At 65.0% G+C, this 110,291-nt stretch carries 112 protein-coding genes and 3 tRNA genes (1 of these 115 running past the window's edge); 34 read left to right on the top strand and 81 right to left on the bottom strand.

Annotated features, from left to right (window positions below):
- From V9L17_RS13855 to V9L17_RS13835, 5 genes are all read right to left on the bottom strand, one after another.
- Positions 1-409 carry the start of a hypothetical protein gene (locus V9L17_RS13855; RefSeq protein WP_337351842.1) on the bottom strand. It extends 533 nt beyond the left edge of the window, so the window shows 409 of its 942 coding nt (coding positions 1-409); the start codon lies at positions 407-409; its stop codon lies off the left edge, out of view.
- A 122-nt stretch (positions 410-531) separates the two neighbouring features.
- Positions 532-825, bottom strand: a complete 294-nt coding sequence (locus tag V9L17_RS13850; RefSeq protein WP_337346976.1) for a DUF503 domain-containing protein — start codon at positions 823-825, stop codon at positions 532-534.
- A 65-nt stretch (positions 826-890) separates the two neighbouring features.
- On the bottom strand, positions 891-1,514 hold the full coding sequence (locus tag V9L17_RS13845; RefSeq protein WP_337346977.1) for a hypothetical protein: 624 nt from the start codon (positions 1,512-1,514) through the stop codon (positions 891-893).
- 14 nt (positions 1,515-1,528) lie between these two features.
- Positions 1,529-2,077, bottom strand: a complete 549-nt coding sequence (locus V9L17_RS13840) for a DUF1990 family protein (protein ID WP_337351841.1) — start codon at positions 2,075-2,077, stop codon at positions 1,529-1,531.
- The gene (locus V9L17_RS13835) at positions 2,070-2,489 is read right to left on the bottom strand and encodes an MmcQ/YjbR family DNA-binding protein (RefSeq protein WP_337346979.1); all 420 of its coding nucleotides are present in this window, start codon (positions 2,487-2,489) and stop codon (positions 2,070-2,072) included. Before V9L17_RS13835 ends, V9L17_RS13840 begins: the two co-directional genes overlap by 8 nt.
- 45 nt (positions 2,490-2,534) lie before the next feature.
- On the opposite strand from V9L17_RS13835, the gene V9L17_RS13830 reads away from it, so the two are divergent.
- The gene (locus V9L17_RS13830) at positions 2,535-3,563 is read left to right on the top strand and encodes an isopenicillin N synthase family dioxygenase (protein WP_337351840.1); all 1,029 of its coding nucleotides are present in this window, start codon (positions 2,535-2,537) and stop codon (positions 3,561-3,563) included.
- Positions 3,564-3,578: 15 nt separating this feature from the next.
- Here the strand turns inward: V9L17_RS13830 and V9L17_RS13825 are convergent, their stop codons facing one another.
- From V9L17_RS13825 to V9L17_RS13785, 9 genes are all read right to left on the bottom strand, one after another.
- A complete protein-coding gene (locus V9L17_RS13825; protein ID WP_337346981.1) occupies positions 3,579-4,004 on the bottom strand; it encodes a CoA-binding protein in 426 nt (141 codons plus the stop codon).
- A gap of 77 nt (positions 4,005-4,081) precedes the next feature.
- Complete coding sequence (locus tag V9L17_RS13820) at positions 4,082-4,945, bottom strand: hypothetical protein (RefSeq protein ID WP_337351839.1); 864 nt, start codon at positions 4,943-4,945, stop codon at positions 4,082-4,084.
- A complete protein-coding gene (locus V9L17_RS13815) occupies positions 4,942-5,493 on the bottom strand; it encodes an RNA polymerase sigma factor (RefSeq protein ID WP_337346983.1) in 552 nt (183 codons plus the stop codon). The genes V9L17_RS13820 and V9L17_RS13815 overlap by 4 nt, the downstream gene beginning before the upstream one ends.
- A gap of 300 nt (positions 5,494-5,793) precedes the next feature.
- Positions 5,794-6,132, bottom strand: coding sequence for a YegP family protein (locus tag V9L17_RS13810; protein ID WP_337346984.1), 339 nt, complete (start codon positions 6,130-6,132; stop codon positions 5,794-5,796).
- 278 nt (positions 6,133-6,410) lie between these two features.
- Positions 6,411-7,535 carry an NAD(P)/FAD-dependent oxidoreductase gene (locus tag V9L17_RS13805; protein WP_337346985.1) on the bottom strand — a complete coding sequence of 375 codons (1,125 nt, stop codon included), beginning with the start codon at positions 7,533-7,535 and terminating at the stop codon, positions 6,411-6,413.
- A 45-nt stretch (positions 7,536-7,580) separates the two neighbouring features.
- Positions 7,581-8,624 (bottom strand): Gfo/Idh/MocA family protein, encoded by a 1,044-nt coding sequence (locus V9L17_RS13800; protein WP_337351838.1) that lies wholly within the window; start codon positions 8,622-8,624, stop codon positions 7,581-7,583.
- Positions 8,624-9,403 (bottom strand): amino acid ABC transporter ATP-binding protein, encoded by a 780-nt coding sequence (locus V9L17_RS13795; protein ID WP_337351837.1) that lies wholly within the window; start codon positions 9,401-9,403, stop codon positions 8,624-8,626. Before V9L17_RS13795 ends, V9L17_RS13800 begins: the two co-directional genes overlap by 1 nt.
- On the bottom strand, positions 9,400-10,188 hold the full coding sequence (locus V9L17_RS13790) for an amino acid ABC transporter permease (RefSeq protein WP_337346988.1): 789 nt from the start codon (positions 10,186-10,188) through the stop codon (positions 9,400-9,402). Before V9L17_RS13790 ends, V9L17_RS13795 begins: the two co-directional genes overlap by 4 nt.
- A 112-nt stretch (positions 10,189-10,300) precedes the next feature.
- Positions 10,301-11,167, bottom strand: coding sequence for an ABC transporter substrate-binding protein (locus V9L17_RS13785; RefSeq protein ID WP_337346989.1), 867 nt, complete (start codon positions 11,165-11,167; stop codon positions 10,301-10,303).
- 155 nt (positions 11,168-11,322) lie between these two features.
- Here V9L17_RS13785 and V9L17_RS13780 point away from each other — a divergent pair, with 155 nt between their 5' ends.
- Complete coding sequence (locus tag V9L17_RS13780) at positions 11,323-12,417, top strand: LacI family DNA-binding transcriptional regulator (protein ID WP_337351836.1); 1,095 nt, start codon at positions 11,323-11,325, stop codon at positions 12,415-12,417.
- Between the two features lie 84 nt (positions 12,418-12,501).
- Here the strand turns inward: V9L17_RS13780 and V9L17_RS13775 are convergent, their stop codons facing one another.
- The gene (locus V9L17_RS13775) at positions 12,502-13,791 is read right to left on the bottom strand and encodes an adenylosuccinate synthase (protein ID WP_337351835.1); all 1,290 of its coding nucleotides are present in this window, start codon (positions 13,789-13,791) and stop codon (positions 12,502-12,504) included.
- Positions 13,792-14,220: 429 nt separating this feature from the next.
- Between V9L17_RS13775 and V9L17_RS13770 the strand changes: the two genes are divergently transcribed.
- Positions 14,221-14,850 carry a uracil-DNA glycosylase gene (locus V9L17_RS13770; RefSeq protein WP_337346992.1) on the top strand — a complete coding sequence of 210 codons (630 nt, stop codon included), beginning with the start codon at positions 14,221-14,223 and terminating at the stop codon, positions 14,848-14,850.
- Between the two features lie 88 nt (positions 14,851-14,938).
- On the opposite strand, the gene V9L17_RS13765 is transcribed toward V9L17_RS13770, so the two are convergent.
- From V9L17_RS13765 to V9L17_RS13750, 4 genes are all read right to left on the bottom strand, one after another.
- Positions 14,939-15,361, bottom strand: a complete 423-nt coding sequence (locus V9L17_RS13765; protein WP_337346993.1) for a DUF3151 domain-containing protein — start codon at positions 15,359-15,361, stop codon at positions 14,939-14,941.
- Between the two features lie 2 nt (positions 15,362-15,363).
- Positions 15,364-16,383, bottom strand: a complete 1,020-nt coding sequence (gene fbaA, locus V9L17_RS13760; protein ID WP_337346994.1) for a class II fructose-bisphosphate aldolase — start codon at positions 16,381-16,383, stop codon at positions 15,364-15,366.
- 141 nt (positions 16,384-16,524) lie between these two features.
- Positions 16,525-17,202, bottom strand: coding sequence for a TrmH family RNA methyltransferase (locus V9L17_RS13755; RefSeq protein ID WP_436474556.1), 678 nt, complete (start codon positions 17,200-17,202; stop codon positions 16,525-16,527).
- Between the two features lie 19 nt (positions 17,203-17,221).
- Entirely contained in the window at positions 17,222-18,265 is a 1,044-nt protein-coding gene (locus V9L17_RS13750) for a hypothetical protein (protein ID WP_337351834.1), read from the bottom strand.
- Between the two features lie 280 nt (positions 18,266-18,545).
- Between V9L17_RS13750 and V9L17_RS13745 the strand changes: the two genes are divergently transcribed.
- On the top strand, positions 18,546-19,376 hold the full coding sequence (locus V9L17_RS13745) for an HAD-IIA family hydrolase (RefSeq protein ID WP_337346996.1): 831 nt from the start codon (positions 18,546-18,548) through the stop codon (positions 19,374-19,376).
- On the opposite strand, the gene V9L17_RS13740 is transcribed toward V9L17_RS13745, so the two are convergent.
- The 15 genes from V9L17_RS13740 to V9L17_RS13670 form a co-directional block, all read right to left on the bottom strand.
- Positions 19,373-20,422, bottom strand: coding sequence for a thioesterase domain-containing protein (locus tag V9L17_RS13740; RefSeq protein WP_337346997.1), 1,050 nt, complete (start codon positions 20,420-20,422; stop codon positions 19,373-19,375). The two genes, V9L17_RS13745 and V9L17_RS13740, sit on opposite strands and share 4 nt — an antisense overlap.
- A gap of 60 nt (positions 20,423-20,482) precedes the next feature.
- On the bottom strand, positions 20,483-21,088 hold the full coding sequence (locus tag V9L17_RS13735) for a hypothetical protein (RefSeq protein ID WP_337346998.1): 606 nt from the start codon (positions 21,086-21,088) through the stop codon (positions 20,483-20,485).
- A gap of 87 nt (positions 21,089-21,175) precedes the next feature.
- Positions 21,176-21,934 (bottom strand): GAF and ANTAR domain-containing protein, encoded by a 759-nt coding sequence (locus tag V9L17_RS13730; protein ID WP_337346999.1) that lies wholly within the window; start codon positions 21,932-21,934, stop codon positions 21,176-21,178.
- A gap of 105 nt (positions 21,935-22,039) precedes the next feature.
- Entirely contained in the window at positions 22,040-22,612 is a 573-nt protein-coding gene (pyrE, locus tag V9L17_RS13725; RefSeq protein ID WP_337347000.1) for an orotate phosphoribosyltransferase, read from the bottom strand.
- Between the two features lie 10 nt (positions 22,613-22,622).
- Entirely contained in the window at positions 22,623-23,879 is a 1,257-nt protein-coding gene (locus V9L17_RS13720; RefSeq protein ID WP_337351833.1) for an FAD-dependent oxidoreductase, read from the bottom strand.
- Positions 23,880-23,940: 61 nt separating this feature from the next.
- Positions 23,941-24,546 (bottom strand): gluconokinase, encoded by a 606-nt coding sequence (locus V9L17_RS13715; protein ID WP_443198037.1) that lies wholly within the window; start codon positions 24,544-24,546, stop codon positions 23,941-23,943.
- A 10-nt stretch (positions 24,547-24,556) separates the two neighbouring features.
- Positions 24,557-25,786, bottom strand: coding sequence for a D-mannonate dehydratase ManD (gene manD / locus V9L17_RS13710; RefSeq protein WP_337351832.1), 1,230 nt, complete (start codon positions 25,784-25,786; stop codon positions 24,557-24,559).
- A 5-nt stretch (positions 25,787-25,791) separates the two neighbouring features.
- Entirely contained in the window at positions 25,792-27,222 is a 1,431-nt protein-coding gene (locus V9L17_RS13705; RefSeq protein ID WP_337351831.1) for a mannitol dehydrogenase family protein, read from the bottom strand.
- The gene (uxaC, locus tag V9L17_RS13700; RefSeq protein ID WP_337351830.1) at positions 27,219-28,619 is read right to left on the bottom strand and encodes a glucuronate isomerase; all 1,401 of its coding nucleotides are present in this window, start codon (positions 28,617-28,619) and stop codon (positions 27,219-27,221) included. The genes V9L17_RS13705 and uxaC overlap by 4 nt, the downstream gene beginning before the upstream one ends.
- A 4-nt stretch (positions 28,620-28,623) precedes the next feature.
- Positions 28,624-29,529 carry a sugar phosphate isomerase/epimerase family protein gene (locus tag V9L17_RS13695; protein WP_337351829.1) on the bottom strand — a complete coding sequence of 302 codons (906 nt, stop codon included), beginning with the start codon at positions 29,527-29,529 and terminating at the stop codon, positions 28,624-28,626.
- A gap of 4 nt (positions 29,530-29,533) precedes the next feature.
- Entirely contained in the window at positions 29,534-30,700 is a 1,167-nt protein-coding gene (locus tag V9L17_RS13690) for a Gfo/Idh/MocA family protein (RefSeq protein ID WP_337351828.1), read from the bottom strand.
- Positions 30,697-31,545, bottom strand: a complete 849-nt coding sequence (locus V9L17_RS13685; protein WP_337347007.1) for a sugar phosphate isomerase/epimerase family protein — start codon at positions 31,543-31,545, stop codon at positions 30,697-30,699. Before V9L17_RS13685 ends, V9L17_RS13690 begins: the two co-directional genes overlap by 4 nt.
- Positions 31,546-31,547: 2 nt before the next feature.
- The gene (locus V9L17_RS13680; RefSeq protein WP_337347008.1) at positions 31,548-32,477 is read right to left on the bottom strand and encodes a carbohydrate ABC transporter permease; all 930 of its coding nucleotides are present in this window, start codon (positions 32,475-32,477) and stop codon (positions 31,548-31,550) included.
- Complete coding sequence (locus tag V9L17_RS13675; protein WP_337347009.1) at positions 32,474-33,487, bottom strand: carbohydrate ABC transporter permease; 1,014 nt, start codon at positions 33,485-33,487, stop codon at positions 32,474-32,476. The genes V9L17_RS13680 and V9L17_RS13675 overlap by 4 nt, the downstream gene beginning before the upstream one ends.
- Before the next feature lie 6 nt (positions 33,488-33,493).
- Complete coding sequence (locus V9L17_RS13670) at positions 33,494-34,855, bottom strand: ABC transporter substrate-binding protein (protein ID WP_337347010.1); 1,362 nt, start codon at positions 34,853-34,855, stop codon at positions 33,494-33,496.
- Between the two features lie 281 nt (positions 34,856-35,136).
- On the opposite strand from V9L17_RS13670, the gene V9L17_RS13665 reads away from it, so the two are divergent.
- The 3 genes from V9L17_RS13665 (at position 35,137) to V9L17_RS21320 (ending at position 37,328) form a co-directional block, all read left to right on the top strand.
- Entirely contained in the window at positions 35,137-36,129 is a 993-nt protein-coding gene (locus V9L17_RS13665) for a LacI family DNA-binding transcriptional regulator (protein WP_337351827.1), read from the top strand.
- A 95-nt stretch (positions 36,130-36,224) separates the two neighbouring features.
- A complete protein-coding gene (gene nadE, locus V9L17_RS13660) occupies positions 36,225-37,079 on the top strand; it encodes an ammonia-dependent NAD(+) synthetase (RefSeq protein ID WP_337351826.1) in 855 nt (284 codons plus the stop codon).
- Positions 37,080-37,085: 6 nt separating this feature from the next.
- Positions 37,086-37,328 (top strand): DUF5655 domain-containing protein, encoded by a 243-nt coding sequence (locus V9L17_RS21320; protein ID WP_443198042.1) that lies wholly within the window; start codon positions 37,086-37,088, stop codon positions 37,326-37,328.
- A gap of 52 nt (positions 37,329-37,380) precedes the next feature.
- Here V9L17_RS21320 and V9L17_RS13655 read toward each other — a convergent pair whose 3' ends face one another.
- Both V9L17_RS13655 and V9L17_RS13650 read right to left on the bottom strand, forming a co-directional pair.
- The gene (locus V9L17_RS13655; protein WP_337351825.1) at positions 37,381-38,295 is read right to left on the bottom strand and encodes an NADP-dependent oxidoreductase; all 915 of its coding nucleotides are present in this window, start codon (positions 38,293-38,295) and stop codon (positions 37,381-37,383) included.
- A 63-nt stretch (positions 38,296-38,358) separates the two neighbouring features.
- Positions 38,359-39,147, bottom strand: a complete 789-nt coding sequence (locus V9L17_RS13650; RefSeq protein WP_337351824.1) for an IclR family transcriptional regulator — start codon at positions 39,145-39,147, stop codon at positions 38,359-38,361.
- A gap of 191 nt (positions 39,148-39,338) precedes the next feature.
- Here V9L17_RS13650 and V9L17_RS13645 point away from each other — a divergent pair, with 191 nt between their 5' ends.
- The 3 genes from V9L17_RS13645 (at position 39,339) to V9L17_RS13635 (ending at position 42,003) form a co-directional block, all read left to right on the top strand.
- Entirely contained in the window at positions 39,339-40,058 is a 720-nt protein-coding gene (locus V9L17_RS13645; protein WP_337351823.1) for a CoA transferase subunit A, read from the top strand.
- A 65-nt stretch (positions 40,059-40,123) separates the two neighbouring features.
- A complete protein-coding gene (locus V9L17_RS13640; RefSeq protein ID WP_337351822.1) occupies positions 40,124-40,810 on the top strand; it encodes a CoA transferase subunit B in 687 nt (228 codons plus the stop codon).
- Positions 40,807-42,003, top strand: a complete 1,197-nt coding sequence (locus V9L17_RS13635) for an acetyl-CoA acetyltransferase (RefSeq protein ID WP_337351821.1) — start codon at positions 40,807-40,809, stop codon at positions 42,001-42,003. Before V9L17_RS13640 ends, V9L17_RS13635 begins: the two co-directional genes overlap by 4 nt.
- A gap of 93 nt (positions 42,004-42,096) precedes the next feature.
- Here the strand turns inward: V9L17_RS13635 and V9L17_RS13630 are convergent, their stop codons facing one another.
- Both V9L17_RS13630 and V9L17_RS13625 read right to left on the bottom strand, forming a co-directional pair.
- Positions 42,097-42,804 carry an ankyrin repeat domain-containing protein gene (locus V9L17_RS13630; RefSeq protein ID WP_337351820.1) on the bottom strand — a complete coding sequence of 236 codons (708 nt, stop codon included), beginning with the start codon at positions 42,802-42,804 and terminating at the stop codon, positions 42,097-42,099.
- 10 nt (positions 42,805-42,814) lie between these two features.
- On the bottom strand, positions 42,815-43,396 hold the full coding sequence (locus V9L17_RS13625; protein WP_337351819.1) for a GlcG/HbpS family heme-binding protein: 582 nt from the start codon (positions 43,394-43,396) through the stop codon (positions 42,815-42,817).
- 241 nt (positions 43,397-43,637) lie between these two features.
- Here V9L17_RS13625 and V9L17_RS13620 point away from each other — a divergent pair, with 241 nt between their 5' ends.
- The 4 genes from V9L17_RS13620 to V9L17_RS13605 all read left to right on the top strand — a co-directional run bounded on the left by V9L17_RS13620 (position 43,638) and on the right by V9L17_RS13605 (position 46,961).
- Complete coding sequence (locus tag V9L17_RS13620; protein ID WP_337351818.1) at positions 43,638-44,867, top strand: sensor histidine kinase; 1,230 nt, start codon at positions 43,638-43,640, stop codon at positions 44,865-44,867.
- Complete coding sequence (locus tag V9L17_RS13615; protein ID WP_337351817.1) at positions 44,864-45,490, top strand: response regulator transcription factor; 627 nt, start codon at positions 44,864-44,866, stop codon at positions 45,488-45,490. Before V9L17_RS13620 ends, V9L17_RS13615 begins: the two co-directional genes overlap by 4 nt.
- A gap of 52 nt (positions 45,491-45,542) precedes the next feature.
- Positions 45,543-46,598 (top strand): zinc-dependent alcohol dehydrogenase family protein, encoded by a 1,056-nt coding sequence (locus V9L17_RS13610; protein WP_337351816.1) that lies wholly within the window; start codon positions 45,543-45,545, stop codon positions 46,596-46,598.
- Positions 46,599-46,757: 159 nt separating this feature from the next.
- On the top strand, positions 46,758-46,961 hold the full coding sequence (locus V9L17_RS13605) for a cold-shock protein (protein ID WP_013599688.1): 204 nt from the start codon (positions 46,758-46,760) through the stop codon (positions 46,959-46,961).
- Between the two features lie 63 nt (positions 46,962-47,024).
- Here the strand turns inward: V9L17_RS13605 and V9L17_RS13600 are convergent, their stop codons facing one another.
- Positions 47,025-48,158, bottom strand: a complete 1,134-nt coding sequence (locus V9L17_RS13600) for an acyl-CoA dehydrogenase family protein (RefSeq protein WP_337351967.1) — start codon at positions 48,156-48,158, stop codon at positions 47,025-47,027.
- 269 nt (positions 48,159-48,427) lie between these two features.
- Here V9L17_RS13600 and V9L17_RS13595 point away from each other — a divergent pair, with 269 nt between their 5' ends.
- Complete coding sequence (locus tag V9L17_RS13595; protein ID WP_337351815.1) at positions 48,428-48,934, top strand: MarR family winged helix-turn-helix transcriptional regulator; 507 nt, start codon at positions 48,428-48,430, stop codon at positions 48,932-48,934.
- Positions 48,935-48,940: 6 nt separating this feature from the next.
- Here the strand turns inward: V9L17_RS13595 and V9L17_RS13590 are convergent, their stop codons facing one another.
- Together V9L17_RS13590 and V9L17_RS13585 are read right to left on the bottom strand one after the other, a co-directional pair.
- Positions 48,941-49,597: a DedA family protein gene (locus V9L17_RS13590; RefSeq protein ID WP_337351966.1), complete on the bottom strand. Its 657-nt coding sequence runs from the start codon at positions 49,595-49,597 to the stop codon at positions 48,941-48,943.
- Positions 49,598-49,659: 62 nt separating this feature from the next.
- Positions 49,660-50,241 carry a helix-turn-helix domain-containing protein gene (locus V9L17_RS13585; RefSeq protein ID WP_337351814.1) on the bottom strand — a complete coding sequence of 194 codons (582 nt, stop codon included), beginning with the start codon at positions 50,239-50,241 and terminating at the stop codon, positions 49,660-49,662.
- A gap of 66 nt (positions 50,242-50,307) precedes the next feature.
- Here V9L17_RS13585 and V9L17_RS13580 point away from each other — a divergent pair, with 66 nt between their 5' ends.
- Complete coding sequence (locus V9L17_RS13580) at positions 50,308-51,282, top strand: NAD(P)/FAD-dependent oxidoreductase (protein ID WP_337351813.1); 975 nt, start codon at positions 50,308-50,310, stop codon at positions 51,280-51,282.
- Positions 51,283-51,289: 7 nt separating this feature from the next.
- Here V9L17_RS13580 and V9L17_RS13575 read toward each other — a convergent pair whose 3' ends face one another.
- The 4 genes from V9L17_RS13575 to V9L17_RS13560 are packed head-to-tail and all read right to left on the bottom strand — an operon-like array spanning position 51,290 to position 55,575.
- The gene (locus tag V9L17_RS13575) at positions 51,290-52,066 is read right to left on the bottom strand and encodes an enoyl-CoA hydratase (RefSeq protein ID WP_337351812.1); all 777 of its coding nucleotides are present in this window, start codon (positions 52,064-52,066) and stop codon (positions 51,290-51,292) included.
- On the bottom strand, positions 52,063-53,001 hold the full coding sequence (gene mmsB, locus V9L17_RS13570) for a 3-hydroxyisobutyrate dehydrogenase (protein WP_337351811.1): 939 nt from the start codon (positions 52,999-53,001) through the stop codon (positions 52,063-52,065). Before mmsB ends, V9L17_RS13575 begins: the two co-directional genes overlap by 4 nt.
- Positions 52,994-54,079: an enoyl-CoA hydratase/isomerase family protein gene (locus V9L17_RS13565; protein ID WP_337351810.1), complete on the bottom strand. Its 1,086-nt coding sequence runs from the start codon at positions 54,077-54,079 to the stop codon at positions 52,994-52,996. The genes mmsB and V9L17_RS13565 overlap by 8 nt, the downstream gene beginning before the upstream one ends.
- Positions 54,079-55,575 (bottom strand): CoA-acylating methylmalonate-semialdehyde dehydrogenase, encoded by a 1,497-nt coding sequence (locus tag V9L17_RS13560; RefSeq protein ID WP_337351809.1) that lies wholly within the window; start codon positions 55,573-55,575, stop codon positions 54,079-54,081. Before V9L17_RS13560 ends, V9L17_RS13565 begins: the two co-directional genes overlap by 1 nt.
- Positions 55,576-55,864: 289 nt before the next feature.
- Here V9L17_RS13560 and V9L17_RS13555 point away from each other — a divergent pair, with 289 nt between their 5' ends.
- Together V9L17_RS13555 and V9L17_RS13550 are read left to right on the top strand one after the other, a co-directional pair.
- Positions 55,865-56,671 (top strand): exodeoxyribonuclease III, encoded by an 807-nt coding sequence (locus V9L17_RS13555; protein WP_337347031.1) that lies wholly within the window; start codon positions 55,865-55,867, stop codon positions 56,669-56,671.
- A 34-nt stretch (positions 56,672-56,705) separates the two neighbouring features.
- On the top strand, positions 56,706-57,638 hold the full coding sequence (locus V9L17_RS13550) for a hypothetical protein (protein WP_337351965.1): 933 nt from the start codon (positions 56,706-56,708) through the stop codon (positions 57,636-57,638).
- On the opposite strand, the gene V9L17_RS13545 is transcribed toward V9L17_RS13550, so the two are convergent.
- The 5 genes from V9L17_RS13545 to V9L17_RS13525 form a co-directional block, all read right to left on the bottom strand.
- A complete protein-coding gene (locus V9L17_RS13545; RefSeq protein WP_337347032.1) occupies positions 57,635-58,687 on the bottom strand; it encodes a LacI family DNA-binding transcriptional regulator in 1,053 nt (350 codons plus the stop codon). The two genes, V9L17_RS13550 and V9L17_RS13545, sit on opposite strands and share 4 nt — an antisense overlap.
- Positions 58,688-58,828: 141 nt before the next feature.
- Positions 58,829-59,080, bottom strand: a complete 252-nt coding sequence (locus V9L17_RS13540) for a hypothetical protein (RefSeq protein WP_337351808.1) — start codon at positions 59,078-59,080, stop codon at positions 58,829-58,831.
- Positions 59,077-59,973, bottom strand: coding sequence for a carbohydrate ABC transporter permease (locus tag V9L17_RS13535; protein WP_337351807.1), 897 nt, complete (start codon positions 59,971-59,973; stop codon positions 59,077-59,079). The genes V9L17_RS13540 and V9L17_RS13535 overlap by 4 nt, the downstream gene beginning before the upstream one ends.
- A complete protein-coding gene (locus V9L17_RS13530) occupies positions 59,970-61,007 on the bottom strand; it encodes a carbohydrate ABC transporter permease (protein ID WP_337351806.1) in 1,038 nt (345 codons plus the stop codon). Before V9L17_RS13530 ends, V9L17_RS13535 begins: the two co-directional genes overlap by 4 nt.
- A 7-nt stretch (positions 61,008-61,014) precedes the next feature.
- A complete protein-coding gene (locus tag V9L17_RS13525) occupies positions 61,015-62,304 on the bottom strand; it encodes an ABC transporter substrate-binding protein (RefSeq protein ID WP_337347036.1) in 1,290 nt (429 codons plus the stop codon).
- Positions 62,305-62,429: 125 nt separating this feature from the next.
- Between V9L17_RS13525 and V9L17_RS13520 the strand changes: the two genes are divergently transcribed.
- Positions 62,430-64,280: a glycoside hydrolase family 13 protein gene (locus V9L17_RS13520; protein WP_337351805.1), complete on the top strand. Its 1,851-nt coding sequence runs from the start codon at positions 62,430-62,432 to the stop codon at positions 64,278-64,280.
- A 3-nt stretch (positions 64,281-64,283) separates the two neighbouring features.
- Here V9L17_RS13520 and V9L17_RS13515 read toward each other — a convergent pair whose 3' ends face one another.
- From V9L17_RS13515 to V9L17_RS13440, 16 genes are all read right to left on the bottom strand, one after another.
- Positions 64,284-64,895, bottom strand: coding sequence for a hypothetical protein (locus V9L17_RS13515; protein ID WP_337347038.1), 612 nt, complete (start codon positions 64,893-64,895; stop codon positions 64,284-64,286).
- Positions 64,892-65,485, bottom strand: a complete 594-nt coding sequence (locus V9L17_RS13510; RefSeq protein ID WP_337351804.1) for a DUF6286 domain-containing protein — start codon at positions 65,483-65,485, stop codon at positions 64,892-64,894. The genes V9L17_RS13515 and V9L17_RS13510 overlap by 4 nt, the downstream gene beginning before the upstream one ends.
- Complete coding sequence (locus tag V9L17_RS13505; protein WP_337347040.1) at positions 65,482-65,862, bottom strand: hypothetical protein; 381 nt, start codon at positions 65,860-65,862, stop codon at positions 65,482-65,484. Before V9L17_RS13505 ends, V9L17_RS13510 begins: the two co-directional genes overlap by 4 nt.
- A complete protein-coding gene (locus V9L17_RS13500; protein WP_337347041.1) occupies positions 65,859-66,050 on the bottom strand; it encodes a hypothetical protein in 192 nt (63 codons plus the stop codon). Before V9L17_RS13500 ends, V9L17_RS13505 begins: the two co-directional genes overlap by 4 nt.
- Entirely contained in the window at positions 66,047-66,502 is a 456-nt protein-coding gene (locus V9L17_RS13495; RefSeq protein WP_337347042.1) for an Asp23/Gls24 family envelope stress response protein, read from the bottom strand. The genes V9L17_RS13500 and V9L17_RS13495 overlap by 4 nt, the downstream gene beginning before the upstream one ends.
- A gap of 138 nt (positions 66,503-66,640) precedes the next feature.
- Positions 66,641-68,236, bottom strand: a complete 1,596-nt coding sequence (locus V9L17_RS13490) for a glycoside hydrolase family 68 protein (RefSeq protein WP_337347043.1) — start codon at positions 68,234-68,236, stop codon at positions 66,641-66,643.
- A gap of 409 nt (positions 68,237-68,645) precedes the next feature.
- Positions 68,646-70,208, bottom strand: a complete 1,563-nt coding sequence (locus V9L17_RS13485) for a glycoside hydrolase family 32 protein (RefSeq protein WP_337351803.1) — start codon at positions 70,206-70,208, stop codon at positions 68,646-68,648.
- The gene (locus tag V9L17_RS13480; protein ID WP_337351802.1) at positions 70,205-71,257 is read right to left on the bottom strand and encodes an ABC transporter ATP-binding protein; all 1,053 of its coding nucleotides are present in this window, start codon (positions 71,255-71,257) and stop codon (positions 70,205-70,207) included. Before V9L17_RS13480 ends, V9L17_RS13485 begins: the two co-directional genes overlap by 4 nt.
- Complete coding sequence (locus V9L17_RS13475) at positions 71,254-72,216, bottom strand: ABC transporter ATP-binding protein (protein ID WP_337351801.1); 963 nt, start codon at positions 72,214-72,216, stop codon at positions 71,254-71,256. The genes V9L17_RS13480 and V9L17_RS13475 overlap by 4 nt, the downstream gene beginning before the upstream one ends.
- Complete coding sequence (locus tag V9L17_RS13470) at positions 72,213-73,142, bottom strand: ABC transporter permease (RefSeq protein ID WP_337347125.1); 930 nt, start codon at positions 73,140-73,142, stop codon at positions 72,213-72,215. The genes V9L17_RS13475 and V9L17_RS13470 overlap by 4 nt, the downstream gene beginning before the upstream one ends.
- An 83-nt stretch (positions 73,143-73,225) precedes the next feature.
- Positions 73,226-74,203 (bottom strand): ABC transporter permease, encoded by a 978-nt coding sequence (locus tag V9L17_RS13465; protein ID WP_337347047.1) that lies wholly within the window; start codon positions 74,201-74,203, stop codon positions 73,226-73,228.
- Positions 74,204-74,308: 105 nt separating this feature from the next.
- On the bottom strand, positions 74,309-75,982 hold the full coding sequence (locus V9L17_RS13460; RefSeq protein ID WP_337351800.1) for an ABC transporter substrate-binding protein: 1,674 nt from the start codon (positions 75,980-75,982) through the stop codon (positions 74,309-74,311).
- 78 nt (positions 75,983-76,060) lie between these two features.
- The gene (locus V9L17_RS13455) at positions 76,061-77,167 is read right to left on the bottom strand and encodes a LacI family DNA-binding transcriptional regulator (RefSeq protein WP_337351799.1); all 1,107 of its coding nucleotides are present in this window, start codon (positions 77,165-77,167) and stop codon (positions 76,061-76,063) included.
- Between the two features lie 289 nt (positions 77,168-77,456).
- A tRNA-Phe gene (locus tag V9L17_RS13450) sits at positions 77,457-77,532 on the bottom strand.
- A gap of 48 nt (positions 77,533-77,580) precedes the next feature.
- Positions 77,581-77,654, bottom strand: a tRNA-Asp gene (locus tag V9L17_RS13445).
- Positions 77,655-77,746: 92 nt separating this feature from the next.
- Positions 77,747-77,819, bottom strand: a tRNA-Glu gene (locus V9L17_RS13440).
- Between the two features lie 169 nt (positions 77,820-77,988).
- Here V9L17_RS13440 and V9L17_RS13435 point away from each other — a divergent pair.
- Positions 77,989-79,011, top strand: coding sequence for a PHP domain-containing protein (locus V9L17_RS13435; protein WP_337351798.1), 1,023 nt, complete (start codon positions 77,989-77,991; stop codon positions 79,009-79,011).
- A gap of 15 nt (positions 79,012-79,026) precedes the next feature.
- On the opposite strand, the gene V9L17_RS13430 is transcribed toward V9L17_RS13435, so the two are convergent.
- The gene (locus V9L17_RS13430) at positions 79,027-79,722 is read right to left on the bottom strand and encodes a DsbA family protein (RefSeq protein ID WP_337351797.1); all 696 of its coding nucleotides are present in this window, start codon (positions 79,720-79,722) and stop codon (positions 79,027-79,029) included.
- A gap of 117 nt (positions 79,723-79,839) precedes the next feature.
- Between V9L17_RS13430 and V9L17_RS13425 the strand changes: the two genes are divergently transcribed.
- Genes V9L17_RS13425 through V9L17_RS13415 form a run of 3 tightly spaced genes read left to right on the top strand, consistent with a single transcriptional unit; the run spans position 79,840 to position 82,222 of the window.
- Positions 79,840-80,808: a DMT family transporter gene (locus V9L17_RS13425; protein ID WP_337351796.1), complete on the top strand. Its 969-nt coding sequence runs from the start codon at positions 79,840-79,842 to the stop codon at positions 80,806-80,808.
- A gap of 23 nt (positions 80,809-80,831) precedes the next feature.
- A complete protein-coding gene (locus V9L17_RS13420; protein ID WP_337347095.1) occupies positions 80,832-81,260 on the top strand; it encodes a metallopeptidase family protein in 429 nt (142 codons plus the stop codon).
- A 41-nt stretch (positions 81,261-81,301) separates the two neighbouring features.
- On the top strand, positions 81,302-82,222 hold the full coding sequence (locus V9L17_RS13415; protein ID WP_337351795.1) for a cation diffusion facilitator family transporter: 921 nt from the start codon (positions 81,302-81,304) through the stop codon (positions 82,220-82,222).
- 93 nt (positions 82,223-82,315) lie between these two features.
- Here V9L17_RS13415 and V9L17_RS13410 read toward each other — a convergent pair whose 3' ends face one another.
- The 3 genes from V9L17_RS13410 to V9L17_RS13400 are packed head-to-tail and all read right to left on the bottom strand — an operon-like array spanning position 82,316 to position 84,649.
- On the bottom strand, positions 82,316-82,846 hold the full coding sequence (locus V9L17_RS13410) for a hypothetical protein (RefSeq protein WP_337351794.1): 531 nt from the start codon (positions 82,844-82,846) through the stop codon (positions 82,316-82,318).
- Complete coding sequence (locus tag V9L17_RS13405; RefSeq protein ID WP_337351793.1) at positions 82,846-83,775, bottom strand: DUF692 domain-containing protein; 930 nt, start codon at positions 83,773-83,775, stop codon at positions 82,846-82,848. The genes V9L17_RS13410 and V9L17_RS13405 overlap by 1 nt, the downstream gene beginning before the upstream one ends.
- The gene (locus tag V9L17_RS13400) at positions 83,738-84,649 is read right to left on the bottom strand and encodes a TIGR04222 domain-containing membrane protein (RefSeq protein ID WP_337347099.1); all 912 of its coding nucleotides are present in this window, start codon (positions 84,647-84,649) and stop codon (positions 83,738-83,740) included. The genes V9L17_RS13405 and V9L17_RS13400 overlap by 38 nt, the downstream gene beginning before the upstream one ends.
- Before the next feature lie 283 nt (positions 84,650-84,932).
- On the opposite strand from V9L17_RS13400, the gene V9L17_RS13395 reads away from it, so the two are divergent.
- On the top strand, positions 84,933-86,393 hold the full coding sequence (locus V9L17_RS13395) for a C40 family peptidase (protein WP_337351792.1): 1,461 nt from the start codon (positions 84,933-84,935) through the stop codon (positions 86,391-86,393).
- A gap of 63 nt (positions 86,394-86,456) precedes the next feature.
- On the opposite strand, the gene V9L17_RS13390 is transcribed toward V9L17_RS13395, so the two are convergent.
- From V9L17_RS13390 to V9L17_RS13370, 5 genes are all read right to left on the bottom strand, one after another.
- The gene (locus V9L17_RS13390; RefSeq protein WP_337351964.1) at positions 86,457-87,263 is read right to left on the bottom strand and encodes an ABC transporter permease; all 807 of its coding nucleotides are present in this window, start codon (positions 87,261-87,263) and stop codon (positions 86,457-86,459) included.
- Between the two features lie 103 nt (positions 87,264-87,366).
- Positions 87,367-88,413: an ABC transporter ATP-binding protein gene (locus tag V9L17_RS13385; protein WP_337351791.1), complete on the bottom strand. Its 1,047-nt coding sequence runs from the start codon at positions 88,411-88,413 to the stop codon at positions 87,367-87,369.
- 71 nt (positions 88,414-88,484) lie between these two features.
- On the bottom strand, positions 88,485-89,786 hold the full coding sequence (locus tag V9L17_RS13380) for a LolA family protein (RefSeq protein WP_337351790.1): 1,302 nt from the start codon (positions 89,784-89,786) through the stop codon (positions 88,485-88,487).
- 85 nt (positions 89,787-89,871) lie between these two features.
- The gene (locus tag V9L17_RS13375; protein WP_443198036.1) at positions 89,872-92,691 is read right to left on the bottom strand and encodes a PEP/pyruvate-binding domain-containing protein; all 2,820 of its coding nucleotides are present in this window, start codon (positions 92,689-92,691) and stop codon (positions 89,872-89,874) included.
- A gap of 146 nt (positions 92,692-92,837) precedes the next feature.
- Entirely contained in the window at positions 92,838-93,875 is a 1,038-nt protein-coding gene (locus V9L17_RS13370; protein ID WP_337347104.1) for a universal stress protein, read from the bottom strand.
- A 428-nt stretch (positions 93,876-94,303) separates the two neighbouring features.
- Between V9L17_RS13370 and V9L17_RS13365 the strand changes: the two genes are divergently transcribed.
- Positions 94,304-94,963 (top strand): FAD/NAD(P)-binding protein, encoded by a 660-nt coding sequence (locus V9L17_RS13365; RefSeq protein ID WP_337351963.1) that lies wholly within the window; start codon positions 94,304-94,306, stop codon positions 94,961-94,963.
- Positions 94,964-95,043: 80 nt separating this feature from the next.
- On the opposite strand, the gene V9L17_RS13360 is transcribed toward V9L17_RS13365, so the two are convergent.
- Positions 95,044-95,658, bottom strand: a complete 615-nt coding sequence (locus tag V9L17_RS13360; protein WP_337351788.1) for a copper resistance CopC family protein — start codon at positions 95,656-95,658, stop codon at positions 95,044-95,046.
- A gap of 112 nt (positions 95,659-95,770) precedes the next feature.
- Between V9L17_RS13360 and V9L17_RS13355 the strand changes: the two genes are divergently transcribed.
- Entirely contained in the window at positions 95,771-97,213 is a 1,443-nt protein-coding gene (locus V9L17_RS13355) for an NCS2 family permease (RefSeq protein ID WP_337351787.1), read from the top strand.
- A gap of 41 nt (positions 97,214-97,254) precedes the next feature.
- Here V9L17_RS13355 and V9L17_RS13350 read toward each other — a convergent pair whose 3' ends face one another.
- A complete protein-coding gene (locus tag V9L17_RS13350; protein ID WP_337351786.1) occupies positions 97,255-98,559 on the bottom strand; it encodes a cation:proton antiporter in 1,305 nt (434 codons plus the stop codon).
- A 245-nt stretch (positions 98,560-98,804) separates the two neighbouring features.
- Here V9L17_RS13350 and hutG point away from each other — a divergent pair, with 245 nt between their 5' ends.
- The 3 genes from hutG to V9L17_RS13335 all read left to right on the top strand — a co-directional run bounded on the left by hutG (position 98,805) and on the right by V9L17_RS13335 (position 101,426).
- A complete protein-coding gene (gene hutG, locus V9L17_RS13345; RefSeq protein ID WP_337351785.1) occupies positions 98,805-99,809 on the top strand; it encodes a formimidoylglutamase in 1,005 nt (334 codons plus the stop codon).
- 136 nt (positions 99,810-99,945) lie between these two features.
- On the top strand, positions 99,946-100,422 hold the full coding sequence (locus V9L17_RS13340; RefSeq protein WP_337351784.1) for a transporter substrate-binding domain-containing protein: 477 nt from the start codon (positions 99,946-99,948) through the stop codon (positions 100,420-100,422).
- A 2-nt stretch (positions 100,423-100,424) separates the two neighbouring features.
- Positions 100,425-101,426 carry a cation diffusion facilitator family transporter gene (locus tag V9L17_RS13335; protein ID WP_443198041.1) on the top strand — a complete coding sequence of 334 codons (1,002 nt, stop codon included), beginning with the start codon at positions 100,425-100,427 and terminating at the stop codon, positions 101,424-101,426.
- A 10-nt stretch (positions 101,427-101,436) separates the two neighbouring features.
- Here the strand turns inward: V9L17_RS13335 and V9L17_RS13330 are convergent, their stop codons facing one another.
- The gene (locus V9L17_RS13330) at positions 101,437-102,102 is read right to left on the bottom strand and encodes a response regulator (RefSeq protein ID WP_337347111.1); all 666 of its coding nucleotides are present in this window, start codon (positions 102,100-102,102) and stop codon (positions 101,437-101,439) included.
- Positions 102,099-103,685 (bottom strand): sensor histidine kinase, encoded by a 1,587-nt coding sequence (locus tag V9L17_RS13325; RefSeq protein WP_337351962.1) that lies wholly within the window; start codon positions 103,683-103,685, stop codon positions 102,099-102,101. The genes V9L17_RS13330 and V9L17_RS13325 overlap by 4 nt, the downstream gene beginning before the upstream one ends.
- Before the next feature lie 258 nt (positions 103,686-103,943).
- Here V9L17_RS13325 and V9L17_RS13320 point away from each other — a divergent pair, with 258 nt between their 5' ends.
- From V9L17_RS13320 to V9L17_RS13300, 5 genes are all read left to right on the top strand, one after another.
- Positions 103,944-104,954, top strand: a complete 1,011-nt coding sequence (locus tag V9L17_RS13320; protein WP_337351782.1) for a Bug family tripartite tricarboxylate transporter substrate binding protein — start codon at positions 103,944-103,946, stop codon at positions 104,952-104,954.
- On the top strand, positions 104,951-105,463 hold the full coding sequence (locus V9L17_RS13315) for a tripartite tricarboxylate transporter TctB family protein (RefSeq protein WP_337347113.1): 513 nt from the start codon (positions 104,951-104,953) through the stop codon (positions 105,461-105,463). Before V9L17_RS13320 ends, V9L17_RS13315 begins: the two co-directional genes overlap by 4 nt.
- Positions 105,463-107,010, top strand: a complete 1,548-nt coding sequence (locus V9L17_RS13310; protein WP_337347114.1) for a tripartite tricarboxylate transporter permease — start codon at positions 105,463-105,465, stop codon at positions 107,008-107,010. The genes V9L17_RS13315 and V9L17_RS13310 overlap by 1 nt, the downstream gene beginning before the upstream one ends.
- A gap of 83 nt (positions 107,011-107,093) precedes the next feature.
- On the top strand, positions 107,094-107,486 hold the full coding sequence (locus V9L17_RS13305; protein WP_337347115.1) for a universal stress protein: 393 nt from the start codon (positions 107,094-107,096) through the stop codon (positions 107,484-107,486).
- Positions 107,487-107,751: 265 nt separating this feature from the next.
- Positions 107,752-108,012, top strand: coding sequence for a hypothetical protein (locus V9L17_RS13300; RefSeq protein ID WP_337347116.1), 261 nt, complete (start codon positions 107,752-107,754; stop codon positions 108,010-108,012).
- Between the two features lie 117 nt (positions 108,013-108,129).
- On the opposite strand, the gene V9L17_RS13295 is transcribed toward V9L17_RS13300, so the two are convergent.
- Both V9L17_RS13295 and hutH read right to left on the bottom strand, forming a co-directional pair.
- A complete protein-coding gene (locus V9L17_RS13295) occupies positions 108,130-108,366 on the bottom strand; it encodes a hypothetical protein (RefSeq protein ID WP_337347117.1) in 237 nt (78 codons plus the stop codon).
- Between the two features lie 163 nt (positions 108,367-108,529).
- Positions 108,530-110,122, bottom strand: a complete 1,593-nt coding sequence (hutH, locus tag V9L17_RS13290) for a histidine ammonia-lyase (RefSeq protein WP_337351781.1) — start codon at positions 110,120-110,122, stop codon at positions 108,530-108,532.
- Positions 110,123-110,291: the final 169 nt, after the last annotated feature.

Here is a 110,291-nt window from a genome sequence, read left to right as displayed (position 1 = left end):
GCCAGGTCCGCTCCGGAGTGGTGACCGGGATCCCGTCGACTGTGGTGACCTCGTCGCTAAAAAGCTTCATTCGGTGCACAATGACGTGCGGCCGATTCAGGTGGGCCTCTCCCTCGGGCCTGATGACATGAAACATATCCGGCTTTCCCTTCTGCTGGCGGCGCGGCAGCACGAGCAGTTCCGCCGCAGTGAGGTGCGATGCGGCGCATCGGACGTTGACCTCGATGAAAGGCCGCACCCTGATGCTCAAGGGGAGGTCCGCCGTCGGGCTTTCCGACAGGATCCCCCTGCCCAGACGATGCAGAGTTCGGTGCCGCAACCGCTTGTCCGAGACCCCGGCGCGCGCCGCGTCGGCGACTGTGAACGGACGTCCCCGGAGTTCGTCGGGTAGCAGGCGCGGGGTCTTCATCGATTCATCAGACCAGAATGCTGCGGTCCGCCGCAGAAGTTATCCACAACCTCCATCGATTGCTCCGTAAGCGCCGTTTTGAGGGGTTAAAAGGGCGCTTATGGAGCAACCGATCGGGGGAATTAGTCCTCGCTGTGGAGTTCCCTCTGCCGGGCGCTGAGGAGTTCAAGTTCCGGACGATAGGCCACAAAGCGTTCGACGGCGGTGAGGACCTCCACGAGGTGCGCCCGGTCTGCTGCCACCAGGCCAACACCTACCTGCGAGCGCCGGTACTGCTCGTGGTCCCCCACCTCGGCAACTGACACTTCGAAGCGCCGCTTGAGCTCGGCCAGCAGCGGCCTGATGAGGGAGCGTTTTTCCTTCAGGCTCTGGACATCGCCCAGGAGGATGTCGAATTCAATCCAGCCGATCCACATGAACCAATCGTATCGATTACTCCCCCTGAGCCCCCTTGCCGTTTTGAGGGGCCGAAAGTGCCTGCTCAGCCTGCAGCCAGTGCGAGCTCGCAGGCTTCGATCCCTTGGCGCGCAGACTGCTGCTGCGCCGGTGTTCCGGTCCGTTCGGCCCATTGTTCGGCCAACTGGAACTCCACGAGCGCCTCAGTGAACCGGCCGGCGCCGTGCAGGGCCCAGCCCAGGTTGTTGTGCAGCGCCACCATCCAGCGCCGGGTGCGGGGGTCGTGGGCAGTGGAGGCGTATTCGAGGGCGCTCTTGGTCCAGAGCTCGGCATGCGCTGCGTCTGCGATCGCGAGCATATGCAACGCATCCACAGCGAGGTACTCCTCGCCCAGGTGGTCACCCAGCTCCGCTGCCTGCTCAAACAGGGGCACGGCCATGGCGGCGTGACCGCTGGCGTTCAGGATGCGTCCGCGCTCCAGCAGGATCCGCACGCCCACCGTGGGCTCGTCTCCGTCCACCGAGTCCAGCAACGCATCGGCCTCCTCGTAGCGTCCTTGCAGGCCGATGGCCCGACCCAACTGCGTGGCGAGTTCGGCCTTTTCGTCGGCGTCGTAGGCGGGATCGGCAAGGGCGTCCCTGAAGCGCTGCTCGGACAGCCCGGGATCCTGAATTTTCCATAGTCGGTCAAGGGTCTCTTGGTCCAGCATGTACCTTCTCCTGATCAGCTTTCACCTGCGGCGAGTTGGCGTGCCCCTTCAATGTATCGGGAAGTGATGTGCCTCTGCGCCGCCCGGGTCACCAAACCACCGGTGCGGTAGAACCAGTTGGAAGGCGTACTGAAAGCGGTGATCTTCAGGAACACCTGCCCTGTGTCGTCAATCTCCACCTCAAAAGCCTCTTCGCCGCGCGCCGGATGTCCGGGCAGCGTTCCGTAACCGAAGCCCGCAGACTGCGGGCCGTCGCCCGGCACCGGCCGCCTGACCCATACCACTTCGCAGGGGGCGTTGATGCGGAAAGGCCCGAGGCCGAACCCGCTCACCACGCGTGTGCCGGGCTTGACGACGTCGGATTCGGCCCGGACGCGCAGCCCTGACCGGCGCTGGAGCTCCCAAGTCAGGATTCCCTGCGCCACCCGGCGGTAGACTGCCAGACCGTCGCCAAGGTAGGCCTGGGAGACCAGGCAGGGGTACCCCGCCGGTGGACGGCCATTTTCTGTGGCGCCGACACCGGGGTAATCAAGCCTGCCTGCGGCCAGCCGCTTCTTAGTCAACGGATGAACCCTGGGACCCGGTCAACCGCGCCCATCCCAGCTGCTCCTGTTGCTTGCGGCTCAGTGACGCCACCACCAGATCGTAGGAATCCTCCACCATGTCCCGGACCATGGCGTCCGGGAGGGCCCCATCCAGGCGCACGCCGTTCCAATGGTTCTTGTTCATGTGCCACGCGCCCGTGATTTCCGGATGGGCGGCGCGCAGCTGCTGTGCCAGGGCGGGCTCACATTTGAGGCTTACGGACCAGTCGTCCGGGTCCATCGCGGACGCCGCAAACATCTTGGCCTCGTGCCGGGCACCGCCGGAAACGTGCGCCCGGACCTTAAACACCGAGGTTTCGGGTCCGAACGGGAAGTCCTCGTACGAACCAGGGAATGACAGGCAGATTTCACGGAGTTCAGCTTGGTCCATCCAGTGAGCCTACAAAGCGGCCGCCCCCGGTGCTAGTCTGCGAGCATGTCACATGACCAGGCGACCATCCCTGTTCTGGACCTGAGCGCCGCACGCCAACCCTACGGTCCCTTTAGTCCGGAATTTATCGAAGAGCTGCGGAACGCCACGCACAACGTTGGCTTCTTCCAGCTCACCGGCTATGGCGCCTCGCCGGGCCAGGCCGAGGAGTTGCTTCAGCTGATCCAACGCTTTTTCGCTCTCCCCCTGGAGGAACGGATGAAGCTGGATAACCGGCTCTCACCGCATTTCCGTGGCTACACGCGGATGGGCACAGAGGTCACCCAGGGCCGTGCCGATGCCCGCGAACAGATCGACTACTCCCCGGACCGCGAACCCGTCCCGGACTATCCGGCGGACCAGCCCTACTGGCTGCTCCAGGGACACAACATGTGGCCTACAGAGGCCTTGCCGGAACTGGAACCGGCCGCGATGGCGTGGGCCGCTTTGATGTCCGAGGTTGGCATGGAACTGCTGCGCGCCATCGCCGTTTCGCTCAGGTTGCCGGAAGACTACTTCGACGAACCGTTCGCAGGCACACCAGCGTGGATGGGGAAGCTGGTGCACTATGTGGGCGGTGTGGTGGAAGCGGCCGGTGACCAGGGAGTGGGCTCGCACGCTGACTACGGGTTCGTAACCCTCCTCCTGCAGGACAGCGTGGGCGGTCTGGAAGTCCTGCCGCCCGGCGCAACCGAGTGGGCACCCGTGCACCCCCTCCCGGGCGCACTTGTGGTGAACCTGGGCGAAATGCTGGAAGTAGCCACTGAGGGCTATCTCGCAGCAACGATCCACCGGGTGCAGGCCCCGCCGCCCGGCGTCGACCGTTATTCAGTGCCGTTCTTCTGGTCGCCTCGGTTGGATGCTGTGATCGATCCCGTTTCCCTGCCGCCGGAGCTGAAGGCTCAGGCCCGCGGAATTTCGGATGACCCGTCCAACCCGATGCTCGCATCGTTCGGCATGAACATGCTCAAAGGCAGGATGCGCGCCCATCCGGACGTTACCAAGCGGCACTATCCGGACCTGATCAAGAGCTGACCGCCCCGGGCAGGGTCAGAGGTTGTACTTCCATGCTTGTTGGGCGGGGCAAACGTTCATGACCACGTCCAGGCCGGCCGCCTTGGCGCGTTCCGCCGCGGCTTCGTCAATGACACCCAGCTGCAGCCACACCGCCTTGGCGCCAACGGCAATCGCCTCGTCCACCACGGCACCGACCTTCTGTGAATTCACAAAGCAGTCAACGACGTCGATAGGCTGCTTTTCCGGCGGAATGTCGCGCAGGGTGCGGTAGCCGGGTTCGCCGTGCACAGCATCTCCGGGCAGGTTCACGGGGATGATCTCCATGCCGAGCCCGTCCCGGATAAACAGCGACGTATCGTAGGCAGCCCGCCACTCATTGGTGGTCAGGCCCACAATGGCCCACCGCCCTTTGTTTCGCATTAGGCGTTCAATAACTGCAGGATCGTTGGTGTGGCCCATGAGGCAAGCCTACGCCGCAGACGCAAAGGCCTTGTTCCGAAGAAATGAATGACGGACTCGGCCACGGAGCGTGGGGGCTAGCGGTTGAACTTCTTCAGCCACTTGGCGCCCGGGTCCGCTTTCGTGGGGATCCCCGACTTCCTCGCCGATTCCTCGCCCGGCTCTCCGGCCACGGCCTTTTCGGGCACGACGCCGGACATTAGCTTCGCTGATTTCTCCAGCGCCTGCCGGGCAGCTTCCTCAGTGGTGGCCGCGGCTTCAGTAGCGTCCGGCAGGGTCCCGGGTTGCCCCGGAATCTTTGGCTCCGCGGCCGCTGGCCCCGTGCCTGACGATTCCGTGCCTGCCGGTGCGGTAGCAGGCTTATGGCGGGCGTCAGCGCCGCCGTCGGCTGAGCCTGTTTTTCCAGGCGCCCCAGGAGACTTCCCTGGAACGGCCGCCTGGTCCGGAACATTGCTCGCCGGGAACTCCTGGTGTCTGCCGGGCCCACCGGAATCCGCCGCGGCGTCCTGACCTGCCGGCGCCGTCTGTTCCGGTTCCAGTTCCGGTTTCGTGACGAGCCCAGCGCCGGGGGCGGCCAAGGGAAGTTCCGGCAGGCTCCACGAGGGCGCCCAATCCTCCAGGAGGTGCTGGACGGACACGCTGGACTTCTCGGCGGGCCCGGACGCACTGGCGGCCACCCCCGTGACGCCGAGTCCCATCCCGGCAACGACGGCCAGGCTGACGATCGTGGTCCGGTGCCGGCGCAGCCTGCGACGCCAGGACAGCTCATCCGGGCGGGAGCCCAACAGGGCGGCAAGCTGTGCGTTGGGAGGAGGAGCCGGCATGGAAGCGAGGCTTCCCAGGGACAACAGCGCGGCACGCAGGTTGGTGTCCTGCGCCTGGCCGGCGTCGAGGAGCATTTCATCCACGGTGTCCAGCAGACGGCTGGCTTGAGAAGTCATGGCGCCACGTATTCTTTCACTGAGGTTTCCTCGCGGAGCCTGTTCAAGGCCCTTCGCTGGAGCTGTTTAACGGCCCCCGGGCTCTTCCCCATGACAGCAGCGACCTGGTCGACTGTCAGGCCGCCAATGATGCGCAGCGTAAGCACCTCTTTCTGCTCATCAAGCAGGCCCTGCAGGAGGCCCAGGACTTCCGACGGCGAGACCCTTTCGAGGGCTTCGGCCTCAGCAGATGATTCCTCGCGCAGGTCCAGTTCGGCATCGAACGGCAGCTTTGCGGGGGCGCGGCTTTGCCGACGGTGGTCGTCCACCATCCGGGCGTGGGCTACGGAGAAGATGAACGTGCGCAGGCCTTGCACACCGCCGCTGACGGTCTCCAGCCGGGGAAGGACCGCGAGGAAGACGTCCTGCATAACAGCCTCCGGATCTTCAACACCGCGGGCTGTGAGATAGCCCAGGACCTGTGACGCATAAGTTCGGTACACGAGGCTGAAGAATTCCGAATCGCGGGCATTAGCCCGCAACACGTCGTCAGTCAGCGCATCGGTCACGGACGTAGGCTTTCGGTGGAGGGGACTTTGCTTGCTCAGTCTAGGGCGTGTGACGCTTTCGCAGAATGCCCTTGCCCGACTAACTTTACCCCGCAGTAACCCAGGCCGCCGAGACTGTGTGTCCATCCTCGGTATCGCCAGCTTGCCACCCGTTCGACCTGCCGAAGCAGAAAAGAGCCGGGCTGGAACATGATGGGGGACAGGTTCCAGCCCGGCGCTTCATAAAGGTAATCGCTGCAGGCCCTGCAAAGGTTACGCGCTGGCAAAAAACATTTTTGTGTCTTTCGTGCCATCGGTTCCCTAGGCTGCTCCGGTCCAATGCGGCGAAGTTGCCGGCCGGTACGATCCCTTGGCATTGACGAAGGAGTGCACCCGGTTTGCGGGCACGCGCTGGTCATCACAGTTCGGCTGGACCTTGGCAGGGACCACCCCGGGGGCCGCCTGGACAACGTTGGTGGCCGAACAGAGATCGGTCACCAACCCGGTTCCGGCGCACTCGCGCACGGCGGCAATCCCGGCGGCGACTGCGGCCTTATCCTCAAAAGCTTCGGACACAGCCATCACAGCACCGTCCGGCGCCTTGAGGCGGAACCTGAATCGTGACTCTGAATCCAAGAAAACTTCGAACTTCCCGGCCATGGTGAATCCTTCCGGTTTGTGGGGTTCGGCCCGGCAACGTCTTCGCCACCGAACGTCCGGACGCATCGCTGCGAGGGGCTCCCACGGGTATGGTCGAACGATCTGTTGATCTGTTCAGCTTGTACATCAAGTCTCTCGGCAGCGTCGGCAGCCTCACAAGACCGGCCGGGTTAACCCTTTGTAAATTGCGTTCAACTCCGGGCAAGACAAAGCGGCGGGCCACCCCCAGGTTCCATTGGAACCAAGGGTGACCCGCCGTCGTCGTACCCCTGAATGCGTCAGCGCTGGGAGAACCTGCCAGGACGGAACGTGGCCAGCATCGGGTGCTTGTTTCCCGTCATGATTTCCCAGGCGAGCAGTTCGCCTGCGATAAGCCCCAGTGTGGCACCTGAGTGCGTGAAGGCGACGAAGCAGCCGGGCACCTGGCCAAGTTCGCCAAAGACGGGTTCGCCGTCGCCCGGGATGGGCTTGTAACCGATCTTCCAGGACGCAGGCTTGAGTTCGGGATTGCCGGCGATCAGTTTGGATGATTCGTCAGCAAGTTCCTGGACCACTTCGTCCGGGATGCTGAAGGAGCCGTCGGCATGCTCGGTGATGCGGTCTTCGTACCAGTCATGATCCAGGGCGAAGGTGTTGCCCGGGTTGGGACGCACGGCCGCCCGCGGTGTGTTCATCACCGTTGTTACCTGGTGTTCCACCGGCTTGGTGATTACGAGCATGGAGACCGGGGAGCCGTTGGGAATCTCTACGCCGAGGGGTTTCACGACGGCGGGTGTCGCGGCACCGCAGGCAACCAGAACCGCGTCTGCTCCATACGTCTCACCGGCAGCAGTTTCGACGCCGGTGGCCCGGCCGCCGTCGACCATCACCGAGGCTTTGCCCGCATTGAGCACTAGCTGGCCGCCAAGGGCGTGGAATTCCTCCATCAGGAAGTTCACCAGGTCCGGCAGGCTCACCCAGCCCTCACCAGGGTTGAAGATTGCCTTCTCCGGAACAGCGCTGGCGTCGATGCCAGGCGTGACCGTCTCGATCTCCCCAGGCGCGAGCAGCTTGGAATCGTAGCCGATTGACTGCTCGTAGGCGTGGCGGGCTTCCGTGACCTCGACCTGCCCGGCGGCGTTCCACATAAGTCCTCCGCCGAACTGGAGCCAGTCTCGGCGGGGGTCGGCGGCGAAGAGTGTCCGGTACCTGTCCACGCCGGCAACGCGCAGCTGGTGATAGGGGGTGGACCGTTCGCCGGCTGAGTTGAGCCATGAAAGTGACCGGCCCGTGGCTTCACTGGCCAGACCTTGCTCAGTCAACAGCGTCACGGAGGCGCCTTGGCGGAGAAGGTGGACGGCGGTGGAGACGCCCATGATGCCGCCTCCGATGATGGCGACCTGTTTGGTGGCGCTGGAGGACATAGTTCTCCCTTTCTTTAGTTTCCGGATCCTTACGACGCGCCTTGCTTACGCGAAGGCGTGAATACTTTCGATGATTTTGAGGGTTTCCAGCGCTTCGGCGGGGTTCACGGGAGTTTGCCCTTCGCCCCGAAGGGAAGCTGCGAGTTCGGTATAGAAGCGCGGATAATGACCCTTTTCCGCCGGAACGGGGACGGCTGTGCCGTCCACTCCCAGAAGCCCCCAAGACCCCTGGGGATCCACGCCATAGGCAGGATCCGACGGCGTGATGCCGGCTGCGAGCGCCGGTTCCTGGCTGTCCAAGCCCCACTTCGTGTAACCGGCCTTCGAACCGAGGAGATGAAACCGGGGTCCTGACTGGGCGGCCAGGCCGTTCATCCACAAACGGGACCTGACGCCCGATTCATGCAGTAGCGACACGAAGGCCTCGGTCTCGGCAGCTTGCGGACAGTGGCCGTTGTTCGCCGTCTCCCCGTAGCTCACCTCCACGGGCCCGAAGAGTTGGATGGCTTGGTCGATCAGGTGGGCGCCGAGGTCATGGAGGATTCCGCCGCCCTCGGCCAGCGTGGATGAATCACGCCAGTTACCGAAGCCTTCCGGCCGCCACCATTCAAAGCGTGACTCGAAGGTGTGCACCTCCCCGAGGGCTCCTTCCTGCAGCAACTTCCGGAGCGTCAAGAAGTCAGCGTCCCATCGGCGGTTCTGGAAAACCGTCAGCTGCACACCGGCGTCGGACGCCCTGGCAATTAGCTCCTCACCGTGGGCGACTGTGATGACGAAAGGCTTGTCCACAACAACGTTGAGTCCACAAGCGATGGCCGTGGCGCCCAGTTCCAGGTGCGTGAGCGGCGGCGTGCCGAGCACCACCAGGTCCAGGTCCCAAGCCTGGGAGAACAGCGCCTCCGGGGAGGGCACGATTCGTGCCTGCGGGTAGAGCCGGGCGGCCTCGGCGGCACGCGCCGGGTTTGCCGTCACGATGACGTCCAGCGAGTAATTCGGGTCCGCGGCGATCAACGGCGCGTGGAAGATCTTGCCGGAGACACCGAAACCAACGACGGCGGTCCGGAGTGGGGCCGCGGTTACCTTACCCATCACAGGACTTCCGAAAGGAACCGCTGCAGTCGTCCGCTGCGTGGGTTGTCGAAAAGTTCGGCCGGCGTGCCAACCTCCACCACTTCGCCTTCGTCCATGAAGACCACTTGGTCGGCCACCTTTCGGGCGAAACCCATCTCGTGGGTGACCACCAGCATGGTCATGCCCCGTTTTCCGAGCCCGGCCATGAGATTCAGCACGCCCTTGACCAGCTCAGGGTCCAGTGCGCTGGTGGCTTCGTCGAACAGCATCACCTCAGGTTCCATGGCAAGGGCCCGCGCGATGGCGACGCGCTGCTGCTGGCCGCCGGAGAGGTCCCGTGGGCGGTGATCGGCCCGCTCAGCAAGACCCACTTCGGCGAGGCTGCGGCGGGCCCGCTCCCTCGCGTCGGCCTTGGACATTCCCTTGACACTCCACAGGGCCAAGGCCACGTTTTCGAGGGCAGTGTGGTCCGGGAAGAGGTTGAAATGCTGGAAGACCATGCCAATGCGGGCGCGCAGCAGGTCCGGTTTGACCTTAAGGGCGCTTTCGCCGGCCAGAAGCACGTCGCCGCTCTTTGGTTCGTGGAGCCGGTTGACGCCGCGGAGCAGGGTCGACTTGCCCGAACCGGACGGCCCGATGATGCACGTTGTGGTACCGGGGGCCACGGTGAGGCTGACGTTGCGGAGCACTTCGATGTCCCCGTAGGCCATTGTGAGGCTCTTCAGTTCAAGGCTGGAGCCGTGAAAGGTGTGGCTCGAGGACGCGGCAGGGTTTGCGGTGTTGGATGCGAGGCTCATGTGTTGCTCCCGGTGATCAGCGGCGAGGCCGCGTCGAGTTCTTTGACTTCTTTCAAGCCGCTGCTGGGGGCAGCCGGGCGGCGGCGACCGGTCCTGAACCTGTTGTCGAAGTAATTGACCAGGTGTGTCAGCGGGACCGTGATCACAAGGTAGAAGATGCCGGCCAGGACCAGCGGGGAAAGGTTTCCGGACAACACGGCGGCGTCCTGGCCCACGCGGAAGAGCTCACGTTCGCTGACAAGTAAGCCTAGGAAGTAGACGAGGGACGAATCCTTGACGATGGCGATGAATTGGTTTACGAGGGCAGGCAGGACACGTCGGATGCCCTGCGGAACTACTACCAACGCCATGGACTTTGCGTAACTCATGCCCAGCGCGCGGCAGGCCTCACCTTGGCCCTTGTCCACACTTTGGATCCCGGCGCGGAAGATTTCGCCGATGTACGCGCTGGCGATCAGGCTCAAGGCAATGATTCCCAGTGGGTACGGCGAAGGACCAAAGATTGACTGGCTGAAGCGTGCGAAGCCCTGACCGATCAGCAGGATTGTAAGGATTGCCGGAAGGCCGCGGAAGAGATCCGTATATATCCGGGCTGGGATCCGGAGCCATTTGGACGGTGAGATGCCCATGACTGCGACGATCATTCCAAGGACCAGCCCGATGACGGTGGCGGCGATGGAGATGATGAGCGTGTTGAGTAGCCCCACACCGAGGAGTTGGGGCAGGACTTCGGCCATTGCGCCGAAGTCGAAAAACGTGCGGATGATGGTGTTAAGCCAGTCCATGGTTGCTCTCAGACGTAGTTAGCTTGTGAGTCCCGGGCGGACCGCGAACTACGGTCCGCCCGGTGGGTGGCGGCCGGACCATGAGTCCGGCGGTCCGGCCAGCGTGTTGTGGCTACTTGCTCGGGGCAGGAGTAGCAGTCTGTTCTGCTTTGGGCAGGTACTGCTCGGGCATCGGAGATCCCGGGAACCACTTCTGGTAAAGCTTCTTCCAGGTGCCGTCCTCCATAGCTTCTGCGAGTCCCTCGTTCAGTGCCTCCTTGAAGGCCGGCTTGTCCTTCGCGATGGCAAAACCGGCCGGAGCGTCGAAGGAGGGGATGTCCGCGGCGCTGACCAGGCCGTGCTGCTCCTGGTAAGCCTTTGCGGCCTCGTAGTCCAGGAAGTGGGCGTCCACCGTTCCGCTGTTCACGGCGGCGATGGCGGTGTTGTTGTCCGGGAAGCGAACCAGGCTGGCGGAGGTGAAGTTCTTCACTGCGTAGGCTTCCTGGAGTGTTCCCTGTACTACCCCGAGCCGCTTTCCAGCGAGGCCATCTGCATCTTTGATGCCGGAGTCCTTGGTGGTGATGACGGTCAGGTAACCGGCGAGGTAGCCGTCAGAGAAATCGACAGTTTCCTTGCGCTTGTCAGTGATGCCAATAGCAGCCACACCAACGTCGAACTGGCCGTTGGCGACCGCGGCAAGCAGGCCGGAGAAGTCCTGACCGGTGAAGACCACATTGTCAACGCCTGCCCGGTGAGCCACATCCTTGAAGAGTTCAACGTCAAAGCCGGTGAAGTTCCCGCTTGCGTCGGCGAAGGTGTACGGCTTCGAGTCGCCCAGGCTGGCGACCCGGATAGTACCGGGCTGAATCAGCCCGTAGGGGTTTTCTTCGCTCGGGCCTGTGGAGGCCGGGGTTGATCCGGCGCAGCCCGAAAATGCAAAGAGGGCCGCAACGGCGGCGGCAACGATCCCCCCGCGGCGGTAGTTCAGTCCTTTAGTCACAGCAGTTGTCCAATCAGAAGGAGGCTTAAGGCCTTTGGGTAATTCCCTTGCTGAGTCCGGTCTCACCGGCTACGATTGAGACCGGACTCACAGTGGGTTGTAAAAAATGTAACCCAAGCCACACGGGCCGTCAAGCCCCCTTCCGAAAGGCCTCAATGAGCACCACTGGTTCAAGGCGTCGGGACATCACCGTCGCCGACGTCGCCAAAGCGGCCAACGTATCCAAAGCCCAGGCCGCACGCGCACTCGGTAACTACGGGGCAGTCAGCGATGATGTCCGCGAGCGGGTCCTGGCCGCCGCCGAGGAATTGTCCTATCGCCCCAACGAGCTTGCCCGGAGCATGAATACGGGGAAATCGAACACCATAGGGGTGGTGGTGGGTGATATCGAAAACCCCCACTTCGGCCTGGCTACGAGGGGCATCACCGACGCCGCAAAGAAGGGCGGCTACAACGTCATCCTGATCAACACCGACGAGGAGAGGGCTGCGGAGGTCGAGGCCGTCCAAGTACTGTTGGACAAGCGCGTGGACGGCCTGATCGTGGCGCCGGCCTCGTCAGTGGAGAGCCAGCATTTGCAGCGGGTGCGGGACTCCGGCCGCCCGCTGGTTCTGCTGGACCGCGCTGCTGAGGGCTTGGACGCTGAAACCTTTGCCGTGGACATGGCCGCTATCTCCTTCGAGTCCACGAAGTACCTCATTGAGGCAGGGCACCGCCGCATCGCATTCGTCTCGACAGTCAGGACCGATGGGCCCTACGTGCCCGGAATGGTGTTGGACTCCTCGCAAATCTCGGACCGGCTGGAGGGCATCCGTCGTGCGTTCGAAGAAGAGGGCCTGTCCCAGCCCGTGGACCTGGTCCGGCTCAACGCAGGCGGTGCGGAATCCATCAGGAGTATTACCAAGGACCTGCTTGCGGGTCCGGACGCAGCCACGGCCATCATCGCCTCGGACGGCCTCATCGCTTTGAGCGTTGTGGAGGCTATCCAGGAATCAGGCCTCTCCATCCCTGGGGATGTTTCGCTGCTGATGTATGACGATTTTGCGTGGACCCGCCTGACCACTCCCCCGCTCACAGTCATTGCCCAGCCTGTGTACGACATGGGGAAAGCCGCGGCAACCGCGTTGATCCGGCAAATTGAGGGCAGGAAACCCTCCCCTGAGAGCCCGCCCCTGACCGCGAGCCTGATTCGCCGCGGTTCCGTGGGCGCCCCGAAGAGCGCTGAGGTTTACAGCCCGGCAGGCGGTTGACCGCTGCGCAAGACAAAGCGGCGTGCCACCCTCAGGTTCCATTGGAACCAAGGGTGACCCGCCGCCGTCGTAATTCAGTAAAAGCTAGTCGTTGATGAGGTCGTTGACCACGATCGTCTGGTCCCGGTCCGGGCCGACACCGATCGCCGAGAAACGCGTTCCGGACAGCTTCTCCAGGGCCAGCACGTAATTGCGGGCGTTCTCCGGCAGGTCCGCCAGGGTACGTGCGCCGGTGATGTCCTCGGTCCAGCCCTCGAAGTACTCGAAGATGGGCACGGCGTGGTGGAATTCCGTCTGCGTCATGGGCATTTCGTCGTGGCGGACGCCGTCGACGTCATAAGCCACGCACACCGGGATCTGTTCGATGCCGGTCAGGACGTCCAGTTTGGTGACGAAGTAGTCCGTGAAGCCGTTGACGCGCGAGGCGTGGCGCGCCAGGACGGCGTCGTACCAGCCGCAGCGGCGGGGGCGGCCAGTGTTGACGCCGAACTCACCGCCGGTCTTCTGCAGGTACATACCCATCTCATCGAACAATTCGGTGGGGAACGGGCCGGCACCAACGCGGGTGGTGTAGGCCTTGATGATGCCGATGGAACGGGAGATGCGGGTGGGTCCGATACCGGAGCCCACCGAAGCACCACCAGCCGTGGGGTTCGAGGAGGTGACGAACGGGTAGGTGCCGTGGTCAACGTCCAGGAAGGTTGCCTGGCCGCCCTCCATCAGGACCACCTTGCCCTCATCCAGGGCGTTGTTAAGGACCAGCGTGCTGTCGATCATCAGCGGGCGGAGGCGCTCGGCGAAGGACAGGAAGTACTCCACGATCTCCTCCACTACAACTGAGCGGCGGTTGTAGATCTTGACCAGGAGATCGTTCTTCTGGCGCAGGGACCCTTCCACCTTCTGGCGGAGGATCGATTCGTCAAAAACGTCCTGGACACGGATGCCCAGGCGGGCCACCTTGTCCATGTAGGCGGGGCCGATGCCGCGGCCGGTGGTGCCAATAGCGCGGCTGCCAAGGAAACGCTCGGTCACCTTGTCCAGCACCTGGTGGTAGGGAGCGACGAGGTGTGCGTTGGCCGAAACGCGGAGCTTGGAGGTGTCCGCGCCGCGGGCCTGGAGTCCGTCGATTTCCTGGAACAGGGCCTCAAGGTTCACCACGCAGCCGTTGCCGATGATCGGGACCGCGTTGGGGCTAAGGATGCCGGCAGGAAGGAGCTTGAGCTCATACTTCTCACCGCCTACGACGACGGTGTGCCCGGCGTTGTTGCCGCCGTTCGGCTTAACGACGTAGTCGACCCGGCCGCCCAAAAGGTCAGTGGCCTTGCCTTTTCCTTCGTCGCCCCATTGGGCTCCTACGATCACGATTGCTGGCATGGGATCCTCCCCCATTCGTTCGGGCCGGCCGGTCCGTCCACCGAAGTGGCAGGCTGGTGCGGCGCCGTTCATGAGAATGCCCCGAATGGACCAGCGTTGCCATCCCGACGTGCGGCCTGGCAATGCAAGAGTTCCGGGGCTCTTACCACCCAAGTTTAGCCGATGGGGCCCGATTATCCCTTGTCAGCGCGCGCCGCCGGCATGAAGGGACACGCCACCAGATCGCTTATACCCCGCCGGTGGGTCCGCCAGCACTATTTGCCGGAGGACCCACCGGCGTTTCGTTTCGCAGGGCTTGCTAGACTGATAGAGACCGACCAGGAATCGGTCCACACACATTTCTAACCATCCCGGATCTGCGGCGTGCTCCAGTGCGCCCATTTTCCGGATTGGCAGCAGCACCGAGCCCCGCAGGAGACATAGCACTACATGACAGCCCTGGCACCTGAATCTTTCCGTGAGCAGCTTCTGAGCCGCCGTTACGAACCCAACGTTGCCGCCGTCAACGAGCTGTGCGATTCCCTGCAGAGCGTTAAGCCCCACACCGAAGTCCCTTACGTTGATCCGATGCACGATGTGGACGAGTGCCGCATCATCAGCCTGTACTCGAACATCGGGGAAGCGGATAAGTCCGGCTTTATCACCGCCGGCGACGACGACGCCGCCACCCGCATGCTGGGGATCCAGTGGAAGCTGGGCCTGCGTCCGGAGTTCGTGATGCCGTGGAACGTCCACCCGTGGCACACTCCCGGCGAGGTCAACGGCAAGTTCACCCCTGACCAGATTTCCGCAGGGCTCAAGCCGCTGCTCAAATTCCTTGCCCTGGTCCCCCGCGCCTCGGTCATCGTGGCACACGGAACCGAAGCCAACCGCCTGGCCAACCTGCTGCTCAAGACCGAGGTGCCCATGATCTGGCGCCGCGGACTCAAGACCTACAAGGTCCGCTCCCTGAGTGGCCGCGCCTTCGCCGGCACGCCCGCACGGCAGGAACAGTACCTTGAGGAAATGCGCGTGGCCTACACGGACGCCATGGCACGCACGGGCCTGGCAAAAGCCTAGGCACACGCTGCTCCCAACCGGCTGTACGACGGCGGGCGGCCACCTTCTTCTGAAAGGTGACCGCCCGCCGTCGAACATTAACTGCTTGTTATTTGCCTTCGATGGCAGCCTTCGCTGCCGGATCCGAGTCGTTCAGGAACTTCTCGATCCGTTCCGGCTCGTCCGCCTCACCTATGGCTGAAGACGCCCGTCCCAGCGAGTAGAGCGCACGCAGGAAGCCCTGGTTGGGCTCGTGCTCCCACGGGATCGGACCCACGCCGCGCCAGCCGTTGCGGCGCAGCGAATCCAGCCCGCGGTGGTAGCCAACGCGGGAGTAGGCGTACGAATCGATGGTGCGCCCTTCGGCCCACGCCTCCTCCGCCAGTACAGCCCACAACAGCGACGACGTAGGGTGCTTGGCCACGAGGTCCAGCGCTTCCTGTCCCGCGTCCAGCTGTGCGTAGACCTCTGTCTCGGCAGGCAGGAGCGTGGGCTCAGGACCCATCAGGTTCTTGCGGAACTCATCGGACATTCCTAGAACGTCTTTCCGGCCGAGCCGAGCTGCTTGGTTGCTTCGACCACGCGGGCAGCCAGGCCGGCTTCGGCGGAGGCGCCCCAGACGCGGGGATCGTAGAGCTTCTTGTTGCCAACTTCGCCGTCGACCTTCAGCACGCCGTCGTAGTTCTTGAACATGTGGTCCACCACCGGACGCGTGTAGGCGTACTGCGTGTCGGTGTCGATGTTCATCTTGATCACGCCATAGGAAACGGCGTCGGCGATCTCCTGGTCAGAGGAACCGGAGCCACCGTGGAAGACGAGGTCGAACGGGCTGTCCTTGCCAATCTTGGCACCGACCTGGGCCTGGATGTCCTTGAGGATCTCCGGGCGCAGCTTCACGCCACCGGGCTTGTACACGCCGTGGACGTTGCCGAAGGTCAGGGCGGTGATGTAGCGGCCGTTCTCCCCGGCGCCGAGGGCTTCGATGGTGGCCAGGGCGTCCTCGACCGTGGTGTACAGCTTGTCGTTGATGGCGTTTTCGACGCCGTCTTCCTCGCCGCCGACGATGCCGATTTCAACTTCCAGGATCATCTTCGCGGCAGCGGTGCGCGCCAGCAGTTCGCGGGCAGTGCTCAGGTTCTCGTTGAGCGGCTCGTGCGAACCATCCCACATGTGGGAGTTGAAGATCGGGTTCCGGCCGGCCTTGACCTCAGCCTCGGAAGCTGCCAGCAGCGGAAGGACAAAGCCGTCCAGCTTGTCCTTGGGGCAGTGGTCCGTGTGCAGGGCGATGTTGACGTTGTAGTTCTTGGCCACTTCGCGTGCGAACGCGGCGAAGCCCAGCGAACCGGCCACCATGTCCTTCGTGGAGGCGCCGGACCAGTAGGCAGCGCCACCGGTGGACACCTGGACAATGCCATCGGACTCTGCCTCGGCGAAGCCGCGCAGGGCCGCGTTCAGCGTCTGCGAAGAGGTGACGTTGACGGCAGGGAATGCAAAGCCGCCCGTCTTTGCGCGGTCGATCATCTCGGAGTAGATCTCTGGGGTTGCAATGGGCATGCTGACTCCTAAAGTGAATTTCGTCTACGGGCTGGTTGGCCCTGGAGTGAACCTCGTCGGCTAGGAACCATCCTAGCCATTTCTGCCGTGGCGCCGTGTTTCGTCTCGCGGACCGGTAACACTCCCGCAGGGGGCAGAGGGCTAGGACACGTGCTGGTTGAATACGTGCCGGCGCACCCACGCGTGCATCGCAATGGCTGCAGCGGACGCCGCGTTGATGGAGCGGGTGGAGCCGAACTGCTCGATGGACAGGGTTGCCAGCGCGGCATCGTGGACTTCCGGGGTGAGCCCCGGGCCCTCCTGGCCAAAGACCAGCACGCAGTCCTTGGGAAGCTCGTAGGTCTCCAGCGGCACGGAATCAGGGAAGATGTCGATGCCGATGATGGCCAGCCCCTCCCCCTGCGCCCACGTCACGAAGTCCTCCACGGTGGGATGGTGGCGGACGTGCTGGTAGCGATCGGTGACCATGGCTCCACGCCTGTTCCACCGGCGTCGTCCGATGATGTGCACTTCCTTGGCGAGGAACGCGTTTGCGGTCCGCACCACGGTGCCGATGTTGAGGTCGTGTTGCCAGTTTTCGATCGCGATGTGGAAGTTGTGCCGCTTGGAATCCAGGTCCGCCACGATGGCGTCGTGCTTCCAGTAGCGGTACTGGTCCACGACGTTCCGCCGGTCGCCGTCAGCCAGCAGTTCGGGATCCCAATGGTCCCCCGCCGGCGCCTCGCCCTCCCAGGGCCCGACGCCGACCTCCGCCTTTTGCCCGGATTCCTCCTCAGGCGGTGGAACGGGCAGCGGCGGGTTCTGGGGATGGTCAGTCACGCTTCAACTCTAGCGGGGGTCAGCCCTCGAGTTTCCAGCGGTTGGCGCGGTAGGAGTTGGCGATCAGCTCCAGCTGGTCAGGGTTCGCTTCCCAGTACGTCGAGTGGCCGCTGACGCCCACCATCTGCGGCGTGCCCCATGGGGTGACACTAAACAGGTTGACGGCCTGGATGGTTTCTCCGCGGGCGTTCAGGCAGGTAAAGCCGATCACGACGGCGGCAGTCCGGCGGAACTCCCGGATTTCGGGCGTTGTGGTTTCAAAGTTGCTGGTGCATCGGTGGCCCACCAGGTGCTGCGGCAATTCGGCCGCGGGCATGGCCTTGAACTTCGCCTCGATCTCCTTGATGGCGCCCTGGACCTTTTCGGGCTCCTTGCCGTACTTGCCCTCTTCGGCCTCCGCAAAGAAGGCGTAGGCCAGGGCGATGCCGTCCCCGTCCCGTTCCTCCGTGCCCTGCGCTTTTTGCTGCATGGGCGTGCCGGTGGTGGGGTCTGTGGTGATCCCGAAGGTGTCATCGAGGGTCCACGACGTGGGGTACTGGAAGGATGATTCCCCCGTGACAAAGCGGCTGAAGAGCGCGTCGCCCTCGGCCGGAACAGTCGCCGGCCCCTTCAGGTCGGCCCAGCCTGGCGGCAGCGGAATGGCTCCGGCCGGAACATCGTCAGCGGTGGCATCCGACGGCGTGGCGGACTCCTCCGGCGCGGCGCTTTCCTCGGCGGCCTGGGACGTCGCCACGGGAGGCAGAGTGTCCTGGGACTGGGGCTTTGCGAAAGTGGGGATCACCCAGGCAAACACTGCTACGAGGGCCACGATCACGACCGCGGCAACAGCTCCCAGAATGATGAACAGCGTCTTTTTGTTGCTGTCGGGCGGCTGCGGAGCCGACGGCTGCGCGTATTGGCCCGGGTACTGCTGGCCCGGGTACCGTGCCTGCGTGTCTTCGTTGCCCGGGTACTGCTGGCCCGGGTACGGACCTTGGGAATGCTGCTGGCCGGGCTGCGGAGCCCGGGGGTTGTCCTCGGCGTCCCTGGGCGGTGGTGGTGGCGCGCTGTAGTTGTTGCTCATGGCGGTCCCTTTCAGGTGCTGGCAGGCATCCTGCGGTTCCCGCGGTGCCCGGTGATTTCCGACGTCGGGGACCTGCCGGCGCAGGCCGGCACAACAACTGCCGCGAACATCCCCCGATCCGCAGCTGTTGGGCACCGTGGCGCCTCTACGAGCCTAGCCGATGGGCCGGACGGCCAAAGCGTTCGCGCGCCGTCGTCATTTCCCAGGCCTCACGTGTTCCGTGGCCTGAAGAATGACAGACTGTAGCCCGGACAAGGCACATCGGCGTTGGAGGAAAAGCATGGCAAAAACAGACGAGGTCAAGGGATCACCCGCGGTTTACCGAAGCGGGCAGGAGATCGAGTGCTGGCTGACGGACATGGACGGCGTCCTGGTCCATGAAAACCAGGCTGTCCCCGGCGCGGCTGAACTGATCCAGCGCTGGGTTGACACCTCCAAGCGGTTCCTGGTGCTGACCAACAACTCCATCTTCACTCCCCGCGACCTTGCCGCGCGGCTCCGCGCGTCCGGGCTGGAGGTTCCGGAGGAGAACATCTGGACGTCTGCGCTGGCCACCGCGCAGTTCCTGAAGGACCAGGTACGCGGCTCAGGGTCCGGAAACCGGGCCTACACCATCGGCGAGGCTGGACTGACGACGGCGCTGCACGAGGCCGGCTTCATCCTCACCGACCAAGACCCGGACTTTGTGGTGCTCGGCGAAACCCGGACGTACTCATTCGAAGCCATCACCATGGCCATCCGCCTGATCCTGGCCGGCGCACGCTTTATCGCCACCAACCCTGACGCCACCGGCCCGTCCAAGGACGGCCCCATGCCCGCGACAGGTGCCATCGCTGCCCTCATTACCAAGGCCACCGGCCGGGAACCGTACGTCGTGGGCAAGCCGAATCCCATGATGTTCCGGTCGGCGATGAATCAGATCGATGCCCATTCCGAGACCACTGCCATGATCGGTGACCGGATGGACACCGACATCATCGCGGGCATGGAGGCGGGCCTGCACACGGTCCTGGTGCTGACCGGAATCACCCAGCGGGAAGACATCGCCTCCTACCCGTTCAGGCCGAACCAGGTCCTGACCTCCGTGGCGGAGCTGAAGAACCAGATCTAGAAGACCGACACGCGGGATCCCCCGCCGGGCAGGGGGAAGAACTCGTTCATGAGTTGTTCCACAACGGCCCTGTATACGGCGGGATTCCAGCCCGGACTGGCGTGAGCCGGCCGGGCGCCCTCCGTTTGGAGGTTGGTGGAGACCATGTTGGAACGGAAGGCCGCTTGCCAGGCTTCCAGTGCCGTCTGGTAACGCACAGTCTGGTCCCGGGGGTTGCCGATATAGGCCATCTTCGTCCCGCCCAGCTTCTCCACGAACCGGAGTCCGTCGAAGTGGTAGATGTAGGCGGACTCCGACTGGATGAGCACACTGGACGGCGCGATCGGGGACAGCTGTTCCCACGTCTGGTCCAGGATCTGGCGCCAGCTCCGTTCGTCCTTGTGGATCACCCGCTCCCCCAGCTCGTAGCCGCCGCGCAGCACGGACGGCACGCGGAAACCCCGCTCATAGAGGAACACCACGCCGTCGAACCAGCTCTGGTCCAGGACGTCGTGCTTGCTGTACGGGCTGGAGTCAAGCAGGATGAACGCCACTTCCACACCGTGGAGTTCACGGAGCCTTGCAGCGACCTGCGTGGCCACCATGCCGCCGAAGCTGTGGCCGTAAAAAAACAGCTTGGTGAGCTTTTTCGCCCGGACGTGCTCAATGACTGCAATGACCAGTTCGTCGATGTCCAGCCCTTGGTTTGAATACCCGACGGCGGCCAGCTTGCCGCGCTTGTTCAGCGCCCCGCGGAGGGCGTTGAGGATCCACTGTGCCTCTTCCCAGCTGGTCTTATAGCCCGGGAACAGGAACCAGCTGGCATCCGGGTAGTAGGCGTCGGCGAAGTCGTCCGGCACCTCCAGGATCCGGTTGACCCGCCGCTCCAACTGGACCCGGCGGGTGAGCAGCATATCCCCGGCCAGCAAGGCGGAGGCTCCTGCGCCCCAAAGGAATCCCCGCCGGGAGAATTCCCTAAGCCTGGCGGCGTCGGCCAGCAGCCGGGCATGGTCAGTTCCCGGCTGTTCAGGCTGTCCTTGCGGATCTGCTTCCCCCCTGTACGGCACATCTCTACCGTACGCACAGCGGAAGCCGCTGCTGCAACTCCCGGGGCAAGGCCTCCGGCGTCAGCTGGCGGCCTGGCCCTCCCTGGCTGGGTCGTACAGGCCTCCGAACGGGTTCCGCCGCGACAACTCGCAGCCGATTTCGTTGTAGCGGGCCAGCAGGTCCGAGCCGGCGAATGCTTCCGGCTCATCAAGAAGCGCAAAGATCGAATCACTGGCGGCGAGGAGTTCGTCGTCGGAATACTCGGCTAAGGGCCGGCCGAACAGTGCGTCGATGGGCGCGGGAGCCTCCCCTTGGCCGCCGTCAGCGAAGCCCTCAGTGAGCTCGTCGGTAATGGCCAGCGACAGCTCGTTGACGCCATCCTCCAGCGGGGCCGCGTCGGAGGACTGAGTGAGAACCAGCGAAACACCGCCACTGGCCAGGCCCGGAAGCGTGGCCCCGTCGATGGCGTTGAGATCGCTCCGGAGGCCAGCTAATGCTGATGATTCCACGAAGGCGGCCCTGGAGAGGTCAACGTGGACATGTGAAGGGATACCCATATCCCGAACGCGTCGGATCATCTGCACAAGTGCTGGGCGGGATTCCTCATTGAGGCTGCCCCGGATATCGATCCGGACGGTGTCGGTGAGAACGTCACGCGTAGCGAGGGCGTGTAATTTGCGGTCCATAGGTACTCCAAATAAGGGTGTCTATGGCCGACGGCTCAACCTTGGCAAGCGTATCCTTCCAGCCACCCCGGCACAAGCCATGCGGGCCTAGCCCGCCTGGGCTTGTCCCGGTTCCTGGTAATGCGTGCGCGTGCCGGACCCGCCGACGGAATCCACCAAGGACTTGGCGATATCGCGCAGCTTGGTGTTGCTGTTGCTGGACGCCTCAGTGAGGATGTGGACGGCCGCGTCCTGGCTGCAGCGGTTCTGGGCCATCACGATCCCTACGGCGATGTCGATGATGGTGCGGGATTCCAGGGTTGCGCGCAGGTTGGCGGCGCTGTCGGTGTGCAGGGAAAACCTGACGGCGAGGCGCAAGGCCTGCGAAATTTCCCTCGTATAGCCCCTAGCTTTGGCCGCCGCGCGTTCGTCGAACTTGTGCGGTACGTCCGAATAGAGGTTCAGTGCTGCCTTTGCTTCGCCCTGGAGGTTGAACGGCAGGGAGAGGACGGAGCGCAGCCCGTGGGATGCCACGGCATTGGCGTAGTCCGGACCCCAGCGGTCCTCCTCGAACAGGTCCGGGACGTTCACTTCGCGTTCCTCTTCGGCGGCAGTCAGGCACGGGCCCTGCGACAGTGAGTACTGGATTTCATCCACTTCACGGGCGGAATCGCTGCTCCAGCCGATGGTTGCGGCCTTGCGGTCGCGCAGCAGGGTGATGCCGCACAGGGCGTCGTCGCCGTCCCCTGCCACCTGGTGGGCTGAGAACCTTGCCAGCTCGTTGAGGAACTGCTCAAAATCCGCGCTGTCCAGGATGAGGTTCTGGACCTGCTCGGTGGTGTTCAAAGGGAGTTCCGGTGGGAGCATGGCGCGTTCTCCAATAGCTGCAGAAGAGGGTTGAGCAAATACTAGGACGACCCCCAGCGCCAGTCCAGCCGGCACCAGTTTAGGCGGGTGCCGGCCGGATTAGAACTAGGAAAGACCCAGTTCGTCCTTGCCGAAGGCAAAAAGGTACGGCACGCCGGTCTCGGCTTCGATTTTTTCCTTGGCTCCGGTGTCGCGGTCCACGATGACAGCCACAGCCACAACGTTGCCGCCGGCCTTGCGGACGCCCTCAACTGCGGTGAGCGCCGAGCCGCCGGTGGTGGACGTGTCCTCCAGTACCAGCACTTTCCGCCCGTCGACGGACGGGCCCTCGACCTGGCGGCCCATCCCGTAGGACTTCTGCGCCTTACGGACCACAAAGGCGTCAACCGTCCGGCCGGCGTCAACCGCGGCGTGCATCACGGCGGTGCCCACGGGGTCAGCACCCATGGTCAGTCCGCCGGCGCACTCGAAGTCGATGCCGGCGTCGTCCGCCAGTGCCAGCATGACCTGGCCTACTAACTTGGAGGCTTCGTGGTGCAAAGTGATGCGGCGCAGGTCGATGTAGTAGTCGGCCTCCGCTCCGCTGGAAAGGATCACCTTGCCGCGGACGACGGCGAGCTCCTTAATGAGTTCAAGGAGGCGGGCGCGTGCAGCAGTGGCGTCAAGAGGGGGAGTCATGGTCTCCAGTTTAGTGGTTTCCGTGCGTGCCCCGTGGCTGGTGCCGGCGGGCAAAGCCAGGCGCGTGTTCAGGCCGTGGTCCGAACGCTATGAGCCGGGGAAGGAGCCCCCGCATCCTCGGGACATGCCGGAGAACGAACAGCAGTGCCGGCGGCGGCCCGGGCGTTCTTCCGGCGAACAACGGGACGAACACTACCCGGTGCATGATGCGCTGGACTGTCTGGACAATCACGGTGGGCATCCGGCGCCGCCATTGAACGGCAGCGAGATCCTCCGCCGTGACGCGCCCGCCCAGGAGTGCCGGAGCCAGCCGGTCCGCCGCCGCCACCGCATCCTGGATGGCCAGATTAATGCCCACGCCACCTACCGGAGACATCGCATGGGCGGCGTCGCCAATGCACAACAGCCCGTCCACGTACCAGCGCCGCAGCCGGTCCAGCCGCACATCCAACCAGTGAAGGTCATCGAGCGAACGGATGGCGTCCACCCGATCCGCCAGGTCCGGGCGCAACGCGGCGACGCGTTCCCTGAAACGGTCCACGCCCTCGGAGCGGATCCTGGCGCTGTCTTCCTTGGGGGCGAGGTACCCCATTTGGTAGTAGTCGTCGCGGAACAGCGCGATCATGGCTTCGCGGTCCCGGAAGGCCGGAACGATGCCCGCCACTGCGCCTTTCTCCGAAGCGTGGCGCGGGAGCTTGAACCACCAGGTGTCGAAAGGAACCGGATACTCCTTGGGCTGCAGGTCGGCGGCCCGGCGCAGCACGGAATGGCGCCCGTCCGTAGCCACAACGAGGTCCGCATGCAGTTCCCCTTCCGTCCCGGCCCGCGTCCGGTAGCGGACACCGGCGACGCGCCCGCCGTCGAACATTAACGACGTTGCTTCATGCTCCATCAGGAGCGTGAACGAGGGTTCGCGCGCCGCCTCGGTGGCCAGGAAATTCAGGAAGTCCCACTGAGGCATCATGGCGATGTAGTTGTAAGGGGGCTTCAGTGATGCGAAATCGCCAATGGTGACCATGCCGGCGCCGGGGATGGGGAAAGCCACGCTGTTCAGCCGGCTTTGCGGGAGCCTGCGGAATGCGTCGCCCAGCCCGAGTTCGTCAATCAGCCTGATGGTGGACGCATGCACGGTGTCGCCGCGGAAATCCCGCAGGAAGTCGCCGTGCTTCTCGAGTACGGTGACCTCCACCCCGGCCCGAGCCAGCAGCAGACCCAGCATCATGCCCGCAGGCCCTCCGCCTACAACAGCGCACCCCGTCTGTTCCATGCCCCAACGCTACGCCGGGGGGCGTCACGGCGGATACGGGAGAATGCCCGTTTGCGTGTCCTCAGCCACCAAGCACCTGGCCTGGAAGTTCGGTTTTCCCTGGCACTTGCTGTTGTGGCCCCGCGGTGCCAATGGCACCGCGGGGCGAGCTTCCGACGGCGGCACGCTCCGCAGCTGCGACGCCCACCAATGCGTCGGCCACCACCTGGTCCACCGGGGAGGCGATGTCGACGACGATGCCGGCTTCGTCGGCGTCGAGCGGTTCCAACGTGGCCAGCTGTGAATCGAGCAGGGCCGGGGGCATGAAGTGGCCGGTGCGCCCTTCCGTCCGGGCCCCCAGCACCTCTTTGCTGCCGTGCAGGTGCAGGAAGATGGTATCCGGCGCCTGGGCGCGGATGGCGTCGCGGTAGCTGCGGCGCAGGGCCGAGCAGGCGAGTACCAGTCCGCCGTTCCCGGCGGCCGCGAGCTCACTGCCCACCGTAGCGAGCCACGGCCACCGGTCCTCGTCCGTGAGCGGCGTTCCGGCAGCCATCTTGGCGACGTTCTCCACCGGGTGGAGCGAGTCGCCGTCGAGGAACGGGACGCCCAGCTCACGGGCCACCAGGTCACCTATCGTGGTCTTGCCGCAACCCGAGACGCCCATGACGATGATGCGATGCTTTGTCATGTCCACTGCCTCACCAGTCATGGACGGTGCCGTCAACGAGGCGGTTGTAGGGCAGGTAGGCCTGCTGGTACGGGTAGGCCGCTGCTGCCTCTTCGTTGAATTCGACGCCGATGCCGGGCTTGTCGCCCGGGTGCAGGTAGCCGTCCACGAAGGTCATGGACTGCTCGAAGACCTCGTTGGTCTTGTCCGAGTGCTGCATGTACTCCTGGATGCCGTAGTTGTGGATGGCCAGGCCCACGTGCAGCTGCGCGGCGAAACCCACCGGAGAGATGTCGGTGGGGCCGTGGAAACCGGACTTGATCTGGTACTGCGCGGCGAAGTCCATCACCTTCTTCAAAGGGGAGATCCCGCCAAAGTGCGTGGAGGCGGCGCGGACGTAGTCGATCAGCTGTTCCTTGATCAGGGTCTGGTAGTCGAACACGGTGTTGAAGATTTCCCCGATGGCCAGCGGGGTCGTGGTGTGCTGCCGGACCAGCCGCAGGCCCTCCTGGTTTTCGGCCGGGGTGCAGTCCTCAAGCCAGAACAGGTCATACGGTTCCAGGGCCTTTCCCAGCTTGGCGGCCTGGATGGGGGTCATGCGGTGGTGGCCGTCATGCAGCAACGGGATTTCCGGGCCGAATTCGTTCCGGACTGCTTCGAACACGGTGGGCAGGTGGCGCAGGTAGGCCCGGGTGTCCCAGTCCTCCTCCACCGGGAACGCGCCGCGGCCGGCGGGCTCGTAATCGTAGCGCTCGCCGGAGGCCTGCGCCTGGGCGGCCACCCCGTAGACGGCCTTGATGCCCGGAACGGCGGTCTGGATACGGATGGACTTGTAGCCCAGCTCCAGGTGCTCCCGGACCGAATCGAACAACGACTCGATGTCGGCGCCGGACGCGTGGCCGTAGGCGCGCAACCCGTTCCGGGACGCCCCGCCCAGCAGCTGATACACCGGCATGCCCGCCATTTTGCCTTTGATGTCCCACAGTGCCATGTCCACTGCGGCGATCGCGGCCATGGTGACCGGCCCGCGGCGCCAGTACGAGGACCGGTACAGGAACTGCCAAGTATCTTCGATCCGGTGCGGGTCCTTGCCGATCAGCAGCTGCGCGACGTGCTCCTTCAGATACGCGGCAACGGCAAGCTCGCGCCCGTTCAAGGTGGCGTCGCCGATGCCGGTCACCCCGTCCTCCGTGGTGATCCGGAGGGTTACGAAGTTACGGGATGGGCTTGTTACGAATACTTCTGCTGCGACAATCTTCATGAAGTTCAGCTGTTCCTTCCAGAAATCAGGCGGGCGGCGGTTGTGGTTGTAGTGGCGTTCTTGGAGAAGGTGCCGCACAGGCCGGCTACCAGGGCAACGGTCTGTTCGTCGTCGCCGAGCCCATGGCTGACGAGGTTGAGGAGGGCGGCCACCCGATCGAGGCCATGGGCCCCGTTCGCCGCACCGATGGCCTCGGACAGCGGGTCCTGGAGCTTTTCGTTGGCGGCCGCATAGTCGATCCAGGCCGCCAGCATCATGGCGCTGCCGGCACCGGAGCGCCCCCGGGATCTTTCGGCTGCCAGGACCGGCAAGGCCCTCATGCGAAGCTTGGTGGACCCATCCACAGCGATCTGGGACAGATGGTGCGCGATCCGTGCGTTGCCGAAACGGGCGACCAGTGCCTCCCGATATTCAGGTATATGCAGGTTTTCGTCGGGCAGATGTTGTGCGGCCTCATCCCAGAAGGCCTCCACCGCGTCCCGGCAGAGCCGATCCTCGAGCGCTTCGGCCACCGTGGTGTGCCCACGCAACTGACCGGCATAGGCCAGGAGGGAGTGCGCTCCGTTCAGCAGCCACAGTTTGCGGTTTTCGTACGGTTCGATGTCGTCCACCAGGACGGCACCGGCGTCTTCCCAGCGTGGCCTGCCCTTCGGGAAATTCCCGCTGATTACCCAGTCCCGGAAAGGCTCTGCGACCACAGGCGAGGTGTCCCGGTAGCCACAGGAATCCTGCACCCGGGCAATATCGGCGTCGGTGGTCCGGGGGGTGATGCGGTCGACGGAAGTGCTGACGAAACTGACGTTCGCACCGATCCATTGGGCAAGCTCCCCGTCCCAGGCCTCGGCGAGTCCCATGATCGAACGCCGGGCGACTTCTCCGTTGCCGGACAGGTTGTCGCAACTGACAACGGCGATCGGCCCGGCAGCAGCTTCCTTGCGGGCGGCGAGGGCTGAAACGAGCCGGCCAAGCGGAGTGGCCGGGCTTTCGCCGGTACCGCCATCGCCGGCCAGGACCGTGAGATCGCCGGCAAACCCAGGAGCGCCTGCGTCAAAGCGGCCGTTGGAGTCCAGTCCGTACGCGGCTTCGGTGATGGTCAGCGTGACCATCGCGGTTTCCGGCGCTGAGACCATGTCCCGGAGGCGCCCGACGTCGGCGCCGTCCACCGCTTCGGAAACACTGCCGATGATTTCGAAACTGTCCCCGTTGCCTGAGCGCTCAATCAGGGTGAAGAGGCCGTCCTGTGCCGCAAGCGCCAGGGCTGCGTCAGGCCTGCGCCCCGTGAATGCGGCGATCCCCCATTCGGGTCCGTCACCGGCGTGCTGGGTGTACCACGCCTCGTGTGACCGGTGGAATGCCCCGAGGCCAAGATGGACAATCCGCACCGGCGCTTTGGGAAGGCCGGTGAGCGCCCGGTTAAGGACGGGCACTGCGCTCACAGCTTGAACACCCTTCGCGGGGAAGCATCCACGATATCCACGATAAGTTCGTGCGCGCGCTCTTCACTGATCCGGTGCTCGGCCACCAGGCGCGCCAGGAAGGCGGCTTCGATCCGGCGCGACGTGTCGTGGCGTGCCGGGATGGAGCAGAACGCCCGCGTATCGTCGATGAACCCGGAGGATCGTGAGAAACCGGCCGTTTCCGTCACTGCGGAACGGAAGCGCAGCATCGCATCGGGCGCGTCCAGGAACCACCAGGGGGCTCCGATATACACGGACGGATAGAAACCTGCCAGCGGCGCCAATTCCCGGGAGAACACGGTCTCGTCCAAAGTGAACAGCACCAGGTGGAAGTCCTTGGCGGTGCCAAAGTCCTGCAGCAGCGGCCGGATGGCCTCGGTGTAGTTCACGGCGAACGGAATGTCGTGCCCCGTGTCCGCGCCGAAGGCCTCGAACGTGGGGCCGTGGTGGTTGCGGTAGGAACCCGGATGTAGGGTCATGACCAACCCGTCTTCCACTGACATCCTGGCCATCTGGTAGATCATGTGGGCTTCGAAGGCCTCGCAGTCTTCCGGTGTGGCTTTCCCCGCACGGGCGCGCTCGAACAGCCGCCCCGCGTCGGAGGGGTCCAGCTTGAGGGTGGCCGGGGTACGGACGCCGTGGTCGGCGGACACCGCGCCGTGTTGCACGAAATGGCGCCGCCTTGATTCCAGGGCCTCAATGTATCCGGTGTATCCGGCAGCCCCGGAGCCCGCGGCGATGAGGCGTTCCACATTGTCCTGCCACGCTGGATGGGCGATGTTGAGGTACTGGTCGGGACGGAAGGTAGGCAGGACGCGGCCAGCGAAGGCAGGGTCGGCGGCCAATGCAGCATGGCTGTCCAGCGAGTCCAGCGGATCATCCGTGGTGGCCAGCACCTCGATGTTGAACTCCTTGAACAACTCCCGCGGCCGGAACCCTGGTTCGCCTAGCTTGGCCGAGATCATGTCGTAGATCCTGTCGGCGTTCTCCTCGGTGGGCTCCTCGTGCAGTCCGAAGACGTGCTCGAATTCCTGCCGGAGCCAGTAGCCGGACGCGGTTCCCTCGAACTGGGGCCAGGCGGCAGAGAAACTGCGCCAAATCTCGCGGGAGTCTGACGTCTGGCCGCCGAGTCCTAACTTGTCCATCGCGATTCCACCGGCGTGGATGAGGCGGGTCACGTAGTGGTCCGGCGTCACCAGGAGAGCGGCGGGATCGGGGAAGGGCAGGTTTTCTTCAATAGTGACTGCGTCCACATGTCCGTGGGGGGAGATGATGGGGAGGCCCGCCACGCGGTTATAGAGGGACCGGGCTATCTCCCTTACGCCGGGTTCGGCAGGGAGGAGCCGGTCGGGATGCGCTGCTACGGAATATGACATGGTCTCAACGTGCCCCGGCGCCGGCGGTGAGCCCGGCGATCGCCGCCGTGCGCCGCACGTAGTCAAGGTTGCCGGCAGTACGTTCGGCCAGTGGAAGCTCTGTTGAGAAATCCTCCACTGTAACCCAGCCGTCGTAGCCATGTGCCGCCAGTGCCTTGAAGTACTCCAGGACGCTGCCCTGTCCAGACTGCAGCGGCGCCCACTCATTCCGGAAGACTGCGGCGCCGGACGGGTCGGGCGCATCCTGGCGAATCCACACGGCATTTTTGACATGGATGTGTGCCAGATATTCCCCCAGCAACTCAAAGGCGGGAAGGTAGTCTTCCTGGCCTTCGATCAGCAGGTTGCCCAAGTCATGAATTACCCCCACATGCTTGGGGTCCAGGCCCTCCAGCAGCCGGCGGGCTGATGATGCCGACGCCGTGATGGTGCGATGGTGGAGTTCCACCAAGGCCTTCACGCCGTGGTGGGCTGCCCGTTCGGCTATCCATTCGAAATCGCGCCGGGCTTCCTCAAACAGGACAGGGTAAGGAATTCCGCTGGGCTCTTCGTCCCCCCAGCCCGCGGTTCCGAGCGGAAGCGTGGTGACGCGGACCTGGCCGGCACCCAAGGCGGCAGTGGCCGCCAGCATACGTTCGACGTCGTCGTGGTTATCGCATCGCGCGTAGCCGCCGATGCCCGAGAACTCCAGGCCGGCGTCGCGGGTGATGCCGGCAACCCACTCCAGGTTGTTTTCGAGGCCGGTCAGCGGGATGGTTGCGTTATTGCCGGCCCAGAAACCGGGTACAGACGCCTCCGCCTGGTCCGTGATCCGCCACTCGATGCCGTCCCATCCCTGGGCAGCCAGGGTGGCAGCGGCTACTTCCGGAGTCCAGTCGGGTGTGGAGGCCGTGAATACTGAGAATTTCATCTGGTCAGGCGCTTTCTGTCGGCGTGGTGCCAGTTCGGACTTCTAGGTCGTTGTATTTCCCCGCCAGGACGTCTTCAAACAGGACAGCCTGGTTCAGCGTGGCCGATATGTAGACGGCGCGCACGGTGGCCAGGGCATTGACGGCGTCAGTGACAGTCACTCCGGGCTGGCGGCCCTCGGCAACGGCCCCAAGGATGTCGCGGTACTGCCGGATGTGCCCTGCCGGATACACCGTCGGATCTTTGGCCTCATAGTCCTCCTCGGGATACTTGGCCAGCTCCTCCTGGGCCTGGTTTCCTCCTCCTTGCAGCCCCATGTCCGACGAGGCTCCGCCAGCGTCCTTGGCATGGAAGTACTGAAGCTGGTCGTTGTCCACCACCGCGGAGCCTTCCGAACCCATCAACTGGACCCTTACTGTCAGTCCCGGGTAGGCGGCAGTAGTGGCGTGCAGGACTGCAAGGCCGCCGTTCTCAAACGTCACAGTGGCAACTGCGGTGTCCTCGACCTCGATCCGTTCGTGAGCCAGGCGGGCCGTATGGGCATGGATCTCGACCGGCCTTCCCATAAACCACAGCAGCAGGTCGACCGTGTGTACGCCCTGGTTCATCAGGGCTCCACCGCCGTCCATGGACCACGTGCCGCGCCAGTCACCGGAATCGTAGTAGTTCTGCCCGCGCCACCACGCGACCGAGGCGATCGCGGACGTGAGCCGGCCAAACCGGCCCTTGGCGACGGCGTCGGCAACGGCAACGCTCGCCTGGTCAAAACGGTGCTGGCTGATGACGGAAGCGACCACGCCGCTGCGTGCGGCTTCGTTTGCCGCAGCTTCGATCTCCTGGGCGCGGCTCAGGTCCACGTCCAGCGGCTTTTCAATGACCACATGCTTGCCGGCAGCCAAAACTTCCAGGCTCTGCTGGATGTGCAGTCCGCTGGGCGTGGCCAGCGCCACCAGGTCGATGTCGGCTGCGCCCAAAGCCTCCTCGATGGACGTGTGCACCGTCGGTCTGGGCCGCCCGCTGGCTTCGATAAAGTCCGCAAGCGAGTCGGCTGCGTCCGGGAGGGCGTCGATCAACGCCACGATGCTCGTCTCCGGAAACTCCTGCAGGGCAACTGCGTGCGTGCGGCCGATGACGCCGCAACCGGTGATGGCAATCTTCAACGGGTCGTTCATGCTGTCTGGACTCCTGCTTCTGCGGTGACTTTGGCAAACGCCCGGGCGGCGATGCCAAAAGCGGTGGGACCGGAGAACCCTCCGAGGCCATGCGCGCCGGCCAGATGCGGCTCCAGGGATGCGAAGCCCGTGTAGCCGTCAGCCTTGAGCGCCTCAACGGTGCGTAGAAGATCGCCGTCGCCCTCCCCGGCAGGAACCACGTGTCCGTTGGCGAACAAGGCATCTTTGACCTGCAGGTACTCCAGGTAGGGGCGGAGCTTTGCGTAGGCCTCGTCAAACGGCTTTACTCCGACCTGCACGAAGTTGGCAGCGTCCCAGGCGACTTTCAGCGCGGGTGAGTTCACGGTTTCAATGATGTCCAGCACACGGTCCGGAACGTCACCGAAGATGTCCTTCTCGTTTTCATGCAGCAGGATCACGCCTTCTTCCTCGGCTACCGCCGCCAGTGCGCTCATCCGTTCGATGACGGCATCGCGGATGCTGTCCACTGGAACGGATTCGCCGTAGTAGAAGGAAAAGATCCGGATGTACCTGGCCCGAAGGACCTTGGCGGCTTTGGCGGCACGGCGCAGGCGGGTCACTTCATGTTCCACCGGGAGGCTGACGTCCACTTTGCCTATTGGTGACGCGATCGCGGAGACCAGCATGTCCTTCTCTTCAAGCAGCTTGGCCAGGGCCGCGAGCTGGTCATCGGAAAGGTCCACGATGTTGGTGCCCCACGCGCTTCGCACCTCGATGTGGTTCGCCCCAAGGGCCTGCAACACTGCGATCTGCACAGCCGGGTCGTCGTCGATCTCATCGCCGAATCCCGACAGGGCCCACGGGGCCTGGGTGGCTGGAACCATGGTTACTTAACTCCTCCGGCGGTGAGCCCGCCAACTAGATAACGCTGGAAAATCAGGTAAAGAATGACTACTGGTGCGGCACAGACCAGGGCGGCTGCCATCATCTGGCCGTAGAACGGGATAGCGCCGCCTTCCTGTGAAGCGCCGAAGATCTGCAGTGCCACGGCGGCGGTCTGGCTTTCCGGCCTGGTCATCACGGATGCGAACAGGACGTCGTTCCAGCCCAGCAGGAAGGCGAAGATGCCGGAAACCACAATGCCGGGCCAACTCAGCGGCAGGATGATCTTGAACAAGACGCCGAGGTTGCTGGCACCGTCAATCCGCGCCGCTTCCTCCAGTTCGCGGGGCAGCCCGCGAAGGTAGGTGACCATGACCCAAGTGGAGAACGGCATGGCGAATGTCAGGTAGGTGACGAACAGTCCCCACTGTGTTCCGATGACCTGGATGCCCAGGTACGTTGCGGCCGAAGAGAACAGCACAAATACGGGGAGCACCATCAGGGTTCCCGGTACCGACTGAAGGGCCAGGAGCCCGCGCAGGATGGTAAGGCGGCCCCGGAAACTGTAGCGGACCAGGACGAATGCGGTGGAAACGGACAGAGCCGCAGAAACAACGGCCGTTGCTCCTGCCACGAGGACACTGTTGGCGAGCCCGGTGGCCAGTCCCACACTGGTCCAGATTTTCGAGTAGTTCTCAAGCGTGAAGCTTGAGGGCCAGAATTCGCCGTTGGCCACACCGATGTCCGAGTTGACCGAGGCAAGGAAGATATACAGCACGGGGATCAGGACCAAGGCACCGAGGAAAACCAGGATGATGGCGAGCATCGGACCGGGCAGCAGCCGGGTTACTTCATGCTGGCGGAAGGAACCCGGACGGGACACTGCAGCTGCAGCGGCGGCATTGCGGCGCTTGGTTGCGGTGGAGGTGCTCATTTCTTGGCTCCCGGTGACTCGGCGTCGTCGAGCTTGACGGCACGCAGGTAGACAAACAGCGGAATGGCGATCAACACCAGGGAAACGAAGGCCATGGCAGCGCTCAGCCCGAAGCGGAAGCTCTGGAAGCTGGTGACGTAGGTGAGGATCGGAAGTACCTCGACGTCGGCCGGAGCCGGAACACCGAACAGCACATACGGAAGCGTGAAGTTGTTGATGTGGTGCAGCATGCCGATCAGGAACGCGAGTGAGAGTGGCCCCTTCAGGTACGGGAAGATGACGTAGCGGAGTTTGTTCCACCACAGAGCCCCGTCAAGGGCCGATGCCTCATGCACCTCGTGGTCCACAGCCTGCAGCCCTGACAGGGCAAGCAGGTAGATGAAGGGCCAGGAAGCCCAGATCTGGACCAATACCAGCGTCCAGAAAGTCTGGGGCCCGTTCAGCCACAGGCCACCATCGATACCCACGGCTCCCAAGGCCTTGTTCACGATGCCGTCCGGCTGGAACATGGTGCGCCAGACCGTGGCAACCACAAAGGACGGAAGCACGTACGGGATGAGGAAGATGGACCGGACCACCGCGCGGCCCTTGAAGGCGTTCTGCGTGGCGACTGCGGCGGCAATGCCAAGCGGCAGGGTGATGACCATGGCCAGCAGGGAGTAGCTGACGCTCAGCCAGGTCGCGTGAAGCAGGGGCGAGGACGTCAGCGCCTCGACGAAGTTCTCGACGCCGATGAACGGTGAGCTGATCCAGCGGCGGAGCGTGTACTGGTCCAGGTTGAGGGTGGACATGTAGATGCCCAGAATGAGGGGCACCACGATGATGATGATCATCAGGGTCCCGCCGGGAATCAGCATCCACAGGGGGCGGTTGCGTTCACTCAGGCCTTTGCGGCGGCCTTTGCTTTCGCCGGCAGGTGGCGGACCCGCTATGGAGGCGGCTGTCCGGGAGGCCCGGCTTGCGGCGGACTCCGCCACAAGCCGGACTTCGTTGGAGGCGTCAGTAGACATGGGGAGTTATCCTTTGGCGGCCCGGTCAAGGGACGCCTGGCCCTTGGTCTGGGCGTCCTTGATGCGGGCCTCGAGCGTTGAACTGTCGAGCTTGCCGCTTGCAAGATCCGGGATGGACTGGACTGTAACGTTCAGCAGGCCAAGCTGGATGTCTCCCCAAGCGCCTGTGAACGGCGTCGCCTTGGATTTCGCAGCAGCATCGGCGATGGGCTTCAGGGTCGGTTCGCTCAGGGCGGCCAGGGCCTCGGCATTGGCCGGAAGGTCGCCGAAGATCTTCTGGTAATTCAGCTGCTCCTCTTTGGAGGTGATCAGCTTGATGTACGCGAAAGCGAGGTCCTTCTCCTTGGAGTAGTCCGCCACCACCAGGTTGTCTCCTGAGAGGATGCTCGCGGCCTCGTCTCCATCGCCTTGGGGGCTTGATTTCCCCGGCGCGGTGGTGGGCATCAGTGCGTACTCGAACTTCCCGGCTATGGCCGAGTTGTTAAGGGTGGGAATGGAGCTTGAGGTGGTCATCATCAGATATCCGGCCTTGCCGCTGGCAAAGGCGGCCACCGCATTGCTGTTGCTCCAGCCAACGGAAGCCGGGTCCACGATCTTGTCCTTGGTCAACCAGCCAAAGTACGTTTCGTAGGCCTTCTTGACAGCAGGATCGTCCAGTTTGAGCTTGTCACCGTCAACGATCGGGTTGCCGGCCTGGACGGACATGGCCCAAATGAACTTCCAGGGATCGAAGTTGTCCTTGTAACCGGTGGCGAGCCCGTACGTCCCGTCCTTGGTCATTTTCTTCGCCTGCTCAGCAAGTTCGTCCCAGGTGGTGGCGGGCTTTTCAATCCCGGCGGCCGCCAGCAAGTCCTTGTTGTACGCCATCACGAAGGGGCGGCTGACGAACGGAATACCTGCCTGATTGTCCTCATCCGGGCCGGAGATGCCGAGAGTGGCAGGGTTGAAGCGGTCCTTGCCGCCCACCTTCTTCCAGTCGTCATCGGAGAGGGTCACGAAGGCCTTGGTGGCGAAAGCAGTGGGCGTGAACGTGGTACCAAGCCCGTAGATGTCCGGCCCCTGGCCCGAAACCACGGAAGTCTGGATGCGTGTGAGTTCATCGTTGGCCGAGGCGAATGTTTCAAACTTCACGTCCGCCCCGGTTTCGGCCTTGAACTTGGCCGCGATATCGCTCTGCCATTGTTTTTGCTGTTCCGGGTACTGAGGCAGGACACCGACGAGGACATTGAGCGTCTTCCCGGTTCCGTCCACTTTTCCGTCTGCGTTTGTTGAACTGGATGTGGTTCCGGAGCCGGCCCCACAGCCGGTCAGGGCCAATGCTGCAGCCGCAGCGACTGCCGCAATCCCGGTAGACGATCTAAACCTCATTGTTTTCTCCTCTGGGACGCCCACATGGCCACACCGTCATGTGGCGAACATCACTGCGGGCGATTCGAACCTCAGTCTAGGGATCATGCAACGCTTGCGGCAAGCGGTTGCCAAAAGTTGCCAATGATGTTTTTATTGAGCCATCGGCCATAGCAACGGAGAGCCTGCAGGATCGGAACCCATGCACTCTTTGAGCAGGCAACAAGGAAAGGACCCCCATGGGCTCTGCAATCAGGGATTCCCCGGAAGAGCGACCACCAGGGCGGGAGACTTCCGAGAAAATGCCCACGATCAGGGACGTCGCCGAACTCGCGGGCGTTGCCACCTCTACCGTCTCCCGCGCGCTGTCCAAGCCGGACCGCGTCAACCGACACACCAGGGAGCGCATCGAAGAGGCCGCCTCCCGGCTCAACTATGTCCCCAGCTCGCAGGCACGCGGCCTCAGTTCGGGCCGCACCAACACGGTAGCTGTCCTGGTACCGGACATTACCAACCCCTTCTACTTCGACATCATCCGGGGGACCCAGCACCAGCTCAAGGCCGCAGGCCTCACCCAACTCCTGGTGGACACCGAGGAGTCCAACGAGATGGAACTCGAAGCACTTCACAAGCTGCGGCGGTCGGCGGACGGCTTCGTCCTGGCGGCCTCACGCCTAACGGATGCGCAACTTGCCGAGGTCTCCGGATCCCAGCCACTGGTGACTATCAACCGTGCGTCAGCGGATGCGCCAAGCGTGGTCATCGATACGCCATCCGCCATGATCCAGGCTTTGGAGCATCTTGTCTCACTTGGCCATCAGCGGGTCTGCTACGTCAGCGGCCCGCCCACATCCTGGTCCAATTCAAGGCGTTGGAAGGTTTTTGAGGAGGACTCAACCCAGCGGGGACTGGAGATCCACAGGATCGGGCCTTACATTCCGAAAACTACCTCCGGCGCAGCCGCCGCGGACGCTGCGGTGCGCACGGGTGCCACGGCGTGCATTGCCTTCAATGACCTGCTGGCCATCGGCATGCTGCAACGGCTGCGGGAAAGGGGCATCCGAGTCCCTGAAGACATGAGCATCATTGGATGCGATGACATTTTCGGTGCAGATTTCTGCAACCCGCCGCTGACAACAATTTCCTCGCCGATCGAGCAGGCAGGCCGCGTTGCCGTCTCGATGCTCCTGTCCCAGCTGAATCCGTTCCAAGGTGGAACGACGAGGAGGCTTGCCGTCATGCCCACCCACCTCACGGTCCGTGGCTCCACGGGACCGGCGCCGGGGGCGCAGTAACGCGGGTGCTGAACCGGCAGTGGGCGTCAATCGCGTGCGCGGCCCGGGGCGGACACAGTTGAGCCATATTGACACCGCTGGCTAGGCTGGGACACATGCGCGAACTCCAGGCCAGAATCGTTGAAGAAATGGGCGTGCAGCCCCGGATCGATCCCGTGGGGGAGGTGCGCAAACGCGTGACTTTCCTCAAGGACTACCTCAAGGCAACCCACACCAAGGGCTTTGTCCTGGGTATCTCCGGGGGCCTGGACTCATCGCTGGCCGGACGCCTGGCCCAACTGGCCGTCGAGGAGCTGGAAGCCGAGGGCGTGGAGGCGAACTTCGTGGCGGTCCGCCTTCCATACGGCGTGCAGCACGATGAGGACGACGCCCAGGCGGCACTGGACTTCATCCAGGCCAAGACCGAGTGGACCTTCAACATCTCAGCTGCCGTAGACGGCTTCGAGGACGAGTTCGAGAAGTCCGTTGGCAACGGGATTTCCGATTTCCACAAGGGCAACACCAAGGCCCGCACCCGCATGATCGCCCAGTACGCGCTGGCCGGCGAGCACAATTACCTGGTCATCGGCACCGACCACGGCGCCGAATCAGTCACCGGCTTCTTCACCAAGTATGGCGACGGCGGCGCGGACATCCTGCCCCTTTTCGGCCTGAACAAGCGCCAGAACCGTGAACTTCTGGCCGAGCTCGGAGCCCCCGCCCGTGTCTGGGAGAAAGTGCCCACCGCAGACCTGCTGGACGGCAAGCCCGGGCGCACCGACGAGGACGAACTGGGCCTCAGCTACGACCAGATCGACGACTACCTCGAGGGCCGGGACGTGACGGACGAGGTAGCCGAAAAGATCGAAGAAAAGTACCTGCGCACCCGCCACAAGCGCACCGTCCCCGTCACGATCTTCGACACCTGGTGGAAGCACGAGGGCCCCGAGGAACCCCGGGCAGGCCTCTAGGCGGGCCTGGCGCACGACGTCGACCGTTACCTCGCGGGAAATCCGCCGGCCGCCGTCGAACTTTTCCGCCGGTTCCGGGCTATGGTCCTTGCCGCCGGCGAGTGCGAGGAGCGGGTCCACCGCACGGAGGTGGCGTGGGCGGACCGGCGCGTCTTCGCCTCGGCATTCATCGTCTCCGGGCGACTGGAAGTGGCCATCGATCTCCCGCGGCAAGTGGAGCATCGAGGCGTGGCTGGTCGAAGCCCATGATGACGTTGGACCGGGAACGCGTTGAACGGCCGGGGTTCCAAGGATCAGGAACCTAGGGCAGCAGGACGATCTTGCCGTGCCCGTGGCCGGTACGGCTGAGTTCCAGCGCGTCGGCAGCCTCGACCAGCGGCAACCGGTGCGCAATGGTGAACGTGATCAGGCCTTCCGCTGCGAGCGTCGCCACTTCCATGATGCGCCCCTCCTGTTGCTGCACTGCGGCGATTCCGGCTTCCTGTGAATGCTTGCCGGGCGCCGTGATGACCGCCCGGGTCCGGTCCGGAAGCAGTTCCACCGTGGCAGCCACGGATTCCTCTGTCCCTACAGCGTCCAGCACGGCAGTGACTGGACCTGCCTCTTCGGCGGCTGACCTCACGCGCTCCACCAGTCCCGGACCGTAAGTTACGGCCTCCGCGCCCAGCTCGCGCAGGTAGTCCTGGTTGGCTTCCGACGCCGTGCCTATCACCCGGGCGCCGAAGGCTTGGGCAATCTGGACTGCTGCGGAACCCACTCCCCCGGCCGCCGCGTGGATCAGCACCGTGTCGCCCTCGCCCACACCCAGCTGCTTCAAGGCCGAATAAGCGGTGCCGCCGGCTACCGGGATGCAGGCCGCCTGCTCAAAGTCGACGCCGGCGGGCAGCGGTGTGAGCTGTTCGGCAGGCACTACGGCCTCCATCCGGTAGCCGCCCGTGAATCCGTTCCAGATGACTTCGTCGCCCACGCTGAAGCCTTCGAACGCCGGGCCCACCGCCGTGACCACCCCGGCAGCTTCACTGCCTGGCACTTGGGGGAGTTCCAGCGGCGCCACTTTGCTGAGGTGTCCTGCCACCAGCCTCCAGTCCATCGGGTTGACGCCAATGGCCCGGAACTCCACCCGCACCTCGCCGTCGGCGGGGTCCGGTAGCTCCTGGGGCCCGACTTTCAGGACTTGCGGGTCGCCGTAGTGTTCGAAGTAGACATTGGTGCTCATGTCCCTGGCTCCTTAGGGGGTGTCCGGCACTCTATCGCTAGCGTAGGCACGCCCCGGCGGCCGTCACAACAGTTCCTTCCCGGGCGTACCCAGCCTGCCGGTGATGCGGTGGGCTTCCTCCATCAAAAGCCGGCCGAGGAATTCCTGCCGGTCTTCGCGGAAGCGGGGTTCGATACCCGTGAGCGAAAGCGCCCACGCGGGACGTCCCGACTGGTCAAAGACGGCGGCACCCATCCCCCAGCTACCTTCCAGGACCAGGCCCGGATTCACCGAATATCCGGTCTCGCGCGTCCTGGTAAGGCTGGCACGGACAACCTCCTCTGTGTGTGCCTCGGCGAACGGGCCGGCATGGTCAGCCCAGCGCGCCAGCACCTGCTCCTGCTCGTTCTCCGGCAGGAATGCCATGATCGCGGTTCCGGCCGAGGCGACGCCCAGCGGGAACCGGACTCCTTCGTGGAGCACAAAGGAGCGCACCGGGAAGCTGCCTTCCTCCCGGAGCAGGCAGACAGTCTCCGCCCCCCGGCGGATGGAAAAGAACGCACTCTCCCCCGTCTCTTCCGCCAGCCGGCGAAGGCTGGGCCGGGCGATCTCTTCAAGCGGGAAGCGCGCGGATGCCACAGACCCCATCAACAGGATTTCGGGCCCGAGGACCCAGTTGCCGGTACGGGCATCGTGGTCCAGCAGCCCTTCGGCCGCCAACGAGGTCAGCAGACGGTGGACAGTGGGTCGGGTGAGGGCGGACTCCTTCACCAACTCCACCAGCGGGCTGCCCTCGGGCTTGCGGCCGGCGATGCGCAGCAGCCCGGCGATGCGGCTGACAACCTGCGCGCCCTGCACGGGATTCTGGTTCATGGAAGTCCTTTCGGCCAGGCAATGCATCCATATTGTGGACTTCATCCAGCGTACAGTCCACACTGTAAAACCGCGGCATTTTCCGGGTTTTGGTGGATTGACAGTCACTGATTTAGCCCCGTACGCTTCGAAACCAGAGCCGTTGTCCATAAAGTGGATTCCTGGCAGACGCACTCTCAATGAGGAGAAAGATGTCCAAACTCAATTCAAGCGCCGCTGACGCCCTGCACGGTGCCCTGCGTGATGGGATCACCCTCGCCGTGGGTGGCTTCGGCCTCAGTGGCATCCCGGCTGACCTGATCGAGGCTGTCCGTGACTCGGGCGTCCGGGACCTGACCGTGGTGTCCAACAACATGGGCGTGGACGGCAAGGGCCTTGGGGTGCTCATCGAAGCCGGCCAGGTCCGCAAGGTCATCGCCTCCTATGTAGGCGAAAACAAACTGTTCGCCGAGCGGTACCTCGCTGGCCTGCTTGAGGTGGAGTTCACGCCGCAGGGCACGCTGGCCGAACGGCTCCGCGCCGGCGGCGCCGGCATTCCCGCTTTCTACACCAAGACAGGAGTGGGAACCCTCGTGGCCGAGGGCAAGCCGCTGGCAGAGTTCGACGGCGAAACGTACGTTCAGGAGCGCGCCATCCGCGCCGACGTCGCACTGGTCCATGCCCACACCGCAGACACGGACGGGAACCTGATTTACCGCTTCACCGCACGAAACTTCAACCCGGTTGTCGCTACAGCCGGTGCGGTCACCATCGCGGAGGCAGAAGTGATCGTGGAGCCGGGGGCACTGGATCCCAACCACGTTGTCACTCCCGGCGTCTACGTCCAGCGGCTGGTCCAGGCTTCGGTGCGCGTCAAGGACATCGAACAGCGCACCGTCCGCTCCCGGACCTCCGAGCCCGTCCCCGCCTAGCCCTCCGCGCAGTCCGGCGCGTACGAACACTCAAGCCCCCAAACTTTGAACCCGAGGAGAAACCCATGGCCTGGACCAGGGATGAAATGGCTGCCATCGCGGCCGAGGAACTGAACGACGGCGACTACGTCAACCTGGGGATCGGCATTCCCACGCTGGTGGCCAACAACCTGCCCCACGGCGTCCGCGTGATCCTTCAGAGTGAAAACGGCCTGCTGGGCATGGGGCCATTCCCCTACGACGGCGAAGAGGACGCGGACCTCATCAACGCCGGCAAGCAGACCGTCACCGTGTTGCCGGGCGGCAGCATCTTCGATTCCGCCACGTCCTTCGGCATGATCCGTGGCGGCCACGTGAAAGTCGCCATCCTCGGTGCCATGCAGGTCTCCGGCAACGGCGACCTCGCCAACTGGACCATCCCCGGCAAGATGGTAAAGGGCATGGGTGGGGCCATGGACCTCGTCGCCGGGACCCCGCGGGTGGTGGTCCTGACCGAGCACAACGCCAAGGATGGCACGGCCAAAATCGTCACGGAGTGCACGCTGCCGCTCACGGGCCTCAGCTGCGTGGACCGGATCATCAGCGACCTGGCCGTCTTTGACCTTCCGAAGAATGAAGGAGGAACGGGCGACGGCGGCGGGCGGCAACTCACGCTCACGCGCCTTGCGCCGGGGGTCAGCGTTGAGGAAATCCGTGCGAAGACCGAGGCCGCATTCGACGTCCAGCTCGAAAACGCAGGAGCCACAGCATGAGCCTGAAGGAACAGTTCGGCAAGGATGTCCTGCTCACCGGCTGGGGCCACAGCCGGTTCGGCAAACTCACCGACGAAACCCTTGAGTCCTTGATCGTCCAGGTGGCCACCGAAGCCATCGCCAACGCCGGCATTGAAGCGGGCCAGATAGACGAGATCTACCTCGGCCAGTTCAACTCCGGGATGATGCCGCTGGCCTTCCCGTCATCCTTGGCGCTCCAGGTCTCCCCGGACCTGGCCAACGTCCCGGCCACCCGCGTCGAGAACGCCTGCGCTTCCGGCTCGGCCGCGTTCCAGCAGGGCACCAAGGCCCTCCTCGCCGGCACCGCGAAGACGGTCCTCGTGATCGGCGCGGAGAAGATGACCCATGCCGGCGCCGACGTGGTGGGTGCGGCGCTGCTTGGCGCGGACTACGACATGGCCGGCCAGACCTCCACAACCGGCTTCACCGGCCTGTTCGCCGACGTCGCGAAACACTACGACAAGCGCTTTGGACGCGGGGACGGAAAACTGGGCGACGTCCTGGGCAGCATTGCCGCGAAGAACCACCGCAACGGCGTGGACAACCCCTACGCCCAGCTCCGGAAGGACCTTGGCGAGGACTTCTGCCGCACCGTCTCGGACAAGAACCCCATGGTGGCCGATCCCCTGCGCCGCACAGACTGTTCCCCCGTGTCCGACGGCGCCGCCGCCGTCGTGCTCTCAACGTCACCAACCGGCGGGGCTACTGTGCCGGTGCGGCTTGCGGGGTTCGGCCACGCCAACGGCTTCTTCCCGGCCGAACGGCGCGATCCCACGGCCTTCGAGGCCACGCGTGTGTCTTGGCAGCGCGCCCTGGCGATGGCCGGCGTCGGGCTTGAGGACCTGGATTTCGCAGAGGTCCACGACTGTTTCACCATCGCCGAACTGCTCATGTACGAGGCCATGGGGCTCACCGAAACCGGCCAGGGCGCCCGTGCCCTTGAAGAAGGCTGGGTCTTCAAAGACGGCAAGCTGCCGGTCAACGTCTCAGGCGGACTCAAGGCCAAGGGCCACCCCGTGGGCGCCACGGGCGTGTCCCAGCATGTGATCGCCGCTATGCAGCTCGCCGGCACGGCCGGCGACATGCAGCTGGCGAATCCGCGCCGGGCGGCCGTACAGAACATGGGCGGAGTGGGCATTGCCAACTACGTGAGCGTGCTCGAGGCCCTCTAATAGAAGCCGGACTTCGAAACAGCCCAGTTTTGAGGCCTTGGTGCACGCCCTGCCACTGTGAATTGCGGGCGACCCGGCCAAAACTGGGCTGTTTCAACCGCCGCCGCGGATCAGGTTGGCGATCTCCACAAAACCCAGCCGTTCGGCGTTGTCCAGGGCGGTCCGGCCCTCCGGATCCCGGATGCTCGGATCCCCGCCGGCCTCCAGCAGCAGGCGGACCACCTCCTGTTGCTTGGGTCCGCCGTCATTGAGCAGGATGGCTTCCTGCATGGCGGTCCAGCCCAGGTTGTTCACGTGGTTCACGGGCACGCCGGCGGCCAAGAGGATTCGGACCGTTTCCACATGGCCGTGTTCGCTGGCGGGGATCAGCGCAGTCCCGCCAAACCGGTTGGTGCTCGCAACATCCGCGCCTGCTGCCAGGGTCAGCTGGAGCACCTCGTTGAATCCCTCAGCCCCGGCGTAGAGGAAGGCGGAGTCCTGGATGGCGTCCTTGGCGTTCACGTTTCCGCCCCGGCCGATCAGCTCCCGCACCAGTGCCGCGTTGTTGGCCTTCGCGGCGGCAATCAGTTCTTGGTCAAGCCAGGCCTGGGCTTCGGAAGATAGGGCTGGCGGGGTGGCCTGCGTGCTGGGAACGGACGGAGCTGCGGCCCGCGTGGAGGTGGCCGTAACTGGTGGCGCAGGACTTTCCAGGACGGACGACGACGGCGCCTCCACTCGCTGCGGCTCACCCGGGCCGGCCTGGCACGCAGTCAGGCATCCGGCCACAGCACCAGCCAGAATGAACATCCTGAACCGCCTCATGAAGCCGAGCCTACTTGGCCGGGGCGGCCGCCGCTGCGGCGATGGCCTCGGCGCCGGCGGTGGCGCAGGCTTCGTCCAGGTTGCCATCAGGAGCTCCGCCCACACCGATGCCTGCCACTGAGACACCGTTGACCTTGAGGGGGACTCCGCCAGCGAGGAACAGCGTGCCCGGGAGGTCCGCGATGCTGGGTCCGGTGCCGTTGATGCGCTTGGCCAACTCACTGGTGGGTGCACCGAAGGCGGCGGCGGTGTAAGCCTTCTGTTTGGCCGCTTCGATGGTGTGCTCAGCCGCGTTGTCCCCGCGCAGGAGCGCCTGGACGGTTCCGAACCTGTCCACCAGGGCCACCGTGACGAACGGCAGCTTGTCCGCCTGGCACTTGGCCAGGGCTGCGCTGACGGCAGTCGAAGAAGCGCCAACGGTGATGCGGTTCTGCGCCACCACGGTCTCCGGTGCCTGCGGGATGTCGACGGCAGGCACCGCAGCTGGCACAGCCGCCTGGCTGGCCCCGGCATTGGCTGCCGCGGTCAGGCCTCCGGTCAACAGCAGGGCCCCTGCGGCCGCAGCGGCGGCAAACGTGGTGGACTTCTTCACGGTGTTCTCCTTGGTTTTAGATGGAATTTCGGTTGGCGTGGCTCGATCCGGACCTTGGCTTGGGCCGCGGGCCCGTTGCCTCATATCCATCCTGTCCAGCCACGCCGGAACAAGCATCGGGCCTTTGGCTGGTCCCCGGTCCCCCGGAAAGCCAACAGCATCAGCCAAAAGGTTGAGAGACCAGCAACGGCGCGGGCAATAGCATGGGATAGGAACTCGCTCCTGACCTGAACCGGACCCCATGCCTTCCCCAGATGCTCCCCGTGAAACCTTGACCACCGGCCCCGGCCTGCCTGCCGGACCGGGGGCGGAGCCTGGCCGGCTCGGACGGATCGACACCGCCGTCCATCTCGGCTTCGCGGTACTCCTGGTGGCGTCCGCCGTCCGCTATGCCATGCGGCACAGCATGCAGGACAACCTCCTGGTCCTCGGACTCGCGGGCGCGGTCTGCGCCCTCTACGCCGTCATTGCCGTGCTGGCCCGGCAGAGACGCCCGTGGGCGGTATGGATGCTGGTGCTGGTGGGCGTGTGGGCAGTCCTGGTCATCGCCGCACCGAGCTTTGCGTGGTGCTCCTTCGCGATCTTCTTCCTCTGCCGGACGGCCTTCACGGGTGCCGTGGGCTATGTGGCGGCAGGCGCGACGGCGGCCGCCACCGCCGTCGGGCTCTTCCGGCTCAGCGACGGCACGGATCTTGCGATGCTGCTGGGGCCAGTGGCTGTGGGCGTAATGCTCACGCTGATCTACGACCGGATCGAGCACGACGCCGCGCAGCAGCGCCGCCTTCATACCGAGGTTTCGCTCGTGCAGGGAGAGCTGGCGGCCAGCGAGCGCCGGGCCGGAACCATCGCCGAACGCGAGCGAGTCTCGCGCGAGATCCACGACACCGTGACACAGGGCCTTGCCAGCAGCCTCCTGCTCCTGGAGGCCGCTGACCGTGCGTGGCCCGGCCAGGAATCACGGCAAGACCTTAACCAGGCCACTGACCTGCTGCGCCGAAACCTCTCCGAGACACGCAGCCTGGTCCACGAGCTCGCGTCCCCGGGACTTGACGCTGCGCCGCTGCCCGAGGCCCTCCACCAGGCTGCCGCCCAGTACGTCCCGCACGCCCGACTCCTGGTCACCGGCGAACCGAGGGACGTCCCGGCAGAAGTGCGGCACACCCTGCTGCGGGTGGTCCAGAGCGCCGCCGCGAACATCCAGCAGCACGCAGACGCGGCCACCACATCGTTGACCCTCGGATTCCTTCCCGATTCCGTCACCCTGGACATTTACGACGACGGAACGGGCTTCGACCCGTCGGCGGCAGCACCGCCGTCGGACGCCGGCGGTTACGGCCTGAGGGCGATGCGCCAGCGGGTGGAGCAGTTGGGCGGCGTATTCTCAGTGGAAAGTTCACCCGGCGAGGGGACCATCGTGGCTGCACAGGTGCCGGCCCGCCTGCCGCAGAAGACAGATCGGAACGACGCATGAGTGCCATCACCGTCCTCCTGGTGGACGACCACTTAGTGGTCCGGAGCGGCCTGAGGGCCTTGCTGGGCACGCAGCCTGACTTTGACGTGGTGGCCGAGGCAGCTTCCGGCGAGGAGGCCCTGGAGCTGGTGGACCTGCATGCACCTGCGGTGGTGGTAATGGACCTTGCCATGGGGGCCGGAATGGACGGGATCGAGGCCATCAGGCAGTTGCGGCAGCGGAACAGCAGGCAACCCATCCTGGTGTTTACCACCTACGACTCGGACGCGGACATTGTCCGGGCGGTGGATGCCGGCGCCATGGGCTACCTCCTCAAGGACGCCGCGCCGGACGAAATCTTTGCGGCCCTCCGCGGTGCGGTCCAGGGAAAAAGCGTGATGAGTGCACCCGTGGCCTCGCGGCTCTTCCAGCAACTGAGGAATCCCGACGAGGTCCTGACGCCTCGGGAAGCGGAACTGCTCAGCCTCCTGACCCAGGGGCTCAGCAACCGGGAGCTTGGCCAACGGCTCTTCATTTCCGAGGCCACCGTCAAGACGCATCTGGCTCACATTTACGCCAAGCTCGGGGTGGAGACCCGTGCCGCGGCGATCGCGACGGCCATCCGCCGGGAGGGTATGCGCTAGCGCCCAGGGATAGACTCGGTATCCCCGTTGTCCATGCCCGACAGGAGCAGTCATGCGCGCCACCATCATCCACGGCCCCGGTGATATCAGGGTGGAAGACCGCGACTATCCAACGGTCCAGCTGCCCACGGATGTGGTGGTCAAAGTGGTGGCGTCGTGCGTCTGCGGCTCGGACCTGTGGCCCTACCGCGGCGTCAAGCCCACGCGCCGTCCTTCGGCCATAGGCCACGAGTTCATCGGCGTTGTGGAGAACACCGGCGCAGACGTCACAGCGCTGAAGGCAGGCGATTTTGTCATCGCCCCGTTTGTGGTCAGCTGCGGTGAATGCCCTCAGTGCCTCAACGGCGTGACCGTCGCCTGTGCCCGGCTGGCAGGTTGGGGCGGCCGGGACGACTCCGGAGTGAAGATCGACGGCGGCCAGGGCGAGGCCGTCCGCGTGCCCCTGGCCGAGTCCACCCTGGTCAAGGTGCCGCTTGCCGGAGAGCCTGACGACGCCCTCCGGAAGAACCTGCTCACCCTGTCCGACGTGATGGCCACGGGCCACCACGCAGCGCTCTCCGCCCAGGTCTCCCCCGGCCGGACCGTTGTGGTGGTGGGCGACGGCGCCGTGGGACTTTGTGGCGTGCTGGCCGCCAGGCGGCTGGGCGCCGAGCGGATCATCGCCATGTCCCGCCACGCGGACCGGCAGGCCCTCGCCCGCGAATTCGGTGCCACGGACATAGTGGAAGAACGCGGGGATGACGGCGTGGCGAAGGTCCGTGACCTGCTGGGTGGTGTGCTCGCGGACTCTGTCCTTGAGTGTGTGGGGACCAAGGAATCAATGGAACAGGCGCTGCACTCGGTCCGGCCCGGCGGCGCCTTGGGCTTTGTGGGAGTGCCCACGGGCGGCGCCGAGATTCCACTGCGCTACCTCTTCGACAGGAACATCACAGTGTCTGGCGGCATGGCGCCCGCGCGGACCTATATCCCCGAACTGCTCGAGGACGTACTGGCCGGACGCATCAACCCCGGCCGCGTGTTCGACGTCGAAATGCCGCTTGAGGACGCGGCCGAAGCGTACAAAGCGATGGATGAACGCCGGGCCATCAAGGTGCTCTTGAGGCCGTAACCTCCGTTTCCGGCAGGTTACAGCTTGAATAGTTGATGACTCCAGCTATTGCACGCCCACCCTCCGCCCCCTAGGTTGGAAACAGCGGGGGATAATCTCCGTCTCTGCCTGCCGTTGGAGCAGGACCAGAAAAGGGTTACAAAGGAAGTAGCAATAGCAATGGCAACAGGCACAGTTAAATGGTTCAACGCCGAAAAAGGCTTTGGCTTCATCGCTCCGGATGACGGATCCGCTGACGTTTTCGCGCACTACTCGGCAATTGCCAGCAGCGGCTACCGCTCCCTGGATGAGAACCAGAAAGTCGAATTCGATGTGACCCAGGGTCCCAAGGGCCCGCAGGCAGAGAACATCCGCCCGCTGTAACGTCTGAAGGGAACTCCCCCTCGGTGCTTTCGGGCACTGACGGGGGAGTTTTCGCGTGTGCAGCTAAACGAAGGCTGACACTCCTGTCACGCCGCGGCCCACAATCAGCGAGTTGATTTCGTAGCTGCCCTCGTAGGTATAGAGGATTTCAGCGTCGCCGAAGAGCTTTCCCATCTCGAAATCCGTGCTGATCCCGTTGCCGCCCAGGATGGAACGGCCCATGGCCACCGACGCGCGCGCCAGCCGGGTACAGGTGGACTTGGCCATGGCGGCCTGCACCATTTCCAGTTTGCCGTCTTCCTGGATCCGGGCCAGCTGTGCCATCAGGGCCAGCGCAGCGGAGGCGTTGCCCAGGATTTCGGCCAGTTGTTGCTGGATCAGCTGGAAGCGTGCCAGTTCCTTGCCAAACTGCTTCCGAGCCAGCGAGTAGGAACGGGCGACGTCGAAGGTCGCCAACTGGATGCCGGCACCTTGCCAGCCCACCCAGGCACGTGAATCCCGCAGGAGGTCGTTGGCTTTCGAGAAATCGGTGGCGCCCGGCAGCAGGTTGGACTGCGGAATGCGCACGTTATCCAGGACGATGTCCGCGTTCTGCATGATCCGCAGGCCGATTTTGTTGGAAATCTTGGTGGCCGAGTACCCGGGCCGGTCCGTCTCAACTATGAAGCCCTTGATCTGCCCGTCCGCGTCGTCGCGGGCCCAGACCAGCGCGAAGTCGGCAATGGTTCCCGCCCCTATCCAGCGTTTCGCGCCGTTGATGACCCATTCGTCATCCTCCAGGCGTGCAGAAGTCGCCAGGCCGCCGGCAATGTCCGAGCCGTGATCCGGCTCGGTCAGGGCAAAGGCCCCCAGCTGGGATAAGGACGTCAGGCCCGGAAGCCAGCGGTCCTTCTGTTCCTCGGAGCCGAGTTCGTGGATCATCCCCACGATCAGCTCGTTGTGGATGCCCACCAGCGCCGACAGGGATACATCTGCCCGGGCCACTTCGACATACATCAGGCCCTTGAACAGCTTGGAACTGCCGTCCGTCTGCAGCCCGCCCAGGCCCCGCTTGCCCATCTCCGCAAGGAGGCCAAACGGGAACTCCTCACGGTTCCAATACTCGATGGAAGCCTGCCGCACCGAGCCCTGCAGGAACTCCCTGATTTCCAGGTAGCGTTCCTTCTCCGTCTCGGGAAGCAGGTCCACGATGTACATCAGGTCCGCGTCCGGAAATGGCAGCTTGGCCGTGGATGCCGCCACCGGGGCGGCCAAAACGCCTTCATCACGTCGTTGTGGCGGCACGGGCTAACGTCCCTTCGCTCTTCCGAACCCTTGGATGTCCTAGTATATTGCACAGAGTTGGATATCAGTGATGCGCATCACGTGATGAAAGGGCCACCATGACAGTCACCGTCGACTTCCACGCAGCACGCGCTGGCCTGCCATTCCGACGCCGGCCACCGCATCCGGCGAAAGGCTGAAGGATGATCGCCCCGTTGCCGCGAGATCCCATCGCCGATGCCCAGCGCAACTGGGAGGAACACGGCTGGGCCGATGTCGCCGCGCCCATGGCAGCCATCACGGCCATCATGCGGACCCAGCAGATCCTGCTGGCCCGGATCGAAGGCGCCCTGAAACCGTTCGGCCTGACCTTTGCACGCTATGAATTGTTGGCCCTGCTGAGCTTCGCCCGCAGCGGGGCGCTGCCCATGAACAAGGCAAGCGCCTTGCTCCAGGTCCATCCCACCTCGGTGACCAACGCCGTCGACCGCCTTGAAAGCGCCGGGCTGGTAGCCCGCTCGCCGCATCCCACCGACGGCAGGACCACGCTGATCGAACTCACCGCGGAAGGACGCACCGTGGCAAAAAGCGCGACGGCGGTGCTCAACACCGAAGTGTTCGGCCAGTCGGGATTCGCCCAGGAGGACCTGGACCAGCTCATCCGGATCCTGGGCAGCTTCCGCCGGGACGCCGGGGATTTCACGGACTGACGGATCCTAGCGTTTGGCAGCCTTGCTGCGCCGGACGCTCCTGACCACGAGCCACGCCGCCGTCAGGCCCAGCGTGGCGTACACGGCGTAGTTGAGGAAGCGCGAATACTGCTCGATCACCTGGTACTGCGTGCCCAGCGCGTAGCCGAGTCCTATCAGGGCACCGTTCCACAGCCCGGTCCCGGCAAGCGTGTAGAGGCTGAACGTGGCCAGGCGCATGTTGGAGGCTCCGGCTGGCAGGGAAATGAGGCTCCGTATTCCTGGGAGCAGCCGGCCGAAGAAGATCGACGACCTGCCGTGCCGGCGGAACCACACCGCTGCGTTCTCGAAATCCTCCCGGTCCACGAGCGGGAGCTTCGACAGGCCCCGGATGGACCGCTCGAGCCCCAGCTTGGCTCCGAGCCAGTACAGCAGAAGCGCACCCAGGTAGGCACCCAGCGTGCTGGTGATGAACACAAGGACCAGGTTGAGGGACCCCAGTTTGGCAAGATACCCGGCCAGCGGGAGGATGACCTCACTGGGAATGGGCGGAAGGACTGTTTCGGCTAGCGTGAAGAGCCCCACGCCCCATTCGCCAAGGGTCTCGATCCCCCGCGCCGCGAACCCCACGAGGCCGCCCAGGTTGTCCGTCGAGCCAGAGTCGGCGACGCCCGTTCCCCACATGCCAATTCCCCATTCCACTGCGCAGCCATCTGTCCAAGCGGGGATCCCCGCCTCCTACGAGTCTAGGAGGAACCGGGCCGGGCCCTCACGTGCATGCGCTCCCCCTGGGTTCCGAAAAGGCTGAGGAATTCCACCGCCCCCGTATCCGCCCGGCCGAACCAGTGCGGAACACGGGTATCGAATTCAGCTGCTTCGCCAGGTTCCATCACGAGGTCCTGGCCGCCCAGTATCATCCTGAGCCTGCCGTTGAGCACATACAACCATTCGTACCCCTCGTGGACCTGGGGATTCGGCACCTCCGTCTGGCCGGCGGGCAGGATGTGCTTGTAGGCCTGGATACCGCCGGGCCGCCTCGTCAGCGGAATAATAGTCATGCCCCGGCGGACGATCGGGCGCAGGTGCAGCCGCGGATCCCCGGTGGCCGGAGCACCCACCAACTCATCCAGCGGCACACGATGCGCTTTGGCCAGTGGCAGGAGCAGCTCAAGGTTGGGGCGGCGCTGCCCTGATTCCAGCCTGGACAGCGTACTGACCGAAATCCCGGTGGCTTCGGCGAGCACTGCCAGCGTGGTGTTGCTGCTGAGGCGGAGCGCCCTAAGCCGCGGACCCACGGCCGCAAGGACATCGTCCAATTGGTCTTCCATGCCTCCAGTTTGCCATTCCAGCAAATTCCTTTGCCAGGTCTTCCGCCCACCGCAGAGCATTGAGGCATGAGCACAGAAAATGACACTTCCTACGACGTCCTGATCATCGGTGGCGGGCCGGCGGGCCTGAGTGCCGCACAGATGCTGGGCCGCTCACGCCGCTCAGTGGCTGTGGTCGACGGCGGTGAACCCCGTAACGCCCCTGCCCAGGGTGTCCACGGGTTCTTGTCCCGCGACGGCGCCAGCCCGGCCGAACTCCTGAAGATCGGACGTGCCGAAGCCGAGCACTACGGCGTCCGCATCATCCAGGACCAAGCCGTGGCGGCAGCGAGGAGCACTGAAGACGGTTTCGACGTGACCCTGGCCGATGGCAGGGTGATCCGCGGCCGGCGCCTCCTGATTACCACCGGCCTGGTGGACGAACTTCCGGAGATTCCCGGGCTCCGCGAGCGCTGGGGCAGGGATGTGCTGCACTGCCCCTTCTGCCACGGCTGGGAGGTGCAGGACCAAGCCATCGGCATCCTGGGCAACGGACCGTGGTCCGTCCACCAGGCCCTGCTGTTTCGGCAGTGGAGCGGAAACATCACCCTTTTCCTGAACGACCTCACCGAGCCAACCGGGGACGAGCTGGAGCAACTGGCGGCCAGGGGCGTCAAAGTAGTGGCCGGCGCCGTCGAATCACTTCGGATAGAGCAGGACAAGTTACGCGGTGTGGCCCTGGCCGGCGGGCCCGAGGTCGGAGTTGACGCCGTGGTGGTTGGACCCCAGGTCCGGGCCAGGTTGGACGCTTTTGTCGGCCTGGGCCTGGCAGCGGTACCCCATCCGATGGGGGTGGGCGACTACCTTGAGACCGACGCCGACGGCGCCACCGCTGTCCCGGGTGTGTGGGCTGCGGGCAACGTGACGGACATGCGCGCCCAGGTCCTGGCGTCCGCGGCGGCAGGGGCATGGACCGCCGTCGTGATCAACAACCACCTCATGGCGGAGGAACTGACGGCCGACGTCGCCGCCTACCGTGAATCCATGTCGGTGGCTCCGTAACTGCCCGTCAGCGGTGGCTGAAGTCGGGCTGGCGCTTCTCCGTAAAGGCGGCCATGCCTTCTTTTTGGTCCTCGCTGGCGAACAACGAGTGGAAGATCCGGCGTTCGAACAGGACACCTTGGGCCAGGCCGGTTTCAAAGGCGGCGTTCACGGCTTCCTTTGCCAGCATGGCCACCGGCTTGGATTTGGACGCAATGACTTCGGCAGCTTTCAGGGCCTCCTCCACTACGTTCTCGGCGGGAACCACGCGTGAGACGAGTCCGCAGCGTTCAGCCTCCTCCGCGCCGATGAAGCGTCCGGTCAGGATCATGTCCATGGCCTTCGCCTTGCCCACGGCGCGGGTGAGGCGCTGGGAGCCGCCCATGCCCGGCAGCACGCCGAGGTTGATCTCCGGCTGGCCGAACTTGGCGTTGTCACCGGCAATGATGAGATCGCACATCATGGCCAGTTCGCACCCGCCGCCCAGCGCAAAGCCGGAGACTGCGGCAATAGTGGGGATGCGCAGCCGCGTGAAGTCCTCCCAGCCGCGGAACCAGTCGGCGGCGAACATCTCCATGTAACCTTGGGCGGCCATTTCCTTGATATCGGCGCCGGCGGCAAAGGCCTTGCCGGAGCCGGTGATCACCACCGCTCCAACGCCGGGGTCTGCGTCCATGGCGGTGACTGCTGCCACGAGCTCCTCCATGGTGGCTTTGTCCAGGGCGTTGAGGGCCTCCGGCCTGTTAAGCGTGACCAGGCCTACCCGGCCCCGCTGTTCCACCAGGATGTTCGTGTATTCCGTCATGCCTGACTCCCGTCGTTTAGGGTTCCCTGGGACTTGTCGCGGATGTCCGTGATGATCCCGGAGAAGTCCCGGCCTGCTCCGCCTTCAGCGGCAAACGTATCGTAGATTTCCGAGGCGAGTGGACCCAGCCGGGCCGCCACGCCCGTGCTTTGCAAGGCATTCAGTGCAAGTTTGAGGTCCTTCGCCATCAGTGCCCCGGCGAAGCCCGGCTGGTAATCGCGGTTGGCGGGGCTCGTGGGGACCGGACCGGGAACCGGGCAGTTGGTGGTCAGCGCCCAGCACTGTCCTGACGCCGCGGAGGCGACGTCGAACAGAGCCTGGTGCGTGAGTCCCAGCTTCTCGCCCAGGACAAAGGCCTCGCTCACCGCGATCATGGAGACCCCGAGGATGAGGTTGTTGCAGATTTTCGCGGCCTGGCCGCCGCCGTGTCCGCCACAGTGAACCACGCGTTTGCCCATCACCTCAAGCAGCGGCCGCACGGCTTCGAAATCTTCCGCTTCGCCGCCCACCATGAACGTCAGCGTGCCCGCCTCGGCGCCTACCACGCCGCCGGAGACAGGGGCGTCCACCGAGCGGTGGCCGGCGGCGACGGCGAGCGAGGCGGCTTCCCGCGCCTCGTCCACGTTAATGGTGGAACAGTCCAGGAACAGGGTTCCCGGCTTGGCTGCCACCAGCAGTCCGGGCCGTCCGTCCACCCCGCGGTAGGCGTCCAGGACATGCTGGCCACTGGGGAACATGGTCAGGACGACGTCGGCTCCGGCCACTGCGTCCAAAGGGCCGGGCACAGTGGGGACGCCATGGGCTGCTGCAGCCTCCAGCGCTGCGGGCACCACGTCGTAGCCGGCCACGCCGTAGCCGGCCTTGACCAGGTTCACGGCCATTGGCCCGCCCATGTGGCCCAGGCCCAGGAAGGCGACAGTGGGGTTCTCAGACATGGTCGGTCTCCTTTGGCTGAAGGTTGAGTTCAAGGTCGCCCAGGGGCGCAAAGAATCGTTCGACGTCGGCCGCGCGCACCTCCGCGAGCGTGGCGGGCTTCCAGCGCGGAGTGCGGTCCTTGTCCACCACCTGCGCCCGGATCCCCTCGCGGAAGTCAGGACCGGCCAGGCATCTGAGACCCACCCGGTATTCCTGTGCCAGTGCTTCATCCAAGGTCAATCCATTGGCCCTGCGGAGGGACTCCAAAGTCACCTTCACGGCAGTGGGCGACTTCGCCTCAATGGTTGCCGCGGCCGCTTCTCCCCCGGTATCCCCGTCCAGGGTGCGGAGCCGGCGAAGGATCTCCTCTGCGTCGTTGCTGGCGTAGCAGGGGTCGATCCAGCTGCGCTGTGACTCCAGCTCCGAGGGCGGGGCCGGCTGGCTGAACCGTACGACGGCGGCTTCCGCGGTTTCGCTTTCAAGCGCCACCGCCAGCGCGGAAAGATTCTCCGAGGGCACGTAATGGTCCGCCAGGCCCAGGAACAGGGCATCCGCGCCGCTGAGGTGCGCGCCTGTCAGCGCGGCATGGGTACCCCCTTCCCCCGGTGACTTCGCCAGCAGCCAGGTCCCGCCGACGTCGGGCACAAATCCAATGGTGGTCTCGGGCATGCCGGTCCGGGTCCGCTCGGTGACCACGCGGAGGGAGCCGTGGGCCGAGATCCCCACGCCACCACCGAGCACCAGCCCGTCCATGAAGGCCACATAGGGCTTCGGGTAGCCGGCAATAAGGGAGTTCAGGCTGTACTCGTCCTGCCAAAAGGCGGCGGTCTGCGTGCCTCCGGCGAGAATGTCCCGGTAGATTGCGACGATGTCGCCTCCGGCACAGAGGCCCCGCTCCCCGGCGCCCTGCACCAGGATGGTGGCCACACCGTCGTCGGCCGCCCAGGCGGTGAGCTGATCCAGCATGGCGGCCACCATGCCGGCGTTCAGCGCGTTGACGGCCTTGGGGCGGTTGAGGGTGACCACGCCAAGATGGCCGCGCCTCTCGAACAGGACCTCGTGACCGGATCCCTGCTCCGCTCCTGGCAAACCGGCCATCAGCTTCCTTCCGGCATCACGAAGCTGGCGCCCTGGCGGATCCCGGAAGGCCAGCGCGTGGTGACGGTCTTGGTCTTGGTGTAGAAACGGAAGGCGTCGGCGCCGTGCTGGTTGAGGTCGCCGAAGCCGGAGGCCTTCCAGCCGCCGAAGGTGTAGTACGCGATCGGGACCGGGATGGGGACGTTGATGCCCACCATGCCCACCTCCACGCGGCTGGCGAAGTCCCGCGCGGCATCACCGTCGCGGGTAAAGATGGCCACGCCGTTGCCGAACTCGTGCTCGCTGCACAGGCGCAGCGCTTCGTCGTAGTCGGTGGCGCGGAGCACGCTCAGGACCGGCCCGAAGATCTCCTCCTGGTAGATCTTCATGTCCTTGGTGACGTGGTCAAAGAGCGTCGGGCCCAGCCAGAACCCGTCGTCGTAGCCTTCCACGGTGAGGCCGCGTCCGTCCGCCAGCAGGGTGGCGCCTTCCTCAACTCCTGACCGGATGTAGCCCTCAATCCTGTCCTTGGCGCTCGGCGCCACGACCGGGCCGAAGTCCGAGTCCTTGGCCAAGCTGTGGCCTACCTTGAGCCCCTTGATGCGGTCCTGGAGTTTAGCCACCAGCATGTTGGCCGTTTCCTCCCCCACCGGCACGGCCACGGAAATGGCCATGCAGCGTTCGCCGGCCGAGCCGTAGCCGGCTCCGATCAGGGCGTCGGCGGCCATGTCAAGATCGGCGTCCGGCATGATCACCATGTGGTTCTTGGCCCCGCCGAAGCATTGGGCGCGTTTCCCGCGGGCGGCGGCGGTGGCGTAGATGTACTGGGCGATGGGTGTGGAGCCCACAAAGCCGATGGCTTTGACCCTCGGATCTTCAAGGAGGGCGTCAACGGCTTCCTTGTCTCCGTTGATGACGTTGAACACGCCGTCCGGGACGCCCGCTTCGGAATACAGTTCGGCCAGGCGCAGGGGCACTGACGGGTCCCGTTCGGAGGGTTTGAGGATAAAGGCGTTCCCGGCGGCGAGGGCCGGTCCGGACTTCCACAGCGGAATCATGGCCGGGAAGTTGAAGGGCGTGATGCCCGCGACGACGCCCAGGGGCTGGCGAAGCGAGTGGACGTCGATGTCTCGGCCAGCCTCGGAAAATTCGCCCTTCATCAGGTGCGGGGCACCGGCCGCGAACTCCACCACTTCGATGCCACGCTGGATGTCGCCCTTGGAGTCGGCGAGGGTCTTGCCGTGCTCGGAGGAGAGCAGGGTGGCGAGCTCGTCCAGGTTCTGGTTCACCAGGTCCACGAACTTCAGCAGGATCCGGCCGCGTCGCTGCGGGTTCATGGCGCCCCATTCGGGCTGGGCCTTCTCCGCGGCGGCAACCGCGTTCTGCACTTCCTCCCGGCTGGCCAGTGGCACGCGGGCCTGGACTTTGCCCTCGCAGGGATCAAAGACGTCGCTGTAACGGCCGGATGTCCCGCCGATTCTACGGCCGGCTACGTAATGGGAAAGTTCGCGCACCATGGCTGAATGCTCCTTCGCATTGTGATCCAGGTCATCTCTGCAAGCGAATATACTCGGACTTCCTACTAAATTCCAGAGCACGCCCGGAGGCCGTGCGGCGCCGCCGTCATTCGCTGTGGCACCGCCGTCGCGGGGCACTTTGCCGTGCACGTGGGCCACCCAGGAGCAAGGCGACGGCGTGTCCGCGCCCTAGTGCCCCGTCTTTGCAGGTTGCAGCCGACCCGGCATAGCCAGCACCGCTCCGCCGTCGTGGGCTATGCCGGGCGCCCAAGTTCGGTAAGTTAGGACTGTGAAGATTGCTACCTGGAATGTGAATTCTCTCCGTGCCCGCGCCGACCGCGTGGAGGCGTGGCTGCAGCGCACTGACTGCGATGTCCTGGCCATCCAGGAAACCAAGTGCAAGGACGAGAACTTCCCGTGGGAACTGTTCGAGAGGATGGGCTACGAGGTGGCCCACTTCGGCGTGAACCAGTGGAACGGCGTGGCCATCGCCTCCCGGGTGGGCCTCGAAGACGTGGAACGGACGTTCCTGGACCAGCCTGCATTCGGCAAGGCCGGAAAGGATCCCGTCCAGGAGGCCCGTGCCATGGCTGCCACGTGCGGCGGCGTTCGGGTCTGGAGCCTGTATATCCCCAACGGCCGGTCGCTCGACGACGAGCACATGCCGTACAAGCTCAAGTGGCTCGAAAGCCTGAAGACGCACGCGCAGGGCCTCGTCACCGCCGACCCCCACGCACAGGTTGCCCTGATGGGTGACTGGAACATCGCACCCTTTGACGACGACGTCTGGGACATCGACCTCTTCGTGAACAACAGGTATACCCATGTCAGCCCGCCGGAGCGCGCGGCCTTCCATGCCTTTGAAGAGGCGGGCTTCACCGACGTCGTACGCCCCTACACCCCCGGTCCCGGCGTCTACACGTACTGGGACTACACCCAGCTGCGTTTCCCCAAAAAGGAGGGCATGCGGATCGACTTCATCCTGGCCTCCCCGGCACTGGCCGCGAGGGTGACCGGCGCTTCGATCGACCGCGAGGAACGTAAAGGCAAGGGCGCCTCGGACCACGCACCCGTGCTGGTGGATCTGGCAGACTGATGCTGCAGCCATGGACCGCCGAAAGGGGGAAGCGATGACCGGAAACCTCTACCGTGGCCAGGCTGGCCTGCCCTTTTCCTCCACCCTGCGCGTCTACGAACCCCTGGACGCCTTTCCCGAGGACCAGCGCGAGGCCATCCGGGCGGCTGGCGCCCGCACCGCCTCCCGCGCAGCGGTGGAAAACGCCGAGCTGCTCGCGTCCCTTGGCCGGATCACCCGGGCCGGCGGCGATCCTTTCCCCACTGGCCGCACCGACCTGGTCCGGGTCACCACCGCTCCCGGCGTGCCGCCGCCGGCATTGCCCGAAGATGCCCCGGCAACGGGAACGTCCGACGGCGGCGCTGGCGCTCAGTCAAGTGCGGGTGCGGACCCCGTGCTGCTCTACTGCCCCAGCCAGCTGGTGCTGCGGGCCGGCCTGGCAGCCAACGCCCTGATGGAAGGCATCCACGGCCCCCTCGCTGAAATGCTGATTCCGGAAGAACAGCGGGACAAGCACCAGGAACGCATCGACCTCGTCAAGGCCCGCGACGGATCCATCCGGGTCCATACCCGCGCTTCAACCTGGGGCATTCCGTTCAGCTGGTTCTCGCTGTTTATGGAAGGTGACCGCAAGGACGTCGTGGAGTCCGGCGGGCGGATCCTCACCGTCCGCATCTGGGCCCCCATCACCGACGCCATGGAACGGGCACGCTACGCTGTGGCCAACCTTGCCTTGGCGGCCCCGGACCTGGACATGCTGGACGATCTCGCCCAGCTCACGGAGTGGCTTGAGCTGTTTCACGTCAATTCCATGGTGGAGCTGGATTACGGGGCCGTGGCGGACAAGGTGTATCCGGACGAGTCACCGATGGATATCAGGCTGGGAATCGAGTGCCTCGCCGAGGGTGACATGACCGGCGCAGCGGCAGCATACCGTCGGCTGGCGTCGCGGTGGATCCCCATCAGGCAGCTGGCCAGGGCTTCTTAGTCCCGCGGCGGCGCCGTGGTTCTCCGGATGATGAGTTCATGCGGTGCCACCGCGGAGCGCACTGCCCCCGTCACGCCGTCGAGTTCGTCCAGCAGCATCTTAGTGGCAAGCTCAGCCTGCTCGTCCGGGCGCTGGCCCACCGTGGTCAGGCCCATTGCGTCGGCGAAATCGTGGTTATCGATTCCCACGACGGAGAGCTCTTCAGGAACGCGGACCCCCAGCCGGGCCGCCTCGAAGATGACACCCATGGCCATTTCGTCCGAGGCGCAGAAGATGGCAGTGGGTTTGTCCCCAGGACGGGCCCATAGCCGGCGGAAAGCCTCCTGGCCGCTGCGGACGGTGAAGTCCCCCCATTCATCCCATTCGGGGCGGGTGGGCAGGCCGGCGCCCTGCATTACGTCCTTGAAAGCCAGGATGCGGACCCGGGGAACGTCGAAGTTCAGGTCGGTTTCGTCGTCGCCATGGACCAGGGCAATGTCGCGGTGCCCCAGGTCGATCAGGTGCCGGACGGCAGTGGAGGCGGCGGCGTAGTCATCAATGCCGATATAGGCGCATTCCTCCACGTGGCCGCCCACCACCACCAACGGGATGTCGATTTTTTGCAAATGGTCCAGTTCTTCATGGGTGAGGGCCATACACAGCACCAGCAGCGCATCGATCTGCTTGTAGACCATGGTCTTGCTGAAAAGCCGCTCCCGATTGCTGCCGTGGCCGCCCAGGTTGAAGAGGGAGAGGTTGTAATTGCGGGCGTGGAGTTCCCGGTCGGCGCCCTCAATGGCCTTGGAGAAGAACCACCTGCTCACGAAGGGCGCCAGCACCCCGATGGTCTTGGTGCGTCCGGTGGCGAGCCCGGATGCCGAAGATGAGGCCACGTAGCCGAGTTCGCCGGCCACCTCGAGGATCTTCTCGCGGGTGGCGGGTGACACCCGCGGCAGTCCACGCACCGCCCGGGAGACGGTGGCTGTGGACACTCCCGCTGCGGCTGCCACATCCTCAATGCTGACGCCACTGTGGCCGCCCCGTTGGGACCTTTCAGATGTGCGTGCCACGGTGTCCCCTCATGTACTCCCTGCAGGCGTACGCCCCTGCTCTAGTGCGATACCCCCACGCCATAGTATTTTGACCGCCGCCCTGCTTCGCAGTGTTACCTGCGCAAAAGGGACAGCCGGCCGCGGAATCACAGTGGGGCGTTACCTCCGGTCCGGCAGCTTCCTGCGGAGCCGCACCATTCCGTAGATCGCCAGGAGTGTGGCCAACAGGCCAAGTGCCCACCACAGTGCGGGTTGTCCGGTCACCTCCATCCAGACCGTGACCACTACCAGGACCACAGCCCAGAAACCCAGGAATCCGATGATGATGTCAAAATCCTCGCCGGAGCGTGCCAGCCGGCGTTCGTTTCCCGCCCCTTTGGACTTGCCGGGGCGGGAAACGCCTGCCGTCACTTGACTGCACCTGCCGTCAGGCCGGCAACGATCTTGCGCTGGAAGACCAACACCAGGATCACCAAGGGAATGGTGACGATGGTGCCGGCAGCCATGATGGCCGTGTACGGAATCTGGTTCGGCTGGGCGCCGGCGAAGCTCGCGATCGCGACGGTCACGGGCTGCGTGGCATCGCTGGAGAGCTGGCTGGCAATCAGGAATTCATTCCAGGAGGAGATGAACGCCAGGATGGCCGTAGTGAAGATCGCCGGGGCCGCCAAGGGCATGATGACCTTGCGGAAAGCCTGCCCCTGCGTGCACCCGTCCACACGTGCTGATTCTTCCAACTCCCACGGCATTTCGCGGAAGAAGGACGTCAGTGTGTAGACGGTCAGCGGCAGCACGAACGAGATGCTCGGAATGATCAGTGCCTGGTACGTGCCCATCCAGCCGATGTTGGTAAAGAGCTGGAAGAGCGGGGTGATGAGGGCTACGCCCGGGAACATGGACGCCCCGAGGATGAAGCCCAGCACCAGGAACTTGAACCGGAAGGTCAGTCGCGCCAAGGCGTACGCGGCGAACACACCAATGAGCAGCGAAACGGCAGTAACAACCACGCCAATGAAAATACTGTTCAGGAGTGCCTGGCCGAAGCGGTTGCCGAACGAGGTATCGAACGCCGTGACAAAGTTATCCAGCGTCACGTGCGTGGGCAGGATCGAGGTGTCGTAGGTGAAGCCCACCTCGCGGAATGCCACCACCACCATCCAGTAGGCAGGCGCGAGGCACCAGACCAGGATGACCGCGGCACTGATGTACGTACGGCCCTGTGCCCATTTCTCGCGGTTCTGGGCCGTCTTTCGCCCCTTATCCTGCCGCGCGCGCAGGTCCGTGGCCGCTGTTGACGTGGTCATTTCTTTCCCTTACCTGTGGCGCCGCTTTGCTCCACAACGTTCGCTCCAAGGAAGCGGACGAAGATGAAAGCGACCAAGAAGATGATGATGAACGTAATGGTGGACAGTGCTGCCGCCGCGTTGAACCCTTGCCTGACCTGGTTGATCACCAGGATGGACAACGTGGTGGTGTTGTTTGCACCCTGCGTCAGGATGTACGGAAGGTCGAACATACGCAGTGCATCCAGCGTGCGGAACAGGATTGCCACCATCAGCGCCGGCTTGACCAGCGGTAGGGTAATCATCCTGAACCGCTGCCATGCCGTGGCACCATCCACCTTCGCGGCTTCGTAAACCTCAGCCGGAATCATCTGCAGGCCAGCCAGGATGAGCAGCGCCATGAACGGCGTGGTCTTCCACGTATCGGCGATGATGACCGCCCACTTGGCGGGCCATTCACTGCCTGTCCAGAGAATGCTGACGTTGAACAGCTTGTTGGCAATGCCTTGGAAATCGAAGATGAAGAGCCACAGCTGAGCCGTGACGGCCGTGGGGATGGCCCACGGGACCAACACCGCGGCCCGGACCAGGCTGCGTCCCTTGAAGGTGCGGGCCATGATCATGGCCATCCAGAAGCCCAGGATGGTCTCGAACGTCACCGTGATGACAGTGAAGAGGAAGGTGGTGGCTGTAGCGTTCCAGAACTGGCCGCCCAGGGTGCCGGGAGGGCAAGCAACTGTGCCGCCGCCGGGGGCGGCACACTGCTGGCCGAGCCAGTTCACGTAGTTCTGGATGCCGGCCGGGCCGCCGGCGGTAAAAAGGCCGGTGACCGGGTCAAGGCCGGCGTCCTTCTGGAAGGACATAACGACGGCGCTGATGATCGGGTAAATGATAACGATGCCCAGCGCAATGATGGTGGGGGCGAGCAACCAGGAGGCCCATTTGCCCTGGCTCAGTATCTTATTGTCCTCCCCCACACCCTTCGGCGCGTGGTGGACCGGGGTCCCGCCCGACGCCGGCTTGGTTGCCGGCGTCGGGCCCAATTCGGTTGCCATGGCTAAGCTACGATCCTGCGCCGGCGGACTCGATGGACTTCTGCATATCGGAGAGAGCCTGCTCTACGGACTTCTCACCCTTGAGTGCGGAGTACGAGTTTTCCTGGATCGCCTGGGTGACGGCCGGGTAGAACGGCGTAACGGGACGCGGAACGGCGTTCTCGATGGACGTCTTCAGCACCGGCAGGTACGGCAGCTTGGTCACAAGCTCCTGGTCCTCGTAGAGGTCGCCAAGCACCGGAGCCAGCGAACCCTGCGTGGCGAAGAACTTCTGCTGTTCCTCTTCAACCAGGAACTTCACGAAGTCCAGGGCAGTGGCCTTGTTCTTCGAGTACACGCTGACGGCAGCGCTGTGGCCGCCCAGTGACGAGGCGCCCGGGCCATCCTTGCCCGGCAGGGCAGTCATGCCCAGGACGTCCTTGACCTTGGAGGAGCCTTCAGTGGTGGCCAGGTTGTAAACGTAGGGCCAGTTGCGCAGGAAGAGCAGGTTGCCGTCCTGGAATGCACGGCGGCTTTCCTCTTCCTGGTACGTGATGGCTTCAGCCGGGATATTGCCGTCCGCGAAAGCCTTGACCAGGTTCTCCAGGCCTGCCTTGGCATCTGCCGTGTTCAAGCTGGGCTTTCCGTCCTTGTCCAGGACTGAGCCACCAAAGGAGTTGATGGCCTCGGAAGCGTTGACCGTGAGGCCCTCATACTGCTTGAACTGGCCGGAGTAGCAGCCGATGTTGTTGGCCTTGGCGATGGAGCACATCTCCATCATTTCGTCCCACGTCTTAGGCGGCGTGGGGACGAGGTCCTTGCGGTAGTAGAGGATGCCACCGTCAGAAGAAACCGGGGCAGCATACAGCGTGCCCTTGTAGGAACCAGCTTCGATGGTGGGCTCAAGCATGCCGGCCGTATCCACAGCCATCTTGTCCTTGAGCGGCTGTAGCCAGCCCTTGGCGGCGAATTCCGCGGTCCACACGACGTCGACACTTGCGACGTCGTAGTTGGGGTCCTTGGCCTGGTAGTGCTGGACCAGGTCATCGTGCTGCTGGTCGGCCTGGTCGGTCTGCTCCTTGAACGTGACCTTCTCGTCGGGGTGGGCAGCGTTCCATTTTTCGATCAGCGGACGGACAACGTTGCTGTTGTCCTTGCCCTGTACGTAGGTAATGGGGCCGCGACCGTCGAGGTTGGCTTCGGCGTCGGTTCCGCCGCCGCCTGTGGTGCCCCCGCCGCCACCGCCGGCGCAGGCGGAGAGCGTCAGGGCCAAAATGCCGGCAGTTGCTGCCGGGAGTAAGAATTTACGGGTTTTCATGCTTGAGGCTCCTCGCTGAGTGACAAGTAAGTCGGCAGTGCGGTTGATGTGGTGACCATCACACTAGTAACGTTGCCGGAAGAAATGCAAGCGTTTACATCAAAAAGTTACCTGAGAGGAACCAAATGCACCACTCACCCGTTCCCACCCCCGCCTCAAGGGTAAAGTCATGGTGGGCAAGCGCCGTCGTCTATCAGGTCTATCCGCGCTCCTTCGCCGACGGCAATGGCGATGGAATGGGTGATCTCCGCGGAATTACAGCCCGTTTGCCCTACCTGCAACGGCTCGGTGTGGACGCCGTCTGGCTTTCGCCGTTCTATAAATCACCGCAGGCGGACGGCGGATATGACGTGGCTGACTACCGGCAGGTTGACCCGCTTTTCGGAACGCTGGCCGATTTCGACGCTATGTTACGAATTGCTCACGACCTCGGCCTGAAGGTCATCGTTGACCTCGTGCCGAACCACACTTCGGACGAACATGTGTGGTTCCAGGAAGCCCTGGCTTCCCCTCCCGGCTCCCGCGAGCGGAACCGCTACATTTTCCGGGCCGGCAAAGACGAAGTGCCTGGTTCCGGTGACGGAAACCTTGCCCCCAACAACTGGCGGTCCATCTTCGGGGGCCCCGCCTGGAGCAGGATCGACGAAGCGGACGGCACTCCCGGTGAGTGGTACCTTCACCTTTTCGACACCAAACAGCCGGACCTGAACTGGGAGAATGCCGAGGTCCAGGAGGAAATGCGCTCCGTGATGCGCTTTTGGCTGGACCGGGGCGTGGACGGATTCCGTGTGGATGTTGCCCACGGCATGGTCAAGGAAGCCGGGCTGCCGGATTGGGACGGCGTGGCGGCAATGGTGGAAGGCACGGTAGAACCGGCGCCGGATTCCGGGCATACCCCGCCCGGCGATGCTCCCGGCGCTCATACCGACGCGCAGGAACCGCACCGCGCCGTATCGCCGGTGTACCCGCCGTCTCCGTTCTTTGACCAGGAGGGGGTGCACGACATTTACCGGGACTGGAACCGTGTGTTGGCCGCCTACGACGGCGATCGCATGATGGTGGCCGAAGCGTGGGTGGAACCCGCTGAACGGCTGGCCCGGTATGTCCGCAAGGACGAAATGCAGCAGGCGTTCAACTTCGATTTCCTCCTGGCCGGCTGGGACGCCGTGCGCATGGCGGAAGCCATTGAAGCCTCGCTCCTGGCCGCGGCTTCCGTCGAGGCACCATCCACGTGGGTCCTGAGCAACCACGACACCGTCCGCCACACCACGCGGTTCGGGCTCAAAGATCCCACCACCTTCCCCAAGGGCATCGGGGCCCGCGACGAACAGCCGGACGCTGCCCTGGGACTGCAGCGGGCGCGTGCCGCCACACTTGTCGCGTTGGCGCTGCCGGGCTCCGTTTACCTGTACCAGGGTGAGGAACTGGGACTTCCCGAGCACACCACGCTCCCGGACGAAGCCCGGCAGGATCCAACGTTCTTCCGCACTCAAGGCGCGGAGATCGGCCGTGACGGCTGCCGCGTGCCGCTTCCGTGGAAAGCGGATGAGCCGGGTTACGGTTTCGCCGAGGCGTTCACCGCGGGCTTGGGGGGCACCCCAAACGCAACGCCCGACGCCGGCAGTGGCCGCCGCATGCCCGTAGCACCGTGGCTGCCCCAGCCGGATTCATTCCGGGAGCTGGCCGCAGACCGGCAGGACGGCGTCGCGGGTTCCACGCTGGAGCTCTACCGTTCGGCGCTGGCGTTCCGGTCCGCCCAGGGGCTTGGATCCGGGTCCTTCCAGTGGGCGGACATCCACCAGCCACAAGATGGCGTCCTGGCGTTCCATAATGGCGACGTGCTGGTTCTCTGCAACCTTGGGTCAGCCGCAGTTCCGGTACCCCCCGGGTTCACGGTGTCGCTGACAACGTCAACGCCAGCGGCTGGTTCTGTGCCAGAAGTCCCGCCGAACTGCAGCGTTTACCTGACCCGCTGAGTGTCAGCGGACGCGTTCGGCCCGGCCGAACCGCGTCCGCGCACCGGCGCCAATGTGAATCAGCACAGGGGTGGGTTTGCCAACCACCGCGTTCAGGGCCTCAACCAGGCTTGCCACTTCGGCAGCCAGCAGATGCGGGGCGACACCCTGGCGCGGGAGGAGCCGGATCTTCAAAGCCGGGCTGCCGTTGACCGCGTAGGTGGCCACCGTGGCGCCCGCGAGGTCCGGCCGTTCAGCGAGGGCGTGTTTGAGTGCCTGCTCCGCCACCCCTCCCCCAATCCGCACGTCGCCGGCGACGTCTCCGGCGTCGTCGTCTGAAACCAGCAAATTGGTGCGTCCTTTGCCCTGTTGGGCCACCCAGGCCACCATCAGTCCGATCAGCAACAAGGTCACCAGGACCAGCACGATCCAGAGCCAACTCTCAGGGCGGCCGGGAAACCGGGTGTTGTTGAAAGCCTGGTTTACTCCCTGCCAGGCGTCCGCCGACCACGATTGCCACCACGAGGCGACGGCCGGAACGGTGGCCAGCAGGACCAGGAAGAGGCCAACAACGAACAGCTTGATACCCAAGATCCCCACCAGGATCCTGTTAAGCAGTACAGGGGTGCTCGTCACGCGCCAATCACCCCTGCCGAGGACAGGTTGACCCGGACCTCGGGAACCGGAACCAGCGCCATCTCGCCAAGTTCGAACTGCACGGCCTCAAGGACTGCCGCCTCATCCACCGGCACCCCGGACGTGGGGCGGACATTCACCACGATCTGGCGCCGGGACACCACAACCATCACCTGTTCCGGTGTGACGTTGGCGGCGAGCCGGGCACGGCGGGCCAGTGCGGATGCTATGACTTCATCGTCCACCACCACCGCAGGACTGCTCCAGTCAGCCCCCTGGCCATTGAGCACATGCCGGGCACGGCGGCCGGGAAGGACAGCGTTCAGAAGGAAAAACAGGCCGATCATTGCAAGCACGGCACCCAGGGCGCCGAGCAGCAACGGCGAAATTCCGGAAGGCAATGCCACGATGCGTTCCGCCGCCCTCTGCGGTTCGATCAGCCAGGCAGGCTGGCCAATCGCGTGGACCGCTGATTCCAGGAGGCCATAAGCGCACAGGACCACAACGAGCACTGCTACGAGCGTTGCCACCACAGCGCGGGAGGAGTGGGTCTCCCGGTAGAGGATTCTCTGCTTGTCCGGTTGGCTCATTTCACCCGCCCCCCTTCACTGATCCGGACCCCGCTGATCCGGATATCCACGCGGCTCAGCCGGGCGCCGCTCAGTGCCGTCACGGTTGCCAGGATCCGTGCCTTCGCGGCCACGGTCCGGTCCCAGATCGACCCGCCGAAGGCTGGCACCTTACCGGCGTCGGCAGCAACTGCCTTCAGCGGCGGAACGTTGATGGGCGCCACGAGGGACAACGCCAGCAGACCGTCGTCGTCGGACCAGTCCGCACGGACGTCCTGGGCAGGCACGCCCAGTGCTTCTGCTGCGGCGGCCTTCGCCAGGCTGGTCAGGGCCTGCGTGCTGATGCGGTTGTGGCCGGCAAATACCTGGCCTCGAAGGGCCGGTGCGGGCGAACTCATGACGAGGAGCGCCGGCCGATGATGGCATCCAGGACGCCGCGCAGGTCCAGTTTTCCTTCCGCAGCGCGGCCCAGCAGGGCTCCGATACCCATAAACAGCAGTGACACCAGGAAGCCCCACAGCCCGAACTGGAAGGACATAAACGCCACGAAAGCGCCCACACCGATTCCCACAACGGTCAGATTCACAGGAGGGCCTCTCTTTCTGCGGTGGCCGGACCTGACGATTTCACAGGCGGGGCCACATAGACATCGGTGATTTCGACGTTCACTTCAATGACCTGCAGCCCGACCAGGTCTTCGACTGCCCGGTACACGGAGGACCGGACCTGGTCAGCCAGTGAATGGAGGGGCGTGCCGTAGGTTGCCACGAGGCTGATGTCCACCGCCACCTGGGTCTCGCCGACCTCGGCGTGCACTCCGGCCGCATGGTCTGAACTGCCGACGGCGTCCCGGATGGCGCCGAGGGCGCGCGATGGAACGGAACCGAGCGAATAGACCCCCGGGACAGCACGGGCGGCGATGCCGGCAACTTTCGCAACGGCAGTTTCAGAAATGACGGTCCGGCCGTGGCCGGGCACCAAACTTCCGGCGCTATGGTTTTGGACGCCCGCATCGGGTTGTGGGTTCTGGTATTCCATCAGGCACTCCCCCTTCTGTTGTTCCCAACCCTATCCCCTGCCTGCGCCTTAACGGCAGGAGGCGGGGACCCCCGGCCATGCCGGACATCCCCGCCTCCATCTGCGGAAGGTTTTGGATCAGCTTCCGCTAGGCGCGGGTCACTTGTAGTGGCCCTCTCCGCCGACGCGGAGGTTGGTGGGCAGGTAGCCGAACGGGCCGAGGCCATTCTGGCCGAAGCTGCGGTCCACCTGGGAGATGCCGTTCTGGAAGTTGATCTTCACCGTCGGCGACAAGGATCCGCCGCGGACGCCGTTGACGTTGTCGATGAAGGACTGCACCAGGCCACCGGGCTGCACGTAGTGCGAGTAGGCCTGGAACTGGCGGCCGTTCTGGAGCGGGTTGGGACCTTCCGGAGCGTTGGCCGGCATGTTCAGGTCCGTCGGGGAACCCAGGGCCAGGGCGCTGTTGTTCATCGGCTGGTAGTCGGAACGGACGCCGTCGCCCACGAAGCCGTAGACGCCGTCGGGGCCGCGCATGCCTGCCGCGTAGGTGAACTGGTGGCTGATGGTGAACAGGTAGTACTTGTTCTTGCCGTTTTCGTTCTGGATGAAGATCTGCGGGCGCTCAGTCTGGTCGTTGACGCAGTTGGCGGACAGGATCGGGGGCAGGAAGGACCATTTTGTCAGGTCCTTGTTGTCCGCTACGGCCAGGCCCACGTTGGCGGTCTGGTAGTAGGCTCCGGAGCTGTTCACTTCATTCAGGTTCTCAGCGTGCGGGTCACCTGGCTGGTAGCCGAGGTCCTCCTCCTCGCAGCGGTACTCGCCACGGGTGCCGCCGGTGTTGCCTTCGAAGACCATAAAGGTCTTGCCGGGGTGCGCCGGGTCAGCGAAGGTGTACGGATCGCGGAAGGCGAAGCCCGGGTTCTGTTCCTTCGTCTGGTACATCTTGCCCTCGGGTTCCAGCAGCTTGGTGTGCTCGAAGCCGTCGAAGGTGACGCCGTTCTCATCTGCATGGATCTTGCCCAGTGCCTTGGCAATGGCCGCATCCGGGGCGATTCCACCGCCGCCCGCATTTCGCTCAGCCACGTCGTAGAAGGTGGTGGCCGTGTAGAACACGTTGACCTGGTTGCCCTGCATCAGGCGGGTGGAGCCGGACCACTCGGTGTTGCCGATTGAGGCACCGTCGGCGAAGACGTGGCCGCCGTAGTTCCACTTGTCCTTGGCCGGATCGGCGTTGGTCTTGCGGAAGAAGTAACCGATTCGGGCGTTCCAGTGGCGCTGGTCGAAGCCGTACCCGGCGTGGCGGTCGGCCACGAGAGAGAAGATGACGTCCCAGCCCTTGTAGCTGATCTGGTTCGCGTTTTCGTCCGTGAGGGACCAGGTGTCCCAAACCCAGACGTCGTCATTCATGGTGGGGAAATCCTCGGGGATTTCCGGCATGGTGACATCCGGGCTCATGGAGTTTTCACCGGGAGCGACCGTGGAATCGCTCTGCGCCATGATCTGCTTGGCATCCGCGCGGGTCCACTTGGACGTGAAGTCCGACGCCGGGTCGTGGGCCTGCTGGCTGTGCTTGGTGGGCAGGGGGAAGCCCGGGGTCGGGGCTGGCATCTGCTCCGCTGCCGGCGGATCCGCCGGCTCGTTGGCCTGTGCTGACGGGATGGCCAGGAAGGCCGAGGCCGCAACAGCTGCCGCCAGTGCTGCGGCAGCGGGACGCCACCGCAGCATCCGGGGAGTTTGGGGGTGCTTGTGCATTTTTGCTCTTCTCGCGGAGTTGAAACTATTCGTGGAAGACGGGCGTATGCCCTGGTGCCTCGAATAATCCGGCGAGCCCAACAACACCGCAGCGTCATCGAGGACGCCGTTGTATCGAGGGGTAACGGGACGTGGGTGGGGCCCCGTAAGTAGCGCAGGACAAATCGTTATTTTCCTGAGCTGCTTCTACGCTAGGCAGCCCCGGGAGGGCTTTTCAAACCGTGTTTCATCACCCAAATCCCACATGTCAGACATTTTATGCAAGCGCTTACATCTACCAACCGCGCGCGTGCCATAACGGTTTGGCCGAGTCAAATGTTTCGTCCGAAATACTCAACCGTGGGAAATGTCACGCCGCGGCCACCCCAGGTTCACTCAAAGTTCCGAGTGTGGCCGGGGGGAGTGCGCGTCAGGGGAAAAGCGGACGCGGGCCGCTGAAGATCCCTTCCATCCGCCAGGCATCCAACTGCCGAAGGCGGACCGCTCCCTCGGCGGACAGGCGCACGTCGGTCCCGCCGAGCGTCGGATACACCCGGGCGGTCAAAGGTTTGCCATTCGCGAAGATCTCCACGGCCGAGCGATCCACCAGGACGCGGAGCCGGAGCCTTCCACCGGGCAGGGTTACCGGACCGGACTTTTCCTCACTGTCCACCGACAGGTCCAGGCTGCTGCGGGAGCGGTCCAAGGCGAGGAACGAATCCCCACTGATCCCGGCATGGCGCCGGATTTCGATAACCGTTTCCTCGGTCCCGGCACCACCGGGACAGGCAGCCGAGCCCAGTATCCCGAGCCGGAAAACGCTCCCCGTTTCCACGTCAAGGTCAAGCTCCAGGTCCAGTTGGTTCCCGCCAACCCCGGCCAGGACCTCGCTGCCGGCCACCTCCCTCGGACCGATCCGCACGTGGTCCCGCCGAAGTGACTCGATCTCCGCCACAGGCGCAAACGCCAGTTCCCCCTGGGCGTCCAAAGTGGCCACCCGCGGCAGGCTCATCACGCCGGACCAGCCCGCCTCCACCATGGCCCCATCCGTCCGGCCCTCCTGCAGCCACCCGAACATCACGCGGCGGCCCCCATCGTCAGCGAACGACTGGGGGGCGTAGAAGTACCGGCCGCCATAATCCAGCCGGCGCAGCTGCCAGGGGCTGTACGAGTCTCCCGCGTAGCGTCCGGTCCAGTACAGCGGGTGCCGCGTGTCGCCGTCGTCCCATGCGGAAAAGACGAGTACGTCAGGTCCTGCATTCCCCTCCACCAGCGGCCCTGCAGCATCTCCAAGCACCCCGGGACCCGCGCGGAACAGGTCCACGCATTCCCACATCGTGCCTTCCCAGTCCGTGGCCGCGGGGTCGCCGGCGAAGGCGTCGCCGATGAACAGCGGCCCAATGTAGTTCCAGCTCCGGAGGTCATGGGACTCATAGAGGAAGGCCGTCCCGCCCCGGCCGCGGATGCCCGAGCCCACCAGCTGGCGCCAGCCGGAGCCTTCACGCCACACGCAATGGTCCCGGTACGCGGTGATGTCCACTCCGGTGGGAGCGCCGGAAATCACCGGGTTTTCCGGGGCTTTGGTCCAGCTGAGCAGGTCAGGTGAGCCGACGGCCACACAGGGAAGTTCACGTTCGCCCAGGCGGCCTGAATACACCAGGGTGGGCGTGCCGCCGTCGTTCACGAGCACCCCGGACCAGCAGCCGTCAGCGTCCGGCCCATCGGAGGGTTCCAGGGCCACCGGTTTGTCCGTCCAGTTGACCAGGTCCGGACTGGTGGCATGGCCCCAGAGGATGCGGTGGTGGAAGGCGCCCTCGGGGTTGTATTGGTAGAAGAGGTGGTAGGTGCCGTTCCATTGGCTCACCCCGTTGGGATCGTTGAGCCAGCCCGCCGGCGAAACAAAGTGGAAGCGGGGCCTGTGCGGATCCGCCTCGGCTCGTGCCACGAGTTCGTCCTGCGGCACGATGGCAAGGGGGTGGGACAGGCCGGTCATGCGGAAACCACTTCATCCAGGGGTTCGGTTGCCAGGGCGTGGCCCGCTGCGGCGGCCGTCGGCCGGTACAGGTGGCATCGGACCCAATGCCGATTGGCGGGATCGCCCACCTGGTGCCGCACCGGCGTGGAGGCTGAACACCGCTGCTGCGGGTCGCCGTCGTACTCGCACGACGCCGGTTCCATCACCGCCGCCCGAAGCGCCGCCCGGGCGGATGGATCGTAGGATCCGGTGCGGGCAGGGTCCGGAACTGCCGATACCAGCAGCCGGGTGTAGGGGTGCGCCGGATTCGCCAGCAAATCCAGGGACTCGCCTTCCTCCACCAGTTCACCGGCAAACATCACGGCGATGCGATCCGCGAGATAACGCGCGGAGGCGAGGTCGTGGGTGATGTACAGCATGGAGATGCCCTGCCGGTCACGGAGTCCGCGCAGCAGGTTGAGGATGCCGATCCGGACCGAGACATCCAGCATAGAGGTGGGCTCGTCGGCGAGGATTACGTCGGGTTCGACCGCCAGTGCCCGTGCGATGGCCACCCTCTGGCGCTGGCCGCCGGAGAGTTCGTGCGGGTAGGAATTGAGCATGTCCGGCGTAAGCCCCACCGTGGTCATCAGCTCCTCCAACCGGGTCTGAAGCCCCGCGGGCGTCCCGGCCTTACGGTGAAGGGTCAAGGAACGTGTGAGGAAATGTTCGATCCGGTGGACCGGGTTGAGCGAGCCGAACGGATCCTGGAACACCATTTGTACCCGTGACCGGTACTCCTTGGACGCCTGGAACCGGTCCCGCTTTAGGACGTCCGTTCCGTCCAGGAGGACCTGCCCGGCACTCGGCTTTTCCAGCCGCGCAATGCACCGGGCGAGGGTACTCTTTCCTGAGCCTGACTCCCCCACCAGGGCCACGATTTCGCCCCTGCCGATGCTGAGGTCCACCCCGCCGAGGGCACGCACCGTGGCATGGGAGAACAAGCCTCCGCTGTGGAAATCCTTGGACAGGCCTCTTACCTCAAGGGCTGGGACCTCCGGGGCTGGTGTGTCACTGTGCTTGCTCACGGGTGTGCTCCTTCGAGGGCAGGCTGGTTCTGGGCAATCCGGTCCGGGGAAACCGGGGCCACGAAATGTCCCGGCGCCTCTTCCTGGAGGTCTGCGATGTTGCTGAACTTCACGCCGTCGGCCAGGCCGGTCAGCGGCACCCGCGGCCCTGTCAGCGGTGGGAAGGCTCCCATGAGGGCTTGGGTGTACGGGTGGCGCGGGGCCGAGTGGATGTCCTTGGCCTTGGCCGTTTCAACGATCCTGCCTCCGTACATCACCGCCATCCGGTGCGATAGCTCCACCATGAGGGACATGTCGTGCGTAATGAACAGGACGGAGAAACCCAACTGGTGCTGCAGGTCCTTGATCTGGGCCATGATCTCCTGCTGCACCACTACGTCCAGGGCCGTGGTGGGCTCGTCAAGGATCAGGAGCGAGGGCTTCAGCGCCACAGCCATCGCGATGACCGCGCGCTGGCGCATCCCGCCCGAAAGCTGGTGCGGGTACGCCTTCAGCCGTGCCGGGTCGATCCGGACCAGTTCCAGGAGTTCGGCAGCCCTCCGCAGGGACTCCTGACGCGAATAGCCAGCGTGGGTGGTGTAGATATCCACGATCTGGTCGCCGATAGTCATCACCGGGTTCAGCGAGTTCATCGCCGACTGGAAAACCATGGCCACGTCCTGCCAGCGGAAACGGCGCAACTCCTCCTTGCCCATGGCCAGTACGTCCCTGCCGCCAAAGCGGATGCTTCCGCCGGCGATCTCCGCGGGGTCGCGCAGCAACCGCATGATGGTGTTGGCGATGGTGGACTTGCCGCAGCCGGATTCGCCGGCCAGGCCGAAGATTTCACCGGCGCCAATGCTGAAGGAGACGCGGTCGACAGCGGTAATGGACCTGGTGTCGCTGCGGTACTTAACGGTGAGGTCCTTGATTTCCAGGACGGGCAGGGACGAGCCAAGGGAGGTCTGGGAAACGGTCATTCCGCTGCTCGCTTTCCGGTGGGGAGGGGCTTGGTTTTCTTGATTTTCCGCAAGCGGGGGTTGGTAACCTCGTCCACCGCGTAGTTAATCAGCGCCAGCGAGAACGCCACCAGGGCGATGCACAGGCCCGATGGGACAAAAACCCACCAACTGCCCGTCAGCAGGGCCCCTTCATTTCCCGCCCAGTAGAGGTTGTTTCCCCAGGAGACAGTGCTGACGTCACCCAGCCCGAGGAATTCGAGGCCGGCCTGCGCGCCGATGCCGTAGATGATGCACGCCAGGAGTGTGCCCATCACGATCGAGGCCATGTTGGGCAGGATCTCTCCGAACATGATCCGCAGCGGCCGCTCACCCGTGACCACAGCCGCCGCCACGAAGTCCTTGGACCGGATGGACAGCGCCTGCGAACGCAACACCCGGGCGGAGCCGGCCCAGCCGGTGACCACCAGGACCAGGATGACGGTGCCAAGCCCGGGGGGAAGGAACGCGGCCAGGATCACCAGCAATGGCAGGCCTGGCAGCAGGAGGAAGACGTTGGTGGTCAGGGACAGGGCTTCGTCGATGAACTTGCCGAAGTACGCCGAAGCGAGACCCACCAGGATGCCGATAAACGTGGAGGCGAACCCCACTGTCAGGCCCACAAAAAGGGAACTGCGGGCACCGTGGATAGTGAGTGCCAGGACGTCCTGGCCCTTCGCAGTGGTCCCGAGCCAGAACTCAGCGTCCGGTTCCTGGGACGCCATTCCGGTGATCTTGGAGGGGTTATCCGGGTAAAGCACCGGTGCCAGGAGCGCCAGGGCGATGAACACCAGCAGGATGGCAGCGCCGGTCATGGCCTTTTTGTTGGTCAGCAGGCCGTGGAGCAGGCCCTGGTTGGGCCTGCGGGCCGAGCCACCGGACGGAAGTCCGGTGCCGCCGTCGGGCATTTTGCCGGTCAGCGGATCCGCCGCGCGGGTCTCGCCCGGCAGGCTGGAAGCGGTGTTTGCGATGGAAGTGGTCATGATCAGTCCTAGTTGCTGCGCACGCGCGGGTCGAGGCGGACGTAGAGGATGTCCACCAGGAAATTGGCCAGCAGCACGGCGGCCGTGATGGTCAGGAACAGGCCCTGCATGAGCGGATAGTCCAGGCCCTGTACGGCGGCCAGGAGCTGGTAGCCGACGCCGGGGTAGGCGAACACCACCTCTGTCAGGAGTGCCCCGCCCACGACGAAGCCCAGGCTCATGCCAAAGGCTGTGACGGATGGCAGCATGGCGTTGCGGGCGGCGTAGCGGAACATGATCCGGCCCGGACGCAGGCCCTTCGCCTCGGCCATGGTGATGTAGTCCTCCGCGTTGGTGGCGATCATGGTGTTGCGCATGCCCAGCATCCAGCCGCCAAGGGAGACCAGCACAATAGTGAGGGCCGGAAGCACCAGGTGCATGCCGACGTCGGACACAAACTCCCAGCTGAAGCCCGGGGTGATGGTGTCGCTGAAGGCGTGCCGGATCGGGAACCAGCCCAGCGTGACGCCGAACAGGTAAAGGGCGCCCATGGCGAGCCAGAAGTAGGGAAAGGATCCAATGAAGATCAGTAGCGGCGGAAGTGCCGAGTCAACAGCTCCCCCGCGCCGCCACGCGGCCAGGATCCCCAGCAGGTTACCCACGACGGCGGCAATCACCAGCGCGGTTCCGCCCAGCAGGAGCGTCCAGCCCACCTGTGAGCCGATCACCTCGGTGACAGGGGCCGGGAAGCGGGAGATGGAAACGCCCATCTGTCCGGTCAGCATGTTCTGGAGGTAGCCGATGTACTGCTCCCAGAGGGGCCGGTCGTCCACGCCGAGCAGCTTTCGCAGCTGCTCGATCTGTTCAGGCTGCATCCGGTCCTGGGTCCGGGCGAACATCCGGGAGACGGGATCGCCGGGCATAAAGCGCGGGAGCAGGAAATTCAGGGTGATGGACACCCAGAAGGCAATCAGGTAGAAACCCAGGCGGCGCAGGATAAAGCGCACGGTTTCCCTCCATTCGGGAATTGCGGAAAGTTTGATGGCGGGCCCGCGCTGCTGCGTTGATAGGAGCAGCGCGGGCCTCTTGGAGGTACGCGGTTTTGTACGCGCTTACTTGCGCGGTTCCAGCGAGGTCAGGACCAGGACCGTGGTAGGTGAACGTTCCGAGAGCGTCGCGTACGGGTTGTCCTCCGTGGGCCAGCCGGTGAAACGGGTGTCGTTGAAGGCGCCCCAGACCGGTCCGGAAAACAGTGGCACCAATGGCGCGGCGTCGTTGTACTCCTCCTGGAGTTTGACGGCGATGTCCTTCTGCTTGGACTCGTCGGCCTCCGCCGCGAACTCGGCCAGCAGCGCGTCTGCCTCGGCGTCCCCGAAGCGGTGGTAGTTGTCGAAGGTTTTGGTCCCCACCGGCTTGACCGTTGCGGTGCCCATGGAGGTGTTGAAGTACTTGTAAGGGCTGGGATCGTTGGCGCTCCACACGATGCCCGAGTCGAAGTCCCCCGTCTCATAGCTGGCTACCACCGCGGCCCAGTCCGGGGAATCAACCTTGGCCGTCACGCCGATCTCAGCCAGGTTCTGGGAAATGACGTTGGCCACCGACAGCCAGTCGGACGAGGAAGCTCCTACGGAGATCTTGAACTCGAAAGGCTTGCCGTCTTTCAGCGTGCGTTTGCCGTCGGCTCCCTTGGCGTAGCCGGCTTTGTCCAGCACCGCGTTGGCAGCGTCCACGTCCAGTTTGGTCCAGGTGCAGCTGTCCTTGACGTCGGCGCTCTTCCACTTTTCATAGTTGCCGGAAAGACCCGTGCAGTCGGCCGGTTTGGCGTAGCCGCTCATGCCGATCTTGGTCACCTGGTCGCGGTCCACGGCCATGCTGAGTGCCTTGCGGACGTCAACGTCGTTGAAGGGTGCCTTGGCGGTATTCAGCTGCCAGTTGATCATCGCGCCCGTGGCCGGGAACCAGTACTGGCGGTGTTCGGGGTCCTTCGAAACGAAGGTCTTCTCGATGTTGGGCATGTACTGCGGGGCCCAGTCCACGTCGCCGTTCGCGGCGGCGAGGTTGGCGCCGTCGTTCCCCGCGAAGGCGAGCATCTTGATGCCGGCGATTTTCTGCTTTTCCGGCTGCCAGTAGTTGGGGTTCTTCTTCAGCACGAAGGACTGGGCCTGGAAGCTATCCACCTCCGTGTAGGGGCCGGTGCCGACCGGTTTGGCGTTGGCGTCCTTCTCCGGATCGGCCAGCGCGGACCAGATGTGCTTGGGCAGGATAGTGAGCTGGCCCAGGTCGTAGAGGGCCGGTGACCACGGTTTGCTGAAGTTGAACTTCACCTTGTTGGTGCCCTCAGGGGCCACGTTTTCGAGGTAGTCGTAGCCGCCCTTGATCTTCTTTTGGAGTTCGAAAGTGTAAGCGATGTCCTCGGCCACCAGCGGCTGCCCGTCGGACCACTTCACACCGTCGCGCAGTGTGAAGGTGATGGACTTGCCGTCCTCCGTGGCTTGCCACTCCGTGGCGAGCCACGGAGTGGTTTCGCCATTGGCCGGGTTGAAGATCAGCAGGGACTCGTAGATCGACTGCTGCACCATGGGGTTCAGCGTGGGTGCGAACGGGTTGAAGTTCTGGACGAACGTGCCCATGTCCTCACGCGGGATAGTGAGTAAGGCGCTCTCGGACGAGCCGCCGCTGGCGCCTGTACTGCCCTGGTTGGCCGAGCAGCCCGTGAGCAGGAGGGCACCTATTGCCAGGGTGGCCGCCGTGATCCGGGCAGGCCGGAGGAATCGCTGTTGTGTCATGATGGAGTTCTCTTTCCTCTCTTCATCGCTGAAGGTGAAGGTGTGGTTGGGGTTTGCTGTTCAGTAGTTGATTTGCCGTCAGACTGAATAGCGTTCTAGCAGCGGACAGTCGACCATTTGCTGATGTGCAGTGATCGGCTGTCCTGCTGTAAGGCTTGCGAGTGTCTGGACACCCAGCGCACCCATCTCCTCGAAGGGCAACGCAACCGTGGTCAGTTTTGGCCTAAGGTAGGCCGCAATGAGTTCCTGGTTGTCGAAGCCGATCACGGCGATGTCTTGGGGGATGGCGAGCCCGCGCTCCTTAATGGCGTCATAGGCGCCCATGGCCATCCGGTCGTTGAGGCAGAACAGGGCAGTTGGCCTGCCTGCCCCCGCTTCAAATTTGTCAAGGATTTCGCAGGCGGCCTCGTAGCCGCCATCTGCCGTCGCGTGGCCCGACACGATGAGTTCAGGATCGAGTTCCAACCCTGCTTCGGCGAGTGCTTCGCGGCATCCCTCCAAGCGCCCGACAGCGGCGGGGATGTCAGGATCCAGGTTGATGACACCGATCCTGGAGTGGCCGGCCCGGAGCAAACGTTCGACGGCGACGCGGCCGCCGGCGCGTTCGTCCGGGACGATCGAGGGCAGCTTTCCATCCGCGTCGAAGCAGTTGATGAGGACGGTGGGCACCTCGTGGGCGCTTTGGGGAACGTGCACGGCCCTGTGGTAGGTAGCCGCGTAGAGAAGCCCTTCCACTCTTTGTTCCAGCAGCTTTTCAACGGCGGCATCTTCCATGCCCTGGTTGGGTCCTACGGCATCGGCCTGGTCGGAGGGGGCGATGAGCAGGAACCTGCGGTCCAGCCAGGCCTGGTCCTGGGCGCCTTTGATGATGTCGACGGCGAAGGGTGCCGTGACGATCTCAGTCACCAGTCCGTACCAGTCGCTCCGCTGCGAAGCCAGGGCCCGCGCGCCGGCGTTGGGCCGGTAGCCCAGTGTCTGGACAGCTTCGAGGATGCGGTGCTTGGTGTCTTCGGAGATGCTGGAGTTTTCCCGGTTGCTGAGGACGAAGGAAACGGCGGTTCGGGACACTCCGGCGGCCTTGGCGACGTCCGCCATGGTGACACCGCGGTTGATGGGGACCGCCGTCGTCGTTCGCCTGGCTGCGCCTGCCTCCGCAGCGGGTGCGGGTGGGGTGCTGTTCGCCATTGAATGCTCCGGAATTTCTGTCTGGGGCCGGCCTATTGACCGGCAACTTGAGTTACTAACGCGCGTTACTTGCGCCGTGTGATTTAGGTTACGCGCGTTAGTTGGGTCATGTCAACGGCTAATTTGGCCACTCCCCTCGAGACGGACTAATCCCCTTGAAACTCCAGGGGGAATTGTCCAAGCGTCGGGGAGAAGCTGCGGGGAGCGAGTACTCGGGGCCGTGGCGCCACCAAGGAGCGCAGCCGTTAAAGAAGAAAAGCACCAGTTCCGAAGAACTGATGCTTCCCAGTGGTGGCTCCGACCGGCGTCGATCCGGTGACCTTTCGATTTTCAGTCGAACGCTCTACCAACTGAGCTACAGAGCCTAGGTGACATGTCACCATGACCGCCGGAATTTCTTCTGGCAATCAGAGCGACCCTGACGGGACTTGAACCCGCGACCTCCGCCGTGACAGGGCGGCGCGCTAACCAACTGCGCTACAGGGCCTTGCATTTCTTGCTTCCGCAGTATCGCTACCGCGTTTTTTCAAGGCTTCCAGCCTACCAGACTTTTTATGCCTGCTTGACCAGTTCCTTGCGTACCCCCAACGGGATTCGAACCCGTGCCGCCGCCGTGAAAGGGCGGTGTCCTAGGCCGCTAGACGATGGGGGCCAGAACCCGTTCGGAGCAAAAAGAAAAGGCTTCGAGCCGAGGCTGTCAGTCTTTGTCCTTCGCAGTTCCTCCGAACTGGACTCTAAAACTATAGGGCCTCAGCCGGGATAATCCAAAATCGGCCCCCGCACACCTGACCAAAGCACCCGGAAGAGGCGAAGATGTACAGATGGATGCCGTCGCCGCGCTCAACGAAATTGCTTTCTGGCTGGAGCGCGAACGCGCCGCCACGTTCAAGGTCCAAGCTTTCCGGAAGGCAGCGGGAATCATCGCTGACCTGGAGCCCGCCGAACTGGAAGCGCGGGCGCACGATGGCAGGCTCAAGCGCATGAAGGGAATCGGCGACCGGACGTACGAAGTGATCCGCCAGGCCGTGAATGGCGAAGTGCCGGACTACCTGGAGGACCTGCGCCAGCGCAGCACAGGAACGCTGGCGCAGGGCGGCAACGAACTTCTCTCATCCCTCCGCGGTGATCTCCACAGCCACAGCGACTGGTCCGACGGCGGATCCCCCATCTCGCTGATGGCGGAGGCCGCGCAGGTGCTGGGTCGGGAGTACCTGGCGCTCACTGACCACTCCCCCAACCTCAAGGTTGCCAACGGGCTCAGTGCTGAACGCCTCACTGAGCAACTCGACGTGGTGGCCGCGATCAACGCCGGCACGGGCAAAAACGGCTTCACCCTCCTCGCCGGAATCGAGGTGGACATCCTGGAGAATGGTGAGCTGGACCAGGCTCCCGAAATGCTGGACCGGCTGGACATTGTGGTGGCCAGTGTCCATTCAAAACTGCGGTCGGACCGGAGCACCATGACCCGGCGCATGCTGGCGGGCATCCGCGATCCACACACGAACGTGTTGGGCCACTGCACCGGCCGCCTGGTGGAAGGATCGCGCGGGACACGTCCGCAGTCAGAGTTCGACGCCAAGAAGGTGTTCGCCGCTTGTGCAGAAAACAACGTGGCCGTGGAGATCAACTCGCGGCCGGAGCGGCAGGATCCGCCGGACGACCTGATCCAGCTCGCCCTCGACGCCGGTTGCCTGTTCTCCATTGACAGCGACGCGCACGCCCCCGGGCAGCTGGACTTCCTGCAGTACGGCGCGGCTCGGGCGGCCAGCAACGGCGTTCCAGCCGAGCGCATCATTACCACCTGGCCGCTGGACCGGGTTCTGGAGTGGGCCCGGACGGCCTGAAAGGCAGCCACTCCGCTACTTCACGGCGTCGGCAAGTTTCTGCCGGAACTCCTGCTTGGTGCTAAGGGCGAGTTTTTCGCCGTCGAGGAAAAACGTGGGCGTACCGGTCACGCCCAAGGCAATTCCGTCCGTGATGTCAGCCCGGATGCGTTGCTTGGTTTTGTCGTCCGCGACGGCGGCATCGAATGCGGCCAGGTCCAGTCCCAGTTCCGCGGCGAACGTCCTGAAATGGGGCGCCTGGGATTCGGGGTTTCCATGCCACTGGTCCTGGGTTTCGAACAACTTGGCCTGCATCGCTGCGAACTTGCCCTGCTGTGCCGCGGCTTCAACTGCGAGGGCAGCTTGTCCTGAGTTCGGGTGCGATGACAAGGGAAAGTACCGGTTGACGAAGGTGATCCTGTCGCCGAATTCCTCTTTGAGTTCTTCCACAAAGGGATGGATGGAGCGGCAGGCCTCGCACTCGAAGTCCAGGAACTCCACGAGCTGCGCCTTTTCCACGGCCGGAGTGGTGAGCCGGTGGCTGTCAGTCCGGACAAGCTGTTCGCTGCCGGCCTCCCCGTTGCCGGCCACCGGCGGATCCTGCGACGGCTTGTTCGTTGTCATCACCGCGTACCAGGCCGCGCCTCCAACCACGATGACGGCCAGCAGGATCCAGATGACAAGGCGTATTCGCTTAGCGGTGTCCGGCGACGATGTTGCAGCTGAGACCATGAAACGCATCCTAATCGAGGCCCCAGCCATCCCCGCGCGCGCCTTTGGCAGGAACTCGACTAGACGTGGCCGATTTCCGCCAGCCGCGGTTATCGTGACGCGGCTAGATTGGGCAGCATGGCAACCACCTCCCGCACCAACTCTGAGACCTCAGCGACGCCTTCTGCCTCCCCCAGCCGCATCAACGCCCTCGGCATCGCGGCCGTGGCCGTCACCGTGGTGCTTTGGGCGTCGGCGTTCGTGGGCATCCGGGCGATCGGCCCCACATTTTCCCCCGGCTCCCTGACGCTGGGCAGGCTGGCGGTTGCCGCCGTCGTGCTTGGCGCCGTGGTGCTGCCGCAGCTGCTGAAGTCCAGGAAGCTGCCGCAAGGGCGGGAGTGGTGGCCGATCCTGGCCTACGGCGTGATGTGGTTCGGCGGCTACAACGTTGCCCTGAACGCCGCCGAGCACCTGCTGGACGCCGGCACCAGCGCCATGCTGATCAACGTCTCTCCCATTCTCATTGCCGTTCTCGCCGGCGTCTTCCTCAAGGAAGGCTTCCCGCGGTGGCTGATTATCGGCAGTCTCGTGGCGTTCTGCGGCGTGGCGCTGATCGCGTTTGGCTCGGGTTCAGGTTCGGGTTCAGGGGACGGTCCGACGACGGACGTTGCGGGAGTGCTGCTCTGCCTCCTGGCCGCCGTGCTCGCCGCCGTCAGCGTCATCATCCAGAAGCCGGTGCTCCGGAAATTCCCGGCCGGCCAGGCCACGTTGTTCGGAATCCTGGTGGGAGCCGCTTGCTGCCTGCCGTTCACCGGGCAGCTCGTCTCAGAGCTGCAGTCTGCCCCGCTTCCGGCAACCCTGGGGCTGCTCTACCTGGGCGTTTTCCCCACAGCCATCGCCTTCACCACCTGGGCGTATGCGCTGTCGCTGATCGACGCCGGCAAACTCGCCGCCACTACCTACCTGGTGCCGGGGGCCACGATCCTAATCTCGTGGTTGGTGCTCAGCGAAATCCCCACGATCTGGGGGCTCGTGGGAGGCGTGGTCTGCCTGGTGGGCGTGGGCCTCACGAGGCGCCGGTCCCGCGGACCCCGCAACGCTGCCTAGGGGTTTCCCGCTAGAGTCGGAGTATGCCCGCACACCTCCCGCCCGGACTTCCCATCATCCCGGACGGCCCGCAGGAGACCCCTCCGTTCTCAATGTCCGACGACGAATTTGAGTCAGCGGTCAGCGACGCCCTGAACCGGATCCCGCCCAAGATCGCCCAGGCCATGGACAACGTGGCGGTCTTCATCGACGACGACTACGTTCCCGGGCCCGATGAGGATCCGGACACTGTCCTGCTGGGACTCTACGAGGGAGTCCCCCTGACGGAGCGCGACTCCTGGTGGGACGCCGGTTCCCTGCCGGACCGGATCACGATCTTCCGCCAGCCCATCCTGGACATCTGTGAGTCGCGCGACGAGGTGGTCGAAGAGGTGGCTGTGACCGTCATCCACGAAATTGCCCACCACTTCGGCATCGACGACGAGCGGCTGCATGAACTCGGGTGGGATTAGCGGTCCCATGTTTGAGTAGCCCACGGACTAGCCTTGTAGGCATGGGACACGACCACCACCATTCGCACGGGATGACCGCAACAGGCCGGCACCGCAAACGGCTGATTGCTGTCTTGGCCATAACGTTGGCTGTGGTGATGGTCCAGGTGGTGGGTGCGGCCCTGTCCGGATCGCTGGCGCTGCTGGCAGATGCCGGCCACATGCTCTCTGACGCGGCAGGGGTGACTATCGCGCTGCTGGCCGCCTGGATTGCGGGCCGCCCCGCGAGCGACCAGCGGACCTATGGCTACCAGCGCGCCGAAGTCCTGGCAGCGCTGGCAAATGCCCTGATCCTGATTGTGATTTCCGTCGTCATCTTCTCCGAAGCCATCAGGCGTATTGGATCGACGCCCGAGGTCCAAACCGGAATCATGCTCTTCGCTGCAATCCTGGGCATGGTGGCCAACGTGGTGTCCCTGGTGATCCTGCAAGGTGGGCACAAGGAAAGCCTGAACGTCCGGGGCGCCTACCTGGAGGTGCTCGGGGACCTGCTCGGGTCCATCGCCGTCATCGTCGCGGCAGTGGTCATCCTGCTCACCGGCTATCAAGCCGCGGACACCATAGCCTCAGTGGTGATCGCCCTGATGATCCTGCCCCGAGCATGGACCCTGCTGCGTGACGTGGTGGATGTCCTCCTTGAAGCAACCCCGAAAGGGGTTGAGGTGAAAATGATCCGCGAGCACATTCTTTCGGTTGACGGCGTGTCCGACGTCCACGACATCCACATCTGGACCATCACCTCGGGGGTGCCGGTATTTTCGGCGCACGTTGTGGTGGAGGACGGGGTTCTCAACGCCCGCGGCGCGGACCAACTGCTGGACAAGCTGACCACATGCCTTGGTTCCCACTTCGATACCGAGCACTGCACGTTCCAACTTGAACCTGCCAGCCATTCGGAGCACGAGTCGCAGCAGCACGCCTAGCTTCCCGGCGGCGCGCGGCCCGGGCCGGTGGCAGACGGCATCGCGATCCAGGAAAACACACGGCTCATGGACAGACGGGGCCTGTGCAGATGGTCAGCGGGGGCCGCGAACCCAGACCCAGCGACGGTGGCTTCCGGCAGCCCACCAGCGTCCTGAACCCACCCGCACCTGCCTGACACCGAACCAGCGGGCCGGGATCCGGCGGCCGTCCGGCGCAGGCGAGGTGTCCATCCGCAGCATCAATGCTTCACGGGTAGCCGCTTTGGGCAGCCGGCCTTCATGATCCAGGAAATCAACCAGCGCGGCGCCGTCGGCAAAGGAGCCAACCCGCGGCCGGGGCGGGTGCGAAAGATGCCAGTTGAAATACAGCTCCCAAAGCGTGGGGTCTGAGCGGACTTCGGCCGCCAGTGCCGGAAAATGCTGCCCGATGCCGCCGAGCCGTTTCCTGGCCAGGCCCAGCCTGACAGCGGCCAACCGTTGGGGATCAAATCCGTCGGGAACAGGACCGTGGGCCACCAGCGCGGCCACCAGCTCCTGTTGCCGCGCGGCAAGCACGGAACGTGCCACGGACAGCCCGGGTTCGGCGTCGGGAGCGCTGCCTGTCGTGGATTCCGCCGGTCCCATCAGCCGGCGCCCCGTGCTGCAGCCCCAGGCGTGACGCGTGGCATGCCCGCGGCATCCGCAATCGAGTCCAACTCGGCGAAGAAGGCCGGTTCGGGCGGGAAGTTGCCGTCGCGCTCCAACATCAGCGGCAGCGGACCTGCCACGCGAACGAGTTCTGCGGCCAGCTCCAGCACTTCCACGGGCACCGGTTCCTGGTGGGTGTCCTGGTAGAGCCCATCCAGCACCTGTCCCCCGGCAATGTGGCAGTAGGCAATCCGCTCGAGCGGAAATTCAAGGAGTGCGGCCAAAGGCTCGCGCCCATTGTTGACAGCGTTGGCGTAGACGTTGGCCACATCGAGCACCAGGAGCGCACTGGTGCGGTCCAGCAACTCTGACAGGAACCGGCCTTCGGTCATGGAGTTATCCGGCCATTCCGCCAGCGCCGCGATGGGCTCGAGGGCCAGCGGAACGCCAAGGCCGGCTTGCGCCTGGCGGACATTCGCGGCCAGCACGAGCAGTGAGTCCTGGTTCCGCGGTACGGGAAGCAGGTGTCCGGCTTCGAGGAGGTCTGCGTGCGGTGCGCCGGCAGGGACCTCGCCGCCGGACCGAACAAAGGCAATGTGTTCACTGACAAGGGGGGCATTGATTGCTTCGCCCGCCGACCTCAGGTGCGCGAGCCGGGTCTGGTCCACCTCGGCGGCTGACCCAAGGGACAGCGAGATTCCGTGTGCGACGGCGGTCAGGCCACCGTCGATCAGCTCCTGCAGGGGTGCCGGGACGTCAATGCCGTGGCCATGATCGTGCAGGTTTTCGGCCACTACCTCGGCAAAGGAAAGGCCGGTCAGGCGCGCAATGGGTCCGGCCAGCCCCGACCGCCAGCCAATGCCCAGGCCAGGCGAAAGCAGGCCACCGCTACCCACCACAACCGCCGCCGCCGCAGCTTCCGCCACCGCTGCAGGAGGAGCTGCCGCCGCTGCCCGACGATGAGGATGAAGACGTAGAGACCGGATCCCCATAGTACGTTCCGCCGCTGGCACCAGCCCCGGCGGCGGGAACGCCCATGGCCGAAGCGTAGGCGGGCGCGGCCGTCCACAGGCCGGCGGCGCCAAAGAGCGCCGCCCCCAGTGCAAGCCGGAAGGGGGCAACACCGGCGTAACCGGCCGTCTTGTCCGGCCGGAGGTCCTGGTTCTCCCGCCGCAGTTCACGGAGAACTTGGATCCCCGGCTGGGTGATGGCGGGGATCTTCGCCGTGAGGACAACAAAGGCGAAAATGCCTGCCATGACTGCGCCCACCAGGTTGACGAAGTCCCGGCCGTTGAGCATGCCGGCGATGATGCGCACCACTCCCAGCGCCAAAAGCAGCATGATGGCCCATTTCAGGGCCTTCAGGACGAGCATCACCCCGCGGCCGCGGACCAGCCCGAGCCGGGCAAGACGCCGGTGGCGGTCGCGAAGCTGGCCCTGGACAGACGCCTCTGCCATGCATGATTTGGGCGTGGACCCGGGGTACCTGGCCGTCCCGGCGACAGCCTGGAGCAGGGGGTCTTGCCAGTTGGCGTCCAGGAAGCGGCGTTCCTCCGTTGAAGGCTGCCCGCTGCTTTGGTGGGTCCAGACCCAATGGCTGACGGAGACAGCATGGAACGGACCGCCGCTAAGGTAGGCCAGGTCCAGCGGCGCGAGGGTATGCGGATCGACCTTCCGGTAGAGGGGAAGAAGCCCGCCGGTGAACAGCCGAAGCAGAAAGACGGACGCTGCCAGCAAACACCCCGCCGTCAGGTACCACCCCAAAAAGTCAGGACCCTCGATTCCCCATGTCGGTTCCATGCCCAGTTCCCCCCGTTACTCGTCCTGCCACCAATGCTACGGTCCCGGTGCCGCGGTAGGACATGGCGTGAACTCCCCATGTGGACAACCGGCATCATCCACGACACGCCGCCACGAAATGCACTCGCAGGCCCCGCTTGTTGTTTATGTTATTGATGTGACCAGTGTTGCCAAAGTGCAATGGCTCACGTAGCCTCTGAATGCTGAGGGATCGGCAGAGGGGCACTGAGTGCCGTCCACCAGGCCTCGCTCCCCAGCCCAACGATGCTGCGAGGTTCTGCGAATGGCTTCACCCGGATCCGGTCCGAAGACCGCCCTGCTTGGCCTCGCCGTCGTACTTCTTGCAGGCATCCCGGCTCCGGCCCATGCTGTCCCTGCACTGCCGGCCCATACGGTTGCGCTGCCCGCAGCCGCGTTGCCGGCTGCCCGGGTGCCGGGAACGCCGGAGGTCCCCTCTCCTGAAGACATCGCTGCGGCAAAAGCCAGTGAAAGCGCGACGGCGGACCAGGTCACCGCCATTGAGCGCCTCCTGGCCGACGCCGCCCGTGCCCAGGCGGTCACCTTCGCCGCAGCGATGCAGGCAAACAACACCTACAGCGACGCGCTCGTGGAACTTCAGTCGCGGCAAGCAACCGCCGAAGCCGCCACCGCCCGGGCGAAGTCCGCAGGGCTGGAGCAAGACAAGACCCGCAAGCAGGTGGGGCAACTGGCCGGGGACCTCTACCGCAACGGCGGCATGAACCCTGCCCTTACCACGTTCGTCACGGGCGGCGGGGACGTCCTGGGGCAGGCTGCGACCCTTGAAGCCATCTCGGCAAGCCGGAGCCGTGCGTTCGAATCCGCGGCGAACGCGGCGTCGGCGGCCACGTCGCTGACGGAAGCGGCCCAGGACGCCAACAGGGCAGCAGACGATGCAGCCCGGAACGCCGAGGCCCGCAAGACCGAGGCCGAGCAGGCCAACGCCGCCCAAGCCAAGACTGTGGCCGATGCAGCCGCACAGCGGACGGTCCTGGTGGACCAGCTTGCCCAGTTGCGAAACACTACGGTGGCCCTCGAATCGGCCCGGGTTGACGCACTGGACCGGCAGCGTGAGGAGGCAAGGCTCGCTGCCCTCAGCGCCGAGGCCGACCGGGCTGCCGCCGAACAGGCTGCGGCTGAGCAGGCTCCTGCCCGACAGGCCTCAGCAGGCAACATACCGGCCGCACCCGCAGCGCCCGCACCTGCTCCAGCGCCCGCAGCGCCGGCGCCCGCTCCAGCTCCAGCGCCGGCACCTGCTCCCGCACCAGCACCAGCGCCCGCTCCAGCGCCGGCACCTGCTCCCGCACCAGCGCCCGCCCCAGCGCCCGCCCCAGCACCAGCGCCCTCACAAGGCGGCTCCAACGAAACCGCCATCTCGGTGGCCATGACCAAGGTTGGTGCACCGTTCTACTACCAGTGGGGCGGCACCGGCCCGTACGGCTTTGACTGCTCAGGCCTGGTCCAGACGTCTTTCGCCGCGGCCGGCAAGTACCTCCCACGCACGGCCGCGCAGCAGTACGCTTCGGCGCCGGTCCATGTCCCGATTTCGCAGGCCCAGCGCGGTGACCTGCTCGTGTGGGGCTCCGCGCCGAACTTCTATCACGTAGCCATCTACCTCGGAAACGGCCAGGTGGTGCAGGCGCTCAACCCGCAGGAAGGGATCGGCGTCACCTCACTGAGCAGTATGGCCGCCATGCAGTTGTACCCGTACGCAGCCCGCTACTGACGCCACGGGTGACTGACGCGACATGTGCTGGCCGCACCGGATTGGCACACTGGGCAGCGAACCTCAGGACAGGACGTCCTTGGTGACGAACCTGCCGTAGGCGAGCGCGCCGAACACGGCCACGTAGCCTGCCTGCAGCAGCGCATTGCTGGCAAAGGAATCCCACAGCACCGGCTGCCGCAGCAGGTCCCCAAATCCAAGCCAGTAATGGCTGAACAGCCATGGATGCAGCCATTCCAGCTGGGGCAACTGGTCCAGGACCTGGGACACCACTGACAGGACCACTGTGGCGGCCATCGCCCCCACCGGGACAACAGTCAGCGTGGACAGGAAAAGGCCGATCGCTGACAGCCCTGCCAGCGACACCGCCAGGTATGCCGCGATCAGTACCAGGCGGAGGGCAGCTTCCGGCGGCTGGACCACGTCGCCGGACAGCAGGGTGACCGGCCCAATGGGAAACAGCGACGCACCAATGGCTGCCCCAGCCAACGCAACCGTGACAGGCGCCGCCAGGCAAAAAGCCAGCGCGCCGGCATACTTCACCAGCAAAAGCCTCACTCGGCCAGCCGGTGCCACCAGCAAGTACCGGAGCGTACCCAGGCTCGCCTCCCCGGCGATGGTATCCCCGGCAACCACCCCCACGGTGAGGGGAAGGAACAACGGGACGGACACCAGCATCGCGGTGACCGCCACAAAGAGTCCGTTCTGGGCAATCCGGTCCAGGAAGGCGGGCCCCCGGCCCGCCGGGACGCTGGATGAGATCCGGACCGCGACGGCGATCAGCACCGGAATCGCGGCCAGCGCCAGGAGCAGGGCCCAGGTTCGGCGGCGCCTGAAGAGGACACCCAGTTCGGAACCCAGGAGTGGGATGCTGGACGCGGCGCGGTCCGGTGCGGTGAGGCCTTCGGAGACTCCGCGGACCTGACGGCCGGACTGTCGCCGCGGCAGCCTGTTGGGCAACTCGCCGGGCACGCTACTGGGCAACGTCAAACCCCTCCCCCGTCAGCGCCACGAAACGGTCTTCGAGGCTCTCGCGCTCAACCGAAAATCCGCGCACCCGCACCCCGGCCTCCACCAGCCGGGCAACGATCTCCTCCGGTGCCAGCGCACCGGACAACTCAGCACCGGACACTTCTGCGCCGGACACTTCTGCACCGGACACTTCTGCACCGGGCCCGTCACCACCGGGCCCTGCCGTGAACGTTCGGCCTGCCGTGACCGCCGTCGTTGCGGTGACCACCTCCCCGTCGGCTTCGGGGCTGCCAGCCACGGGAGTCATCCCCAGCCGAGCCAGGACACCAAAGGCGGTCCCGGCGTCGGGCGTTAACAGGCGGATCCTGGCTTCGCCAGCCTGCCGAAGTTCCGAGAGCGGGCCCTGGGCAACGAGGCGGCCGGTACTCATTATGGCGGCGTGCGTACAAATTTGTTCCACTTCGGCCAGGAGGTGGCTGGAAACGAACACGGTGGCGCCGTCGGCGGCCAGCGAGCGGACCAGGTTCCGCACTTCCCGGGTGCCCTGCGGGTCCAGCCCGTTGGTGGGCTCGTCCAAAACCAGGAGTTCGCGCGGGGACAGCAGGGCGTTCGCTATCCCGAGGCGCTGCTTCATGCCGAGCGAGTAGGCATGGACCCGTTTGCCGGCAGCATGTGACAGGCCAACCCGCTCCAGCGCCTCACCCACCCGGGCCCTGCGCGTGGCAGGGCGCGCGTGGCGGCTCGCGGCGTCCAGCCGGTGCAGGTTCGCGGCCCCGGACAGGAACGGATAAAACGCCGGCCCCTCCACGAGGGCTCCCACCCGCGGCAGGACTTCATGAAGCCGGTTCGGCATGTCGAGCCCCAGGACGCTGACGGTGCCGGCCGACGCCGCCGCGAGGCCGAGCATCATGCGGATGGTGGTGGTTTTTCCGGAACCGTTCGGCCCCAGGAAACCAAACACTGAACCTTGGGGCACCGCCAGATTGACGCCGTCGACTGCGACCTGGTGGCCGAACCGCTTGGTCAGGCCCTGCGTTTCGATGGTCAACCCGGCTGTGCCTTTTCCGGCCCCCGCCCCGGTTGTCCCTGCCCCTGTTGCGGTGCCGCCCTCAGCGGCTGTCACTTGGCCACGGCGCCCGCTGCGGCCTGCAGCCGCTCCGGCGGAACCATACCCACGAAGATGCGCCCGTCGTCGGTAATCAGCACGTTGACCAAAGTGGTGGACAGCAGCCGTCCACCGGGAACGACGACGGCGGCCTGGGACAGGAACGGATCCGCCAGCAAGGATTCGGTCAACGCGGATCCTTGCCAGGTTGGTGGCGCCGGGAACCCGATCACGGTCTCCCAGCCGGTGCCGGTCAGGGTGGGCCGGGCCACGTCAGGCATGGCATGGGCGGGGGCGGCCTCCAGAAGCGCATCAGGGGTGATAACCGTGCCAGGTGATCCCGGGAATCCCGACGTGACCGGCCAGGGCCGCGCGCCGGGAAGCGGCAGCTGAAGTTCCTTGACCGTGGCACCGGGCGGCGGGACGAAGTTGAAGAGCGAATCCTCTGGTGCGGCCAGGGACAGGCTGGTGAATCCGGCTTGGAAGGCAGGTTCCGCGTGGCCACGTGCCGTCACCGATACCTTCAGCGGCAGTCCCGTTTCACCATCGACGGCGATCGCAACCTGTCCCACGAGGGTCCCCTGCGTCCGGGGCTCGAGCACTAGGTTGTAGGCCGCCCGTCCGGCGACTTCGACGTCCGTGCCTACGGTGACCTGGGTAGTGCTGTCCACAGCGGCAAGCAGCCTGGTAGCTATCTCCTCCGGCGTCGGAACGGAGTACTCCGGCATCGGCACAGGCAGGTCAGGTGCAGTGCCGCTGTCCGGGGGGCTGGGTGGCTTCGGTGCGGCGGGGTCCTGGGCCGGCGGTGCAGGGTCAACCTGCGGTTCGGGCAACGGCTTCGGTTCAGGCGGCGGTGCGGGCAGGGGCAGGTCCCGGGCGAAGGCCGGAAGCGTCAGGTGCGCGGCCGAGTTGTCCCTTGAGTTGTAGAACCAGACCTCGCTGTCCCTGCGGATGACGTCGCGCTCCGCGAGTCGGTCCACGAGCTGGATCCGGACCTTCGCAGGACCGTCCAGATATACCCTCGCGGTGTGCTGGCCGGTCAGCAGTTCGGCGATCGAGGCTACTCCCCCGGCCGCCGCTGGTCCGGACGACGGACCGGTCTCCGGCAGTTCCGGCAAGCCGAGCTCGGAGGTTTGCTCTACGGTGCCGGAAAGGGTTTTTGTCTGGTGTTCGCCGAGCAGAGCCAGCACCTGCGCCGCAGTTTTCTCAGGCAGCGGGTCCCCTGCGCGTGCGGGGATAGAACCCGCCAGCACTCCGGCGGCAATGACGGCCGGCACTGCGGCGGCGGGCACCCACCGCAACCATGCGCGGTTCATTCAAACCACACCCCATCCTTGGAGCCCATAGGTTCAGGTTACGCCTGACAACGGCCCCGTACACTACCCGTCTTTGGCGCAATGGCTACCCGGGGACCACGGTTCCGGCAGCGCCATCCACCGTTATTTTCTGCCCATTGGACAGCAGGATGGTGGCGTCCGGGACACCCACCACGGCCGGGATCCCATACTCCCGCGCCACCACGGCACCGTGCGAATTGGGGCCGCCCATTTCCATCACCAGGCCGCCCGCGGTCAGGAACAAAGGCGTCCAGCCGGGGTCCGTGGACGGCGCCACGAGGATCTCCCCCGGTTCCAGATGGGCGCCCACCGGATCCAGGATGACCCGCGCGGTCGAGCTGACGGTGCCCGCGGACGCCGGGCTGCCGCTGAGCGTCCCGGGCACCGCTGGTGCGGCGCCCTGACCGCCCGACGGCACGGCCTCCGGTTCAGTACCGTCCGAAAGGAGCACCCGGGGCACGTGGCGGCGTTCCAGTTCGAGGGCGTAAGCTTCCCTCCGCCGTCTCACGAGGCTGCGCAGGTCCTGCGCGTCGGCAGCGTTGTCACCGCCGGCCGCTCCCGTCTTTCGTCCGTTGAGCCCCTGGCGTGCCTCGCTGAAATCCAGGAAGAAAATGTCGTCGGGATCGGCGATGCTTCCGGCTGCGGCGAGTGCCGCCCCCACCTGCTGAAGCTGGTGGCGCACCTCGGCGAGGCCTACCACGATCTGGTACTTGGGCAGTTCGCGCAGGCCAGCGAAAAGCCTGGCGCGCCGCAGCGCTGCACGCACCACCATGCCGCGGAGCCGGCCGCGGCTCCTGGCTTCTCCCACCAGGCGCTCCACGGTTTCCTTCGCCTGCTCCTCGGCGGCGCTGAACTGCACGTCCGGTGCCAGCGAGGAATCCTCCAGCCGGAGGTAGTTGGCCAGCACCCCAAGGATGTGCGTGGGGTCATCGGACCAACGCGGCATACCGACGTCGATCTCCGCCACCGCCCGTTGGCCGTATCTGTCCATAAAACGGGCAAGGCCGGTTTGCAGGACGGCCGGCAGCTGGCCGGCGTTGTATTGTTCTGCCAGCGCCGTAGGCGCCTGGTTCCTGAGCACGGCGGAGGAACCGCCGTCGTCCCTGACTACCGTGGCGAGCCGCCAGAGCTCCAGGTCCATCTCGGTGGTCACGTTGTTGGGCAGCCCCCGCAGCACCTTCTGGAGATCGTCCCACCGGTGGCCGCCCAGCAGCTTTCCCGTCAGTCCCAGCATGGCGAACCCCAGGGCCGGGAGGGGAAGCACTGCCGGCACAATCGGGAAGAGGCGGTTGCCAAGGAGGAATTCGGCGTGCTCGAGTCGCTCCCCAGGCGTGGCCCCAGGCCCGAGCTCCAGGGATTTCCCGAACTCGCGGGAAAAACGGTTCACCCGCCGGAGTGCGGCTTCTGGCCTGAACAGGGCACGGAGGAGCGTCTCAGGTGCCCGGGCGTGCACTGCCGCCGGAACCACGTGCCGGAGCAGGCCGATCGGTGTCCTGTTGGTCACCGAAAACCTGGGGTCCTCGAACACGCGCCGTAGCACCGCGGCTGATCGGGCCTCCATCACGTCAAACACCCGGGGAACGATCCGCCGGCCAGTGGTGCTGCGGGCCACCGTGGTCAGGTCGAAGTAAATGCGTTGCCCGGCTTCCACATACGGTGGCGGACCGTTGCGGGGATCCGGCACGTCAAAGCGGGCGGCCCGCGCCACCGACGAGGCGATCAGCCTGAAAGCGGCCAGCCCCATGGGCGTGATGGGGCGGGTGAGGCCCTGGGCCAGGCTGAAGCACAGGTACACGCGGGTTCCGGCCCGGGCAGCTGCCCTCTCCGGCAGCGGATAAAGAGTGGTGATGGGCCGCGACTGCGTGAGCCACAGCCTGCCATCGTGGTCGATGGCCCACTCCGTGTCCTGCGGGAAGCCGAAATGCTGCTCGACCCGCAGGCCTAGCCGGGCAAGGTCGGCCGCCTGGCTGTCGGTCAGGCAGGCGTCCGTTCCCGCGTTTGGCACGTCCAGGGTTTCAGTTCCGCCGCCGGGCAGCGGGCGCACCACCAGGCGTTTGTCCCCCAGGCGCCGCTCGAGGATCTGCCCCGTACTGGGGTCCACCACAAAGTGGTCCGGGTTGACCGAGCCGGAGACCACGGCTTCGCCGAGGCCCGGGCTGGCATCGATGACTGCCTGCTGCCGCCGGCCCGTCAGTGGGTTGGCGGTAAACATCACCCCTGCCGTTGTGGCGTCCACCATCCGCTGCACCACCACGGCGAGCGCAACGGTGGAGGCGTCTATGCCCAGCTCGGCGCGGTAGCTGACGGCGCGGTCGGTCCAGAGCGAGGCCCAGCAGTTCCGGACGGCTTCCACGACGGCGGCGGCCCCCACCACGTTGAGGTAGGTGTCCTGCTGGCCGGCAAAGCTGGCGGAAGGAAGGTCCTCGGCTGTGGCCGAGGACCTGACTGCAACAGGCACGTTCTCTCCCAGCGCCGCGTACGCCTCCCCAATGGCGGCGGCTATGTCACGGGGCACCGGGTTTTCTCCGATCAGGTCCCGTGCACGCCCTGCCAGCGCGGCGAGTACCGGCAGGTCGCCATGGGCGGTGCCGTTCCCGGCCTGGCCGTTCCGTGCACGGCGGTTCCGAGCCTGCTCGTTCAGCGCCTGGTGGACGCTGGCCAGGGACCGCCCGGCGGACTGTTCCTGTTGCCCGTCCACCTGCAGGCCCTGCCCGCCGCGGGCCGTTGCCAGGCGGTACGCCTCGGTGGTGAGGCAGAAGCCGTCCGGTACGGGCAGCCCGGCGGACATCAGCTCACCAAGGTTTGCGGCCTTTCCACCGACAAGTGCCACCATCGCGGAACGAACATGCTCCAGTCCCAGGACCGGGCCAAGGGGGTCTGGCATTTCCATGCCTCCTGATCGTGAGGCCTGCACGTGAGTCTGGAGACGGAGCTTTCGAGCGGTGTCTTCGGACTATGGCTTAGCGCGGTGCTTTAGAACGCTGGCTTAGGCCGCTGACCTGGCGGCTGACTTGGGCGGTGGGGCAGGCGTCAGGCTGCGCCGAGGATGGGACCGAAGCTTGCCCTGTCGGCGAGCCGCGGATCCTCCCGGTCCGGGACAACAAGGACGGGCCCCTTCGCGTGGTGCAGTACGCCGTCGGAGGTTGAGCCCAGGAGCATGCCGGCAAAGCCGCCGCGTCCGCGGGTTCCCACCACGATAAGTTCCACGTGCCTGCTGGCTTCCACGAGGACATCCACGGGCGAGCCGTCCTTCAGTTCGGATTCCACGGGCAGGTGTGGGTAGTGGCTCTTGAGCCACGCCATCCCGGCATCCAGCTGGACCCGGATATCGGCGAAGAGGGCCTTGCGGTCCATCGGTGCCGGGACCCAGGCGAGCGAGCCGCTGTACTGGGGAACCGCGCACACCACACGCAGTGTTGCGCCGAGGCGTTCGGCCTGGGACGCCGCTTCCAAAACGGCGACACGTGCCTGCTCGGACCCGTCAACGCCCACCACCACCACGTTCTCCACTGGCTGGTGGCCCGACTTGGCCTGTTCGGCTTTGATCCTTTTGTCCTCGGTGGTCTCCCCCAGCCGGTCGGAGCAGATCAGCGGAACCGTCACGGTGGGGCACTTGGCGTGCGCAGGAAGCGCGCTGCTCACGGACCCGAGAAGGCGGCCCACAAAACCGCCCCGGCCGCGGGTCCCGAAAACCAACAGCTCAGCAGACTCGGACATCTCCAGCAGCACGCCGGAAGCGTCGCCGTTTTCGACCGAAGCATCAACATCGATGTTGTAGCCGGACACCTTGTCCAAGGCCTGCTTGACGATCGCTTCAGCCCCTTCACGGATCACCGAATCGTCCACGGTGGCGTAACCGCCGTCGAGTCCGGACGCAGCGAAGATCGGCACGGAGTACGCGGTGACGATATGCAGGGGGCGGCGACGGCGCTCAGCCTCGCGGGCCGCCCAGACAAGTGCACACTGGCCGTGATCCGATCCGTCAACGCCCACCACGATTCCCAAAGGAGCGGTGGAACTCTCGCCGTTGTCCCGTGCCGGGTCCGGATGCATCTCTTGTGCGCCCATGGGGGCCGCCTCCTCGCGATACTGCCTGATGTTGCGGCTATTCTGCCAGAAGCAGGCCGTTCCGCGTGCACCTGCCGGACAGCGACGCACCCGATCCGGAAAGCCTGCCTCCACTTCTCACTATTCTCGGTCCACAGGCTCTTAGCAAGCATGTGCAGGGCTGCAACGGGAAGTTATCCACACCCGGTTTCGCTGCCGGCGGAAAGCGTATTCAAAACCTGGTTCGACGCGAAAAGAATGTTTGCGGTTGGGCTATCCATGGAGCTTTTTGTTCTGTAGTCTTCGAGGCACTGCTGGTCCGGGATGCTCTATGTCAGAACGTCCCGGGCCAGCTATTGCGACCGGACTTTGGGGGTAACGGAGCGAGAGCATGGCGATGATGCCTGCGTTTGCCCACACCTTCGAAGGAGGAAACTGTAGTGTCAAGCATGCCTGTGAATGGCGGGACCGAACAGACCACCACGGTGATTATCGGCACTGGCCTCTCAGGCTTGGCCGTGGCCGCCGAACTGCGCCGCAGGGGTGTGCACTCAATCGTGGTGGACGGGCTCGACATCCTGGGCGCCGGACAACCGGCCAATACCGCTTCGCTGCAACGCTGCGACGCAGCAGACTCCGTCTCCCTTCGGGAGCGGAACGAAATCCTCCGCCATCTGCGCAATTATGCGGCCAGCCACCAAGTGGACGTCCGCAACACCACCCGCGCCGTCCAGCTGAGCATGGTCCGCCCGGCGCCGGTCCAGGGGGCCATGGCCGACGAGGCAACGGCCGAAGGGGCGGCATCGCACATGTGGGAGGTACGCACGCCCACCGGCATCCTTCTTGCCGACCACATCGTCCTCACCCGTTGCGCCCACAGCCAACTGCGCCGCATGCTGAGCGATTTCGGTATTGCCGTGGGACGCAACCTGGTGGCCGCGATGCGGGCTATCGGCATCTACCTGGTGGGAGTGGGCGACCTGATCACGCCGTCGCCCAAAGAAGTCCTGCGCCAGGCAAAGACCGTGGGCCAAGCGATCTCCTCGAAAGTCCACCCGGAGAACGCACCCACCATGCTCACCGGCACTTTCGCAGTCCTCCCCGCCTAGGGCCTGCGCTGACTCACCGAGCCTGCGCTGACTCACCCGCACGGGGAACCCCGTCTGGCGGGCCGGCGGCAATCCGCCCGCTATGGGCTGTCTTCTTCGTCGCCGCCCGCGGCCAGGCGCCGTTTGGCGAGGATGCCGATGGCCGCCAGGAGGCCCACGGCCACGGCTGCGAAGATCACCAGGCTCCAGGGGAACGGCTCGGATGCGTCCTGGGCGGGCAACGGGTTCGCGGTGATGCCCGGCTGCGCTGAAGCCATGCCGGGGACGGCAGGGGCCGACGTCGATCCTGCTCCCGGTGCCGCACCGGCGGCAGCCGCCGTGGCGGTGAACCCGAACGTCCCCTCAATGGGGTGGGAATCCGAACTGACCACCCTCCAGCTCACCGTGTAGGCTCCGGCCGGAGCGCCGGCCTTGAGCTTTTGGGAGGCCACGTTGTCGACGATCTCGACGGCGCCGTCCGCCCACTCAGCACCTGCCGCGTCCTTCACGGAGAACTGCGAGCCAATGCCCAGGGGATTGTTGTTGAAGGTGACCGAAACGGTTTCCGGTGGCGTGGCCACGGTAGCGCCTTGGGCGGGGCTGCTGGATTCAGCGGCGTCGTGGGCTGAGGCGGGTCCGGCCAGTCCCAGAATCAGGGCGGCGAGGACGAACGAACCGAGCGCGGCGCTCAGAAACTGGCGGCGGATGGAACGCATGCTTGGACTGCTCCCTTGTGTTGGCTTCCTTACAGACTAGGCGAATTTGCCGGCCGGCCGCCCTGACGGCCCATAGGATTCAACTATCCCCACAGACTCCCCCGGAGGACTAATGCTTAAGCAAGGCTCTGCACTGGACCGGTACTTCAAGATCACCGAGCGGGGGTCCAACCTCTCCCGCGAGATCCGCGGCGGGTTCGCCACCTTCTTCGCCATGAGCTACATCGTGGTGCTGAACCCGCTGATTCTCTCCGGCGCCGACTCCAACGGCAACTCCCTCGGCTTCCCTGCCGTGGCTGCCGTGACCGCCTTTGTGGCCGGCATCCTCACCATCCTCATGGGGGCCTGGGCAAAGCACCCGTTCGCCTTGGCCACCGGCCTGGGCGTCAACGCCTTCGTGGCCGTCACCGTGGCCACCAACCCGGGCCTGACCTGGCCGGACATGATGGGCCTGGTGGTGCTTTCCGGCGTCACCATGCTGATCCTGGTCCTCACCGGCTTCCGGACCGCTGTGTTCAAGGCCGTTCCGGACGGCATCAAAACCGCCATCGTGGTGGGCATCGGCCTGTTCATTGCCCTGATTGGCATGGTGAACGCCGGCTTTGTCCGCCGTATCCCCGACGTCGCCGGAACCACGGTCCCCGTGGGCCTGGGCTTCGACGGCAAGCTCCTGGGCTGGCCAACGGCAGTGTTTGTGTTGGGCCTGGTCCTCACCATCGCCCTGGTGGTGCGGAAGGTCAAGGGGGCCATCCTGATCGGCATCATCGCCTCCACCGTCATCTCCGTAATCCTGGAGCTGACACTGCACATCGGCCCCAGCGTCGCCCCGGACAAGCCGTTCAACCCTCAGGGCTGGTCCCTGGTCGCTCCCGCTTTCTCGGGATGGGCCGCCCCGGACCTCTCGCTGATTGGCAAGGCCAACCCGTTCGGCGCCTTTGAGCACTTGGGCTTCGTGGCCGCCACCCTCCTGGCCTTCGTGATACTGCTCAGCATCTTCTTCGACGCGATGGGCACCATGGTGGGCCTGGCCAACGAGGCCGGCACGGTGGACGAACACGGCAACATCCCCGACGTCGACCGTGTCCTGCAGGTTGACGCCCTCGGCGCCATCGTCGGCGGCGGCGCCTCGGTCTCCTCGAACCAGATCTTCGTGGAGGCGGGCGCAGGCATTGGTGAAGGCGCCCGAACCGGTATTGCTTCCATCGTCACCGGCCTGCTGTTCCTGGTGGCCATGTTCTTCACGCCCTTGATCAACCTGGTGCCTTTCGAAGCCGTGGCTCCGGCCCTGGTGGTTGTTGGCTTCATGATGGTGTCCCAAGTGGGAAAGATCGACTGGCAGGACTGGGGCATTGCCCTCCCGGCCTTCCTGACGATCACCCTGATGCCGTTCACGTACTCGATCGCCAACGGTTTGGGCGCCGGCTTCATCGGTTACGTCCTGATCCGCGTCGTGCAGGGACGGGTCAAGGATGTCCACCCGCTCATGTGGGCGGTGGCCGGCGCCTTCCTGCTGTTCTTCGCGGTAGGACCGATTGAGGCCGCGCTGGGAATGTAGTTCAACGCGGCTTCACGGGCGGGCCCTTAGGCAGCCAACGCTCAGACCGGCGTAGTGGGGGCCTTGCCCTCATCGCCGGACTCCGCGACGGCCTTTCGCTCGCGGAGGCGGTCCAGCCGGTTCATCAGCGGCGAGGTGGTGGCCCCATGGATCACGATGGACAGGGCCACCACAAGCCCCACAAAGGACCACAGCCACTCGGCCTGCTCCGAGAACTGCCCTTTGCCCAGGGCATACGCGAGGTAGTACAGGGACCCGATGCCACGGATCCCGAAGAAGGAGAGGGCAATGCGCTCCCGCGGGCCGGTCTTTCCACCCAGCAACCCGACCCAGCCGGCTGCCGGCCGCACCAAGAGCAGGAACGCCAACGCGACCAGGAACTCCGTCCAGCCGATGCCCGCCAGGAGTCCACGGGCAATCGCACCGCCGAGCAGGACAAGGATCACCACGGTCATGAGCCGTTCGAGCTGCTCCACATAGGAGTGAAGCACGCGGTGGTAGCCGTGGGTATGCTCCGCGGACCGGATGGTCACAGCGCAGACAAAGACGGCGATGAAACCATAACCCTCCACCATCTCGGTCAAGCCGTAGGCCAGGAACGTTGCCGCCAGGGCCACGAACCCTTCGGAGTGGTTTGCCAGCCGCATGCTTTCCTTGCTGGCCGAGAAAAACAGCAGGGCCAGCATTTTCCCGATGAGGAAACCCATGAGGACCCCCACGCCCAGCCGCCAGGCCACATCCACGCCAATCCACTGCGGGAACCAGGCCGACGGCGACGCGCCCACCACGCTGATGGCGATGGCGAGGTACACAAACGGGAACGCCAGCCCGTCGTTCAGGCCGGCCTCGGACGTCAGCCCGAAGCGGACCTCGTCCTCCTTGTCCTCTTCTTCCTGTGCGTCAGCCGGTTCACCCACCTGCACTTCGGAGGCCAGCACCGGATCCGTGGGTGCCAGGGCGGAAGCCACCAGCAGGGCAGCGCCCAGCCCCAGCCCCAGGAACCACAGCCCCAGCAAGGTCAGGGCAATGATGCACAGCGGCATGGCTATCCCGAGGAGCCGCCACGTGGTGGACCACTTCCGGCGCCCTACGGGCCGGTCCAGGGCCAGGCCCGCGCCCATCAGGGAGATGATGACGCAGATCTCCGAGAGGTGCAGGGCAAGATCGCTGTGCACGATCGGATCCGGATCGGGCAGGCCCGGTATCAGGGAGAAGGCCGCCATCCCGGCGCCGAGGAACACCATAGGCATGGAGAAAGGCGCGTTGCGCAGGACCTTGGGGAGGATTGCGGCAACAAAAACCGCGGCGCCTGCCGCGGCGAAGAGGATGCTGGGCGCTTCAAACATGGTGTTCCGGCCTGCTTCGTTGCACTCGGTGTAACTGCCACGGCCCCTGTCCGCGGACAGGGGCACCCGTGGAGGGGTTGCTCCACTTTAGCCCCAGTACCGCCGCACCCCCGCCGCCACACCCCGCCGCCACAGCAGCCGGCGTCGCTGGTTCCGGGGCCCCGGTAAACCTCAATTCCGGAATTACAGACATTACGACGGCGGTCCGGCTCGCTTTCGCAGTTGGCATGCGGTGAGCTTGAAACATGGCACTCCCCGCACTCACCGTCGACGTCCCCCCGCAGCCCTGGACAGGGCGGTTCGACGGCGACGGCGGCGAACATCGGCGGTGGTGGCAGGCGGTATCGCCGTATATGCAGGGCGACGCCGATGGTTCGGTTAACCCTGCGGCCTCGCTTTCGCCAGCAGAGGTCCGGCGGCCAGCCGATGCCCTGCGACCCGCCGTCCTCCTCGGATTCGCGAGCGATGAAGGCGTGCTGCGCAACAAGGGCAGGACCGGCGCAGCCCTCGCCCCCGCAGCAATCCGAACTGCCTTGGCACCGCTGGCCTTCCACCTGGACCGTGCGGTGTCCGATGCCGGGGACGTGGTGGTAGCGGAGGGCGCGCTGGAGACCGGCCAGGCCCGTGCCGGGCAAGTTATTGCCGCCATGATCGACGCCGGCAGGCTCACCGTGGTGCTGGGCGGCGGGCACGAAACCGCCTTTGCAAGCTATCTGGGGGTGGCCGGCTCCGACGCAGTGCGTGGCGGCCGGCGGCTGGGCGTCCTGAACCTGGACGCCCACTTCGACCTCCGGGACGAACCGCTGCCCAGCTCCGGCACGCCGTTCCTCCAAATGGCCCGGGCGGAAGCTGCCGCGGGGCGCGACTTCCGCTATGCCGTCGTCGGGATCTCCGAGCCGAACAACACCCGGGCGCTTTTCGGCACGGCGGAGCGGTTGGGTGTGGAGTACCTGCTGGATGAGGACTGCTCCAGCGAACGGGTAGGGGCTTTCGTTGCGCGGTTCCTGGACAGCGTGGACGTGCTGTACCTGACCATCGACCTTGACGTGCTGCCGGCGTCGGTGGCTCCCGGCGTGAGCGCGCCCGCCGCCTATGGAGTGCCCCTGCCGGTGATCAGCGCGGTGTGCCGGCAGGTGGCGGACAGCGGAAAGCTCCTGCATTTCGACGTGGCCGAGCTGAACCCGGGTTTCGACGTCGACGGCCGGACTGCGAAAGTTGCCGCCAGGTTAGTGAACACGCTGCTTCGCTGACCTCCCCCCTGGCGCCCGACGCGCTCCCGCCGCCGACAGCACGCCTGCCCGGCGTGCTGTGGCAAAACGGTTCCGTGGCACAGAAAGGTAAGTAGGCTGTCTAATGGAGTTGACGACGCCTATCTGAGGAGCCCGCATGCGACGATTGGGAAGCAAAGTTGCCTTGGTACTGGCCTCCGCGCTGGCACTGGCAGGCTGCGGAACGTATCCGGCGGATCCCGCCGGAACGCTGGAGCGTGTGGTGGACGGCACCCTGCGCGTGGGTGCAAGCGAAAACGGCGAATGGGTGGAAATTTCAGGCGAAGACGTGCAGGGCACGGACGCGGACCTGGTCCGGGACTTCGCCGCCAGGCTCGGTGCGGACATTGACTGGGTGCCCGGAACCGAACACGTTTTGGCCGAGGAACTCAAGCATGGGCAGCTGGACCTGGTCATCGGTGGCCTCGACGACAAGACCCCGTGGGCCCAGCACGGCGGGCTGACCCGGGTCTACGCGGAATCCCGTGACAGCCGCGACTCCCTCCATAAGCACGTGATGCTGGTGCCGTTGGGCGAGAATGCGTTCCTGCTGGAACTCGACAAGTTCCTGATGGAAGCGAAGGAGCAGGGATGACCATGGTCAAGGGCGCCCCCGTGCGCTTCGGACACACTGAACTGCCCGAGGAGCAGAGGGAAGCCCTGCGCAAGGCGGTGAAGTTCGAGTGGATCACCATCGGCTTCCTGGCCGCCTCCACGGCGCTGGTCTTCGCCGTCCTGGGCAACTCGCAGGCCATGAAGGCCGCCTGGGTGGAAGATGTCCTGTCCTTCCTGCCACCCATCTCCTTCCTGGTGGCGGCGCAGGTGATCCGCAGGAAGCCCAACGAAGAGCACCCCTACGGATTCCACCGTGCGGTGGGCATCGCCCATGTGGTGGCCGCCGTGGCACTGACCGTCATGGGTGCCTACCTGATCGTGGATTCCGGAATGGGACTTCTCAGCGCCGAGCACCCCACCATCGGCGGTTTCGACTTCTTCGGCCAGACCATCTGGCTGGGATGGATGATGATCGGCGCCATGATCCTCACCGCGGTCCCGCCGGTTTTCCTCGGGCGGGTCAAAATGAAGCTCGCCGAAAAACTCCACGACAAAGTCCTCTTTGCCGATGCTGACATGAACAAGGCGGACTGGATGACCGCGGCCGCCGCCGCCCTGGGCGTGGCGGGCATCGGCTTTGGCCTGTGGTGGGCCGACTACGCCGCAGCCCTGGTTATCTCCTTCAGCATCCTGCATGACGGCGTCCGCAACACGCGGGCAGCCATCTCGGCCCTCATGGACAAGCGGGCCAGGACGTACGACGACGCCGAACCGCACCCGCTCGGGCACCGGCTGGACGAATACCTCCGCGGCCTGGACTGGACGGAGACGGCGGAGTCGCGGATTCGGGATGAGGGCCACGTGTTCCACGTGGAATCGTTTGTGGTCCCCGCCAGGGGCCGCATGCCAAGCCTGGAACAGCTGGAGGCAGCCCGGGAGGCATGCATTGGCCTGGACTGGAAGGTCCAGGACATGGTGATCATCCCCGTGGCGGAGCTCCCCTCGGAGTTCCTTCCAGGCCGGACGTCCGGCGGCGAGCGCTAGGCCCAACCACTCAGGCCTTCAGCACATACCTGCGCTCCGGCCGGCCCACACCGTATTTAAGCCGGACTTCCAACACGCCTTCGTCGTGAAGGTATTCCAGGTACCGGCGCGCGCTGACGCGCGATGTGCCCAGCTGGACTGCCACTTCCGCGGCGGACAGGTCGCCGTCGGCCTCTTTCAGCGCCGCCTCCACCAGCTTGAGTGTTTCGACGCTGCACCCCTTCGGCAGCGGCCGCTCGGTCCGGTCCAGGCCGAACACGCGGTTGACGTCCGACTGCTCCGCCACATCCTTGGACAAGTCCAGGCCGTGATAGGCGCTGCGGTAGTGCTCCAGCCGTTCCTGCAGGTCGGTCTGCGAAAACGGCTTGATGAGGTAGTGCACAATTCCGCCGCGGAGGGCTTTGCGCACAGTGTCCACCTCGCGGGCGGCACTGATCACCAGCACGTCCAGCTCCGGAGCCACGTCGCGCAGCTGATGCATCAGGTCCAGGCCGTTTATGTCCGGCAGGTGGATATCCAGCAGGACCAGGTCAGGTTGGAGGCGTTCGGTTTCGGTCACTGCCTGCGCACCGGTGTGGGCAACCCCGACGACGGCGAACCCGGGAGTGCGCTGGATGAAGCCCGCGTGGACCTTGGCCACCATAAAGTCGTCGTCGACGATCAGGACTTTGATCATGGCTGTATACCTCTCGCGTGCGCCCGCAACAGGCGTGCGGTGAAAACTGCCCCGTTGTCATTGTCCACGGTGAGGTCGCCGCCGCTGCGACGGCAAACCACCCGTGAGAGCGCCAGTCCGAAGCCGCGGCTGCCGCCCGGGCCGGGTGTTTTGGTAGTGAACCCCTGGCGGAAGATCTCGTCCCTGTCCCGGCCGGGAACACCGGGGCCGGTGTCCCGTACGGTGACGGTGACGCCGTCGGCTGTGTCCTCCACGTGCACCCTGACGGCTGCCTCCGGAAGCCCGGCGACGGCGTCGAACGCGTTGTCCACGAGGTTCCCGACGACGGTGGTGAGATCGCGCGAAAGCTCGTCGTCAACGCGGGCAAGGCCGGACTCCGGGTCCAGCTGCAGTGAGACACCGCGTTCGGTGGCGAGACTGGACTTGGCAATAAGCAGGGCAGCGAGCGCCGGGTCCTGGATCCGGCTGGTGACCTCGTCGTTGAGCCGGGTCCGGTCCAGCGTGGCGCCGTTGACGAACTGCACCACCGAGTCATATTCACCGATCTGGATCAGCCCGGAGATCACGTGCAGCTGGTTGGCGAATTCGTGGGCCTGCGCGCGGAGCGTGTCCGTGGCGGTCCTCGTGGCGCCCAGTTCCTGTTCCAGCGAGGAAAGCTCCGTGCGGTCACGGAGCGTGGTGACGGATCCGATGTCCCGGCCGCGGGACTTGATGGGAACGCGGTTCAGCACCACCAGGCGGTCACCGACGAGCACCAGCTGGTCCGGTCCGGGCTGCTCGCGGGTGAGGACTTCCTTCAGTGCCGGCTCCACGGCAAGGCTCGTCACCCTCTTTCCAACGCAGTCCGCTGGAAGGCCGAGCAGCGCCCGGGCGCTGTCATTGGCCACGGTGATGCGCTCGTGCGGGTCCAGGGCGACCACCCCTTCCTTCAGGCCATGGAGCATGGCCTCGCGGTTTTCCACCAGCCCGGTAATTTCGCTGGGCTCCATGCCCAGGGTCTGCCGTTTCACCCGGCGGGACAGGAGCAACGAACCGGCCACCCCCAGGACGCTGGCAACCCCCAGATACGTGAGGAGATTTGGGACGGCGTCCCCCAGCCGCTCCAGTGTGGAGGGATAGTCGCGGCTGACGGAGGCGATGCCGATCATCTTCCCGGCGTCATCGAGGACCGGCACGTGCGCGGACAGGGATTGGGTACCGGACCCGGACACAACACCTGTCCACGAGCGGCCGTCCATGACCCGGCTCGGGCCGAGCTCCATCTGCCGGCCCAGCAGGCTGGGATCGGAGGAAGCGACGACGGTGCGGTCCAGCTTTGCGAGCACTACGTGCGAGGAGCCGGACACAGTACGCACCGACTCGGCCACGGCGGGAAGGGCTGACCCCGCCCGTGGCTCCGCGGCAGGAAGCAGTTCGCGGACCGTCGGGCTGGCAGCGAGCGCTTCGGCGGCGGACAGCGCACGGCGCCCTTCGGTGCGTTCGAAAGCCGCGGCCGACTGGGCCAAGGAGATGGCCACCACGGCGACGAGGACAGCGAGGACGATCAGCAACTGCAGAACCAGGTACTGCCCCGCGAGGGACATTCCTCTTCGTCGAGTCACTGTGGTTCTTTCCTCTGGTGGTGGGTCTTCTGCAGGTCAGGCTACCTGAACAATGCCCGCTGCAGAGTTCTGATGGCCCCCGGAGGGACAAGGGAGGGACAACGGAGGGAAGTCCGAAACGTGAACGCAATGAACTTAACGTTCTCTGCGTACACAAGAGTGACCCCCGTCACGCCCGGGCCTAGCATCGGAATTACAAGTCAGCCCCTGCTGATCAGTTTTCATGAGAAGAGGAACACCATGCGCCAGATCCGCGCATTGCGAATCGCCGCCGTCGCCGCCGGCATCGCCCTGATGGCCACCGGCTGCGGTGCCACCGGCGGCAGCTCCACCAGCACTTCCAGCCCCGGCGCCGCAGCCGGCCCGGTAACAGATCTTAAGATCATGGTCCCCAACACGCCCGGTGGCGGCTACGACACCACCGCCCGCGTCGCAGCAAAGGTGCTCGACGACGAAAAGGTCGCCACGAACACCGAAGTCTTCAACCTCGCCGGCGCCGGCGGCACCGTGGGCCTGGCCCGCATCGTCAACGAAAAGGGCAACGGCGACCTCACCATGCTCATGGGCCTTGGGGTGGTGGGCGCAAGCTACACCAACAAGTCCGAGTCCAAGCTGACCGCCACCACGCCGCTGGCCAAGCTCATCGAAGAGCCCGGGGCCATCATGGTCAACAAGAATTCGCCGTACAAAACGATCAATGACCTGGTCACCGCGTGGAAGGCTGATCCCGGTTCCATCAGCGTCGGCGGCGGTTCCTCGCCCGGCGGCCCTGACCACCTGCTGCCCATGCAGCTCGCGGGAGCGGTGGGCATCGACGCCACCAAGGTCAACTTCGTCTCCTACGACGGCGGCGGTGACCTCCTCCCGGCCATCCTCGGGAACAAGGTGGGTTTCGCAGCATCCGGTGCCGGTGAGTACCTGCAGCAGATCCAGTCCGGCGAGGTCCGCGTCCTGGCCACCAGCGGTGAGAAGCGGCTCGAAGGCGTGGATGCCCCCACGCTGAAGGAATCCGGCATCGACCTGGTGTTCACCAACTGGCGCGGGATCGTGGCTCCTCCGGGCATCACCGATGACGACAAGGCCAAGCTGATCGGCGCCCTGGAAAAGATGCACGGCACCGACGCCTGGAAGGAAGCGCTGAAGACGCACAGCTGGACTGACGCCTTCATCACGGGCGAAGACTTCGAAACCTTCCTGGCAGAGCAGGATAAGCGGGTGGCGGACGTCCTCACGAAGCTAGGCCTGGCGTGAGTTCCTCACCAACTTTGGCCGCCAGGCTCAAAGGCCGCTCCGAGCTGGGGGTAGCCCTCCTGCTCGGGGCGGTGGGCGTCATCGTCCTCGTCGACGCCCTTGCCCTGGCAACTCCGTACTCCCAGTCCGACCCCGTAGGGCCGAAGACCTTGCCCTTGATCGTGGCCGCCGTACTCCTCGTGTGCGCAGTGCTGTTGGCCATCAACGTGCTGCGCGGCGGGCAGGGCGAGGCTGAAGGCGGCGAGGACGTTGACCTTACCCACCCCGCGGACTGGAAGACAGTCCTTCCGCTGGTGGGAGCCTTCGTGGCCAACATCCTGCTGATCGACTGGGCAGGCTGGGTCATCTCCGGAACTGTCTTGTTCTGGGGCAGCGCCTGGGCCCTGGGAAGCCGGCACTATGTGCGAGACGGCATCATTTCCGTGGTCCTTTCAGTGATCACCTTTTACGGCTTCTACCTGGGCCTCGGTATTCCGCTGCCCGCAGGCCTCCTGAAAGGGATTCTCTGATGGATGTCTTCTCCTCCCTGATGGACGGTTTCGCCACCGCCCTGACCCCGATGAATTTCCTCTACGCCGTGATCGGTGTGCTCCTGGGCACCGCCGTCGGCGTCCTCCCGGGCCTGGGACCGGCCATGACCGTGGCCCTGTTGCTCCCGGTCACCTATGCCCTGGAACCAACCAGCGCCTTCATTATGTTTGCCGGCATTTACTACGGCGGCATGTATGGCGGCTCCACCACCTCTATCCTGCTCAATACGCCGGGGGAATCGTCGTCGGTGGTGACGGCCATCGAAGGCAACAAGATGGCAAAAGCAGGCAGGGCCGCCCAGGCCCTGGCGACGGCGGCCATCGGCTCCTTCGTGGCCGGCACCATCGGCACCGCATTGCTGGCCGTCTGTGCCCCCATTGTGGTGGATTTTGCCGTCAGCCTCGGAGCACCCAGTTATTTCGCCATCATGCTGCTGGCCCTCCTGGCGGTGACTGCCGTCCTTGGCTCATCCCGCCTCAGAGGCTTTGCTTCGCTGGGCCTTGGGCTGGCGATCGGCCTGGTGGGAATCGATTCCGTGACGGGTCAGCGCCGCCTCACCTTCGGCCAGCCCTTGCTGGCTGACGGCCTGGACATCGTGGTGGTGGCCGTAGCCATCTTCGCGGTGGGCGAGGCATTGTGGGTAGCCGCTCACCTGCGCCGTAACCCGCTGCAGATCATTCCGGTAGGACGTCCATGGATGGGCAAGCAGGACTGGAAGCGGTCCTGGAAGCCCTGGCTCCGTGGAACGGCGTACGGCTTCCCGTTCGGAGCACTCCCGGCAGGTGGAGCCGAGATCCCCACGTTCCTGTCCTATGTCACCGAGAAACGCCTCAGCAAGCACCCGGAGGAATTCGGTAAGGGCGCCATCGAAGGCGTGGCCGGACCCGAAGCAGCCAACAACGCGGCGGCCGCAGGCACCATGACCCCGCTCCTTGCACTGGGCCTTCCCACCAACGCCACGGCTGCCGTGATGCTGGCCGCCTTTACGTCCTACGGCATCCAGCCAGGACCCCTGCTGTTCTCCAACGAGGGACCGCTGGTGTGGGCACTGATCGCGAGCCTCTTCATCGGCAACTTCCTGCTGCTGCTCATCAACCTGCCGCTGGCACCATTGTGGGCCAAGCTCCTGCAGCTCCCCCGGCCCTACCTTTATGCCGGCATCCTGTTCTTCGCCACGCTGGGCGCCTATTCGGTGAACCTGCAGGCGTTCGACCTGGTGCTCCTGCTGGCCCTGGGTGCGTTGGGATTCATGATGCGCCGCTTCGGGCTCCCCGTGCTGCCGCTTATCCTCGGCGTGATCCTTGGGCCGCGGATCGAAGGCCAGCTTCGCAAGAGCCTCCAGCTCAGCGCGGGCGACCCCGCCGGTCTCTGGAGCGAACCGATCGCCGTCGGAACCTACATCCTCATCGCGATCATCCTGCTCTGGCCTTTGCTGTACAAGCTGTACCGCCGCAACCGTCCGGCCACCAGCCTCCTGTCCCCAAACGCCACCCGCGGAAACGAACCAGCAGACGCGGACGGCTGATTCGCCGGCCACTGCCGCAGGACCATCAGCAAAGACCACCAAGCACCAACCAAGACACAGACAACTGACCACAAGGAGCCACCATGACGATCGTTGTGGGATACGTCCCGACACCCGAGGGCGAAGCGGCGCTGACGCAAGCCATCCTCGAAGCCCGTAAGAACAACACCACGCTGCTGGTGATCAACTCCTCCAAGGGCGATGCCCTGGTGGACAACCGATACGCCCAGGAGCCGGAGATCCAGAGCATCGAGGACCGTCTGGCCACCCAGGGAATAGACCACGTGATCAAGCAGCCGGTCCGTGGGCATGACGCGGCAGCGGAGGTCCTCGATGCCGCGGAGGAGCACAATGCCGATCTGATTGTGATCGGCCTTCGCCGCCGCACTCCGGTGGGCAAGCTGATCATGGGCAGCACGTCCCAGCGCATTTTGCTGGAGGCGGACTGCCCGGTATTGGCGGTCAAGGCCAGTTAGGGCCGGTTTGGCCGAAGCTCCGATTGATCCGGGGCTTGTCCGCAGTTCCCGCCTTCGTGGCGCGGTCCTGCGGACAAGCCTCGGATTTTTGCATTGCCCCTGGGCCCTTCCGAATGGAATTTTGGCCGTAGCAGCTGCTCCATAGCAGAATTAGCCCTCGGGGAAAGCGCTATCCAGCGTAGAAAACACCAGTCATCTGACATTTTCGGGGGCCGCCGGTAGAATGGACCGCGCTCCCCGGCACGAACCACAGAAAGACACGCACATGACTACCGCCACCCTCGAACGCCGCCTGGCCGAGTTCCCAGCCGTCGAAACAGCGGAATTCCGCTCTATTGACCTCGAGTTCTCAACGGCCGACGAAGTCCACGCAGGACTCGACAACGCTGTAGCCACGCTGATCGAGACTGCGGCAAAAGATGCCGCCTGCGGCATACTCGTCACCCGCCTCCACCCCGGCCGCTACACCGTAGCCCTCGACGAGTCCGTTCCCTTCGGTGAGACCTACGAGAACATCGCAGCCTAGCTCTGCAGGACTGCATTCCTCAAAGATAGAAGCCCCGAAACACAGAAAGTCCCCGCCCTCTGGCCTGCCCCTGTTCAGGGGCCGCCAAACGGCGGGGACTTGCCCGCGTATTGGGGTTTAGCTCCGGCGGACCTGCACTCCGTCAGACTTCAGGAAGAGCTGTTTTTCGGACGGACCGGCTTGCACCAGCCACAGGACGTTTCCGCTCTCCGACACTTCCTCGACTTCGCCGGTCGCAATGACATGTGCATGCTTGAGTATTTCCACCCGAACCCCTGGCCGGAGTGTTCTCCAGTCAGAGATGGTGGCCGAATGGGCATTGCGCCTCGTTAGGACTGCCCCACGTGCTTTCATGTGAACTTCTACCCCTTTGTATGCGTTCTGCTGCCACAGCCTCTTTGATGTGACTTTCACTACATCTTCAGTTCTACTACACTTCCCGCGGCTCAAATGTACGTGTCGCCACATATTTCGCTACGCGCACGGGAAGCTAAGCCAGACTGAAGAATATTCCCCGTCAGGCTAGATTTCCGACGGCGGATTCGGCCGCTGAAATGACATCGCCGGAGGCGACCAGAAGGTCCGCCAGCTCAAGTTCCGGAGAAAGGAACCTGTCGGTGCCAGGGCCTTCGACGACGGCCCTCAAGGCTCCGAGGACCGCGCTGCCCGCAGGGCCTGGAACCAGTTCCCCGCCGGATAGCTGGGTGCGGATATCGAGGGCCCGGGCTGACGTCACGAGTTCGATCGCCAGAACGCGGCGGAGGTTCTCGACCGCCTTGCGAAGCTTCCGGGCCGCGTGCCAGCCCATCGAGACGTGGTCCTCCTGCATGGCGGAACTGGGAATGGAATCCACCGAAGCCGGAACTGCCAGCCGCTTGTTGTCGGAGACCAGCCCCGCCTGGGTGTATTGGGCGATCATCAGCCCGGAATCGACGCCCGGATCTGAGGCTAGGAAGGCCGGCAGGCCGTGCGAACGGGCCGGGTCAAGCATCCGGTCCGTGCGGCGCTCGGCGATGGAGCTTAGGTCGGCCACAGCGATGGCAAGGAAGTCCAGTACGTAGGCCACGGGTGCGCCGTGGAAGTTGCCGTTTGAACTGACCCGCCCGTCCGGCAGGACCACCGGGTTATCGATGGCGGCCGCGAGTTCGCGCGACGCCACCAGGGCGGCGTAGTCCACAGTGTCCCGGGCGGCGCCGGCAACCTGAGGGGCGCAGCGCAGCGAATAGGCGTCCTGGACCTTCGAATCGCCCACACGGTGGGACGCCACAATTGGGGAGTTCGACAGGACCCGCAGCATGTTGTCCGCACTCGCCGCCTGGCCCGGGTGCGGGCGCAGGGCCGCGTGCAGCTCAGGCAGGAACACCTGGTCCGTGCCCAGCAGAGCCTCGACGCTGAGTGCTGCGGTGATATCCGCCGTCGTCAGCAGCTGGCGGAGGTCCGCGATGGCCATCAGGAGCATGCCCAGCATGCCTTCGGTACCGTTGACCAGCGCCAGGCCTTCCTTCTCGGCCAGGGTAACCGGCTCGATGCCGTGCTCGGCAAGCAGCACCGCGACAGTCTGTTCCCCGCGCCCGCCGTACGTCACGCCGTCGGGCCCTTCAGCCTGCCCTTCGCCCATCAGCACCAGCGCGCAGTGGGAAAGCGGGGCGAGGTCGCCGGAGCAGCCGAGCGAGCCGAATTCCCGGACCACTGGCGTGATGCCCGCGTTAAGGACGTCCACCATCGTCTGCAGGACTATGGGACGGACGCCCGTGCGGCCGGAGGCGAGGGTCTTGGCACGCAGGAACATGATGCCGCGGACAACTTCGCGCTCCACGGCCGGGCCCATGCCGGCTGCATGGCTGCGGATGAGCGACTTCTGCAGCTGGGTGCGCAGGTCATTGGGGATGTGCCGGTTGGCCAGGGCGCCGAAGCCGGTGGAGATGCCGTAAGCGGGGGTTTCGCTGTGGGCGAGGTCATCGATGTGGGCGCGCACCTTGGCCACGGTGTCCAGTGCGTCCTGGGAGATAGTCACCTGGGCGTTGTGGCGCGCGACGGCGACGACGTCCTCGGGAGTGACGCCGCTGGAGCCGAGGGTGACGGTGAGCGGTGCTTGCGTTGTGATGGTCATGATTCCTACTTCTGGGGATCGATTGCTCCGCAAGGGCCCTTTTGAGAGTCCTTAAGGGCGGTTACGGAGCAACCGATGGGGGTTGGGGCCTAGGTTAGTTTGTCTCGTTCATGGGGATGCGGACGCCGCGTTCTTTGGCGACGTCGAGGGCGCGGTCGTAGCCGGCGTC

Origin of the sequence: Pseudarthrobacter sp. CCNWLW207 (assembly GCF_037203945.1) — a bacterium.
Lineage (GTDB): Bacteria > Actinomycetota > Actinomycetes > Actinomycetales > Micrococcaceae > Arthrobacter.
This window is presented reverse-complemented; position numbering and strand designations above follow the sequence as displayed.

What these genes read in the sequence shown, in the direction of transcription:
- V9L17_RS13850 (WP_337346976.1), bottom strand. Translation starts at nt 825, where the DNA reads ATGTGGATCGGCTGGATTGAATTCGACATCCTCCTGGGCGATGTCCAG.
- V9L17_RS13845 (WP_337346977.1), bottom strand. Translation starts at nt 1,514, where the DNA reads ATGCTGGACCAAGAGACCCTTGACCGACTATGGAAAATTCAGGATCCC.
- V9L17_RS13835 (WP_337346979.1), bottom strand. Translation starts at nt 2,489, where the DNA reads ATGGACCAAGCTGAACTCCGTGAAATCTGCCTGTCATTCCCTGGTTCG.
- V9L17_RS13830 (WP_337351840.1), top strand. Translation starts at nt 2,535, where the DNA reads ATGTCACATGACCAGGCGACCATCCCTGTTCTGGACCTGAGCGCCGCA.
- V9L17_RS13825 (WP_337346981.1), bottom strand. Translation starts at nt 4,004, where the DNA reads ATGGGCCACACCAACGATCCTGCAGTTATTGAACGCCTAATGCGAAAC.
- V9L17_RS13820 (WP_337351839.1), bottom strand. Translation starts at nt 4,945, where the DNA reads ATGACTTCTCAAGCCAGCCGTCTGCTGGACACCGTGGATGAAATGCTC.
- V9L17_RS13810 (WP_337346984.1), bottom strand. Translation starts at nt 6,132, where the DNA reads ATGGCCGGGAAGTTCGAAGTTTTCTTGGATTCAGAGTCACGATTCAGG.
- V9L17_RS13805 (WP_337346985.1), bottom strand. Translation starts at nt 7,535, where the DNA reads ATGTCCTCCAGCGCCACCAAACAGGTCGCCATCATCGGAGGCGGCATC.
- V9L17_RS13800 (WP_337351838.1), bottom strand. Translation starts at nt 8,624, where the DNA reads ATGGGTAAGGTAACCGCGGCCCCACTCCGGACCGCCGTCGTTGGTTTC.
- V9L17_RS13795 (WP_337351837.1), bottom strand. Translation starts at nt 9,403, where the DNA reads ATGAGCCTCGCATCCAACACCGCAAACCCTGCCGCGTCCTCGAGCCAC.
- V9L17_RS13790 (WP_337346988.1), bottom strand. Translation starts at nt 10,188, where the DNA reads ATGGACTGGCTTAACACCATCATCCGCACGTTTTTCGACTTCGGCGCA.
- V9L17_RS13780 (WP_337351836.1), top strand. Translation starts at nt 11,323, where the DNA reads ATGAGCACCACTGGTTCAAGGCGTCGGGACATCACCGTCGCCGACGTC.
- V9L17_RS13775 (WP_337351835.1), bottom strand. Translation starts at nt 13,791, where the DNA reads ATGCCAGCAATCGTGATCGTAGGAGCCCAATGGGGCGACGAAGGAAAA.
- V9L17_RS13770 (WP_337346992.1), top strand. Translation starts at nt 14,221, where the DNA reads ATGACAGCCCTGGCACCTGAATCTTTCCGTGAGCAGCTTCTGAGCCGC.
- V9L17_RS13765 (WP_337346993.1), bottom strand. Translation starts at nt 15,361, where the DNA reads ATGTCCGATGAGTTCCGCAAGAACCTGATGGGTCCTGAGCCCACGCTC.
- fbaA (WP_337346994.1), bottom strand. Translation starts at nt 16,383, where the DNA reads ATGCCCATTGCAACCCCAGAGATCTACTCCGAGATGATCGACCGCGCA.
- V9L17_RS13750 (WP_337351834.1), bottom strand. Translation starts at nt 18,265, where the DNA reads ATGAGCAACAACTACAGCGCGCCACCACCACCGCCCAGGGACGCCGAG.
- V9L17_RS13745 (WP_337346996.1), top strand. Translation starts at nt 18,546, where the DNA reads ATGGCAAAAACAGACGAGGTCAAGGGATCACCCGCGGTTTACCGAAGC.
- V9L17_RS13735 (WP_337346998.1), bottom strand. Translation starts at nt 21,088, where the DNA reads ATGGACCGCAAATTACACGCCCTCGCTACGCGTGACGTTCTCACCGAC.
- V9L17_RS13730 (WP_337346999.1), bottom strand. Translation starts at nt 21,934, where the DNA reads ATGCTCCCACCGGAACTCCCTTTGAACACCACCGAGCAGGTCCAGAAC.
- pyrE (WP_337347000.1), bottom strand. Translation starts at nt 22,612, where the DNA reads ATGACTCCCCCTCTTGACGCCACTGCTGCACGCGCCCGCCTCCTTGAA.
- V9L17_RS13720 (WP_337351833.1), bottom strand. Translation starts at nt 23,879, where the DNA reads ATGGAACAGACGGGGTGCGCTGTTGTAGGCGGAGGGCCTGCGGGCATG.
- V9L17_RS13715 (WP_443198037.1), bottom strand. Translation starts at nt 24,546, where the DNA reads ATGACAAAGCATCGCATCATCGTCATGGGCGTCTCGGGTTGCGGCAAG.
- manD (WP_337351832.1), bottom strand. Translation starts at nt 25,786, where the DNA reads ATGAAGATTGTCGCAGCAGAAGTATTCGTAACAAGCCCATCCCGTAAC.
- uxaC (WP_337351830.1), bottom strand. Translation starts at nt 28,619, where the DNA reads ATGTCATATTCCGTAGCAGCGCATCCCGACCGGCTCCTCCCTGCCGAA.
- V9L17_RS13695 (WP_337351829.1), bottom strand. Translation starts at nt 29,529, where the DNA reads ATGAAATTCTCAGTATTCACGGCCTCCACACCCGACTGGACTCCGGAA.
- V9L17_RS13690 (WP_337351828.1), bottom strand. Translation starts at nt 30,700, where the DNA reads ATGAACGACCCGTTGAAGATTGCCATCACCGGTTGCGGCGTCATCGGC.
- V9L17_RS13685 (WP_337347007.1), bottom strand. Translation starts at nt 31,545, where the DNA reads ATGGTTCCAGCCACCCAGGCCCCGTGGGCCCTGTCGGGATTCGGCGAT.
- V9L17_RS13680 (WP_337347008.1), bottom strand. Translation starts at nt 32,477, where the DNA reads ATGAGCACCTCCACCGCAACCAAGCGCCGCAATGCCGCCGCTGCAGCT.
- V9L17_RS13675 (WP_337347009.1), bottom strand. Translation starts at nt 33,487, where the DNA reads ATGTCTACTGACGCCTCCAACGAAGTCCGGCTTGTGGCGGAGTCCGCC.
- V9L17_RS13670 (WP_337347010.1), bottom strand. Translation starts at nt 34,855, where the DNA reads ATGAGGTTTAGATCGTCTACCGGGATTGCGGCAGTCGCTGCGGCTGCA.
- V9L17_RS13665 (WP_337351827.1), top strand. Translation starts at nt 35,137, where the DNA reads ATGCCCACGATCAGGGACGTCGCCGAACTCGCGGGCGTTGCCACCTCT.
- nadE (WP_337351826.1), top strand. Translation starts at nt 36,225, where the DNA reads ATGCGCGAACTCCAGGCCAGAATCGTTGAAGAAATGGGCGTGCAGCCC.
- V9L17_RS13655 (WP_337351825.1), bottom strand. Translation starts at nt 38,295, where the DNA reads ATGAGCACCAATGTCTACTTCGAACACTACGGCGACCCGCAAGTCCTG.
- V9L17_RS13650 (WP_337351824.1), bottom strand. Translation starts at nt 39,147, where the DNA reads ATGAACCAGAATCCCGTGCAGGGCGCGCAGGTTGTCAGCCGCATCGCC.
- V9L17_RS13645 (WP_337351823.1), top strand. Translation starts at nt 39,339, where the DNA reads ATGTCCAAACTCAATTCAAGCGCCGCTGACGCCCTGCACGGTGCCCTG.
- V9L17_RS13640 (WP_337351822.1), top strand. Translation starts at nt 40,124, where the DNA reads ATGGCCTGGACCAGGGATGAAATGGCTGCCATCGCGGCCGAGGAACTG.
- V9L17_RS13635 (WP_337351821.1), top strand. Translation starts at nt 40,807, where the DNA reads ATGAGCCTGAAGGAACAGTTCGGCAAGGATGTCCTGCTCACCGGCTGG.
- V9L17_RS13630 (WP_337351820.1), bottom strand. Translation starts at nt 42,804, where the DNA reads ATGAGGCGGTTCAGGATGTTCATTCTGGCTGGTGCTGTGGCCGGATGC.
- V9L17_RS13620 (WP_337351818.1), top strand. Translation starts at nt 43,638, where the DNA reads ATGCCTTCCCCAGATGCTCCCCGTGAAACCTTGACCACCGGCCCCGGC.
- V9L17_RS13615 (WP_337351817.1), top strand. Translation starts at nt 44,864, where the DNA reads ATGAGTGCCATCACCGTCCTCCTGGTGGACGACCACTTAGTGGTCCGG.
- V9L17_RS13610 (WP_337351816.1), top strand. Translation starts at nt 45,543, where the DNA reads ATGCGCGCCACCATCATCCACGGCCCCGGTGATATCAGGGTGGAAGAC.
- V9L17_RS13605 (WP_013599688.1), top strand. Translation starts at nt 46,758, where the DNA reads ATGGCAACAGGCACAGTTAAATGGTTCAACGCCGAAAAAGGCTTTGGC.
- V9L17_RS13600 (WP_337351967.1), bottom strand. Translation starts at nt 48,158, where the DNA reads ATGTACATCGTGGACCTGCTTCCCGAGACGGAGAAGGAACGCTACCTG.
- V9L17_RS13595 (WP_337351815.1), top strand. Translation starts at nt 48,428, where the DNA reads ATGATCGCCCCGTTGCCGCGAGATCCCATCGCCGATGCCCAGCGCAAC.
- V9L17_RS13590 (WP_337351966.1), bottom strand. Translation starts at nt 49,597, where the DNA reads ATGTGGGGAACGGGCGTCGCCGACTCTGGCTCGACGGACAACCTGGGC.
- V9L17_RS13585 (WP_337351814.1), bottom strand. Translation starts at nt 50,241, where the DNA reads ATGGAAGACCAATTGGACGATGTCCTTGCGGCCGTGGGTCCGCGGCTT.
- V9L17_RS13580 (WP_337351813.1), top strand. Translation starts at nt 50,308, where the DNA reads ATGAGCACAGAAAATGACACTTCCTACGACGTCCTGATCATCGGTGGC.
- V9L17_RS13575 (WP_337351812.1), bottom strand. Translation starts at nt 52,066, where the DNA reads ATGACGGAATACACGAACATCCTGGTGGAACAGCGGGGCCGGGTAGGC.
- mmsB (WP_337351811.1), bottom strand. Translation starts at nt 53,001, where the DNA reads ATGTCTGAGAACCCCACTGTCGCCTTCCTGGGCCTGGGCCACATGGGC.
- V9L17_RS13565 (WP_337351810.1), bottom strand. Translation starts at nt 54,079, where the DNA reads ATGGCCGGTTTGCCAGGAGCGGAGCAGGGATCCGGTCACGAGGTCCTG.
- V9L17_RS13560 (WP_337351809.1), bottom strand. Translation starts at nt 55,575, where the DNA reads ATGGTGCGCGAACTTTCCCATTACGTAGCCGGCCGTAGAATCGGCGGG.
- V9L17_RS13550 (WP_337351965.1), top strand. Translation starts at nt 56,706, where the DNA reads ATGACCGGAAACCTCTACCGTGGCCAGGCTGGCCTGCCCTTTTCCTCC.
- V9L17_RS13535 (WP_337351807.1), bottom strand. Translation starts at nt 59,973, where the DNA reads ATGACCACGTCAACAGCGGCCACGGACCTGCGCGCGCGGCAGGATAAG.
- V9L17_RS13530 (WP_337351806.1), bottom strand. Translation starts at nt 61,007, where the DNA reads ATGGCAACCGAATTGGGCCCGACGCCGGCAACCAAGCCGGCGTCGGGC.
- V9L17_RS13525 (WP_337347036.1), bottom strand. Translation starts at nt 62,304, where the DNA reads ATGAAAACCCGTAAATTCTTACTCCCGGCAGCAACTGCCGGCATTTTG.
- V9L17_RS13520 (WP_337351805.1), top strand. Translation starts at nt 62,430, where the DNA reads ATGCACCACTCACCCGTTCCCACCCCCGCCTCAAGGGTAAAGTCATGG.
- V9L17_RS13510 (WP_337351804.1), bottom strand. Translation starts at nt 65,485, where the DNA reads ATGAGCCAACCGGACAAGCAGAGAATCCTCTACCGGGAGACCCACTCC.
- V9L17_RS13505 (WP_337347040.1), bottom strand. Translation starts at nt 65,862, where the DNA reads ATGAGTTCGCCCGCACCGGCCCTTCGAGGCCAGGTATTTGCCGGCCAC.
- V9L17_RS13495 (WP_337347042.1), bottom strand. Translation starts at nt 66,502, where the DNA reads ATGGAATACCAGAACCCACAACCCGATGCGGGCGTCCAAAACCATAGC.
- V9L17_RS13490 (WP_337347043.1), bottom strand. Translation starts at nt 68,236, where the DNA reads ATGCACAAGCACCCCCAAACTCCCCGGATGCTGCGGTGGCGTCCCGCT.
- V9L17_RS13485 (WP_337351803.1), bottom strand. Translation starts at nt 70,208, where the DNA reads ATGACCGGCCTGTCCCACCCCCTTGCCATCGTGCCGCAGGACGAACTC.
- V9L17_RS13475 (WP_337351801.1), bottom strand. Translation starts at nt 72,216, where the DNA reads ATGACCGTTTCCCAGACCTCCCTTGGCTCGTCCCTGCCCGTCCTGGAA.
- V9L17_RS13470 (WP_337347125.1), bottom strand. Translation starts at nt 73,142, where the DNA reads ATGCCCGACGGCGGCACCGGACTTCCGTCCGGTGGCTCGGCCCGCAGG.
- V9L17_RS13460 (WP_337351800.1), bottom strand. Translation starts at nt 75,982, where the DNA reads ATGACACAACAGCGATTCCTCCGGCCTGCCCGGATCACGGCGGCCACC.
- V9L17_RS13455 (WP_337351799.1), bottom strand. Translation starts at nt 77,167, where the DNA reads ATGGCGAACAGCACCCCACCCGCACCCGCTGCGGAGGCAGGCGCAGCC.
- V9L17_RS13435 (WP_337351798.1), top strand. Translation starts at nt 77,989, where the DNA reads ATGGATGCCGTCGCCGCGCTCAACGAAATTGCTTTCTGGCTGGAGCGC.
- V9L17_RS13430 (WP_337351797.1), bottom strand. Translation starts at nt 79,722, where the DNA reads ATGGTCTCAGCTGCAACATCGTCGCCGGACACCGCTAAGCGAATACGC.
- V9L17_RS13425 (WP_337351796.1), top strand. Translation starts at nt 79,840, where the DNA reads ATGGCAACCACCTCCCGCACCAACTCTGAGACCTCAGCGACGCCTTCT.
- V9L17_RS13420 (WP_337347095.1), top strand. Translation starts at nt 80,832, where the DNA reads ATGCCCGCACACCTCCCGCCCGGACTTCCCATCATCCCGGACGGCCCG.
- V9L17_RS13415 (WP_337351795.1), top strand. Translation starts at nt 81,302, where the DNA reads ATGGGACACGACCACCACCATTCGCACGGGATGACCGCAACAGGCCGG.
- V9L17_RS13410 (WP_337351794.1), bottom strand. Translation starts at nt 82,846, where the DNA reads ATGGGACCGGCGGAATCCACGACAGGCAGCGCTCCCGACGCCGAACCC.
- V9L17_RS13400 (WP_337347099.1), bottom strand. Translation starts at nt 84,649, where the DNA reads ATGGAACCGACATGGGGAATCGAGGGTCCTGACTTTTTGGGGTGGTAC.
- V9L17_RS13395 (WP_337351792.1), top strand. Translation starts at nt 84,933, where the DNA reads ATGGCTTCACCCGGATCCGGTCCGAAGACCGCCCTGCTTGGCCTCGCC.
- V9L17_RS13380 (WP_337351790.1), bottom strand. Translation starts at nt 89,786, where the DNA reads ATGAACCGCGCATGGTTGCGGTGGGTGCCCGCCGCCGCAGTGCCGGCC.
- V9L17_RS13375 (WP_443198036.1), bottom strand. Translation starts at nt 92,691, where the DNA reads ATGCCAGACCCCCTTGGCCCGGTCCTGGGACTGGAGCATGTTCGTTCC.
- V9L17_RS13370 (WP_337347104.1), bottom strand. Translation starts at nt 93,875, where the DNA reads ATGGGCGCACAAGAGATGCATCCGGACCCGGCACGGGACAACGGCGAG.
- V9L17_RS13365 (WP_337351963.1), top strand. Translation starts at nt 94,304, where the DNA reads ATGCCTGTGAATGGCGGGACCGAACAGACCACCACGGTGATTATCGGC.
- V9L17_RS13360 (WP_337351788.1), bottom strand. Translation starts at nt 95,658, where the DNA reads ATGCGTTCCATCCGCCGCCAGTTTCTGAGCGCCGCGCTCGGTTCGTTC.
- V9L17_RS13355 (WP_337351787.1), top strand. Translation starts at nt 95,771, where the DNA reads ATGCTTAAGCAAGGCTCTGCACTGGACCGGTACTTCAAGATCACCGAG.
- V9L17_RS13350 (WP_337351786.1), bottom strand. Translation starts at nt 98,559, where the DNA reads ATGTTTGAAGCGCCCAGCATCCTCTTCGCCGCGGCAGGCGCCGCGGTT.
- hutG (WP_337351785.1), top strand. Translation starts at nt 98,805, where the DNA reads ATGGCACTCCCCGCACTCACCGTCGACGTCCCCCCGCAGCCCTGGACA.
- V9L17_RS13340 (WP_337351784.1), top strand. Translation starts at nt 99,946, where the DNA reads ATGCGACGATTGGGAAGCAAAGTTGCCTTGGTACTGGCCTCCGCGCTG.
- V9L17_RS13335 (WP_443198041.1), top strand. Translation starts at nt 100,425, where the DNA reads ATGGTCAAGGGCGCCCCCGTGCGCTTCGGACACACTGAACTGCCCGAG.
- V9L17_RS13330 (WP_337347111.1), bottom strand. Translation starts at nt 102,102, where the DNA reads ATGATCAAAGTCCTGATCGTCGACGACGACTTTATGGTGGCCAAGGTC.
- V9L17_RS13325 (WP_337351962.1), bottom strand. Translation starts at nt 103,685, where the DNA reads ATGTCCCTCGCGGGGCAGTACCTGGTTCTGCAGTTGCTGATCGTCCTC.
- V9L17_RS13320 (WP_337351782.1), top strand. Translation starts at nt 103,944, where the DNA reads ATGCGCCAGATCCGCGCATTGCGAATCGCCGCCGTCGCCGCCGGCATC.
- V9L17_RS13310 (WP_337347114.1), top strand. Translation starts at nt 105,463, where the DNA reads ATGGATGTCTTCTCCTCCCTGATGGACGGTTTCGCCACCGCCCTGACC.
- V9L17_RS13305 (WP_337347115.1), top strand. Translation starts at nt 107,094, where the DNA reads ATGACGATCGTTGTGGGATACGTCCCGACACCCGAGGGCGAAGCGGCG.
- V9L17_RS13300 (WP_337347116.1), top strand. Translation starts at nt 107,752, where the DNA reads ATGACTACCGCCACCCTCGAACGCCGCCTGGCCGAGTTCCCAGCCGTC.
- V9L17_RS13295 (WP_337347117.1), bottom strand. Translation starts at nt 108,366, where the DNA reads ATGAAAGCACGTGGGGCAGTCCTAACGAGGCGCAATGCCCATTCGGCC.
- hutH (WP_337351781.1), bottom strand. Translation starts at nt 110,122, where the DNA reads ATGACCATCACAACGCAAGCACCGCTCACCGTCACCCTCGGCTCCAGC.